At 62.3% G+C, this 90,263-nt stretch carries 96 protein-coding genes and 1 pseudogene (1 of these 97 only partly in view); 50 read left to right on the top strand and 47 right to left on the bottom strand.

The window, feature by feature from the left end; all coding sequences use genetic code 11:
• Positions 1 to 287, bottom strand: a pseudogene (locus AC1DD5_RS14325) (urocanate hydratase); the annotation flags it as partial.
• Between the two features lie 207 nt (positions 288 to 494).
• Here AC1DD5_RS14325 and AC1DD5_RS14320 point away from each other — a divergent pair.
• Positions 495 to 740 carry an SRPBCC family protein gene (locus AC1DD5_RS14320; RefSeq protein ID WP_477521860.1) on the top strand — a complete coding sequence of 82 codons (246 nt, stop codon included), beginning with the start codon at positions 495 to 497 and terminating at the stop codon, positions 738 to 740.
• Between the two features lie 14 nt (positions 741 to 754).
• Positions 755 to 937, top strand: a complete 183-nt coding sequence (locus tag AC1DD5_RS14315; RefSeq protein ID WP_477521859.1) for a hypothetical protein — start codon at positions 755 to 757, stop codon at positions 935 to 937.
• Positions 938 to 991: 54 nt separating this feature from the next.
• Here AC1DD5_RS14315 and AC1DD5_RS14310 read toward each other — a convergent pair whose 3' ends face one another.
• From AC1DD5_RS14310 to AC1DD5_RS14300, 3 genes are all read right to left on the bottom strand, one after another.
• On the bottom strand, positions 992 to 1,798 hold the full coding sequence (locus AC1DD5_RS14310; protein WP_216922359.1) for an IclR family transcriptional regulator: 807 nt from the start codon (positions 1,796 to 1,798) through the stop codon (positions 992 to 994).
• Positions 1,799 to 1,971: 173 nt separating this feature from the next.
• Complete coding sequence (locus AC1DD5_RS14305; protein WP_477517962.1) at positions 1,972 to 3,594, bottom strand: ABC transporter permease; 1,623 nt, start codon at positions 3,592 to 3,594, stop codon at positions 1,972 to 1,974.
• Positions 3,591 to 4,583, bottom strand: a complete 993-nt coding sequence (locus tag AC1DD5_RS14300) for an ABC transporter ATP-binding protein (RefSeq protein WP_477518015.1) — start codon at positions 4,581 to 4,583, stop codon at positions 3,591 to 3,593. Before AC1DD5_RS14300 ends, AC1DD5_RS14305 begins: the two co-directional genes overlap by 4 nt.
• 102 nt (positions 4,584 to 4,685) lie before the next feature.
• Between AC1DD5_RS14300 and AC1DD5_RS14295 the strand changes: the two genes are divergently transcribed.
• On the top strand, positions 4,686 to 5,354 hold the full coding sequence (locus AC1DD5_RS14295) for an alpha/beta fold hydrolase (RefSeq protein ID WP_477521858.1): 669 nt from the start codon (positions 4,686 to 4,688) through the stop codon (positions 5,352 to 5,354).
• 91 nt (positions 5,355 to 5,445) lie between these two features.
• Here AC1DD5_RS14295 and AC1DD5_RS14290 read toward each other — a convergent pair whose 3' ends face one another.
• Positions 5,446 to 7,569, bottom strand: a complete 2,124-nt coding sequence (locus tag AC1DD5_RS14290) for an ALF repeat-containing protein (RefSeq protein WP_477521857.1) — start codon at positions 7,567 to 7,569, stop codon at positions 5,446 to 5,448.
• 239 nt (positions 7,570 to 7,808) lie between these two features.
• On the opposite strand from AC1DD5_RS14290, the gene AC1DD5_RS14285 reads away from it, so the two are divergent.
• Entirely contained in the window at positions 7,809 to 9,245 is a 1,437-nt protein-coding gene (locus AC1DD5_RS14285; RefSeq protein WP_442016412.1) for an amino acid permease, read from the top strand.
• Between the two features lie 81 nt (positions 9,246 to 9,326).
• On the opposite strand, the gene AC1DD5_RS14280 is transcribed toward AC1DD5_RS14285, so the two are convergent.
• On the bottom strand, positions 9,327 to 10,190 hold the full coding sequence (locus AC1DD5_RS14280) for an SDR family oxidoreductase (protein WP_442016411.1): 864 nt from the start codon (positions 10,188 to 10,190) through the stop codon (positions 9,327 to 9,329).
• Positions 10,191 to 10,296: 106 nt separating this feature from the next.
• On the opposite strand from AC1DD5_RS14280, the gene AC1DD5_RS14275 reads away from it, so the two are divergent.
• Positions 10,297 to 10,662: a winged helix-turn-helix transcriptional regulator gene (locus AC1DD5_RS14275; protein WP_091464815.1), complete on the top strand. Its 366-nt coding sequence runs from the start codon at positions 10,297 to 10,299 to the stop codon at positions 10,660 to 10,662.
• Between the two features lie 90 nt (positions 10,663 to 10,752).
• Here the strand turns inward: AC1DD5_RS14275 and AC1DD5_RS14270 are convergent, their stop codons facing one another.
• On the bottom strand, positions 10,753 to 11,502 hold the full coding sequence (locus AC1DD5_RS14270) for a 3-hydroxybutyrate dehydrogenase (RefSeq protein WP_442016410.1): 750 nt from the start codon (positions 11,500 to 11,502) through the stop codon (positions 10,753 to 10,755).
• A gap of 4 nt (positions 11,503 to 11,506) precedes the next feature.
• On the bottom strand, positions 11,507 to 12,895 hold the full coding sequence (locus tag AC1DD5_RS14265; RefSeq protein WP_442016409.1) for an MFS transporter: 1,389 nt from the start codon (positions 12,893 to 12,895) through the stop codon (positions 11,507 to 11,509).
• A gap of 136 nt (positions 12,896 to 13,031) precedes the next feature.
• On the opposite strand from AC1DD5_RS14265, the gene AC1DD5_RS14260 reads away from it, so the two are divergent.
• On the top strand, positions 13,032 to 13,922 hold the full coding sequence (locus tag AC1DD5_RS14260) for a LysR family transcriptional regulator (RefSeq protein ID WP_442016408.1): 891 nt from the start codon (positions 13,032 to 13,034) through the stop codon (positions 13,920 to 13,922).
• On the opposite strand, the gene AC1DD5_RS14255 is transcribed toward AC1DD5_RS14260, so the two are convergent.
• The 4 genes from AC1DD5_RS14255 to AC1DD5_RS14240 form a co-directional block, all read right to left on the bottom strand.
• Positions 13,911 to 14,828 (bottom strand): spermidine synthase, encoded by a 918-nt coding sequence (locus tag AC1DD5_RS14255; RefSeq protein ID WP_442016407.1) that lies wholly within the window; start codon positions 14,826 to 14,828, stop codon positions 13,911 to 13,913. The two genes, AC1DD5_RS14260 and AC1DD5_RS14255, sit on opposite strands and share 12 nt — an antisense overlap.
• Positions 14,829 to 15,220: 392 nt before the next feature.
• On the bottom strand, positions 15,221 to 15,724 hold the full coding sequence (locus AC1DD5_RS14250; RefSeq protein WP_442016406.1) for a GNAT family N-acetyltransferase: 504 nt from the start codon (positions 15,722 to 15,724) through the stop codon (positions 15,221 to 15,223).
• Between the two features lie 3 nt (positions 15,725 to 15,727).
• Positions 15,728 to 16,399 (bottom strand): O-methyltransferase, encoded by a 672-nt coding sequence (locus AC1DD5_RS14245; RefSeq protein ID WP_442016405.1) that lies wholly within the window; start codon positions 16,397 to 16,399, stop codon positions 15,728 to 15,730.
• Positions 16,400 to 16,438: 39 nt separating this feature from the next.
• Positions 16,439 to 16,771 (bottom strand): thiamine-binding protein, encoded by a 333-nt coding sequence (locus tag AC1DD5_RS14240; RefSeq protein ID WP_442016404.1) that lies wholly within the window; start codon positions 16,769 to 16,771, stop codon positions 16,439 to 16,441.
• A 92-nt stretch (positions 16,772 to 16,863) separates the two neighbouring features.
• Between AC1DD5_RS14240 and AC1DD5_RS14235 the strand changes: the two genes are divergently transcribed.
• Together AC1DD5_RS14235 and AC1DD5_RS14230 are read left to right on the top strand one after the other, a co-directional pair.
• Complete coding sequence (locus tag AC1DD5_RS14235) at positions 16,864 to 17,493, top strand: TetR/AcrR family transcriptional regulator (RefSeq protein WP_442002837.1); 630 nt, start codon at positions 16,864 to 16,866, stop codon at positions 17,491 to 17,493.
• 117 nt (positions 17,494 to 17,610) lie between these two features.
• Positions 17,611 to 18,021, top strand: a complete 411-nt coding sequence (locus AC1DD5_RS14230) for a four-helix bundle copper-binding protein (protein ID WP_442016403.1) — start codon at positions 17,611 to 17,613, stop codon at positions 18,019 to 18,021.
• 6 nt (positions 18,022 to 18,027) lie between these two features.
• Here AC1DD5_RS14230 and AC1DD5_RS14225 read toward each other — a convergent pair whose 3' ends face one another.
• The 4 genes from AC1DD5_RS14225 to AC1DD5_RS14210 form a co-directional block, all read right to left on the bottom strand.
• Positions 18,028 to 18,339, bottom strand: a complete 312-nt coding sequence (locus AC1DD5_RS14225) for an AzlD domain-containing protein (RefSeq protein WP_223947666.1) — start codon at positions 18,337 to 18,339, stop codon at positions 18,028 to 18,030.
• Complete coding sequence (locus AC1DD5_RS14220) at positions 18,336 to 19,106, bottom strand: AzlC family ABC transporter permease (RefSeq protein WP_442016402.1); 771 nt, start codon at positions 19,104 to 19,106, stop codon at positions 18,336 to 18,338. The genes AC1DD5_RS14225 and AC1DD5_RS14220 overlap by 4 nt, the downstream gene beginning before the upstream one ends.
• Positions 19,103 to 19,537: a DoxX family protein gene (locus AC1DD5_RS14215; protein ID WP_442016401.1), complete on the bottom strand. Its 435-nt coding sequence runs from the start codon at positions 19,535 to 19,537 to the stop codon at positions 19,103 to 19,105. The genes AC1DD5_RS14220 and AC1DD5_RS14215 overlap by 4 nt, the downstream gene beginning before the upstream one ends.
• A 96-nt stretch (positions 19,538 to 19,633) precedes the next feature.
• On the bottom strand, positions 19,634 to 20,524 hold the full coding sequence (locus AC1DD5_RS14210) for a glycerophosphodiester phosphodiesterase (protein WP_442016400.1): 891 nt from the start codon (positions 20,522 to 20,524) through the stop codon (positions 19,634 to 19,636).
• Between the two features lie 49 nt (positions 20,525 to 20,573).
• On the opposite strand from AC1DD5_RS14210, the gene AC1DD5_RS14205 reads away from it, so the two are divergent.
• Positions 20,574 to 21,929, top strand: a complete 1,356-nt coding sequence (locus tag AC1DD5_RS14205; protein ID WP_442016399.1) for a DUF445 domain-containing protein — start codon at positions 20,574 to 20,576, stop codon at positions 21,927 to 21,929.
• Between the two features lie 5 nt (positions 21,930 to 21,934).
• Here the strand turns inward: AC1DD5_RS14205 and AC1DD5_RS14200 are convergent, their stop codons facing one another.
• The 4 genes from AC1DD5_RS14200 to AC1DD5_RS14185 all read right to left on the bottom strand — a co-directional run bounded on the left by AC1DD5_RS14200 (position 21,935) and on the right by AC1DD5_RS14185 (position 25,646).
• A complete protein-coding gene (locus AC1DD5_RS14200; protein ID WP_442016398.1) occupies positions 21,935 to 23,119 on the bottom strand; it encodes a Fic family protein in 1,185 nt (394 codons plus the stop codon).
• Between the two features lie 115 nt (positions 23,120 to 23,234).
• On the bottom strand, positions 23,235 to 24,056 hold the full coding sequence (locus tag AC1DD5_RS14195; protein ID WP_442016397.1) for a 5-oxoprolinase subunit C family protein: 822 nt from the start codon (positions 24,054 to 24,056) through the stop codon (positions 23,235 to 23,237).
• Positions 24,057 to 24,091: 35 nt separating this feature from the next.
• Positions 24,092 to 24,841 (bottom strand): LamB/YcsF family protein, encoded by a 750-nt coding sequence (locus AC1DD5_RS14190; protein ID WP_442016396.1) that lies wholly within the window; start codon positions 24,839 to 24,841, stop codon positions 24,092 to 24,094.
• Positions 24,825 to 25,646 (bottom strand): hypothetical protein, encoded by an 822-nt coding sequence (locus AC1DD5_RS14185; RefSeq protein ID WP_442016395.1) that lies wholly within the window; start codon positions 25,644 to 25,646, stop codon positions 24,825 to 24,827. Before AC1DD5_RS14185 ends, AC1DD5_RS14190 begins: the two co-directional genes overlap by 17 nt.
• Before the next feature lie 142 nt (positions 25,647 to 25,788).
• Between AC1DD5_RS14185 and AC1DD5_RS14180 the strand changes: the two genes are divergently transcribed.
• Both AC1DD5_RS14180 and AC1DD5_RS14175 read left to right on the top strand, forming a co-directional pair.
• Entirely contained in the window at positions 25,789 to 25,956 is a 168-nt protein-coding gene (locus tag AC1DD5_RS14180) for a hypothetical protein (RefSeq protein WP_431117651.1), read from the top strand.
• A 104-nt stretch (positions 25,957 to 26,060) separates the two neighbouring features.
• Complete coding sequence (locus AC1DD5_RS14175; protein WP_477521856.1) at positions 26,061 to 27,374, top strand: MFS transporter; 1,314 nt, start codon at positions 26,061 to 26,063, stop codon at positions 27,372 to 27,374.
• A gap of 44 nt (positions 27,375 to 27,418) precedes the next feature.
• Here the strand turns inward: AC1DD5_RS14175 and AC1DD5_RS14170 are convergent, their stop codons facing one another.
• Positions 27,419 to 28,405 carry a LacI family DNA-binding transcriptional regulator gene (locus AC1DD5_RS14170; RefSeq protein WP_477521855.1) on the bottom strand — a complete coding sequence of 329 codons (987 nt, stop codon included), beginning with the start codon at positions 28,403 to 28,405 and terminating at the stop codon, positions 27,419 to 27,421.
• A 399-nt stretch (positions 28,406 to 28,804) separates the two neighbouring features.
• Here AC1DD5_RS14170 and AC1DD5_RS14165 point away from each other — a divergent pair, with 399 nt between their 5' ends.
• The 3 genes from AC1DD5_RS14165 (at position 28,805) to AC1DD5_RS14155 (ending at position 31,071) form a co-directional block, all read left to right on the top strand.
• Entirely contained in the window at positions 28,805 to 29,020 is a 216-nt protein-coding gene (locus AC1DD5_RS14165; RefSeq protein WP_442016389.1) for a hypothetical protein, read from the top strand.
• Between the two features lie 102 nt (positions 29,021 to 29,122).
• Positions 29,123 to 30,280 carry a Gfo/Idh/MocA family oxidoreductase gene (locus AC1DD5_RS14160; RefSeq protein ID WP_442016388.1) on the top strand — a complete coding sequence of 386 codons (1,158 nt, stop codon included), beginning with the start codon at positions 29,123 to 29,125 and terminating at the stop codon, positions 30,278 to 30,280.
• Positions 30,277 to 31,071 (top strand): TIM barrel protein, encoded by a 795-nt coding sequence (locus AC1DD5_RS14155; RefSeq protein ID WP_442016387.1) that lies wholly within the window; start codon positions 30,277 to 30,279, stop codon positions 31,069 to 31,071. Before AC1DD5_RS14160 ends, AC1DD5_RS14155 begins: the two co-directional genes overlap by 4 nt.
• Before the next feature lie 57 nt (positions 31,072 to 31,128).
• Here AC1DD5_RS14155 and AC1DD5_RS14150 read toward each other — a convergent pair whose 3' ends face one another.
• Entirely contained in the window at positions 31,129 to 32,127 is a 999-nt protein-coding gene (locus tag AC1DD5_RS14150) for a Gfo/Idh/MocA family protein (protein ID WP_442016386.1), read from the bottom strand.
• Positions 32,127 to 33,347 carry a Gfo/Idh/MocA family protein gene (locus AC1DD5_RS14145; RefSeq protein WP_442016385.1) on the bottom strand — a complete coding sequence of 407 codons (1,221 nt, stop codon included), beginning with the start codon at positions 33,345 to 33,347 and terminating at the stop codon, positions 32,127 to 32,129. Before AC1DD5_RS14145 ends, AC1DD5_RS14150 begins: the two co-directional genes overlap by 1 nt.
• 117 nt (positions 33,348 to 33,464) lie before the next feature.
• Here AC1DD5_RS14145 and AC1DD5_RS14140 point away from each other — a divergent pair, with 117 nt between their 5' ends.
• Complete coding sequence (locus AC1DD5_RS14140) at positions 33,465 to 34,496, top strand: LacI family DNA-binding transcriptional regulator (RefSeq protein ID WP_442016384.1); 1,032 nt, start codon at positions 33,465 to 33,467, stop codon at positions 34,494 to 34,496.
• Here AC1DD5_RS14140 and AC1DD5_RS14135 read toward each other — a convergent pair.
• Positions 34,411 to 35,382, bottom strand: coding sequence for an EamA family transporter (locus AC1DD5_RS14135; protein WP_442016383.1), 972 nt, complete (start codon positions 35,380 to 35,382; stop codon positions 34,411 to 34,413). The genes AC1DD5_RS14140 and AC1DD5_RS14135 overlap by 86 nt on opposite strands.
• 86 nt (positions 35,383 to 35,468) lie before the next feature.
• On the opposite strand from AC1DD5_RS14135, the gene AC1DD5_RS14130 reads away from it, so the two are divergent.
• Entirely contained in the window at positions 35,469 to 36,317 is an 849-nt protein-coding gene (locus AC1DD5_RS14130) for a LysR family transcriptional regulator (RefSeq protein WP_442016382.1), read from the top strand.
• Positions 36,318 to 36,326: 9 nt separating this feature from the next.
• Here AC1DD5_RS14130 and AC1DD5_RS14125 read toward each other — a convergent pair whose 3' ends face one another.
• The 6 genes from AC1DD5_RS14125 to AC1DD5_RS14100 form a co-directional block, all read right to left on the bottom strand.
• Positions 36,327 to 37,316 (bottom strand): NAD(P)-dependent alcohol dehydrogenase, encoded by a 990-nt coding sequence (locus AC1DD5_RS14125; protein ID WP_477521868.1) that lies wholly within the window; start codon positions 37,314 to 37,316, stop codon positions 36,327 to 36,329.
• An 84-nt stretch (positions 37,317 to 37,400) separates the two neighbouring features.
• A complete protein-coding gene (locus AC1DD5_RS14120; protein ID WP_477521854.1) occupies positions 37,401 to 38,384 on the bottom strand; it encodes a D-2-hydroxyacid dehydrogenase in 984 nt (327 codons plus the stop codon).
• On the bottom strand, positions 38,381 to 39,499 hold the full coding sequence (locus tag AC1DD5_RS14115) for a tartrate dehydrogenase (protein WP_477521853.1): 1,119 nt from the start codon (positions 39,497 to 39,499) through the stop codon (positions 38,381 to 38,383). The genes AC1DD5_RS14120 and AC1DD5_RS14115 overlap by 4 nt, the downstream gene beginning before the upstream one ends.
• The gene (locus tag AC1DD5_RS14110) at positions 39,496 to 41,046 is read right to left on the bottom strand and encodes an aldehyde dehydrogenase family protein (RefSeq protein ID WP_477521852.1); all 1,551 of its coding nucleotides are present in this window, start codon (positions 41,044 to 41,046) and stop codon (positions 39,496 to 39,498) included. Before AC1DD5_RS14110 ends, AC1DD5_RS14115 begins: the two co-directional genes overlap by 4 nt.
• 33 nt (positions 41,047 to 41,079) lie before the next feature.
• Positions 41,080 to 42,357, bottom strand: coding sequence for an NAD(P)/FAD-dependent oxidoreductase (locus tag AC1DD5_RS14105; protein WP_477521851.1), 1,278 nt, complete (start codon positions 42,355 to 42,357; stop codon positions 41,080 to 41,082).
• Between the two features lie 27 nt (positions 42,358 to 42,384).
• Positions 42,385 to 43,059 carry a haloacid dehalogenase type II gene (locus AC1DD5_RS14100; RefSeq protein WP_477521850.1) on the bottom strand — a complete coding sequence of 225 codons (675 nt, stop codon included), beginning with the start codon at positions 43,057 to 43,059 and terminating at the stop codon, positions 42,385 to 42,387.
• A gap of 260 nt (positions 43,060 to 43,319) precedes the next feature.
• On the opposite strand from AC1DD5_RS14100, the gene AC1DD5_RS14095 reads away from it, so the two are divergent.
• The 7 genes from AC1DD5_RS14095 to AC1DD5_RS14065 all read left to right on the top strand — a co-directional run bounded on the left by AC1DD5_RS14095 (position 43,320) and on the right by AC1DD5_RS14065 (position 50,634).
• Entirely contained in the window at positions 43,320 to 44,243 is a 924-nt protein-coding gene (locus AC1DD5_RS14095; RefSeq protein ID WP_442002862.1) for an ABC transporter substrate-binding protein, read from the top strand.
• A gap of 13 nt (positions 44,244 to 44,256) precedes the next feature.
• The gene (locus AC1DD5_RS14090; RefSeq protein ID WP_442002863.1) at positions 44,257 to 45,189 is read left to right on the top strand and encodes an amino acid ABC transporter permease; all 933 of its coding nucleotides are present in this window, start codon (positions 44,257 to 44,259) and stop codon (positions 45,187 to 45,189) included.
• The gene (locus AC1DD5_RS14085; protein ID WP_442002864.1) at positions 45,186 to 45,953 is read left to right on the top strand and encodes an amino acid ABC transporter ATP-binding protein; all 768 of its coding nucleotides are present in this window, start codon (positions 45,186 to 45,188) and stop codon (positions 45,951 to 45,953) included. Before AC1DD5_RS14090 ends, AC1DD5_RS14085 begins: the two co-directional genes overlap by 4 nt.
• 3 nt (positions 45,954 to 45,956) lie before the next feature.
• Entirely contained in the window at positions 45,957 to 47,087 is a 1,131-nt protein-coding gene (locus tag AC1DD5_RS14080) for an FAD-dependent oxidoreductase (protein WP_477521849.1), read from the top strand.
• A gap of 79 nt (positions 47,088 to 47,166) precedes the next feature.
• A complete protein-coding gene (locus AC1DD5_RS14075; RefSeq protein WP_477521848.1) occupies positions 47,167 to 48,420 on the top strand; it encodes an aspartate aminotransferase family protein in 1,254 nt (417 codons plus the stop codon).
• Positions 48,421 to 48,446: 26 nt separating this feature from the next.
• On the top strand, positions 48,447 to 49,901 hold the full coding sequence (locus tag AC1DD5_RS14070; RefSeq protein ID WP_477521847.1) for an NAD-dependent succinate-semialdehyde dehydrogenase: 1,455 nt from the start codon (positions 48,447 to 48,449) through the stop codon (positions 49,899 to 49,901).
• Positions 49,902 to 49,941: 40 nt separating this feature from the next.
• Complete coding sequence (locus AC1DD5_RS14065; RefSeq protein ID WP_477521846.1) at positions 49,942 to 50,634, top strand: GntR family transcriptional regulator; 693 nt, start codon at positions 49,942 to 49,944, stop codon at positions 50,632 to 50,634.
• A gap of 76 nt (positions 50,635 to 50,710) precedes the next feature.
• On the opposite strand, the gene AC1DD5_RS14060 is transcribed toward AC1DD5_RS14065, so the two are convergent.
• The gene (locus tag AC1DD5_RS14060) at positions 50,711 to 51,067 is read right to left on the bottom strand and encodes a cupin domain-containing protein (RefSeq protein WP_442002869.1); all 357 of its coding nucleotides are present in this window, start codon (positions 51,065 to 51,067) and stop codon (positions 50,711 to 50,713) included.
• Between the two features lie 233 nt (positions 51,068 to 51,300).
• Between AC1DD5_RS14060 and AC1DD5_RS14055 the strand changes: the two genes are divergently transcribed.
• Positions 51,301 to 53,457: an amylo-alpha-1,6-glucosidase gene (locus tag AC1DD5_RS14055; protein WP_477521845.1), complete on the top strand. Its 2,157-nt coding sequence runs from the start codon at positions 51,301 to 51,303 to the stop codon at positions 53,455 to 53,457.
• Positions 53,458 to 53,461: 4 nt separating this feature from the next.
• Here the strand turns inward: AC1DD5_RS14055 and AC1DD5_RS14050 are convergent, their stop codons facing one another.
• Positions 53,462 to 53,698: a hypothetical protein gene (locus AC1DD5_RS14050; protein WP_477521844.1), complete on the bottom strand. Its 237-nt coding sequence runs from the start codon at positions 53,696 to 53,698 to the stop codon at positions 53,462 to 53,464.
• 117 nt (positions 53,699 to 53,815) lie between these two features.
• Between AC1DD5_RS14050 and AC1DD5_RS14045 the strand changes: the two genes are divergently transcribed.
• Entirely contained in the window at positions 53,816 to 55,615 is a 1,800-nt protein-coding gene (locus AC1DD5_RS14045) for a thiamine pyrophosphate-requiring protein (protein ID WP_477521843.1), read from the top strand.
• Entirely contained in the window at positions 55,612 to 55,848 is a 237-nt protein-coding gene (locus tag AC1DD5_RS14040; protein ID WP_477521842.1) for a hypothetical protein, read from the top strand. Before AC1DD5_RS14045 ends, AC1DD5_RS14040 begins: the two co-directional genes overlap by 4 nt.
• A 7-nt stretch (positions 55,849 to 55,855) precedes the next feature.
• Here AC1DD5_RS14040 and ilvD read toward each other — a convergent pair whose 3' ends face one another.
• A complete protein-coding gene (ilvD, locus tag AC1DD5_RS14035; protein WP_477521841.1) occupies positions 55,856 to 57,718 on the bottom strand; it encodes a dihydroxy-acid dehydratase in 1,863 nt (620 codons plus the stop codon).
• A gap of 86 nt (positions 57,719 to 57,804) precedes the next feature.
• Between ilvD and AC1DD5_RS14030 the strand changes: the two genes are divergently transcribed.
• The 5 genes from AC1DD5_RS14030 to AC1DD5_RS14010 all read left to right on the top strand — a co-directional run bounded on the left by AC1DD5_RS14030 (position 57,805) and on the right by AC1DD5_RS14010 (position 61,950).
• Positions 57,805 to 58,638, top strand: coding sequence for a helix-turn-helix transcriptional regulator (locus AC1DD5_RS14030; RefSeq protein WP_477521840.1), 834 nt, complete (start codon positions 57,805 to 57,807; stop codon positions 58,636 to 58,638).
• Positions 58,639 to 58,819: 181 nt separating this feature from the next.
• A complete protein-coding gene (locus tag AC1DD5_RS14025; protein ID WP_477521839.1) occupies positions 58,820 to 59,551 on the top strand; it encodes a hypothetical protein in 732 nt (243 codons plus the stop codon).
• 66 nt (positions 59,552 to 59,617) lie between these two features.
• Positions 59,618 to 60,325: a FadR/GntR family transcriptional regulator gene (locus AC1DD5_RS14020; protein ID WP_477521867.1), complete on the top strand. Its 708-nt coding sequence runs from the start codon at positions 59,618 to 59,620 to the stop codon at positions 60,323 to 60,325.
• A gap of 136 nt (positions 60,326 to 60,461) precedes the next feature.
• Positions 60,462 to 60,923, top strand: coding sequence for a hypothetical protein (locus AC1DD5_RS14015; RefSeq protein ID WP_477521838.1), 462 nt, complete (start codon positions 60,462 to 60,464; stop codon positions 60,921 to 60,923).
• Positions 60,924 to 61,065: 142 nt separating this feature from the next.
• The gene (locus tag AC1DD5_RS14010; protein ID WP_477521837.1) at positions 61,066 to 61,950 is read left to right on the top strand and encodes an SGNH/GDSL hydrolase family protein; all 885 of its coding nucleotides are present in this window, start codon (positions 61,066 to 61,068) and stop codon (positions 61,948 to 61,950) included.
• A gap of 4 nt (positions 61,951 to 61,954) precedes the next feature.
• Here AC1DD5_RS14010 and AC1DD5_RS14005 read toward each other — a convergent pair whose 3' ends face one another.
• Positions 61,955 to 63,061 (bottom strand): EAL domain-containing protein, encoded by a 1,107-nt coding sequence (locus AC1DD5_RS14005; RefSeq protein WP_477521836.1) that lies wholly within the window; start codon positions 63,059 to 63,061, stop codon positions 61,955 to 61,957.
• Between the two features lie 170 nt (positions 63,062 to 63,231).
• Between AC1DD5_RS14005 and AC1DD5_RS14000 the strand changes: the two genes are divergently transcribed.
• From AC1DD5_RS14000 to idi, 3 genes are all read left to right on the top strand, one after another.
• Positions 63,232 to 64,047, top strand: a complete 816-nt coding sequence (locus tag AC1DD5_RS14000) for a CPBP family intramembrane glutamic endopeptidase (RefSeq protein ID WP_477521835.1) — start codon at positions 63,232 to 63,234, stop codon at positions 64,045 to 64,047.
• A gap of 120 nt (positions 64,048 to 64,167) precedes the next feature.
• Positions 64,168 to 65,433: an Nramp family divalent metal transporter gene (locus tag AC1DD5_RS13995; RefSeq protein ID WP_477521866.1), complete on the top strand. Its 1,266-nt coding sequence runs from the start codon at positions 64,168 to 64,170 to the stop codon at positions 65,431 to 65,433.
• Positions 65,434 to 65,601: 168 nt separating this feature from the next.
• Positions 65,602 to 66,141: an isopentenyl-diphosphate Delta-isomerase gene (gene idi / locus AC1DD5_RS13990; protein WP_477521834.1), complete on the top strand. Its 540-nt coding sequence runs from the start codon at positions 65,602 to 65,604 to the stop codon at positions 66,139 to 66,141.
• Here the strand turns inward: idi and AC1DD5_RS13985 are convergent.
• Entirely contained in the window at positions 66,128 to 66,679 is a 552-nt protein-coding gene (locus AC1DD5_RS13985; RefSeq protein WP_477521833.1) for a MarR family winged helix-turn-helix transcriptional regulator, read from the bottom strand. The two genes, idi and AC1DD5_RS13985, sit on opposite strands and share 14 nt — an antisense overlap.
• A gap of 168 nt (positions 66,680 to 66,847) precedes the next feature.
• Here AC1DD5_RS13985 and AC1DD5_RS13980 point away from each other — a divergent pair, with 168 nt between their 5' ends.
• Positions 66,848 to 68,398: an HNH endonuclease gene (locus AC1DD5_RS13980; RefSeq protein ID WP_477521832.1), complete on the top strand. Its 1,551-nt coding sequence runs from the start codon at positions 66,848 to 66,850 to the stop codon at positions 68,396 to 68,398.
• A gap of 62 nt (positions 68,399 to 68,460) precedes the next feature.
• Here the strand turns inward: AC1DD5_RS13980 and AC1DD5_RS13975 are convergent, their stop codons facing one another.
• Positions 68,461 to 68,796: a hypothetical protein gene (locus AC1DD5_RS13975; protein ID WP_477521831.1), complete on the bottom strand. Its 336-nt coding sequence runs from the start codon at positions 68,794 to 68,796 to the stop codon at positions 68,461 to 68,463.
• Positions 68,797 to 68,827: 31 nt separating this feature from the next.
• The gene (locus tag AC1DD5_RS13970) at positions 68,828 to 69,583 is read right to left on the bottom strand and encodes a class I SAM-dependent DNA methyltransferase (protein WP_477521830.1); all 756 of its coding nucleotides are present in this window, start codon (positions 69,581 to 69,583) and stop codon (positions 68,828 to 68,830) included.
• Between the two features lie 110 nt (positions 69,584 to 69,693).
• On the opposite strand from AC1DD5_RS13970, the gene AC1DD5_RS13965 reads away from it, so the two are divergent.
• Together AC1DD5_RS13965 and AC1DD5_RS13960 are read left to right on the top strand one after the other, a co-directional pair.
• Complete coding sequence (locus AC1DD5_RS13965) at positions 69,694 to 70,080, top strand: hypothetical protein (RefSeq protein WP_477521829.1); 387 nt, start codon at positions 69,694 to 69,696, stop codon at positions 70,078 to 70,080.
• Positions 70,080 to 70,280: a YegP family protein gene (locus AC1DD5_RS13960; protein ID WP_477521828.1), complete on the top strand. Its 201-nt coding sequence runs from the start codon at positions 70,080 to 70,082 to the stop codon at positions 70,278 to 70,280. Before AC1DD5_RS13965 ends, AC1DD5_RS13960 begins: the two co-directional genes overlap by 1 nt.
• A gap of 51 nt (positions 70,281 to 70,331) precedes the next feature.
• Here AC1DD5_RS13960 and AC1DD5_RS13955 read toward each other — a convergent pair whose 3' ends face one another.
• From AC1DD5_RS13955 to AC1DD5_RS13940, 4 genes are all read right to left on the bottom strand, one after another.
• Positions 70,332 to 72,695 carry a glycoside hydrolase family 65 protein gene (locus AC1DD5_RS13955; RefSeq protein WP_477521827.1) on the bottom strand — a complete coding sequence of 788 codons (2,364 nt, stop codon included), beginning with the start codon at positions 72,693 to 72,695 and terminating at the stop codon, positions 70,332 to 70,334.
• 29 nt (positions 72,696 to 72,724) lie between these two features.
• A complete protein-coding gene (locus AC1DD5_RS13950) occupies positions 72,725 to 73,456 on the bottom strand; it encodes an HAD family hydrolase (protein WP_477521826.1) in 732 nt (243 codons plus the stop codon).
• Between the two features lie 8 nt (positions 73,457 to 73,464).
• Positions 73,465 to 74,466, bottom strand: a complete 1,002-nt coding sequence (locus AC1DD5_RS13945) for a LacI family DNA-binding transcriptional regulator (protein ID WP_477521825.1) — start codon at positions 74,464 to 74,466, stop codon at positions 73,465 to 73,467.
• Positions 74,467 to 74,726: 260 nt separating this feature from the next.
• Positions 74,727 to 75,350, bottom strand: a complete 624-nt coding sequence (locus AC1DD5_RS13940; RefSeq protein ID WP_477521824.1) for an alpha/beta hydrolase — start codon at positions 75,348 to 75,350, stop codon at positions 74,727 to 74,729.
• Between the two features lie 25 nt (positions 75,351 to 75,375).
• Here AC1DD5_RS13940 and AC1DD5_RS13935 point away from each other — a divergent pair, with 25 nt between their 5' ends.
• Positions 75,376 to 75,825, top strand: a complete 450-nt coding sequence (locus tag AC1DD5_RS13935; protein WP_477521823.1) for a helix-turn-helix transcriptional regulator — start codon at positions 75,376 to 75,378, stop codon at positions 75,823 to 75,825.
• A 10-nt stretch (positions 75,826 to 75,835) separates the two neighbouring features.
• Positions 75,836 to 76,237, top strand: coding sequence for a VOC family protein (locus AC1DD5_RS13930; protein WP_477521822.1), 402 nt, complete (start codon positions 75,836 to 75,838; stop codon positions 76,235 to 76,237).
• An 89-nt stretch (positions 76,238 to 76,326) separates the two neighbouring features.
• On the opposite strand, the gene AC1DD5_RS13925 is transcribed toward AC1DD5_RS13930, so the two are convergent.
• The 3 genes from AC1DD5_RS13925 to AC1DD5_RS13915 form a co-directional block, all read right to left on the bottom strand.
• Positions 76,327 to 77,472 (bottom strand): glutamate--cysteine ligase 2, encoded by a 1,146-nt coding sequence (locus AC1DD5_RS13925; protein ID WP_477521821.1) that lies wholly within the window; start codon positions 77,470 to 77,472, stop codon positions 76,327 to 76,329.
• A gap of 38 nt (positions 77,473 to 77,510) precedes the next feature.
• Entirely contained in the window at positions 77,511 to 77,969 is a 459-nt protein-coding gene (locus tag AC1DD5_RS13920; protein WP_477521820.1) for a hypothetical protein, read from the bottom strand.
• 282 nt (positions 77,970 to 78,251) lie between these two features.
• A complete protein-coding gene (locus AC1DD5_RS13915) occupies positions 78,252 to 79,046 on the bottom strand; it encodes a GAF and ANTAR domain-containing protein (protein ID WP_477521819.1) in 795 nt (264 codons plus the stop codon).
• Positions 79,047 to 79,219: 173 nt separating this feature from the next.
• Between AC1DD5_RS13915 and AC1DD5_RS13910 the strand changes: the two genes are divergently transcribed.
• From AC1DD5_RS13910 to AC1DD5_RS13880, 7 genes are all read left to right on the top strand, one after another.
• Positions 79,220 to 79,648: a hypothetical protein gene (locus AC1DD5_RS13910; RefSeq protein WP_477521818.1), complete on the top strand. Its 429-nt coding sequence runs from the start codon at positions 79,220 to 79,222 to the stop codon at positions 79,646 to 79,648.
• Between the two features lie 69 nt (positions 79,649 to 79,717).
• The gene (locus AC1DD5_RS13905) at positions 79,718 to 79,918 is read left to right on the top strand and encodes a hypothetical protein (protein WP_477521817.1); all 201 of its coding nucleotides are present in this window, start codon (positions 79,718 to 79,720) and stop codon (positions 79,916 to 79,918) included.
• A 449-nt stretch (positions 79,919 to 80,367) separates the two neighbouring features.
• Positions 80,368 to 81,159 (top strand): DeoR/GlpR family DNA-binding transcription regulator, encoded by a 792-nt coding sequence (locus AC1DD5_RS13900; RefSeq protein WP_477521816.1) that lies wholly within the window; start codon positions 80,368 to 80,370, stop codon positions 81,157 to 81,159.
• Positions 81,156 to 82,142: a 1-phosphofructokinase family hexose kinase gene (locus AC1DD5_RS13895; protein WP_477521815.1), complete on the top strand. Its 987-nt coding sequence runs from the start codon at positions 81,156 to 81,158 to the stop codon at positions 82,140 to 82,142. The genes AC1DD5_RS13900 and AC1DD5_RS13895 overlap by 4 nt, the downstream gene beginning before the upstream one ends.
• Positions 82,143 to 82,144: 2 nt before the next feature.
• A complete protein-coding gene (locus tag AC1DD5_RS13890) occupies positions 82,145 to 84,214 on the top strand; it encodes a PTS fructose transporter subunit IIABC (RefSeq protein ID WP_477521814.1) in 2,070 nt (689 codons plus the stop codon).
• Positions 84,215 to 84,271: 57 nt separating this feature from the next.
• Positions 84,272 to 85,996 (top strand): phosphoenolpyruvate--protein phosphotransferase, encoded by a 1,725-nt coding sequence (gene ptsP, locus AC1DD5_RS13885; RefSeq protein ID WP_477521813.1) that lies wholly within the window; start codon positions 84,272 to 84,274, stop codon positions 85,994 to 85,996.
• 34 nt (positions 85,997 to 86,030) lie between these two features.
• A complete protein-coding gene (locus tag AC1DD5_RS13880) occupies positions 86,031 to 86,309 on the top strand; it encodes an HPr family phosphocarrier protein (RefSeq protein ID WP_442016337.1) in 279 nt (92 codons plus the stop codon).
• 107 nt (positions 86,310 to 86,416) lie between these two features.
• On the opposite strand, the gene AC1DD5_RS13875 is transcribed toward AC1DD5_RS13880, so the two are convergent.
• Complete coding sequence (locus AC1DD5_RS13875; RefSeq protein WP_477521812.1) at positions 86,417 to 87,373, bottom strand: DNA topoisomerase IB; 957 nt, start codon at positions 87,371 to 87,373, stop codon at positions 86,417 to 86,419.
• 33 nt (positions 87,374 to 87,406) lie between these two features.
• The gene (locus AC1DD5_RS13870) at positions 87,407 to 87,886 is read right to left on the bottom strand and encodes a Dps family protein (protein WP_442002900.1); all 480 of its coding nucleotides are present in this window, start codon (positions 87,884 to 87,886) and stop codon (positions 87,407 to 87,409) included.
• 313 nt (positions 87,887 to 88,199) lie between these two features.
• On the opposite strand from AC1DD5_RS13870, the gene AC1DD5_RS13865 reads away from it, so the two are divergent.
• On the top strand, positions 88,200 to 88,370 hold the full coding sequence (locus tag AC1DD5_RS13865; protein ID WP_223935420.1) for a hypothetical protein: 171 nt from the start codon (positions 88,200 to 88,202) through the stop codon (positions 88,368 to 88,370).
• A gap of 175 nt (positions 88,371 to 88,545) precedes the next feature.
• On the opposite strand, the gene AC1DD5_RS13860 is transcribed toward AC1DD5_RS13865, so the two are convergent.
• Complete coding sequence (locus AC1DD5_RS13860; protein ID WP_477521811.1) at positions 88,546 to 88,812, bottom strand: hypothetical protein; 267 nt, start codon at positions 88,810 to 88,812, stop codon at positions 88,546 to 88,548.
• Between the two features lie 114 nt (positions 88,813 to 88,926).
• Between AC1DD5_RS13860 and AC1DD5_RS13855 the strand changes: the two genes are divergently transcribed.
• The 3 genes in view from AC1DD5_RS13855 to AC1DD5_RS13845 are tightly spaced (at most 53 nt apart) and all read left to right on the top strand, a layout consistent with a single transcriptional unit that may run on beyond the window.
• Complete coding sequence (locus AC1DD5_RS13855) at positions 88,927 to 89,445, top strand: DUF6328 family protein (protein ID WP_477521810.1); 519 nt, start codon at positions 88,927 to 88,929, stop codon at positions 89,443 to 89,445.
• A gap of 53 nt (positions 89,446 to 89,498) precedes the next feature.
• Positions 89,499 to 90,161: a DUF6766 family protein gene (locus tag AC1DD5_RS13850; RefSeq protein WP_442016324.1), complete on the top strand. Its 663-nt coding sequence runs from the start codon at positions 89,499 to 89,501 to the stop codon at positions 90,159 to 90,161.
• 24 nt (positions 90,162 to 90,185) lie between these two features.
• Positions 90,186 to 90,263: the beginning of a DUF7218 family protein gene (locus AC1DD5_RS13845; protein ID WP_442016323.1), read on the top strand. 189 nt of this gene lie beyond the right edge of the window; 78 of the gene's 267 nt are visible here — the first part of the coding sequence; the start codon lies at positions 90,186 to 90,188; the stop codon falls past the right edge of the window.

Genomic DNA, 90,263 nt, shown 5'->3' with positions numbered 1-90,263 from the left:
TGGGTCCGGAACACACCCACCGGCTTGCCGGACTGCACCAGCAGGGTCTCGTCCTTCTCCATCGTCTCCAGGGTCCGGGTGATCGCATCAAACGCAGCCCAGGACCGGACAGCACGGCCCGTGCCGCCGTAAACCACCAAATCATCAGGGCGCTCAGCGACCTCGGGATCCAGGTTGTTCATCAACATACGCAACGGCGCCTCGGTCTGCCACGACTTGGCAGTGAGCTCAGTACCCCGCGCGGCCTTAACCGGACGGGCACCAGTAGTGAAATCGGCGGGTGCCATGATGACTCCTTCGTCTTTGGGAAGTGTGTAGTGGAAAGTTCTTCTGCTTCTACTAAAGCCCCTTTACGAGGCCTCAGGAATGGCTTTTAGGTGGGTGCTGTCCGGGATTACAGACGCACGCCGTCCTTCTGCGTTCTTCCCCCAAGCGTCGTGGTGAAGTAGGGCCAACCCCTCGCATTCACACGAGAAGCAGCGCATGCTGGACCCATGGCAACGTTCCGAGTTACCACACTCGTCGCGGCTCCGCCGGAGCGCGTTTTCGCGACGTGGACGGATCTGGACCGGTTCCCGGAATGGATCGGCGGAGTCACCGGCGTGACCGATCGGGTTGGCTCGATCGACCAGGCCGGAAGCCGCTACACGGTGAAGTTCGGACGAATGGCAAGCCCCACGGAGATCCTCGCCGTCGAACCCCCTGGCACATCCGCACACGGTTCGGCAACGCGATCCTGAAGGGTGAGTCAGATGTGAGGTTTGCCGCCGAGGGAGGCGGCACGCGCATCCAGCAGGAGTTCGTGACCCGTGGATTCATCTCGGCGATCTTTGGGCGGATTTTCGCCATGGGATCCTACCGGGGCAGCTTCCGCGGTGAGCTGGAGACCTTCCGCAGACTCGTCGAGCGCGAAGCGGCCGAACCTGGCAAAACCTGAGCCGGCGAACCGATGCCCGGCGAATCGAAGCCGCGTGAATAGGATGCGAACGGCCTAGCCAGCCGGTCGTCCGTGAATGCGTACCGACAATTCGTCCGCAGCCTTGCGGATGCGCGCAGCAAGTACCGGCCATTGCTCAGCCGGCACTTTGTCCTCCAAGAACGTGACGGCGACTGCCGCCGTCGGCCATCCCACGTGGTCAGTCACAGCTGCGGCGATGGAGCCGAATCCAGGCGTAATCTCGCCATTTTCCGTGGCGTAGCCGCGCTGCCGCACCTGGTCCAGGTGGGAGGACAGGGCGGAGTACTTCATGATCGGGAATTCCACTTCGTGGCGCGACGTGAAGGCGGCGGCGTTCGGGTAAAGAGCCCGAACCTGTGACTTTGGCAAGGCGGCCAGGATCGCGCGGCCCGAGGCGGTGAGGTGGCTGGGCAGGCGGACTCCGACGTCGGTCACCAGGCTTGGGCGGTTCTTGGCGCGTTCCTCCACGATGTAAAGGACGTCGCGGCCGTGAAGCACGGCCAGATGCGCGCTTTCGCCGATCACGTCCACCAGAGAGGCCAACATGGGCCGCCCGAGACGCGACAACGGCTCCTGCCGCGAATAGGCCGAACTGAGCTCGAAGGCGCTGATGCCGAGGCCGTAGCGCTGCTCTTCGTGCAGATGCAGGACGAAGCCGTTGGCCTCCATGACGCCCAGCAGGTGGTACACGCTGGAGCGCGGCAAGCCGAGCGCCGTCGCAATGTTCGACGCCGCCATCGGCCCCCGGCGCGAGGCCAAGAGTTTGAGGATGCGCAGCGTATTTTCGGCGGCAGGGACCTTGGACGTGGCCTTGCCTGGTGCCAGTGGCGTGGTTGTCATGGTTCCTCACTGCTCAAGACTGCTGAAGGAGACACCGTCCAGCCTTGCTCGGGGTGATGTGTCCGGTATCCCGTACTCAAGCGTGCCTTGTTACGCCGGGCAACGCCAGACCACTCACTCTATGCGGTGTCTGAAATACCAGACTTAACTAGTGTCTCGTGTTTGAGAGTGGCTCAGACCGTGCCAACCTCCCGACGCCGCACGGCGGCAAACGCGAACACCGCGAGAGCCGCTCCAATCCCGAGCATCCAAAAGCCGCCACTCCAATCTGTTCCGGTGTTGGTAACGATTGGCGTGTGCGTGAATGGCGAGAGGTCCCTGAGGGTCTTGTCGAAGCCCAGCATCCCGCCGTAGACACCCAGCACGATGCCCAGTGCCAGCAACGCCCAGCCGATTGGGACAGTAGCGCGGGGAAAGGTAACAAAAACCGCAGCGGGCAAGGCAAGGTATAGCAGCGCAGCCGGGATTTGAGCCCCGGCGGTCTCCCATACGCTGCCCACTTCAATGGCTGATTCACCGGAGACCGCCAAGGAATACCAGGCACCGAAGGCCGCGAACACCATGACGAGAACCACCGAGGCTGCCCCGAGGCCGAGAAAGCTGCCAAACCAACGAATGCGTCCGAGCGGTTGCGAGAGCACCAGTTCTGCCGTGCCCGCCACTTCTTCCTGCCTCAATCGCAGAACGGCCTGGAGTCCGCAGGCCGCCGCCAGGATGCCACCGATTTCAAACAAGACAGCAATGACCAACTGCGTCATGGATGTTCCTTGCGCCTCGATCATGGCCCTGAGGATCGCGGTCACGGAGGAATTCGAGATGCTCACCTGCTGAATGGCAGCGCCGAGGGCGCCGGTGAGCAGACCCGCGATAAACCCGCCAATGCACCAGCTGACGATGGCGCCCTGCTGGAGTCGGAGTGCCAGGGCGAACGGCCCGCGGAGCGAGGGGTGGGCGTCCGTCGGGCCTCTCCGTCCGGCGAGCACGCTCGCGCCAACATCCCGCCTCGACATGATGACCACGGTCAGTGAGACGCATACGATTCCAAGGCCCAGCGGAAGCAGCAGGGGCCACAGGCGATTTCCCGTGTAGGCAAAAGTCTGCTGCCCCCAGCCGATGGGCGAAACCCAGCTAGGCCATGCTGCCGTTACCGTAAGGCCGTCCTGGCTGACCTTGCCGGTCGCGTCCCCGAAACCGCGCAGAAGATAGGCGGCGACCACCAGCCCTGCCGCCGCTCCGTTTGCCCCACGCGAAGTACTCATGAACTCGGACGCGAGCAATCCGACGGTGAGAAACGCCAAGCCAATAGCTCCGGCCGCAAGACCGGCAATCAGCGAGCCCGCGGCATCGAGCCCGCCAGAGATAAAGCCGATCGTGACTGCCGCGGCCACCAGCACGATTCCTATGAGCCCATGGGTCACTGTCGCCGTCAACGGCATCCACCGGCCCGCTGCCGTGGACGCGACCAGCTCAGCCCGGCCGGCTTCCTCCTCGGCGCGCGTATGCCGTACTGCCAGGAAGGTGTTCATCAGGCCGGCAAGGACACCGATAAAGGCGAAGATCTGGAAAAACGTAAATGCGTCCAGAGCAGGGCCCCTGACCAGCCCGCGGAGAATCAAAATAGCGGGAGTCGCCGTGGCAACATGCAGGATTTCGGCGCGGGAAGCATCGTCGCCGTACGCCGAAGCCACTGCTGTTGTGGCGAAAAAGGCGAGCGCACCGATGGAAGCAACCCAGCTCAGGAGTTGCCACCGGTCGCGGCGGAGTCGCTGCCAATAGAGGTCAAGAAAACGGCTCATCTCAAGGGCCCGTCCTGGCGGCCCGGGCGGCGCCGCCGGTGGTGAGCGCCGCCGTCGGACTTCACTTCCTCTGACTGGGGCGGAAGGGCAACCCCGTAGTGGCGGAGGAACAACTCTTCCAGCGACGGCGGAGCGACCAGCAGGCCCTGCACACCCAGACGGCCAAGAATCGGCAGGACCTCGTGGACACGGTCAGAGTCGGCACTGAACTTGACCCGGCCTGCGGCCAAGGTGAGGTCGTGGACTTGGGAAAGGCCTTGGAGGGCTTCGAGGTCCACCTGGTCCTGCGCGAAAGAGATCCCTGTGCGGGTCAGGTGGCGCAGGGATTCGAGCGTCCCGCCATCTACGATCCGCCCTGCGCGGATGATGCTAACGCTGTCGGCCAGCTGTTCCACCTCGGAGAGAATGTGGCTGGAGAGAAGGACGGTGGCCCCTTTCTCACTGACGAGCCTCCGGATCTCGCGAGTAAAGACAGCCTCCATGAGGGGATCCAGGCCGCTTGTTGGCTCGTCCAGAAGGTAGACCTCGGCGTCGGCAACGAGGGCTGCGATGAGCGCAACTTTCTGGCGATTTCCCTTTGAGTAGGCACGGCCCTTCTTGGTGGGGTCAAAGTCGAAGAGCTGGCACAAACGCTCCTTGCTGCGTCGATACCCAGCGCGATCTGCCCCGCCATCCCGAAGCCGCGAGAGGAAATCAATGGCCTCTCCCCCTGATAGATTCGGCCAGATGCTGACATCGCCGGGGACGCTGGCAACACGCCGGTGGAGTTCAACGGCGTCGGCCCATGGGTGCAATCCAAGGACTCTCGCACTGCCGGACGAGGCCCGTGCCAGGCCAAGCAGGATACGCAGGGTGGTGGACTTCCCTGCTCCGTTCGGGCCGAGGAAGCCGTGGACTTGCCCCTCGGGGACTTCGAGATCGAGGCCGTCCAGTGCCTTGACCCGGCCGAAATTCTTATGAAGATCGACGGTCTGGATGACAGGGTCCATTGAGCCGACGTTACGCAGGATCGGCGCCCCTGTGAAGGAAGACAATAGGGAGATGAGATCCATCGTCTTGCATCCACGCCGCTGCGTGCGGCCCGAACTGCAATGAGTACGTTCATCCTGATCCCTGGAGCGGGCGGCACGGCCTGGTATTGGAGCCGGGTGGTTCCTCTGCTGGAGCGTGCCGGACACGAGGCCGTTGCCGTCGACCTCCCAGGGGACGACGAAAATGCTGGCCTGCCCGAGTACACGCGACTGGTCTTGGAAGCCATCGGCGCCAGTACCGACGTCGTGCTCGTGGCCCAATCACTAGGGGGTTTTACCGCCCCCTTGGTCTGCGACCGTGCGTCAATCCGCGGGCTCGTCCTCGTCAACGCGATGATCCCGGTGCCGGGCGAAACCCCCGGCGAGTGGTGGGCAAACACAGGTTGGGACGCCGCAAGGGAGAGCGCGGCGGCGGCCCACGGTTACAGTCCCGAGTTCGACGTTGCCACATATTTCCTGCACGACGTTCCACCGGACGTCGCTGCCACGGGCGAACCGTATCAGCGGGCGGAAGCCAACGCGGTCTTCGAATCAGCCTGCGACTTCACGGAGTGGCCCAGCATCCCAACCCGGGTACTCAGCGGGAGGGGAGATCGGTTCTTTCCCGTGGAATTCCAGCGCAGAGTGGCCAAGGAGAGACTCGGACTCACGCCGGATGTCGTGCCAGGCGGCCACCTGCTGGCCTTGGCAAACCCGGAGGGCGTAGCGAAGTACCTACTGCGGGGCTGAGCCGCCTTGGCAAAGATGCCCGCGGGAGGTCGGTCCCAATGTCGGGATGTTCATCAAATTCACCAAATTCACCAAATTCACCAAAGTTAACCTAAGGCTTGGCCTTGACCGGCGTGTCCGGCGCTCCCCTAGCCGGCACCCTTCGGCGCAGAAGCAGCGTGATTCCACCGGCCGCCGCGGCGACCAGCAACGCAATCAGCCCGATGGTCCAAGCGTTCAACCCCTGTGACGTGCTGGCAGCCGTGGCGGCTTCCTGGGTTTCCGGCTCCACAGACACGATGTCACCCGGATTTGCGCTGCCGGCCGGAGGAGGAAGTGCCGGTAGGCCAGTGGCCGGCGCAGCTGTCCCGCCCGTTGCGGGGATCACGACGGCGGGTGCCGATTGCCACGGCACCAGCGCCGGGGCCGGGGGGACTGATCCAGCCAACTGGTGGACGTCGACGAGCGGCACGCCACTAAGCGGTAGCGCTGCTTCAGCAGCATTGACTGCTCGTGCCTGCCGCGCCGCCTCAGCCTGCCGCGCCGCTTCAGCCTGCCGCGCCGCCTCAGCCTGCCGCGCCGCCTCAGCCTGCCGCGCCGCTTCTGCCTGTCGTGCCGCTTCAGCCGACTTGGCAGCGTTGGCCGCCGTCCCGGCGTCGAGCGCTGCTTTGTCTGCCAGTCCGGCGAGTTCGGCGATCATGACGTCGACCGACGCTACGTGGGCGGCCGTGGCCTTGTCACGCTCGGCAGCGGCGGCTTTTCCGCTGGTCATGAATGCCTGAAGGTCGGCCCTACTGCCGTCGAGGGCGACGCTGGCAGCTGCCCGCACCTCGGGTGTTGAATCCAAGGCGAAGGTCGTCTGGACCCGGTTATCCAGGGCCAACGCTTGATCAAATCCGTAGTCCAGGAAGTACCGGACATCAGCGTGGTTTGCCGAACTGAGAGCGGCGTCGGCGGCTGCGTTTACATGCCCGCCACCAAGGTGGAGAAGCTGGTAAACGCGCTGCCGGTCCGCGCCCAAAGCAGAGCCATCCAGTTTGATCGCCGCCGCGTAGCCACTGGTGATGAAGGCCTTGATCCCGGAGTCGCCTGCCAGATGTGCAGCCTCAGCGGTCTTCTTCACCTCCGGGGTGCCGGTAAGTGCCAGATCCAGCGTGGCCTGCCGGGCTTCCTTAATGCGGGCATCGAGATCGGTTCCCGGTGCGGTAAGGGTTGCCAGTAGCTCCGGAATTTCGCGGGCCGCGGCCGCGAAGGCCGCCTTGGCTGGCTCCTCGGATGTCAGCAGCGCAGTATCCGTGGCCTGCCGAGGCGAAGCCAACGATGAAAGGAAGTCCCTGTCCGCGACGAGACGCGATGAGTCCGCTGACCTCGCAGCAGTTGCGGTGCTCCGAGCCTGCTCGACGGCGGTCCTCGCCCTCTCCGCCACGGCGGCGGCCCCGTTGGGGTTGGCTGCGACGTCTGCCTTGACCTGCTGCAGCAGGTCAGTCACTGCCGCGGTTTCAGTGTGATGGTCTGAGGCGACGAACTGCCCGTAGCGAAGGAAATCAGCAACGAAGTCCGCGCTGGAGGTGTCGAGGGCAGCTTGAGCTCCGAGAGTTACCGCAGGCACGGGTGAATTCGTCAGGTAGTAAACCGCCTCCCGATCCTGGCCTTGGGCAATCTTCCTCCAGCCCTCAAGCACGAACTGCTCAATGGCTTCCCCGCCCGAGTCCAGGCTCTTGGAAGCGGCAGCACTGATTTGAGGGTTTTCCAGGCTAGTGAAAAACGTCGCCGTCGTCCGAAGGTCGCCGTCCCAAGTGCTCGCCCACCCGTCGGACAAGAAGGCTATTGTTGCGGCGTCGGAAATGAGAGCTGCTTTCGCGGAGGACCGCACGTGCGCGCTCCCCCGCTTCGTCAGCTCGGTGACCAGCTCCTTACGGTCCGTTGCCAGCGCAACGTCCTGTCCGCCGTCGAGGAATGCCTGCACCGCCTCGGGCCCGCCCACCAAGGCAAGCTGGGCTGCCGCCCGCGTTGCCGGCCCACCTGCCCTCCACAGATCAAGGACCCCGGCCGCATCAACAGCCCGCTCTACGAACGGAACAGGAGCCTGCGAGGCGAGGGGAATCTCAAATTCGGGAATGTCGTAGGCCTGGGCGGGGCCGGCGAAGAGCAGGGATGCCCCCGCTAACAAGGCAACAAAGGCCGCGGTCCAACGATGGCGGGCAGCACGGATGGAAGCAACGCGGAAAGCAGACATCAAAGATTCCCCCAAGAAAGATGCGACGACAGTGCCCGAGCCATCCGGGCGGCGTTGGACCTGAAGACCTGCCTACCGGGGTGACTAGCTGTCCGCGGACATCGTATCTGAGATTCGACTGTGACTCCTGTCGCACTGTCTGCGATCAAAGACACCAAACACCCGTGAGGCCAATCACAAGGCGGCCAAAAGTGATCTGCTGGATAGCGATCCCCTCCCAAAGACGAGAAGGTTTTACCATGCAACAAACCATGCTGGCTTCGAAGGACACTGTCCTCCAGGCCGCCGGTACGGCACTAAGCCGTGGCCTCAACGTCCGTCACATCCGCTTCATGGCACTCGGATCCGCAATCGGCACGGGACTGTTTTACGGTTCTGCGTCCGCCATACAGAAAGCCGGCCCGGCCGTCCTTTTGGCCTACATCATCGGCGGCGCAGCCGTGTTCATGGTGATGCGAGCACTTGGTGAAATGGCCGTCCGACACCCCGTTTCCGGCTCATTCGGCCAATACGCGAGCAAGTACCTTGGACCGTTCGCCGGCTTCGTTACCGGCTGGACGTACGTGTTCGAGATGGCGATCGTGGCCATCGCCGACGTCACCGCGTTCAGCATCTATATGGGCTTCTGGTTCCCACAGGTGGATCGCTGGATCTGGGTCCTCGCGATCATTCTCTTCCTGGGTGCCATGAACCTGTTGAGCGTTAAGGTCTTCGGTGAACTGGAGTTCTGGTTCTCGCTGATCAAGGTGGTGGCGATTATCGCCATGATCGTCGGAGGCGCAGCAATCGTCGTTTTCGGCTTCCAAACGGGCGACGGCGGGGGCGTGGCACCGGGGTTGGGGAACCTGGTTAACCACGGCGGTTTGTTCCCGAACGGCTTCGAAGGGCTCCTGGCTGCGTTCGCCGTTGTGATGTTTGCGTTCGGTGGGATCGAAACAATCGGCATTACCGCTGGCGAAGCTGCCGATCCCAAAAAGGTCATCCCGCAGGCAGTCAACACTGTGCCAGTCCGTGTGCTGCTGTTCTACGTCCTGACCCTGGGCGTGTTGATGAGCATCTTCCCGTGGAACGAAATCGGCAGCAGCGGCAGCCCGTTCGTGCAGATCTTCGACGGCCTGGGCATCCCTGCTGCGCCGCACATCCTCAATGCCGTGGTCATCACAGCAGCCCTTTCCGCTATCAACAGCGACATCTTTGGTGCTGGCCGCATCCTGTTCGGACTTGCCCAGCAGGGCCATGCTCCGAAGAGCTTCGGCAAGATCTCCAGGCACGGCGTCCCTTGGATGACCGTGGTGATGATGGGCGGAATCCTGCTTGTGGGCGTCCTGCTGAACGCTGTGATCCCGGAGGATGTGTTCGTTCTGATCGCGTCGATCGCCACGTTTGCCACAGTGTGGGTTTGGGTGATGATCCTTGCTTCGCACGTTGCCATGAAGCGGGAGATCAAGCGCAAGGGGCTTCCGGCGTCGGAATTCGGTTCACCCTTATGGCCGGCAGCATCCATTCTGACCATGGCGTTCATGGCTATGGTGATCGTGATTCTCGGGGTCTTCGAGGACACTCGGGTAGCCCTGTATGTCGGCGGTACTTGGCTGATCCTGCTGTTCGTGGCTTACAAGCTATGGGTTCGCGGTGGTGGCCTGCGTCGTGCAGAGCTCGTGGACGAGACGGCCTGATTACCCGCGCCGAAACTGCAGTTAATGCCAATGTTCGCGCGGAACATTGGCATTAACTGTCAGCTCGTGAGGGGGCTCGGCTCAGATGGCGGCAGCAGCGGAGCGGACGGCCACGGACAAGGCAGTTGCCGGGCGCCCGATCAGTTTCCGGAGATCACCGGTGGTCACCAAAAGGTCGCCGCGGCCAATGCCCAGATCGGTGTCGGCCAGGATCTGCGCGAAGCCTTCCGGCACCCCTGCGCCCGTCAGGAGATCGGCGTATTGGTCTGCCGGGAGGTCTCGATATTCGATGGACTTGCCTGATGCAGCGCTAATTTCGGCGGCCAGCTCGTCCAAGGTAAATGCCTCGTCACCGCCCAACTCATAGATCTTGCCGGCCTGGTGCTCCGCAACCAGAACCGCGGCCGCAGCTTGCGCGTAGTCTGCGCGGGAGGCACCGCTAACCTTGCCGTTTCCGGCACTGCCCGCAAGTGCGCCCTGCGCCAGCGTTCCCGGCAACTGGTCGGTGTAGTTCTCGATGTACCAGCTGTTGCGAAGGAGGACGAAGGGGACGCCGGATTCTTTGAGGATGGATTCCGTGGCCTGGTGCTCTGCAGCCAGCTTCATGCTGGTGGTGTCTGCGTTGGCAATGCTGGTGTAGGCGAGAAGCTCCACACCCTCGGCTTTTGCCGCCTCGATAACCGTGCGGTGCTGCTCTACCCGCTGTCCGACGGCGCTTCCCGATATGAGAAGGACCTTGGTGGCACCTTTAAGCGCCTGGGCGACCGACGCAGCGTCGTCGTAGTCCATTGCAGCGGCGCGAACGCCGCGAGCAACGAAATTGGACAGCTTTTCGATGGAGCGCCCGGTGGCGACAATGCTGTCAGCGGGTACATTGCGTTCAAGGAGGGCCTCTATGACGTGGCGGCCCAGCTGGCCTGTTGCTCCGGTAATGACGATGCTCATGACTGGTTCCTTTCAAGGAAATTAATGGGACGGTCACCGATCACAACCAACGCTTCCGCAGATAACTTCCCGAAAGAGAGTACGCACTTTAAGGTAAGGTACTGACATGAAAGTAAGTACCCTCCCGGCCACCGTCGCTGACGGCGTCTTCCCTGCCGGCTGCCCGAGCCGGACAGTACTGGACCACATCACCAGCAAATGGGGTGTGCTGATCCTGCTTTCGCTTTCCGAAGGCGATCAGCGATGGAGTGAACTGCGCCGACGCGCTGAGGGCGTCAGCGAAAAAATGCTGGCCCAAACCCTGAAAACGCTCGAACGGGACGGGCTGGTACGCCGCGACGCACAACCCGTCATCCCACCGCGCGTGGACTACAGCCTGACTGAACGCGGCCGCGAGCTCACGGCACTGCTTATACCCCTGGTGACCTGGGCCTTTGATAATGCCGAGGCAATCATCGGCGGCCAAAGTTAGCCTGGATCTCCGCGCCGAAACTATAGTTAATGCCAATGTTCGCGCGGAACATTGGCATTAACTGTCACCTCGGCGAAGGGATGGTGGGGGTTACCGGGCAGACCACCCACCGTCCATGGTGTAGCTCGCGCCGGTGACCATGCCGGCGTCGTCCGAGGCCATCCAGGCTGCCAACGACGCGACTTCCTCAACCTCCACCAGCCGCTTTACTGCCGACTCCGTCAGCATCACCTTGGCTAAGACCTCTGACTCGGGGATGCCGTGGAGCCGGGCTTGATCGGCGATCTGTCGCTCCACCAAGGGCGTGCGAACGTATCCAGGGTTGATGCAGTTGGACGTCACTCCATGCTCGCCGCCCTCCAAGGCAGTGACCTTGCTGAGCCCTTCCAGGCCATGCTTCGCGGAGACGTACGCGCTCTTGTAGGCCGAAGCGCGGAGCCCGTGAACCGAGGAGATGTTGATGATCCGGCCGAACCCATTGGCGTACATGTGTGGGAGCGCGGCCCGGATGAGGAGGAACGGGGCCTCCAGCATCAGGGCGAGTATCCGCCTGAATTCAGCAGGTTCGAACTCCTCGATCGGCGCTACTTTCTGGATGCCGGCGTTGTTGACCAGGATGTCGCAGTCAAGGCTGAGGGCGGCCAGGGCGTCGACGTCCAACAGGTCCACAGTCCAGGCAGTGCCGCCCAGCTCGTCGGCGAGGGCCGCAGCTCCGGAGGCATCGACGTCGGCCACTACAACTTTCGCCCCGCGGGCGGCGAGCGCGCGGGCGCAGGCTGCCCCGATTCCGCTGGCACCGCCGGTGACCAGTGCTTTGCGCCCATTCAAGGAGTTGTCCATGGAACTAGCCTTTCGAAGCTGAAGACGTAGTCAGACCGTGTCGCACGGCGTCGGCTTCGTCCACGTCCTGCAGCGCGATGCCCTTGGTTTCCTTCAACGACACAACGGCGACGACGGTGATGGCGCAGGCGACGACGAGGTAGATCGCCGTGGGCAGCCAGGAGCCGGTGTCCTTGAGCCATTGTGTTGCCAGCAGCGGCGCGAGTGACCCTGCGAAGATCGACGTAACCTGCGAGCCGAGCGAAACGCCGGAGTAGCGCATACGGGTGGGGAAGAGCTCGGACATGATTGCCGGCTGGCCTGCATACATGAACGCGTGCAGGCACAGCCCGATGGTCACGGCCAGCACGATGACCACGGCATTTTTGGTGTCGAACATGGGGAACGCGAAGAACGGCCATGTTGCGCCGGTGATGGCGCCCACCAGGTACACGGGCTTGCGACCCCAGGCGTCAACAAGACGCCCAACCTGGGGGATGACCAGGAAGTGGATCACGTGCGCAATAAGCAATGCGAGCAGCAGCGATGACGTGTCGTACTTGTGGACGCTCTTGAGGTAGACGATCGCGAAGCTGACCACCAGGTAGTACATGATGTTCTCGGCAAAGCGGAGGCCCATGGCCTGCAGGATGCCCTTGGGGTATTTGCGGATGACTTCGCCAACGCCGTAGCTGATGGCCTTGGATTCCTCCACCTGTGCCTTGGCCTCGAGGAAGATGGGTGCCTCGGTGACGTGGGTGCGGATGTAGTAGCCGACGAACACGATCACGGCGGAGAGCCAGAATGCTACGCGCCAGCCCCAGCCAAGGAAGGCTTCGCTGCTCAGTGTGGTGGACATGGTGAACAGAACTGCGGTGGCCAGAAGATTGCCCACGGGCACGGCTGCCTGAGGCCAGGATGACCAGAAACCGCGTGACTTGTTGGGGCTGTGTTCAGCGACCAGGAGCACGGCACCTCCCCACTCGCCACCGAGGGCGAATCCTTGGATGAAGCGAAGCGCCACCAGCATGGCCGGTGCCCAGTAACCCAGATCGGCGAAGCCGGGGAGGCAGCCCATGAGGAACGTCGAGACGCCGACGATCACAATGGTCAGCTGGAGCGTGGGCTTGCGGCCCAGTTTGTCGCCGATCTGGCCGAAGACGATCCCGCCGAGCGGGCGGGCTACGAAGCCAACCGCGTACGTCAGGAACGCCTGGATGATGCCGTCCAATTCGTTGCCGGTGCTCGGGAAGAAGTATTTGCCGAAAACCAGCGTTGCTGCGGTGGCGTACAGGAAGAACTCGTACCACTCCACCACTGTGCCCACCATGGAGGCAGCGACGATCTTCTTAAGGCCGGAGCCCTTGCCGGATTCGTTCCCGGCCCTTGATGTGGAGCGCTGCTCTACGCTCATATCCATCTCCTCAGTGTCCTCGTTGACCCTTTTGACGTGCTCTGATCCACAACACGAAATGCTCCACTGAGTATTACTGCAGATTCAGCCCTCCTCAATGACCAATCCGGCACCAAGTGTGTGCAGAATTGCAGATATGAATCCCAATCCGGACGATCTCCTCATCCTCCTCGCCGTCTCACGCTCAGGAAAATTCACGACGGCGGCGCAAGCCTTGGGCCTGAACCACACCACCGTTTCGCGCAGGATAGCGGCGCTGGAAAAGACTCTGGGCGGCCGCGTTCTCGCGCGCGCCGCCGGAGGCTGGGAAGTCACGGAGTTGGGGGCAGAGGCGGTGCTCGTAGCAGAACGCATCGAAACTGCGGTGGGTGCGCTGGGACCGAGCGACGGCGCGCCCGACCCCATTACCGGCGTCGTACGCATGACCGCAACGGATGGTTTCAGCGCCTATATAGCTGCGCCCGCCGTGGCGAAGCTGAGACGCGACCACCCTGGGCTCAGCGTCGAGATCGTCACCGTGACGCGGCGGGCGCTTCAGCAACGCTCGGGCCTGGACATCGAAGTGGTGGTCGGGACGCCACAGGTCCATCGGGCAGAGGCAATCCGTCTGGGCGAGTACCGGCTGGGAATGTACGCCTCGCGCTCCTACCTTGCGGACAACGGGACACCGGGCACCATCGAGGAACTGACGCAGCATCAGTTGGTCTACTTCGTGGATTCCATGCTCCAGGTGGATGATCTGGACGCACCAAGGAGGCTCGTCCCAACTATGCGCGACGGCCTGAGCTCCACCAACGTGTTCGTGCATGTGGAGGCGACGAGGGCAGGCGCGGGCGTGGGATTCCTGCCGTGTTTCATGGCCGACCGCCACGCAGATTTGGTGCGGCTCCTGCCTGCGGACTTCGCGGAACTGCTCCCCTACTGGATGGTCCTCCGTCCCGACTCGATGCGCCGCCCAGCGGTAGCCGCCGTCGTGCAGGCCCTGCGCGAGGAGACGGAAGGGCGGCGCGAGGAGCTACTGGGCTGAAGCCGCCGGCGGATCGTGCCGAACCGGGGTCCCGGCGGCGAAGGCCCGCACTTGGGTGTCGTTCCAGATGTGCGCAGGGACGGCCCCGCCCAGGAGCTTGCGGGCCAGCGTTGGATCGTCGACGAATGGCACGTGGCTGCCGGCCATGATCATGTTTCCGTAGCGGCGGCCCTTGAGCATGGCGGGGTCGGCGATGATCATGGTGTGCTCAAAAGTATCGGCGATGGTGGCAGCATCAGCGCGTGCATTCTTCAGATCCGGGGCGTCGCCAGAGTTGACCACGTACAAGCCATCGGGGGCAAGGACAGCATCGGCGTGGGCGTTGAACTCGCGGGTGGTGAGGGCGCGCGGCGTGAAGGCTCCGGCGAAGACGTCCCTGATGATGAGGTCCCGCGTATTGGGGGTTAGGGACTCCGTCACTTCCCGAGCCTCGCCCACGCGGATCCGCAGCAAAGGCGCCTTGGGGAGTTCGAACCAGGCACGGACGTAGTCGGCGAGCTTCCCATCGAGTTCCACCACCACTTGCCGCGCATCCGGGTACGCCGCGTTGAAGTATCGCGCCATGGAACAGGCTCCCCCGCCCAGATGCAGGGCACGGAGTTTTGGCTTGGCCTCCCGTGGCCACCTCGATTCCACCAGCGCAGCAATCCAGCGCATGTATTCGAAGTCAAGGAACAGTGGATCGGCCAGGTCAATGTGCGAGCTCAGCACGCCGTTGATCTTCAGGAGCCAGCCGTTGTTGTTGTCAGGATCGGGAATCAGTTCGCAGTCGCCAGTGTCAATGTAATAGACGCCTGCAACGGGGCCGTCAGGACGGGTGCCGGGAGGCACCTCGATGACTCCCGCCGTCGATCTTCCCGCCCGGCCGGACTTGCCTGCCTTGCTGGATTTACCGGGTTTGGCCATTAAAACCGTCCTGCCTGAGTCATAGCTCCAGCCTAGTAGAGGAGCGATTGGTCGCGTTCCACGGGAGGATTTACTAAGGATGCTTACCATTCGAGGCCATTGGGCCATAAGATCTCTTCATGGAAGCTTTGGGGTCGGTTTGGGTAGAGGTGTTTACGGTCGCGTTCGCCTGGCTGACCGTGGTCTGCCTACTGATTGCCCGGGTGCCCAAACCGCCGAGCCTCCTGGAGGAGCCCCTCGAGGAAGAACCACCCGGCAACGAGGTACCGGCACCAGGAGCAAGCCAAGGACGGTCACGGCACCTCTTGCCCAAGCCACATGCAGCCAGGCGTCCCAGGCCGCGTAACCATGAGCGGGCAACACCTAACGCTTGACGGCGAGGCAACCAGACATTAATGCCCGACGGCGGGCCGCACCATCCGGTGTTCAGGAAGTGAGTACCACGAGGGGTCGCAAAGCTGCCGCTTGCCGTCGGGCACAAAACCATTGCGGCGGTAGAAGGCTTGGGCCCGCGGGTTGTCGTCGAGGACCCACAGGTAAGCCGGGCCGTCACCCAGGAGCGCATCCACCAGCGCCTGACCTACACCGCGGCCATGAATCCGCTGAAGGGTGTACAGCATGAACAGCTCCACCTCGCAGGGGCTGTCCTCGTCCCTTCCCGGTCCTGAAGCCGCAATCCCTACCAATTCACCATCGGGATCATGGGCCAGCATCCGTGGATGGCCGGCCGCGATCGACGCCCTGTACCGCTCGATCCTGTCCGGCAGGGCAGCTTCCTGCTTCGCGAAGAATTCCGGCGGCAGCAAATGCCCATAACTCTCCCGCCAGGACTGGACATGCATGACGGTCATGGCTTCGGCGTCGTCAACCGTTGCCGTGCGCAGCGTGAAATCCATCGGCTACCGCACTCTGGCGATAGCGAAGCCGTCCCAGCCCTTGCTGCCGACAGTTTGGATTGCGGTGGAATCAAGACGCGGGTCCTGGCCCAGCATTTCCAAGGCCTTGACGATGCCCGGCGCGTTTATCTCATCCCGCTCAGGCTCCAGGATGGAGCCGTCCCAGATGACGTTGTCGATCACGATCACCGTGCCCGGATGGCCAAGACGGATGGCCCATTCAAGGTAGTTGGCGTCGTTCTCCTTGTCCGCGTCGATGAACACGAAGTCGAAGGATTCCTCGCCGACCAATGTGGGAAGCGTGTCCAAAGCAGCACCTACCCTGATGTCCACCTTGTGCCCCACTCCTGCCGCGTCCACATTCGCCCGCGCGACGTCGGCGTGCTTTTGGAGGTACTCGCACGTCACCAGGCTGCCGTCGTCGGGAAGTCCCTGAGCCATCCAGATACTGCTGAAACCTGCCAAGGTGCCAATCTCCAGGACGTGCCTTGCTCCGGACAGCTGCACGAGCATCTTGAGCAGCTTCCCGGCATTCGGCGCCACTTCGATCTGTGGCATGCCTGCCTCGACTGCAGATGTCAGGGCGCGCTTATGGGCAGGATCAGGACGCACGACGACGTCAGTCAGGTAACGCTCGACGTCAATCCAACCGGGTTCAGCCACGTGTTCAATCATGGCCCCCAGTCTTGCACTGGTCACTGACAGTGGAAAGAGCTAGTCCGTGGTGGAAATTGCCTCTTCCAGACGCTCTATCTTGCCGGTCAGCTCACCGCTGTAACCGGGCCGGATGTCCGCTTTGATCACCAAGGAGACGCGGCTGCCGAAGCGGCCCACAGCCTCCGTGGCCCGTTTGACGACGTCAAAGACTTCGTCCCATTCGCCTTCGATGGTGGTGAACATGGAGTCCGTCTGATTCGGCAATCCGGACTCCCGGACGATCTTAACCGCGGCAGCCACGGCGTCGTGCACGGAGGCATCGGGGGTGGGTCCGCCGTTGGTGGCGGATGCGGGCTGGCCTGAAGGGGCGACTGAGAATGCAAGCAACATGAAATCCAGTGTTTCACGTACTGGTTTGTCACATAACGGCCTACTCCTGCGTAACAAGGGGTCAACCCCGGTCCGTTGCTACCCTGACAAGCATGGAACAGCCCTCCGAACGCAAGCCCCTCAGGGCCGACGCTGCACGAAATGTGGACAAAATCATCACCGCAGCCCGGCAGTGCTTCCGGGAACACGGTCCCGAAGTTCCCCTGCAGACCATCGCCGCCACGGCAGGAGTGGGTCCGGCAACGCTGTTCCGCAACTTCTCCGATAAAGAACAATTGGTACTTGCGGCCCTGTCCCGCCAACTCCGCCAGCATGTGGATCCTGTTGCCGATGCATCCCTCGAAGGCATGGACGCCGCCGAGGGTCTCATCAACGTCATCGACGCTGTGATGCAGGTGGCGAGCGAAGACGCCAACCTGCTTGACGCCGTCGCAGGCCGACGCGGACTCCTCATGGGCATTACCGGCGGCCTGATCGGCTCCATGGCCACGCTCCTGGAACGCGGTCAAGGCCAGGGTTCGCTGCGCCGCGATATCACCATTGAGGACATGGTCCGGCTCCTGGCCATGCTGATCGGCGCCGTAGACACCATGGAACCCGGCTCCGAAGCCTGGAAGCGTCCTGTGGCGCTCATTGAAGACGCCATCCGGACCGAACGTCCATCCCGCCCGCTCCCGGAACAATCACCCATCCCCGGTGTGACGCTCACGGACGACGTCTAGTCGACGGCCCTTGCTCCAGCCTCTGGAGGCCTGCCACTACCAGGTCTAGGGTGGGAATGGCGGCCGGGTTGGCCGGTCGTCCGTCGAACCCGAACCCGAACCCGACAGGAGCCGGCCATGACCCACCACATCAGCGCGATGATCGACGCCCATCCAAAGGGAACCGGTGTGCTGGACAAGGCGAAGCTGGCGGAATGTATTGCCGCCTGCTTTGAATGCGCCCAAACCTGTACAGCCTGTGCCGACGCCTGTCTGGGCGAGGATATGGTGGCCCAGCTGACAGCATGCATCCGGACCGATCTGGACTGCGCTGATATTTGTGCTGCGACCGGGACCATTCTGACGCGGCAAACCGGAACCAACTCCGCCATGGTGAGCGCAGTCCTCAAGGCATGCCAAACCGCCTGCGGAGTGTGCGCTGAGGAATGCGAACAACACGCACAGATGCACGAACATTGCCGGATCTGCGCGGAAGCCTGCCGCCGCTGCGAAGCCGCCTGCGCCGGCTTGCTAGCGAGTCTCACCTAAAACCGGTTAGCCCCAGCCGAGCAGCCTCAGCAGCGCCGCTGCGGCAGCACCGGAAATAACCACCACCAGGAACGGCGCGCGAAGCCAAAGAGCGACGGCGGCCGCTGCCAATGCGCCGATGCGGGCGTCCAATACCAAACCTTGTCCGGACGCGAGGGCATTCACCACGGTCAGGGACGCCAGCAAACCAATCGTCATGGTGCCTGCGATGTGCATGATCCTGGGGCTCTGAAGCAGCTTGGCCGGGACAAAGTAGCCAACCAACTTGGTGAGGTACGCAAGCGCGCAGGCAATGAGGATCCAGAGCCAGAGGTTCACTCGTGCCCCCTGTTCCCGACGCCGCCATGCCCTCGCTTTTCTGCGTAGGGGTCCAGGTCCGGCTCGAGTCCTTCATCCATGCGTGCATGGCTGAACCAGCCGATCACACCGGCCACCAGCGCAGCCACCAGAATTGGGACTCCCGAGGGAACGAACGGCACGGCCAGAATGGTCGCAAGGGCGCAAGCGGCCGCAATGGCCCAGGGTTCGCGCCCCTTCAGCCTTGGCCACAGCAAAGCGAGGAACGCAGCAACTGCAGCCCCGTCCAAGCCCCACTGCTTGGGGTCGCCCATCGCATCGCCGGCCAGGGCGCCGATGGCCGTGAAGATATTCCAGAGAATGAATATTCCGATCCCGGCAGTCCAAAACCCGCGGCGTTGCTCATCGGGGTCCGACTGGCCGGACGCCGTCGCCGTTGACTCATCGATGGTGACATGGGCTGAGATGTAGCGCCGCCATCCACGTGGACGCAGCATGGCGTTGATTTGCATGCCGTAGATGCCGTTGCGCAGACCTAGCAAAGCGCTGGCCGTCATGGCTGCGACGCCAGATCCACCACCAGCCACTACTCCGATGAAAGCGAACTGCGAGCCCCCGCTGAACAGCAAAAGACTCAGCACCATTGTTTGCCAGAAATCGAAGCCCGACGCCACAGAAAGTGCGCCAAAGGACACGCCGTAAAGGCCTGTGGCGATGCTCAGCGACAAGGCAATCTTGAAAGCTGGCGACTCCCTGAGTTTCAAGGGAGCTGCTGGACCTTTGCTCACTTTCGCAGGCTCCAGGACCACAGGATAAGGGGAATCTGAAGAGGCAGCCTAAGGGTGTGGGCGCGCCGCTGGCCGGGCGTGCCGTTAGGACCATACGCACGGCGGAGGGCATCAATATGCCCTGCAAGGAATACGGTAAACATGGCTGTCGTCGCGTCAGCAGCCACTTTTCGGGTGGCCGGGATGAGAAGCCCGACGGCGGCAGTCGCCTCGAGCAGGCCGCTGGAAGCGACCCATTCCTCACGGGACATAAGAGCCAGTGGCCCATTCGGCTGACTTCCCGGCTCGTCCATGCGACACAAGTAGTCAGGTACCACAGGGTAGTAGAACCCCGGGCTGCGGAAATGCTTCATGGCACTGGCCAGGAGAAGTGCGCTCAGACCGATGGCAGAGGTGGTTTGGGTGGCACGGGCTGACCAGCGGAATGACATGAGACAACTCAATCACAAGCCCGGTGGGCCACCCTAAACTGCACCCAACCGGGTCGCAGCAGAGCGCGTTTTGAGGGCCCAAAACGCGCTCATCTGCTACCTGGATGGGACCTGAAGCTGGGCCAACACCTGCGCGGGTTTGTTGGTGGTGATCTCATGGATCCCCAGCCCCTGGCAGAGGGCTACGTCCTTCTCCGAGTCCACAGTCCAGACCCTGAACACCCTGCCGGATTCCAACCACCGCTGGACGTTGCGGGCGTGCTCCCTCACGTAGTCGATACCCGGTCCGGCAATTCCTACCTCACCGTGATCCAGGATGCGTTCGGCCTCCAACTGGGTTGCCTTCATGACATTTGCCACAGCACCTGCCGTGATCGGCCCGAGTCCCAGCTCTTGCCGCAACTCCTGCACCGAGAAATTGTCCACCAACTGGCAAATGTGCTGGGCTGGGACCTTCTTCAGCAGGTGTTGGATCGAGTCGGAATCGAAGCTCATGAAAGAGATCTGAATATTCTCCAGCCGGGACTCACCGGGCGTCCATCCCTCACTGAGCAGCACGTCCAGAACCCTGTCCTCGAGATTGAGCTGGTAGGGGCTAGGGTGCTTGAGCTCGATCGCCAAACCGATCTCGCGCCCGGCGCCACGCAGAATGTCCAGCAGTTCCGGCAAGGTAAGGAATTGATCAGCGATCCCGCCGTAAGCATCCGGTATCCGGGCGCCCTTCCAGGAGGAGAAGTCCAAGGCCCGGAGTTCCTCGAGGTTCTTCTCCGAGACAGGTCCGGTGCCGGTGGAAGTACGGTCCAGGTTGGCATCATGCAGCAGGACGACGTGCTGGTCCCGGGTCAAGTGGACATCGCACTCAACTCCGTCGGCACCGTCCGCGATCGCCTTGAGGTATGCCGCACGGGTGTGCTCGGCGAACGCAGCACTGGCACCGCGGTGGGCGTAGACCTTGGGCCGGCGAGGGGCCAAATCGTCGCTAGTCATGGAGCCACGGTAGCCCACGCGGCTGCACGCACGGGGCTACGCTGGGCTAATGCAGGTGAACTCTGAACAAATCCCAGCCGAAGACGTCACCACCCACGCCCGCTCAGCCCAAGCGGCAGCCTCGGGAGCCACCAAATCCGGCTCCGGCGTCGTCGGCCGTTCTGCCGGAGACGAGGAAAAGGTGGCCGCGCTGCGCCGCATGAAACGGCTGGCCCTGGCGCTGTTGATAGGCATGGCCATGGTGTTCATGGTGGCGTTCGCATTCCAGAAGCAGTACCCGTGGTTTGAATATGTGAGGGCTGCGGCCGAGGGTGGCATGGTTGGCGCGTTGGCCGACTGGTTCGCGGTCACGGCACTGTTCAAGTACCCCATGGGCTTGAAGATCCCGCACACAGCGATCATTCCGCGCCGGAAGGACCAGATCGGCGAATCGCTAAGTGAGTTCGTGGAGAGCAACTTCCTGTCCCAGGAGGTCGTGCAGGACAAGTTGGCGAGCATTGATATTGCCCGTAAGGCCGGCCGTTGGCTATCCGCACCGGGCGGGGCCGAACGTGTGGCCAAGGAAGGCGGCGCAATGATCCGCGGCGCGTTCACCGTTCTGAAGGACGACGACGTTCAGGCAGTCATCGAGGGCCTGGTCAGAAAGCATCTACTCACCCCGCCGTGGGGACCGCCCGTGGGGCGGATGGCGGAACGGATCTTCGCTGACGGGCATCATCACAAGTTGGTGGATCTGTTGGTTGATCGTGCCGCCGATTGGGTGGACGCGAACCATAGAACGGTGAACCGACTGGTTTCCGACCGGTCGCCGGTTTGGGTACCGACGTTCGTGGACGGGCTGGTGAGCGACAAGGTGTACGTCGAACTCCTGAAGTTCGTTCGCGCTGTGCAAAACGACCAGAACCATCAAGTGCGTAAATCGATCGACGCTTACCTGACGGACCTGGCGCAGGACCTGCAGCATGATCCCGCTATGATCGAGCGCGCCGAGACCATCAAGGCCCAGATCCTTGGCGATCCTGAAGTCCGGGAACTGGCCTCGCGCACCTGGGGAACGGTCAAGAACGCGCTGCTCACCGCCGTCGATGATCCGGACAGCGAACTCAGCCAGCGGTTCAAGAGCGCCGTCCGCGACTTCGGTTCCCGTCTGGTCAACGACGACGAACTCGCCGGCAAGGTCAACACTTGGATCGGGGACGCCGCGGGCTACCTCGTGAACACCTACCGATCGGATATTGCCGGCGTCATCTCGGACACAGTGGCGCGTTGGGATGCCGAGGAAACGTCCCAGAAGATCGAACTGCAGGTGGGCAAGGACCTCCAGTACATTCGCATCAACGGAACGGTGGTGGGTGCGCTGGCCGGGCTCGCGATCTTCACCGTGGCCCACCTGCTGTTTGGCTAGGGGGATCAGTGGCGTAGGCGGCGGCCAGCTCGTGCGGCGAAGTCATCCAACGCTCTGACGATGTCCCTTGCGAGCCAGACGCTGGTGCCCCCTACTTTCCCGGCAGGAGTAAGGACGCCAGCCGCCTCCAGCCGTTGCACTGCCCTGTACGCCGTTGCCTGTGAGATCCTGGCGTAACCGGCTGCCATCTCAGCGGTGATTGCGGGTTCGCGAGGCAGCAGCTCAAGGACTTTCAGCACGGATTCCTGAGCAGATCCGAGCTTTTCACGGAGCTCCTTTTGTGCAGCCCGGATGTCCTCCACCAGCAACCGGCCGTTGTCCACGGCGAGCATGGCAGACTCGGCAAAGCGCTCAATGATGGGCAGGATGTTCCCCTGACGGTAGTCACCCAGGGCGTCGAAGTAGAAGCGGGTATTGGTCAGCAGCCCTGAAGAAACAGGGATGGTTACCTTTTCAGTTACCCCCTTGGCACGGAGCAGGGCGCTAACGATTGCCCTCCCCGTTCGGCCGTTGCCGTCCGCAAAGGGGTGGATGGTTTCGAACTGTGCGTGTGCCAAGGCGGCTTGAGTCAGGGCCGGGATGTCGTCCCGGCGCATGAACTCGACCAGGTCTTCCATGGCTACCATCACGCGTCCGTGATGCGGCGGCACGAACTCCGCTGAGTGGGGTGAATTGCCTCGGATCCAGACCTGCCTGTCCCGGTATTCCCCAGCTATGACTTGGTCGGAGGAGGCCAGGAGGGTGTGATGCATGGTGCCGATATTCTCGACGCTCAGGTCTTCAGACAAGGCAATCGCAGCCTCCATGGCACGCACGTTGGACGCGATCAGTGCGGCGTTAGGGCTCGAGCGATCACCCAATTGCGCCAGCACAATCTTCCGCGCACCGGCCGTAAGGTTCTCGATCTGGGAACTCGATGCCGATTCACTTCGGAGCAGCAGGGCCGCGAACGGTGCAGAGTCCTGTCCCAACTCGGCATCGAACCGGACCATTTCCACAGTGGCTGCCTCAACAAGCGACTGGGTCCGGGAATCAACCTCAGGATTGATGCGAGCAATTTCTGCCGGGATAGCAGCCTCGTAGGGGCCGCGGGCCAGGAGCCGTTGACGCCTCGAGGTTCCCGGTTCTCCATCTGCGGCCCAAGGATGCTCTTCGTAGCTGATTGATGGCCAGGCAAGCATATTGCTCATGATTCTCCTTGAGAAGATCGATAGCCTATTTTCTCACAAATCGCCATTCATGAGAAAATCGCGGCATTCATTTCTCACTACCGAGCATCAGTGAGAAAATCTGCCCGTGATCTTTTCACCCCAACAAATGAACCATCTGTCCCGGACGCGCTTGGCCCAGCAGGTCCAGATCTTCGTCCCGAACAACTGCGATCACGGGGGACTTACTCGTCGGAGGGTGCCCGGCCAGTGCAATGACAGGAAAGCCCGACGGCGGCAGCAGGACCGACCCTGACAGCAACGGTTGTGACTGGGGTGCTGGAGTCGTGGCCGGCACAGTCGCACCAGCCAGCCCAGCGGCACCCGCCACCCCAGCCGGTTCAAGGGGGCGCCCCACCAACCGGGCACCCACCCGGTCCGATTCCGGTGAGAGGATCCATGGTTCGCTGGTCAGCCGAAGCCATGTACCGGCGTCGTAATTTTGGGCTTGCGGACCGCGCTCCACCCGGGCGACCACCGGACGTTCGGGGTCCAGGGCCCGACGCAGAGCGTGGTTCTCAGCAGGAATATTGTGGGCGTGGGGGCGCCCGAAAGTCAGTGTGCCGCCAGCGCGAAGGGGTTCTGCCTGGGGTTCGATACCACCCTGAACGGCCAGGTAGTACCGGATCCCGAACAGCGCCGGCCCAAACTCCAACACCGCCCCTGGGCTGACGCGAACAGCCTTGTTAAAAGGCAGCTCGGAGCCGTTGAGCTTGACCACGCCTTCCGCGCCGGTAATCGCGAGTGCCGAGGCCGTGACGAACCGAAGCCGGAGACCACCCAAAAGTATCTCCAGGCCGCCCGCGGAGTCAGGGTTGCCCAGCAGCGCGTTGGCAAGGTGCAGGGAAGCCCTGTCCAAGACCTGGTCACGTGCAAGGGCCAGGGTCGAGGGGCCTGGATCAACAACAACGGCTCCCATTAAGAGCTCCTCTTCAACGTGCGTTCCAGACCAAACTAGGCGAACGCTTCAATCTCCACCCCTGCTTCCTCCAAGCCTGCCCGAACCGCCGCGGCCATGTTCACAGCGCCCGGAGTATCACCATGGATGCACAGGGAATCGGCACTGACCGGGACAACCGTTCCGTCCACGGCTACCACTTCTTTCCGCGTCGCGAGGCGGACGGCCTGGGCGACCACCGCGGCGGGATCGTGCAGCACGGCACCTTCGTCCGAGCGCGGGACCAGTGTGCCGTCAGGAAGGTACGCCCTGTCCACGAATGCTTCCCGGAAGACGGGGTGTCCGGATTCCTCGGCCAGCTTCAGCCATGCCGAGCCCGGCAATCCCAGCACCGGCAGCCCGGGATCGTAGGCGTGGACGGCAGCAACTACGGCTTCAGCTTGGTCGGGGTCGTGGACGATCCTGTTGTACAGCGCGCCGTGCGGTTTGACGTAATCCACGGAAGCTCCCACTGCATGGGCCATCCCATCAAGGGCACCGAGCTGGTAGAGGACATCGCCGAACAGTTCGTCGAAGGTCATGTCCAGCGAGCGCCGCCCAAAGCCGGCCAGATCCCGGTACCCAACATGCGCGCCAACGCGAACGTCCAGTTCGAACGCGGCACGGCAGCTGTCCAGCATGGTCAGGGGGTCTCCTGCGTGGAAACCGCAGGCCACGTTGGCGCTGCTCACGATGCGGAACATCGAGGCGTCGTCGCCCATGGTCCAGGAGCCGAACGACTCCCCCAGATCAGCGTTGAGGTCCACTGTTACCGCCTTCCAGCGTCAGATTGTTGTTGGTCTCGTCGGCAGGTGCGCTTGTGAGCAGTTCGCCGGGGATCGTATCCGGCAGCGGCCCGAAGGCTTCCTTGGCAGTTGCAACTACGGCGCGGCCCATCATCAGGTTGCCGGCACCACCCACCACGGCACCCACTCCAAAAGGCAGGGCCCGTCCAAGGAAGGCCGAGCCTTGCCGCTTCAGGAGGTTCTTCAGAAAGGCGCGCTGGATGGCATCGCGAATGACGCCGAAGCCGCTGCCCGGAATCTTCTTGGTGAGTGTGGTGCCCCAGGCATTGGTCACGCCCTTGCCTCGTCCCAGGGACTGGCCACTGAGGGCGCCCAGCAGCGATGTGCCTTCCTCGCCGAGCATGATGGCCATGACCATTGTCCGCGCGCGTTCCGGGTCGGTCAGCCTGATGCCGTGGAGTTCCGCCAGCGTCGATGCGTACAGCGCGGTCGTCTCGAGAAACCCAACGGTGGCAAGGGCCGAGAGTCCCAACGAAGCTGCTGTTCCGATCCCAGGCACGACGGCGGTTGCCCCCACGGCAGCTCCCCCGCCTGTGATGGCGGCCAGGTAGCCGCGCTCCAGTTTCGCGGCAAGCTGCGCGGGCGTTGCCTTTGGATGCCTGCGCTGCATTCTGCGCAGATTTGCCAGGACAAGTGGCCGCTGGATCTCGACAGCGCGCAGCAAAACATTGTGCACGCCCGGCTTGGTGTTGCCTTGGGCGTCGAATACTGCGTTATGGGCTGTCTCTTGGGCGATTTTCACCGCCGGGTTGGGTCGCTTGGGCATCTTCACCTCTGCATGGCAGTTAGTCGTTTCGCGGAGAACTACTGCGTTCAGCCTATGCCACTGACCTCCCAATACTCCCTACCCGGCGTAGACTTGGGTGCACTCGCGGAAGCAGTCCAAGCAAGGACAGGGAGTATCCGTCATGAACGCAAACAACAAGCCTGAACACATCATCCGGCACCACACCGACGCTCCTGCAGAGGGAGAAACGGAGGGCTGGGTTTCGCACGATACCGGCATCCACAGCCAGGATCCTGCCGAAGGTCCGGACATCGACGACGCCGACGCCCCGCCGTCGGGCGCTTCATAACCCCGGTTCCTCCCGCACTTACCGCTGGTCGCCTTGGGTGGCGAGCGGCCTTTTGGGGCCTGCAACTCTGCCTCCACAGCCTTGGTCGGATTTAGGCTAAGAAGATGGCCGCTTTGAGAGCGCTGCGACCCTTTGCCCACCGCGAATTCCGGGTGCTCATTTCTGCCTTGTCCATTTCCATTTTCGGTTCGGGCATGTGGGCGGTTGCCATGGTCTACGAGGTAATACACCTTGGCGGCGGACCGCTGGAGTTGTCCTTGGTTGCCGCTGCCGCGGGCATCGGCCTAGTGTGTTTCGTCCTGGTTGGCGGCATCGCGGCAGACAGGTTTCCCCAGCGGCTCCTGATCATTGCCGTCGAGGGCGCCAACCTCGCAGTGATCGCAACCGTAACCATGCTGGCCCTGCTCAACATCCTGCAGTTGTGGCACCTGGCCGTTGGTGCCTTTGTCCTGGGTGTCGGGCAGGCCTTCTTCTTCCCGGCCTACTCGGCAATACTGCCCCGGATCCTGCCTGCGGAGGACCTTCTCGCCGCGAACGGCATGGAAGGTACCGTCCGGCCAATCCTGCAACAAGCTGCAGGACCCGCCGTTGCTGGGATCGTGGTGGCAGCGCTGTCCCCGGCCCATGCTGTTGCGGGTGTGGCGGCCTGTCATTTTCTGGCGTTCGGCATCCTCAATTTCCTGAGCCGGCATGCCTTGGACAGGCGAGGCCTCCCCGTAACGCAGGAATACCCGTCAGGCGAATCCTCGCAGGGCAAGAAGTCCTTCTTCCACGACCTCCTTGAGGGTTTCAGTTATACCGTCCGGACGCCCTGGCTCCTTTGGACCCTCATCTGGGCGTGCCTGTCCGTGCTGTTCCTGATCGGCCCCATCGAAGTTCTGCTGCCGTTCGTGGTCCAAGACCAACTGGGCGGCGACTCGCGGATGTTTGGTTTCCTGCTCGCCGTCATGGGCGTGGGCAGTGCCGTGGCATCGTTGGCCACAGCATCATTCAGGCTGCCCCGGCGCTACCTGACGGTGATGGTCCTGGTGTGGGGCGCAGGAAGCCTGCCACTCGCCGCCGTCGGATTCGTGGACAACGTCTGGCTGCTCGGCGCGGCGCTGTTAGTTATTGGTGCCACCGAAGGCGTCGGAATCGTCATTTGGGGCACGCTACTCCAGCGGCGTGTTCCGCCCCACCTTTTGGGGCGGATTTCCAGCCTTGATTTCTTTGTTTCTTTGGCCCTTCTGCCCGTCTCGATGGCGCTCGCTGGCCCGGCGGCTGAGGTGGTGCCCATCTGGGTGATCTTTCTGGTGGCCGGATTGGTATGCCCGATCATGGCGGTCGTTGCGCTGTTCGCGGCCCACATGACCACCGATGAGATCGAAAATCCGTTGGCCTCCGATTTCGTGCGACCGGCAGTTGCAGACAGCCAGTGAGAGGCTGCGTAGATTCATGCCCGGTCGCCTTTAACCGCGCCGGCTCATCTCGGGGCGGGCCCCGTGGTGCTGCGGATGACCAAGTGCGGTGTCCGCACAAGGTGCGCGGGCGGCGTCGAGCCTTCCAACCGATCGATGGCGCGGTCGACGGCGGCCCGCGCCAGGAGCGGGGCGTCCTGGCTGACGGAGGACAACTGGACGTAGCTAAGGCGGGCGAACTGGCTATCGTCGTAACCCAGGACTGACACATCCTCAGGGACCCTAAGCCCGGCTGCCCGGAAGCTTTCCCAAATGCCCAGTGCGCAGCGATCGTTGAAGGCAAGGACGGCGGTGGGCAGGTCATCCAGAAGCTCCAGGCCAGCCCGGAGGCCGTCTTCTTCGGTGGCGCCGCCGGGAATCACCCGGGATTCGAGTCCCCGGCTTGCCATCCCTGCGCGGTAGGCTTCGCGCCGTTGTGGACTGGAGACAGCGTCCCCACCGTCCACGTGGGCAATTCTCTGATGCCCCAGCGAGGTGAGATGTTCCAGCGCAATGCGGATGCCGGCGTCGTCATCACTGCTGACCGAGTCCAGGGATTCGCCGACGTCGTCGCGGAGCAGGCTGACCACTGGGAGCCTTGCGGCATAACCCGCCAGCTCGTCCTCCCTTAGCGTTGGAGAAATCATGATCAGGGCTTCACAGCCGAGATCCAGGAGAGATTCGACGGCCCGCGATTCCGGGCGGCCGTTAGCCACTGCGCTCAGCGCGATATCGTAGCCGCGCAAAGTCGCGCCGGCGTAGGCGGCATCGACGATTTCGGCGTGGAACGGGTGCGATGTGGAAAAGCTGACGCCCAGTAGCCTCGTCCGGCTGCTGCGGAGAAGTCGTGCACGGCTATCAGGACGGTAGCCGAGTTCCTTCGCCGCTTGCTGGACTTTGAGGCGTGTGGCTTCAGAGGCTCCAGGGGCGTCCCGCATCACGATGGAAACGAGGGCGCGGGAAACCCCGGCCGCTTCAGCCACATCCATCAACGTGGGACGTTTTCCCATCATGGCCCTCCTCTGCCCGCAGCCAGTCTATAGAACGATCTAAGACGCGAAAGGCTCAAAGGAGTCCTGCCCCAGACGTGCGGCCGGCCGCGACTCAGACGACCGACCGCACTAGCCCCGTATCGCAGTGACGGCGCCCCGGGTGGGCCCCAGAACCCACCACATCCATCACTGCCAACTCAGCGTTGTCCGCGGACATGCGCCGAAAAGGGCAACGGCACATTACGCGGTACAACGACTTGGGCACTGGATATGTGCGTTGACCTGCGGAAACGTGACGCGGGCTTTGAAATAATCTTCAGCGGCACTGAAAGTGTTGCCGCAACGGCGACATTTTTCTCTTCCGCAGCGCACTTAACAGGTGTTGGAACGAGCAACTGATGCGCGCGGCAGGAGCCACATATGAACACCTTCAACCAGGTATCGGCAATATCGGCCGCCCTACCGCTTGCCGATGCGCCTGACATCCACCTCCTGTTCATGGCTGGTCTGATTTTCCTTACGGCCATTGTTGGCGTTGGCAGCGTCCTGCTGCTGCTCCTGCTGACTCCGCTCATCAGGCTGGCGTTCGGGCGTCATCTTCCTCAGGGACGTGCGCGGCGGGACGACGCCACATAACCGCAGAGCAAGAGGCAGCTAGAACGATCTAGACACCACCCGTCCAAGCATGCGAGCATGGTCGGACTAGAACGTTCTAGATGCCTGAATCGAGGAACAACAATGACGTACCTTCAGCACCCGGTCATCGAGGACCGGCCTGTCCGCATAGCCGTGATCGGCGCCGGATGGATCGGCGCATTCCACGCCGAATCCATCGCCCTGAGGATCCCGAACGCACGGTTGGAAGCCATCGCTGATCCAGTCCAGCCTGCCGTGGAAGCCCTCGCGAGCCGCCTCGGCGTCACCAAAATCAGCACCGATGTTGCCGACGTCCTTGCCGATCCGGACGTGGACGCGGTGCTTATCGCGACTCCCCTGCGCTTCCATTCCGAGCTGATAACCGCTGCTGCCAAAGCCGGTAAGGACGTGTTCTGCGAGAAGCCCGGCGGGCGGACCATCGCCGAACTCGACTCCGCCATCGAAGCGGCGGCGAGTGCCGGCGTCGTGCTCCGTTTCGGTTTCAATCGCCGCTACTCCACGGACTTCGCCGCCGCCCGGAAGCTGATCGACGACGGCGTAGTAGGAGTCCCGCAGCTGCTCCGCTCCCTCACCCGGGACCCCGGCACCGAAGCCGGAATCAGCAACCCGGAGAGGATCGCCCCCGGCACCATCTTCCTGGAAACCCTCATCCACGATTTCGACACCCTGAACTGGCTGAATCCCGGCGCGGTTCCCGTGAAAGTCCATGCAGTGGCAGACGCTTTGGTTGCGCCCGAGGCGAAGGCCGGCGGACTCCTGGACACTGCGGTCGTCACCGTCACGTACAGCAACGGCGCCATTGCTGTAGCGGAAGCCAACTTCAACGCGCTCTACGGTTACGACGTCCGCGGCGAAGTGTTCGGCTCTGCCGGCATGGTCACGGCCGGTAGCCCACAGGCCACCAACGCCACGAGCTACACAGCCGCCGGCATCGCGTCAGACACCGCCCGCCTGAACATCGACCTCTTCCATGACGCCTACACGGCAGAGCTGGCCCACTTCGCGGACGACGTCGCCGCACGCCGCGGCAAGGTCAATCAACGCACGACGGCGGGAACCCCTGCCGCCGTTGTCGCTGCTCCCGGTGGCGTGGACGCCCGCAACGCCCTGGCGGTTGCCTTGGCCGCTTTCAAGTCAGCCCAGACGGGGCTTCCCGTCGAGGTGTCCTCGATCGCGGACCTTCGTCCAGCCGAAACGCATTCAACAGCACAGCTTCAGGCCGCAGGGCAGGGAGCATGAGCTTCCGTTTGGCCGTCTGCGCGGAGATGGTTTACGGCGATTTGCCTTTGATCGATCGTGTGCGCCGCATTCACGATCAAGGTTTCGAAGTGGAGCTCTGGGACACCCGCGGCCGGGACATCGCAGCCCTCGCAGCAACCGGCGCCAAGTTCTCCTCCATGAGTGGCTACTTCGGCGGCAGCGTCATTGATCCCAGCACTGCGCATGAAGTTCTGGCCTCAGCCGAGAAGCTGATCCCCACTGCACTGGAGCTCGGCGTCGAACGCATGGTGGTTCATCCTGGCGAACTCGGTGAAGGCGGGCGGGCTGTTCGTCCGCTCCACCGGTCCACCGGCGAGATGTGGTTGACGGGCCTTCGAACCTTGGAACAGCTGGCTGAACTGGGCCAAAAGCACGGCATCGTGTTTGCGCTGGAAAATCTGAACACAATCCTGGACCACCCCGGCATTCCCTTGGCGCGCGCAAAGGACACACTGGCGCTGGTCACAGCTGTGAACCACCCCAACGTGAAGATGATGCTGGATCTCTACCACGCACAGATCGGCGAGGGGAACCTTATTGAGCTCGTGCGCTCAGCCCAGCCTTATACGGGCGAGATCCAGGTTGCCGACGTGCCGGGCCGCTTCGAACCAGGGACAGGCGAGATCAACTACCCGGCCATCGCCCAAGCGCTCCGCGACGCCGGGTACACGGGAGTGATTGGCATGGAGGCCAGTGCAATCGGTGGTCAGGGCATCCAGGCGGGCGACGCAGCGTTGGCAGCCTTCCGCGCTGCGTTCTCACCCAACTGAGGGACAGCACACGTCGCTACGGCTGCCCATAGCGACATGTGCTGTCCCCTACTTGGGTCAGTACTTGATCGGTTCCATGCGGCCGCTGCGAAGGGATATAACCGCAGCTTCGGCTATGGCCTGAGCCTTGAGTCCGTCTTCGAGCGACGGCATGGAATCCGATCCTCCCTGCAAGGACGAGACGAAGGCAGCGAGCGCCGCGGCATACGTCGGTTGCACGCGTTCGAACCACCCGGGATGCAGCCCATCGTCTACCACGGAGCCACCGCTGTAGCGGGAAACTGCTCCGTTCCTGTGGCGGCGGGCCTCCACCATCCCGGTTGAGCCCATGATTTCGATGCGTTCGTCGTATCCATATCCAGTCCGGCGCACAGAATCGATCTGCACCAAAGCACCTCCGGGCAGCCGCAACGTGACCGCGGACGTGTCGACGTCGTCGTACTTTACGATGCCCGGCTCCGCCAAGGCCGAACCTGTCGCGAAAACCTCTACCGGGTCCAGGCCGCTGAGCCAGCGCGCGAGATCGAAGAAATGCACGGTCTGGTCGCGCATCTGGCCGCCTGAGGTGGCGATGTAGGACATCGGAGGCATGGACGGGCCGCGCGATGTCAGCTGGATCAGCTCCACATTGCCGATCTGGCCTGAATCCACCACGCGTTTAAGCTCGGCATAATCGCGATCGAACCGACGATTGAAATCGACCATCACGGGTACGCCAGTCTCCTGCGCAAACGAAGCGACATCGCGGGCGTGGTCAAGGTCCAAGTCGATCGGCTTCTCGCAGAGCACTGCGATCCCAGCCGCGGCAGCGCGGCGGAGGTGCCCGGCGTGGGTATCGGTGGAGGAGGCGATGAACACTGCGTCAATCGCCGAAGCATCGAAGACGTCATCCAGGGCCGCGGCTACAGCAACCCCGTGCATGCCGGCCAGGGACTGCGCACGTTGCTGGTCGACGTCGTAGACGAGGCGAAAATCGATGCCGGGATGGGCGGCGAGGTTGGTGGCGTGGACGGAACCGATGAAGCCGGCCCCGATGAGCGCGAAACGGAGCTTCATCACACTGCTGCTTTCTCTGTGAGGGCGGGTTTCTCCGTGAGAGTGGCGGCCGTCCCTGCGAAGGCCGGCACTTTCCAAGCCGAGTCCTCGTGATGCGATGCGGCCACGGCCTCGACAAATTGGACGCCGATCAGCCCATCGATGCCGGTGGGGAAGGACAACTCACGGTCGGGAAGGGCCAAGCCGTCGCGACGGGCGCGCAGGACCTCGGCGAGGTCCGAATAGAAGTTGGCGAAGGCCTCAAGGAAGCCCTCCGGGTGGCCGAGACCGACCCTGGTAAGCCGGGACGCGTCGTCGTGCAAGCTGCTTAGGCCGTGAGTGAGGAGGGTTGTGGCCCCGGCCAGGTCCTGGACTTTGAGATGGTGCGGGTCCTCGTGCTGCCACTCAAGGCTGCCTTTATCGCCGTAAACACGGATGCGTAGCCCGTGATTGTGGCCGGTGGCAGCCATGCTGGCCCAAACGCGTGCGGGGACACCCCCGGACATCTCCAACTCCACCGTTGCGTGGTCGAATACCCGACGTCCTGGAACCAGCGTTTTCAGGCGGCCGGAGAGGCGCCCTGCTTCCAGCCCGGTGATGTAGCGGAGCAGGTGGAAGGCATGCGTGCCGAGGTCTCCGACGACGCTCGGGAACCCCGCGATGTCAGGATTGGTACGCCAAAGGGCCTGCTTGTGGCCAGACTCCTCCAAGGGCGTGGCCGCCCAGCCGGAGGCATGCTCGACGTCGGCAAACCGGATGGTGCCCAGTTCACCATTGCGGACCATGCGGGCAGCTTGGCGGACCATGGCGTAGGCCGAATAGCAGTGCGGAACAGCGAGAATGGCGTCGTTTTCCGCAGCGATCCGGACCAGTGCGGCTGCTGTGGCTGAATCCCTGGTCAGCGGCTTCTCGCACACCACCGAGATGCCCGCTTCGAGGAACGCGCTGGCGATCTCGAAATGGCTGTCGTTGGGCGTCGCCACCACAACCACGTCCACGCCGTCTTCGCGCGCCGACTCTACCGCGGCCATTTCACGGTAGTCCGCATAGTTTCGGTCCTCAGGCACCCCGAGCTCGACGGCGGTCGCCCGCGAAGCGCTGGCATCCCGCCCAAAGACTCCTGCCTGCAGCTCGAAATGGTCATCCAAGCGCATGGCGTAGCGGTGCGTCTTGCCGATGTCCGCGCCAACGCCTCCTCCGACCATGCCGGCGATCAGACGGCGTGTATTGGGTGCACTCATGGAGATCCTCTTTGATGTTTTGGAATTTACTTGGACCGGTCCATAATGGAGTCTGAGAAGGCGCGGCGTCAAGCCCTCTAAGCTAGGAACGAACCGACAGACCGGAACGAGACCCCCATGCCTGATGCACCATCCCCCGCCGGCGCGCCGGGAACCAAGCCAACCATCCGCGATGTCGCAAGCGCAGCGGGTGTTTCCAAGTCCTTGGTTTCCCTCGTCCTGCAGGGCTCTGCCAACGTCAGTGAGAGCCGCCGTCGTGCCGTCATGGAAGCCATGGAAAACCTGGGTTACAGGCCCAACCGACTGGCCCAGCGACTCTCCGGGCCGCGCAGCGGAACCATCGGCGTCATGCTCAACGACATCCGGAATCCGTGGTTCGTGGAACTTCTTGAGGGACTCACGGCGGCGCTGCATTCGGCGGGCGTTTCACCGGTTCTCGCCGATTCATACACTGACCAGCGGGTGGGCCGGAGTTCGGTGGAGACGCTCCTGGAGCAACGAGTGGATGGCCTGGTGGTAGTGGGAACCACCAACGAATCTGCCGCGATCGAGAAGGCTGCCCAAAGCTTCCCCGTGGTCCTCGCCGGGACCCGCGAACCGGTACTTGCCGGCGTCGACATCGTGGTCAATGATGACGACGCCGGTGCGCGTCAGGCGACCGAGCATCTCATCGCGCTGGGTCACCAGCGCATTGCGCACCTTCAGGGGCCAGGTGAAGTGGGGAAGCTGCGGCGGGCCTCGTTCGAACGCAGCATGCACGACGCCGGGCTGGAACCTCTTGCGGTACCGGGCGGCGGAATGAGCGAAGAGAGCGCCTACAGCACAGCGAGCAGGTTGCTGGCTGGCCCCGAGAGGCCCACTGCGATTTTCGCGTACAACGACGTCGCGTGCATCGGCGCTCTTTCGGCTGCAGACGACCTCGGACTTTCCGTGCCCGACGACCTCTCACTGGTGGGTTACGACAACACTTACCTGGCCAAAATCCGGCACCTGTCGCTGACGTCCGTGGACAACGGCAACCTCGCCGTGGGCGTCGAGGCCGGCAAGTTCATCCTGGAGCGGCTCACAACTCCCGATCTCCCTGCGCGGCTGCACTTGGTGCCGTCCCAACTCCAGGTCCGGGGGTCGAGCGGGCAGGCTCCGGCTTAGGGCCAACGCCGTTCGCGCCGCGCCCGCGCTCCCGCAGCAGCAACACCCCGGCATTGGCCGCGACGATCAGCCCGATCCCCACCCACTGCCCCGCGGCCAGGTCCTGATGCAGGATCACGGCACCGATGACGGCAGCAAACACAGGGTTGATGCTCATGAGCACGCCGAACATGTTCGCGGGGACCCGTCGCAGCGCGATGAGATCGGCCACGTAAGGCAGCACGGAGGCGAAGATTCCGGCCGCCACAGCACACAGAACCGCCAAGCCGTTGATCGGCTGGCTGATGAAAACCACGACGGCGACAGGCAGGAACAGCGTCGCCGACACTCCTGTTGCGGCTGCTGTGCCCTGGATACCCTGCACTCTTTGGCCCACGGTCCGGTTCAGGAGGATGTAGGCGGCCCAACTGCAAGCGGCGATCAGCCCCAAGCCGATCCCTACGACGTCCATGGATGCCTCCGGCCGGGTGATGGCCAGGACGCCGAATGCAGCAACCACAGCGCAGACCGCACTGCTCTTTCGTCGCGAGCTGATCAAAGCCACAGCCAAGGGCCCAAGGAATTCAAGGGTGACGGCAAGTCCAAGGCCGATCCGTTGGATGGACGCATACAGGCCGAGATTCATGGTGCCGAACGAAACGGCGAGGAGAAGGACAGGCCACCATTGCCGCCAGCTCAATTCCCTCAGCCGGGGCCGGACGATCGGCAAGAGAACAGCCGCCGCCACGAGCTGGCGCACCGCCACAACACCTACTGGCCCCATGACCGGAAAGGCGAATGATGCCGTGGCGGCGCCAAGTTGGTTCGAAAGTGCGCTGGCCAGGAGGGTCGCCGCGCCCCCGGCCTTCCGGGATGGCTTTACTCCAACTTCGCTGGTGTCGATCATGGGGAAATTCTGCGCTTGGCCTTCGCATCCACTAAATGCTTGGACGAGCCTATTTATGCGGTGGATGCATGAATAGGATAGATGGCATGGATGTCGAGGTGAGGCAATTACGGTGCCTCCTGGCTGTAGTCGAGGAAGGCACATTTACGGATGCCGCTATTGACCTGGGTATGTCCCAAGCGGCTGTTTCACGCAACATCTCCGGGCTCGAACAGGTTCTCGGGGTACGGCTCCTGGAACGGACCACCCGCAGCGTTGGCCTGACTCCCTCCGGCGAGCGCGTCGTCGCCAAGGCACGTCGCGTCCTCTCACTTCTGGGCGACCTCGAGAGGGAGGCCCGGTCCGGTACCGGAAAGATCCGGATCGGCTACGCGTGGTCCGCCCTAGGCGAGCACACCATGGAGTTCCAACGCCGATGGGCGGTCGCAATACCGGGCGTGGAGCTGCAACTCGTGCACTCCAACTCCCCTACCGGTGGCCTTGCCGACGGAACCACCGACTTGGCCATCCTTCGACGCCTTCCGGATGCGCCCGGCGTCGAGCATGTCCGGATTGGCGAGGAGAAGCGGTACTGTGCCATGTCCTCGGACGATCCCCTGGCATCGCGACGTTCCGTAACCATGGCGCAGGTGGCTCAGCGACCGGTGGCCATGGACTTGCGGACGGGCAGCACAACTCTTGAGCTGTGGGCGGAGGAGGGGCGGCCGGATATCGTGCCCATTAACGATGTGGATGATTGGTTGACGACGATCGGCAGCGGGGCGGCGCGAGGCATGACTGCCGAGTCGACGGCTCACCAGTATCGGCGTCGGGGCATCATCTATCGTCCGGTGCGCGACGCCTCGCCGGTGTCCGTGTACCTCGCGTGGTCCACGAAGGATCCGCAGCAGGAGCGCGAGCGGATTGTGGCGTTGCTGACGCGGTTGTACGCATGATGACTGCAATCAGAAAGTGCTTGCGTCGATGACGAAGCGGTAGCGGACATCGCTGGCGAGTACCCGTTCGAATGCTTCGTTGATCTGGCTTGCGTGAATGACTTCCACGTCTGCCCCCAGGCTGTGGGCAGCACAGAAGTCCAGCATTTCCTGGGTTTGCCGGATTCCGCCCATCCTGGATCCACTGAGGTTGCGTCGGAATTCCACCAGCGACCACGCGCGCTGGCTCAGCGGTTTGGAGGGCAGTCCCACGAGGACCATGGTGCCGTCCAAGGCAAGCAAGGACAGATACGCATCCACATCGATGTCCGCAGAGACGGTGTTGATGATCAGATCCAGCTGGCCCTTCAAATATTCGAAGGTTGCGGGTTCGGATGTTGCGTAGTAACTGTTGGCGCCGAGCCGGACGGCGTCCTCCTGCTTTTTGAGCGATTGGCTGAGCACCGTGACTTCAGCTCCCAAAGCCGCAGCGATCTTCACGCCCATATGGCCCAGTCCGCCCATACCTATGATGGCCACGCGCTTGCCTGGCCCGGCCTTCCAGTTACGCAGCGGCGCGTACATGGTGATTCCCGCGCACAGCAGTGGGGCCGCCTCCTGGAGGTCTATGCCGTCGGGGATTCTGAGGACGTAGTTCTCATCCACCACGATGCTTGTGCTGTAACCGCCGGCGGTGGGCAGGCCGTCACGGCCGAAGGAGTTGTACGTGCTCGTGGCACCTTGCAGGCAATACTGCTCCTCGCCTGCACGGCAATTGACGCATTCCCTGCAGGAATCAACGAAACAGCCCACTCCCACGCGGTCCCCCACCGAATGACGGGTGACTCTTGGACCGATGGCTTCCACCACTCCGACGATCTCGTGGCCAACCACCAGGGGGTAGTTACTGGCCCAGTCTCCGCGTGCAGCATGGATGTCCGAGTGGCAGATTCCGGTGTACCTGATGGAAATCTGCACATCGAAGTCACCGGGATCGCGCCGTTCCACAGTGCCCGGCATGAGGTCCGAGGTGGGAGAAGTGGCTACATAGGCCTTCACGGTACTTGGCACGGCATTTCTTCTTTCGGGAATCAGGAAACAGGATCACGAGACCGGGACGAACCCAAGGGTTTTGTCCACGATGTTCTGCAGGGGTTCGCCCTGGCTGAACCGTCGCAGGTTGTCCACGAACAATTGCCCCAGATCGTCGAGATAATCCTCAGTGTCACCGCTCATGTGGGGTGTGATGATGACGTTCTCCATGCTCCACAGAGGATGTCCCGCGGGCAGCGGCTCGGGATGGACCACGTCCAGTGCGGCCCCGGCAATGGATCCGGAGGTCAGCGCATCCATCAGCGCGTCCGTCCGTACCAGCTCCCCACGGCCCACATTGATCAGGTGTGCCGTGGATTTCATGGCGGTAAGGACCTCGTCGTCCACGAGTCCCTTGGTCTGTTCAGTCAGCGGCGCCGCCAGGATGAGGTAATCAAAGTCCCCGGCAATCCCGGCCAGGTCCCGGGAAGAATGAATCTCGTCGAACAATTCATCCCCTGGACGGCTGCTTCGTCCGGCACCGCTGACCTGCAGACCCACGGCACGGAACAGCGACGCGATTTCCCGCCCGATGGAGCCAGTGCCCACCACCAAAGCGCGTTGGCCCTGGATCTTACGGGTGACCCTGTGCTGCCAGCGCTGCTGCTGCTGAAGCTTGAATGAGCCGTGCGCGTCTTTCGCAATGTCCAGGACGAAGCCCAGCGCGAATTCGGCAATTGCACGGCTCAGCACTCCGCGGGAGTTCGTGTAGACCACATCGCTGTGGATGAGCTCATTGAACAGGAGCTGGCTGACGCCCGCTGCTGTTACGTGGACCCATTTCAGCGATGACGCCGCGTCCCAGTTCTCCCGCAAGGCAGGGGAAAACGAATGCCACTGGTACAGGACATCTGCACCGTCCATTGCTTCAGCCAGTCCGTCGGCCTTGGTCAGTCGGACCTCGGCCAGGGCTTCGATCTCCTCCAGCCGGGGCGGCAAAGCCTCCCGGTACAGTGCCGCGACAACAGGCCTCTTGCGTTCAGCGGAAACCGTCATGACGACGCCGGTGCTCCCGCAGACTTCGCTGCCGTGCCGTCCAGGATTGAGCCCACCACGTCAATGACATCGATGGCGGCCAAAACAGCGGCAGTGAACTCCGACGTCGACGAAGGGCCTCCTACGTCGCGGGTCCCGAGGCCCTCGCGCAGTGCGGACTCGAAGGCCAGCTGCAGGTGTTCAGCAGCCTCCGGGTGGCCCAGGTGCTGGAGCATCATCACGCCGGACCACATCTGGCCCACGGGATTGGCCAGTCCCTTGCCTGCGATGTCCGGAGCAGAGCCATGCACGGGCTCAAAGAGAGACGGGAAATCGCCTTCGGGGTTCAGGTTTGCGCTGGGAGCCACTCCGATTGAGCCGGTGACGGAGCTGCCCAGGTCCGAGAGGATGTCGCCCAGCAGGTTCGAGGCAACAATGACGTCCAGGGTCCAGGGCTTGAGGACCAAGTGTGCGGCCAACGCGTCCACCAGTTCGCTGGTGAGCGTCACATCAGGATAGAGGCGGGTTGTTTCTTCCACTACCTCGTCCCAGAAAGGCATGGTGTGGATGATGCCGTTGCTCTTGGTGGCCGAGGTCAGCTGGCCGCGGCGGGAGGACGCGAGCAAGGCGGCATAGTGCGCGGCCCGTGATATTCCCAGGCGGGTGAAGATGGTTTCCTGGACCGCGGTTTCGTGGGGCAGCCCGCGGTACATGCGTCCGCCGACCTCCGAGTATTCCCCTTCGTTGTTTTCACGCACGATGAGGATATCGATCGGTTCCTTGTTCGCCAGGGGCGACTTCACGCCGTCGAGCGTTTTTACCGGCCGCAGGTTGATGTACTGCTGGAATTCGCGGCGGATGGGGATCAACAACCCCCACAGCGATTCAGCATCGGACACCTCCGGGGAGCCCACGGCACCCAGGAAAATGGCGTCATGCTGCGCCAGCTGCTCCAGGCCGTCCACCGGCATCATGCGGCCGTGCTGGGCGTAGTAGTCAGATCCCCAGTCAAAGTGCGTGAACTTCAGGTTGATGGAGTGGATTTCAGCGATTCGCTCAAGGGTTTCGATGGCCGCAGGGACCACTTCCTTACCGATACCGTCGCCGGCGATGACCGCGATTTTGTGGGTAGTCATGATGCATTCCGTTCTGAGGTGCCCGTCAGCTGCTGCCAGCGGGTGGCGGGCTCCGCCAGTTTGATAATGGTGCTCTTGGGTTCGGTCATTTCGCGGACTGCGTGCTTGACACCTTCACGGCCCACGCCGGACTTCTTGAACCCGCCAAAAGGCATGGAATCGATCCGGACGTCGCTTGTCTCGTTGATGACCACCGCCCCCACCTGCAGCTTGTCAGCAATTGCCAGGGCCAGGTCAATGGATTCGGTGAAGACACCGGCCTGGAGCCCGTATTCGGAGGCATTGGCCGCATGGATGGCGTCAGAGATCTGGATAAAGGGCATGATGCTGACCACGGGGCCAAACACCTCTTCAACGATGACTCGGGCGTCTGCCGGCACATCTGTCAGCACGGTTGGCTGGTAGAAGGCGCCGTGGCGCTGACCGCCCACACGAACGGTGGCGCCGGCCGCCTTGACTTCCTCCACCCATGCCTCCACCCGCCGGGCCTCCGCTTCTGTGATGAGCGGACCGATGTCGGTGTTGCGGTCCATCTTCGCTCCGACGCGGAGCGCGCGGGTTCCCGTGAGTACCTTTTCAAGGACTTCGTCGAACAGCGAAATGTGGACGTAAACGCGCTGGACGGACAGGCAGTTCTGGCCGGCCACGCCGAACGCCCCGGCGACGATCGCCTCAGCAGCGGCTGCCGGTTCGGCGTCGGCGCAGACGATCGTGGCGTTGTTGCCGCCCAGCTCCGAAAGGATCTTCTTGGCGCCTGCCGCGGCAGCAATCCGGTCCGCCGTCGCTGGCCCGCCGGTGAAGGAGATGAGGTCCACCTGGGGGTCGGTCACGATAGCCTCGGACACCCCGGGTCCGGACACGATCGCGGCAATGCGACCTGTCGGAACGCCGGCCTCAAGCAACAGCTGAACGAAAGCCAGTCCGGTCAATGGTGTGCGGCCTGAGGGTTTAAGCACGACGCCGTTGCCTCCGATCAGCGCCGGGCCCAGCTTGTGTGCCACGAGGTTCAGCGGATCGTTGAATGGCGTGATGGCGGCGACGATGCCAACAGGCTTCCGGCTGTACCAGCCGATCTTGTTGGCTCCCGCCATGCTGTCCTCAAAGCCGAGAGTCTCCCCCACGAGTTCGCTCGAAGCTGCCGCCGAAAGCCGCAACGTCTCGATGCACCGGCGCACTTCGCGCTCGGCCTCGTTGATGGTCTTGCTGCTCTCGGCGGCGATGATCTCCGAAAACCGTACCGACTGCTCAGCCAGGAGCACTGCGGCCCGTTCCAAAGCCTCGCGGCGTTCCCGGAGGGGCCATTCATCGTCCAGGAGGTGGCGGTGAATGTGGGCAACCGCCCGGCGGACATCCTGTGGGGTTGAAGAACACACAGTGCCCAGCAGCACGCCGTCTTCAGGGTCCCGGACTTCCAGGATCCTGTCGGCGGTCTCCCACAGGCCTTCGAGGAACGCGCCACCGGGAAGCGCCGCGACGCTTGCCCGCCTGTACGCCGTTTCCTCAGCTGTTTTTAGGCGCGCTCCAGCGACGGTTGTTGATGAACTCATGGGAACCTTTACCTTGCCTGGCTAGCGGAATGTCTACTTGATACGGTCGATGATCTTCGCGGCTCCGCCAATGAACGGCAGGAACCATGGCGGGCCGAAGTGGCCGGGAACCGGCGGGTTCTTCAGGTCTTCCCACACATTTGCCGACTTGTCGCCGGCCATGTAGTGGGCCATCCGCTTACCCATGTGGGCCGCCATCTGAACACCATGGCCGCTGTAGCAGAGGGAGTAGAAGAGGCCGTCATGCTGGCCGGCATGGACCATCTGGTCCATGGAGAGATCCACCAAGCCACCCCAGATGTAGTCCACCTTGGCCTTGGAGAGGTAGGGGAAGAGCTCAGTCATGGCCTTGTGCAGGATTTCGGCGCTCTTGACGTCCGAATCCGGGCTAGACAAGGCGAATCGGGCCCGGCCACCAAACAGCAGCCTGTTGTCCGGTGTGATCCTGAAGTAGTACGTCAGCATCTTGCTGTCAGAGGCCTGGCGCCTGTTGGGCAGGATACGGTTCACTACCTCTTCGGACAGAGGCTCGGTGCAGATGATGAAGCTGCCCACGGGGATCACGCGACGCTGCAGCCACGGGGTGATGTTGCCGGTGTAGCCGCTGGTGGCGACCAGGACCTGCTTGGCCCGGGTAATTCCACGGGTGGTGTGCACATCGTGCACTGTCCCCGAGACCTTGTTCAGTTCGGTGACGGATGCGTTCTCGCAGATGGCTGCGCCGTTGTCAGCTGCCACCTTGGCCAGACCGTGCACGAACTTCCCTACGTGGAGCCCCGCACCCAGCGGATCCATCATGGCACCCTGGTAGAAGTCCGTTCCGATTTCGCTGTGGATCTCGGACTTGGGGATGACCTTCACGTGGTGATCAACCAGGTTCGCGAGCAGCTCCTGGGACTTCAGGAAGCCGTCGTAGTGGGACTTGTGGAACGCGAGGGAGAGCTTGCCGAAGCGCTTGAAGTCGCAATCGATGCCGTTGTCGTGCACCAGCTTCTCGATGGTTTCGATGGCGTCGTTGTATTCGCGGAACATCTCAACCGCACGGGGAGCCCCATAGCGCTTGACTGCCGTGCTGAAGCCAATGGCCAGACCGGTCGTAGCCATTCCCCCGTTACGGCCCGAAGCACCCCAGCCAACAGTGTGACGTTCGAAAACGGCCACGCTGGCGCCCTGCTTGGCGAATTCAAGGGCTGCTGAGAGCCCGGTAAAACCGGCACCGATAATTGCAACATCAACGTTCTCCGGGACCGGAGTGCGGCGGTAATCGCCGGAAGGCTCTGCAGTATCGAGCCAGTAGGGAACAAGTTTCACGGTATGACCTTTCGCCTGGAAGTCTGTTTAGAGACCGAGGTGCTTGTTGAGCTCGTCCAAGGACGTAACAGTGTTGAGGTCGTAGCCCTGGCCAATGGGGTCATAGCCGCGGTCCAGCATCCAGAGGTTACGGAAGCCCATGTCGTGCATCGGGTGCATGTCGTACCTGGTGTGCGAGGAGACGTGCAGGAAGTCCTCCGGCTTGGCGTTCAGGGTATCGAGCATGTACTCAAAGGCCTGATAGCGCGGCTTGTAGGCCTGGGCCTGCTCAGCGGTGAACACGGCGTGCCACTCTGCACCGAGCTTGGGAATACTGATGTCCAGGAAGCTGGTGTCGGCGTTGGACAGAGCCACAAGCTGGTAGTTATCGCCCATGAGCTTCAGCGGGGCCGGCACGTCCTCGTGGGCAACCCAGCCGCGGACAGCCTCAGCGAACGCTGCGCCGGCACCTTCGGTGGGCCCAATGCCCCAGCGCTTGCACACGCGGTCAAAGGAATCCTGAAGGATCGCCTCATACGGCTTGTAGTCGCCAAGGACCTCGTCGAAGCGGTAGCCACGGAACTGCTTCTTGAACGTAGGCCACTGCTCTTCGGAGATACGTCCATCAAGCAGCCGCCGGGTGGTGGGATCGATGTCGAAGTTGATCAGCGTGCCGTAGACATCGAAGGAGATGTACTTCGGCCGGAAGTTGGTCTCTGCCATGGGGTTTCCGTTCTTTTAGGGAGATGGAAGGGGAGGCTTGTGATTCGACTCTAGGGGGGCAAATTGTAAATTGTCAACAGTTTCTAGGCGGTATTTAGAACGGTTCTCAACCAAGGACCTAACTGAAAAAAGTTTCTGTCAATTGTTGACAATCTACTGTTGAGGGGGTTGCATTGCAGTAGATGACGGAGAGATCCGGATCACATTACAACCTAGAACTTCTCCCTCCCCCGTGACCAACTCCCTCGAAGGGAAGCACCATGAAGATTCGAACCAAGGCCCAGACTGCAGCTGCAGGACTTGCCGTACTACTCGCACTGAGCGCCTGCGGCGGAACAGCCAACAGCAGCGATACGCCAGACAGCAAGACTTCAAACACCACTGACATCTCCGAGGGCGTCCAGCCCGACGAAAAGGCCGTGAGCCTCCTGCCGGCATCTTATAAGGACAAGGGCGAGCTGACGGTCGCGATGGACCTGCACTACCCGCCGACGACGTTCCTTGCCGAGGACAACTCGACGGCGATCGGCCTGAACCCGGACATCGCCCGCCTGGTGGCCAAGAAGCTCGGCCTGAAGCTGAAGTTCCAGGACACGAAGTTCGACACGATCGTCCCCGGTCTTGACGGTGGCCGCTACGACTTCACCGCCACGACCATGTCAAAGACCGATGAGCGGCTGAAGGTCCTGGACATGATCGACTACTTCAAGGCCGGCAACTCGGTGGCCGTGGCCGCGGGTAACCCGCTGAAACTCACCAACGAGACGCTGTGCGGTAAGAACATCGCCGTCACCCAGGGCTCTACCGGCCAGCTCAAGCGGCTCCCGGCCCTTAACGAGCAGACCTGCACCTCCAAGGGACAGCCAGCGATCAACGCCGTGACGCTGCCCAACGTCCAGGAAGCCCTGACCCAGCTGGCGTCCAAGCGCATCGACGGTATCTTCTACGACACGACCTCCCTCGCCTGGGCCGAGAAGCAGCAGCCGAAAGCCTTCACGATCCTGACACCGCAGGTTAACGTTGGCTCCAGCGACCTCACCGCTATCGGCGTCAAAAAGGGATCTGCCCTGACTCCCGCACTCCAGGCCGCCATCCAGTCGGTCCTGAACAGCCCGGAATACAAGAAGTCCCTCGCCAACTGGGGCCTCGAGTCCGGTGCCATCACGGACGCAAAACTCAACTAGGAGAGGTGCTCCCATGGTGCAAACCATCAGTAACGGAAGCAAACCGACAATGAACGGAATCGATCCGGCACTCAAGCCCCGTCTTCGTCGCAGAAGTACCTTTGAATACGTCGCTTGGGTGGTTTCCATCCTGCTTGGCGCGGGCATCCTCTTCTCGGTCTCCACCAACCCCAATTTCAAGTGGGATGTCGTGGCCAAGTACTTCACCCACGAATCGATCCTCCGCGGGCTGATGCTCACCATCTTCCTTACGGTCGCCAGCATGGCCTTGGGCACCCTCCTGGGCCTGGTCATTGCCATCATGAGGTCCTCGAAAGTCAAACCGATCGCGGCCACAGCGGGCGTTTTCATCACCCTGTTCCGCGGTACCCCGGTCCTGGTCCAATTGATCTTCTGGTTCAACATCTCCGCCTTGTACCCGAACCTGACCATCGGGATCCCGTTTACCGACATCGGCACCGCGATCGACACGAATGCACTCATGGGACCGATCACGGCAGCCTTGGTCGGCTTGACGTTGAACGAAGCCGCGTACATGGCAGAAATCATCCGCGGCGGGTTCTCCTCGGTGGGCAAGGGCCAAATCGAAGCCGCGGACTCCCTGGGAATGAGCGCCGCTACGAAGATGCGTAAGATCATCATTCCGCAGGCCATGCCCTCGATCATTCCGGCCACCGGTAACCAGGTCATCGGAATGTTCAAGGAAACATCCTTGGTCAGCGTCCTGGGTGTTGCGGAACTTCTCCAGAGCGCCCAGCTCATCTACGCACGCACCTACGAGACCATCCCGCTGCTGATCGTGGCGAGCCTCTGGTACCTGGTAATGACGTTGGTGCTGAGCTACCCGCAGTCCAAGCTCGAACAGAAATACTCCCATACCTCCGCCCGGGTCCCCCGCAAGGCCAGGAAAGTCCAACTGACAGCGCCGGAAGGAATCGCACGATGAGCAACGACGGCACGATCCAAGCCCGCCGAATTCGTAAGTCCTTTGGGCACAAGACCGTTCTCCACGATATCGACCTCGATATTGCCAGCGGTGAAATCTGCTGCATCATCGGACCCAGCGGTTCCGGCAAGTCCACCCTGTTGCGCTGCATCAACGGCCTGGAGACCGTGGACTCCGGAATCCTGAAAGTCAACGGAGATGATTTCGGCTACTACGAGACCGACAACGCTTACCACGCGCTGCCCCCCAAGAAGCTTGCCCAGCAACGTACACGGGTAGGCATGGTCTTCCAGCAGTTCAACCTGTTCCCGAACATGACCGCCCGCGAGAACGTCATGTCAGGCCCCGTGCTCGTCAAAGGTGCCGACAAGAAGGAATCCTCCAAGCGCGCCCAGGAACTGCTCACCAGCGTGGGCCTCGGCGCTTTCGGCGACCGCTACCCGGCCGAACTTTCCGGCGGGCAGCAGCAACGCGTGGCCATCGCCCGGTCTTTGGCCATGGATCCGGAAATCATCCTGTTCGACGAACCCACCAGTGCCCTTGACCCCGAAAAGGTAGGGGAAGTCCTGGCTGTCATGCAGGACCTCGCCAAAAGGGGCATGACCATGGTGGTAGTCACCCACGAGATGGGCTTTGCCCGCGAAGTGGCCGATTCCCTGATCTTCATGGACGAGGGCTACGTGGTGGAACGCGGCGACGCCCGGGAAATCCTGAAGAACCCCAAAGAAGCACGCACCCAGGCCTTCCTGAAGCAGGTGCTCTAAGCGATGGATGGAAAACTCGCCGTCATCGGCCTGGGCAGCATCGGAAGCATGGCACTCTGGCAGGCCTCACGGTTGTCCGATTCCGTGGTCGGCTTCGAAGCACACGCCCCCGGGCACGGCAGAAGTGCGGTAGGTGGCGACACCCGCTTGTTCCGGATGCTTTACAGGGGAAGGCCGGACTACTACCCCATCCTGGAGCGCTCACGGGATCTCTGGGCCGAGCTCGAAGCAGAAACGGGACAGGATATCCTCACCCGGTGTGGCGGACTCTCCATCGGCACAGTTGACGGACCCTACATTCCCAAGCTGCTGGAAACTACCCGGATCAACGGAGCGAGCCACCAAATCCTCACTCGTGAGGAAATGGCGGAACGCTACCCGCAGCACAACCTCCGGGCTGATGACGTAGCCGTTTACGATCCCTTCGGCGGCGCACTTCGCACGGATCGGGCAGTTACCGCGGCGGTTTCAGCGGCACAGGCAAACGGGGCAACCGTCCTCAGCAATACTCCTGTCAGCAGCATCACGGAAACCAACGACGGCGTTGTCGTCACCTCCGGCGAACAGTCCTGGACCTTCGAACGGGTGATCATCGCATCCGGTGGGTGGTCCCAGCAGCTCATGCCCGAGTACCTGAAGGCACACACGGAAACCCGCAGGATTTTCCTGAGCTGGTTCGTCGCCCGCGACGCAACCCAGTTCACGCCGGAGAAGTTCCCCGTCTTCATCAGGATTTCCGGCGATCGCTCCATGTATGGAGCGCCCGCGGTGGACGGCGTCACCGTTAAAGCCACGCTTGATGGCCGCGGGGCACCAACCCCGGCTGCAGACTCAGTGCCCAGGGAGCTGACGGAAGCGGAGATTGCGGAGACCACTGAGACGGTTACCGAATTCTTCCCGGGTTTGGTCCCCAGCATCGTCCGTTCGGATGCCTTCCCGGACCTGTTCACCTCGGATTCGCAGCCCCTTCTGGGCTTCTTCACTGAGTCCGGCCGGATCTACTCCGCCACCGGTTTCTCCGGAGCCGGCTTCAAGATGGCTTCCGGCTACGGCCAGATTGCTGCCAGCGAGGCACTGGGCAAGGGCGGCTTTGACGGCCTGGACTTCGTCCGTCCACAGAGGTTCAAGAACTAGGCATCACACGATTCGCGGGCTAATGACCCGCGAATCGCGTATTGTTGACAATCTACAGTTACTAAGAAAGTATGAAGCCATGGCAACACTTAGCCCCATCCTGAAGCAGGCCACTCCAGTGGTCGTGGACTACGCGTCCGGTAGTTGGATCCACGCCACAGACGGCAAGAAGTACCTGGATTTCACCACCGGAATCGGCGTCACCAGCACCGGACACTGCCACCCCGATGTGGTGGCCGCAGCCCGCGAACAGGTGGGCAAGATTGTCCATGCCCAGTACACCACCGTGATGCACAAGCCCCTCCTGGAACTCACGGAACTGCTGGGTGGCGTCCTGCCACAGGGCTTGGACAGCGTCTTCTACGCAACCTCCGGCTCTGAAGCAGTAGAGGCCTCCATCCGTTTGGTCCGCATGGCCACCGGACGGCCCAACATCATCTCCTTCCAGGGTGGGTTCCACGGGCGCACCGTAGCGGCCGCCTCCCTGACCACCGCAGGAACCAAGTTCCGCTCAGGGTTCTCCCCCATCATGGGTGGCGTGCACGTTGCCCCGTTCCCGCACTGGTACCGGTACGGCTGGGACGAAGCCACCGCCGTCGACTTTGCCTTGAAGGAACTCGACCACCTTCTGATGACCATCAGCGCCCCGAGCGATACGGCCGGCTTCATCATCGAACCCGTACTGGGTGATGGCGGGTACATCCCCACGCCTGTCGCATTCCTCCAAGGCCTGCGTGAACGTGCCGATAAGCACGGCATCGTTCTCATCCTGGACGAGGTCCAGGCCGGAGTGGGCCGCACCGGCAAGTTCTGGGGACATGACTGGGCCGGAATTTCCCCAGACGTCGTGATCACCGCCAAGGGACTTGCCAGCGGCTTCCCCATCTCCGCGATCGCCGCGTCCGCCGATTTGATGGGCAAGGCATGGCCAGGTTCCCAGGGCGGAACCTATGGCGGAAACGCAGTCGCGGCAGCAGCCGGCGTCGCAACTTTGGGTGTGATCCAGCGGGAGAACCTCGTGGAGAACGCCTTGCTGCGCGGTGACGAACTGCGGGCAGGACTGGACAATCTGCAAACGGAATTCTCGGGAATCGGCAACGTGCGTGGCCGCGGCCTGATGCAGGGCGTCGAGTTCACCGCCGCCGACAACACCCCGGACGCGGCAACTGCCCTCGCCGTCCAACAGGCAGCCATCAAGGAGGAACTCCTGCTCCTCACCTGCGGTCCGCATGGCAACGTCATTCGCCTCATCCCGGCCCTGAACGTCAGCAGCGATGAAATTCAGCAGGGCCTGTCCAAATTCACCCAGGCGCTCAAGACGGCCACCTCCTAGTCCCCCTGATCACTGAAAGAGCGACCATGACCACCTCCTTTGACCCCACCACCATCCCAACGGACCTGTTCATTGACGGAACGTGGCAGAAAGCAACCAGTGGAGCCACCTTCGCCGTTGAGAACCCTGCCACGAACGAAGTGATTGCCCACGTTGCCGACGGCGGTCCTGAAGACGCTGCCTTGGCTATTCAGGCAGCGGGTCGCGCCCAGGCGGAGTGGAGCAAATCCACTCCGCGCCAGCGGGCCGATATCCTTCGGCGCGCTTTTGAACTGGTCATCGCCAACACGGACCGGCTCGCGGCCATCATGACTGCGGAGATGGGCAAGCCACTCGCAGAAGCGAAGGGTGAGGTGGCGTACGGTGCCGAAATGCTCCGCTGGTTCTCGGAAGAAGCAGTCCGCATTGGCGGTGACAGTGCCAGCTCCGTGGATGGAAACACCCGTATCCTCATCACTAAGGAACCGGTGGGTCCCTCGGTTCTGGTCACTCCGTGGAACTTCCCGCTTGCCATGGGCGCCCGCAAGATCGCCCCGGCCGTTGCTGCCGGCTGCACCATGGTGTTCAAACCTGCTGAGCTGACACCGTTGACGTCGCTGGCCTTGGTCGCCCTGTTCAAGGAGGCCGGTCTTCCCGACGGCGTGCTGAATGTTGTGACAACGTCCACCGCCTCCACGGTGGTCCGGACCTGGACTGACAGTGGCATCGCCCGAAAGATCAGCTTCACTGGCTCCACGGAAGTGGGCAAGGTTCTGCTGAAGCAGGCGGCGGACAACGTGATGCGCTCTTCGATGGAACTCGGTGGCAACGCCCCGTTCATCGTCCTTGCCGATGCAGACATCGAAAAGGCCGTGGACGGTGCCATGAAGGCCAAGATGCGAAACATGGGCGAGGCTTGCACGGCAGCAAACCGCTTCTTCGTCCACCGTTCGGTGGTAGAGGAATTTGGCGAGAAGTTCTCCAAGAAGATGTCAGAATTGCAGGTAGGCAACGGCGCCAAGGCTGGTACCGACGTCGGGCCCCTCATCGAACAGAAGGGCCTGGAAAAGGTCGAAAGCCTCGTTGCAGATGCAGTATCCAAGGGAGCACGCGTACTGACCGGCGGAAGCCGTCCGGATGGCCCCGGCTATTTCTACACCCCCACTGTCCTGGTGGATGTGCCCACAGACGCCGCACTCATGAGCACGGAAATCTTCGGCCCGGTCGCAGCAATCACCGCGTTCGACAGTGAGGACGAAGTTCTCCGCCTGGCAAACGATACTGAGTGGGGCCTGGTGGGGTACGTGTTCACAGAGAGCATGGACAAGGCACTGCGGTTCTCCGCGGAACTGGAAGTCGGAATGGTCGGCCTGAACACCGGCCTGGTTTCCAACCCCGCGGCACCGTTCGGCGGCGTCAAGCAATCCGGGCTCGGACGCGAGGGCGGAAAAATTGGAATCGAAGAATTCCTGGAGTACAAGTACACCGCAATAGCGGTCTAATAGTTTCAAAATTGCCGAAGCATGAAATGAGGGGATGTCAATGGCGGCACCGGAGGGAATGTTCGTATTGGAAGGCCGGCCCACGGCCCAGCTGATCGCTGACCAATTACGTGAGCTCATTGTCCAAGGGGCCTTCAGACCTGGCCAGCAGGTCAATGAATCTGCCTTGGCCAGCCAGCTGAGCACTTCGCGGGGTCCGCTTCGCGAGGCTCTGCAACGGCTTTGCCAGGAAGGCATCCTGGTGAGCAAACGCAACCGCGGTGTCTTCGTGCTGGAGCTTTCCACGCAGGATGTCAAGGAGATCTACGCTGTCCGTGAAGCAGTGGAGTTGGCCGCGGCAAACACGCTTTTGGACTCGGACGCAGAGCAGGTGGCGGACACCTGCCGGGAGCTCAAGGGCATCATCCGGAACATGGCCAAGCAGGTTGCGGCCTCGGACTGGCAGGCCATTGCCCGCCTCGACATGCAATTCCACACGGCCTTTGTTTCAGGCACTGGAAACACGCGGCTCATACGTATTTATGAGACTCTTGCTGCCGAATCCAGGATGTGTATTTTGAGCCTGGAGGTGGCATATCCCCGCATTGATGCACTTGTGCAGGAGCACCAGCAGCTCCTTGACCTCCTTGAGGCCCGGGACCGCGATGGACTCCAGCAGGCCATCAAACGCCATATGCAAAAGGCCGTGGAGGACCTTACTTCCAGCCCGGAAGTAACGGGAATTACTGCTTAGGCGGGAATTACTGCCTAGGAAAGTCCCTATACAGGAAGGGCCCGGTTCACGTGAACCGGGCCCTTCCTGTATGCAGTTAGCTTGTGGGAACGTCCGTGACAACCCACATCTTCCGCAGCGTCTCGTGGATGGTCCAGGTGCCCGTCCATCCTGCCGGAGTAACGAACAACGTTCCGGGACCGATGTCGAAGCTGGTTCCGTCTTCTTCAGTGATGGTCGCCTTGCCACTGAGGATCTGGCAGATCTCGTCATAACCCGGGCGGGTGCTCTTGAACACGCCCGGCGTGACCTCCCAGATGCCCGTCTTGTGGTTGTCCCGGGCCCACAAACGGAACGAGACCTCAGTCTGGCCCGGCGTGCTGGTGGTTGCTTTAGGGATGTGCTCCCCCGGATCCTGCGTTGTTGCGTCGCTCATGACAGTGGCCTTGATCATGGATTCTCCTTCTGGGCTGCGCCCTTTTGAACGTGCCTGCCGTCTTTGGAAAGCACAGTTTCCATCCTAGCAATTGTCAACAATCGACGATAGACGTCATGCCGGAAAATATTCACCGGCCCCCTGCTAGCCCCGGCAAGCCAGCAAGAGTACCGTCGAGGTGACGATGTAGCAGGACAGCCGGGAGCCCGGGAGAGGGACTGGCCGTCCTTGGTTCTTAGAGGAGCCATGCAGTGGCTGGATGGAATGCAGATACAGCAGCCGGACCCCTCGGCGCCGGGACTGTCACCTTGGTGGAAGGCACGTCCTTCTGCATCTCCCTGCCCAACGGCGATATTCACCCGGATCATCCCCACGGCATGTTTTTCCAGGACACCCGGATCCTCTCCGATTGGGTCCTCACCATCAACGGCCAATCGCTGGAGCCCCTGACTGCCCAGACGAAAGAGCCCTACAGGGCAGCCTTTGCCGGCCGCGTCACACGATCCGACGGGTATGCGGATACGCCGCTGATCGTGGAGCGCTTACGGGAAGTAGGCGTGGGAATGGTGGAGCATGTGACCGTCCGCAACCATTCGATGGAACCCGTGGAATGTTTGGTCGAATTCGCAGTCGGCTCGGACTTCGCGGACGTTTTCGAAGTCAAGGAAGCACGGGTCCAGAGGCAGTGGGAGGAGTCCCGCGAGTACCACCACAACACACTGACCATCCGCTCCAGGTGGCAGGATGTGCGGAAGTCCGTCGTCGTAAGTTCCGATGTTGCCGAGGCGACCCGCGAGGGCCTCAGATATCAGACCACTATCCCTCCACGCGGGCACTGGAGCACCGTGGTCACCATTGCTCCCGGAACTGAGGGAGGGGCGCCTGCAGCGCCTGTGGTGCGTCCCGCCGTCGGCGAGCTGTCCCGCAGCGATCAGCGCCGCCAGGAATGGGTGGCCAAAATTCCCGTGCTGCACATGGGTAACCACTCCATCGAGAGGACACTGCGGCGCAGCTATGACGATCTCGGCGCCCTCCGCATTGAAGACCCCACTCACCCGGACAGGGTGGTTGTGGCAGCAGGAGCGCCGTGGTTCATGACGCTGTTTGGCCGTGACTCCCTGTGGGCCTCGGAGATGGCCATGCCCGTTGATCCGTCACTCGCCCTGGGCACGCTGCAAACGCTGGCTGATCGGCAAGGCAAGGTGGTGGATCCCATCAGCGAGGAAGAGCCCGGGAAGATCCTGCATGAAGTGAGGCTGGACGTCTCCAGCGGCCTGTCGCTCGGCGGCAAATCCGTTTACTACGGCAGCATCGATGCCACTCCGCTGTTCGTGGTGTTGCTGGGTTCGGTCAGCCGGTGGGGGTTCGCCAAGGACACTATCGCGGCCTTGCTGCCCAATGCGGACAGGGCCCTGGACTGGATCCGGGACTACGGCGACAGGGACGGCGATGGATTCGTCGAGTATCAGCGGCTCAACGACCGCGGGCTGATCAACCAGGGCTGGAAGGACTCGTGGGACGGCATAAATTTTGCGGACGGGCGTCTGGCGGAGCCGCCAATCGCACTCTGCGAAGTTCAGGCGTACGTCTATGACGCGTACATGGCGCGGGCGTGGATAGCCTACGACGCCGGTGACGCACCTTTGGCCCAGGAACTCGCGGATCGGGCGGCGGAGTTAAAGGTCCGGTTCAACGAGCAATTCTGGATGCCGGACCGCGGCTATTACGCCATCGCTTTGGACGGCAAGAAACGGCAGGTTGACGCATGTGCCTCGAATATGGGGCACTGCCTGTGGGTGGGGTTGGTGGACGAGGACAAGGCGCCACTGGTGGCCGAACGGCTGATGTCTCCGGAGATGTTCAGCGGCTGGGGCGTACGCACACTCGGAACCGACATGGGCGCCTACAACCCGGCCAGCTACCACAACGGTTCTGTGTGGCCGCACGATAACGCCGTGATTGCCGCCGGCCTGATGCGCTACGGGTTCGTGGAAGAGGCCCAACGAATTTCGACAGCGTTGCTCGAAGCGGCCGACTACTCCGAGGGTCGCCTGCCGGAGCTGTTCTGTGGCTTCAGTAGGGAGCAATACAGCGAACCCGTACCGTACCCCACCGCGTGCTCGCCGCAGGCGTGGGCAGCAACTTCGCCCATCCAACTGGTCACCAGCCTCATGAGGTACGACGCCCACGTGTCACGTGGCGGGTTCTGGATGGATCCCCAACTGCCGGCGTCCTACGGCGACCTGCATATCACCAACGCTCCCATGGGTGGCGGCCGGGTAACCATCGATATCGCTGATTCCGTTCCCACCGTGCAGGGGCTTCCGGAAGGGATGGTCTTCCACAGAGGACACCGGCCCTGGTTGACCGAGCTCGTGCAGCAGGCCGGGCTCCGGAAGGAGGGCTGATTGCCTACGAAGTTGCCATCAAATCGGCGGCAGGGCGGGAACCCTGGCTACCGACTGTTTCGCGCATGATCCAGAGGGCCGGCGTGCCGTGCAGGGCAGGCATCACTTCGCCCTTGGTAATGAGACGCGTGGCCCTCGGATCTCCGGCAACTGACCACCATCCGGTCTTCGGGCAGTGGTGCCCTGTGCGCGATGTTTCAACGAGCTCTGGAGCCAGGGTAGCGGGGCGTCGCTTCTTCATGGGAGGTCCTTCACGCAAGGGGGCTTCGGCGGATGCTTGGCCCGGGGTTCGGGTGATGAACCAAGCGTAGCAATTGTCAACAATTGACGATAGTACCTAGCGAGAGGAATTTCAGGCATGGCCGAGCGAACAGTTTCGGATCTCATCGTGGAACGCCTTCAGGCGTGGGGCGTGGACAGGGTTTTCGGCTACAGCGGGGACGGCATCAACGGTTTCATGGGCGCGCTCCGCAGAGCTCAGGATGCGGTGGAATTCGTGCAGGCCAGGCACGAAGAAGCAGCCGCCTTCATGGCCGTCGGACACGGAAAGTACACCGGCGGCGTGGGGGTGGTGACTTCGACGCAAGGTCCCGGCGCTATCCACCTGCTCAACGGGCTCTACGACGCCAAGATGGACGGCGTTCCAGTGGTGGCGATCATTGGCCAGCAAAGCACCACAGTCCTGGGCTCGGCCTACATGCAGGAAATCGACCTGCTGACAGTGTTTAAGGACGTTGCCGCACAATTTGCACAGCTCGCCAGCTCCCCGGAACAGGTTCCCATGCTCCTGGATCGCGCGTTCCGTACGGCGCTGGAGACGAAGTCCCCGTGCGTCGTGATCATCCCCCACGACATCCAGTCCGCCGAGGCACCCGAACTCGAACATGAGCACGGAATCGTTGTCACCGCCCCTGTATGGCACCCCGCACGGGTGATGCCGCGGGAGGAAGACCTGGATGCCGCCGTCGAGATCCTTTCCAAAGGTGAGCGGGTAGCGTTCCTGGTGGGCCAGGGCGCCCGGGGTGCCCGCACCGAGGTCCGGGCGCTGGCCGAAAAGCTGCAGGCCGGCCTCACCACCAGCCTGCTGGGAAAGCCGCACGTCGACGAGATGCTGCCTTTCGCTGCCGGCACCATGGGCCACCTCGGCACTTCCGCGAGTGCCTACGTCCTGAACAACTGCGACACCCTGCTGATTATCGGCTCGAACGATCCCTGGACCGAGTTCTACCCGAAACCTGGAACTGCCAAAGCTGTCCAGATCGACGTTGATGGCCGGAAGATCGCCAACCGCTACCCAGTGGAGGTTGGTTTGGTGGGCGACGCGGCAGAGACGCTGGCCGCACTCACCATGCGGCTCGATCAGCAGCCCAACCAGCCCGAAAGCGCACGCGCCCAGTGGCGTTCCGACGTCGAAACCCAGGTCCGCGCCTGGCGTCACCTTTCAGAGGAACGCGCCAGCATACCCGCCGATCCCGTGAACCCGGAACTAGTGATCCGCGAACTCAACGGCAGGCTTCCGGACAACGCACAGTTGAGTATCGACGTCGGCAGTTGCGTTTACTGGTACGCCCGCCAACTGACCCTTCCGCCGGGGGTCCCGGCCCATCTAAGCGGCACGCTCGCCAGCATGGGCGTCGCAATTCCCTATGGTCTGGCTGCAAAGCTGGCCCACCCGGACCGGCCTCTCGTGGCACTAGCCGGCGATGGCGGGATGCAGATGCTGGGCGTGGCCGAGTTGATCACCGTCGCGCACCGGTGGCGCGACTGGGCCGATCCCCGGTTCGTGGTGTGCGTTTTCAACAACCGCGACCTTGCTGAGGTGTCCTGGGAGCAGCGCGAAAACGAGGCCGAACCACGGTTCAACGCCAGCCAGGAAATCCCGGACTTTCCCTACGCCGCCTATGGGGAGCTGCTGGGCCTGGCCGGGATCCGCGTCGAGGACCCGGCCAAGCTCGGCGACGCGTGGGATTACGCGTTCTCAGTAGACCGCCCTGCCGTCCTGGAGGTCCTGACAGACCCGGGCATCCCGCTGCTTCCGCCATTCCCTGCCGGTGAAAAGAAACTGGAAGACATGCGGTCCGCGCTGGCAGATGAAGGCGCCGACGGCGAGCGGGCCCGGAAGCTATTGGACAGCTATGCGGAGGCGGAGTCCCAATGAACATCCAGCAGTGGTGGACGCAGTTGAGTCCCATGACCCGTGAATGGTTGATAAATAACAACGGCGCCGCCGTGCCCCCGGAAATCGTTGCCGAGATCGCGGGGGCCGGCGGACCACAACCGGCTGATTCGTGGTGGGTCGCAGAGGAGGATAGTCCGGGACTGCAGATGCCCGACGAAGCCATCGATTGGATCGAGGCAATCGCCAACGAAGAAGCGCCCGAACAGTCCTAACTGACCCTTAGAGGTTCTCCACCAAAGAGACGTCGCGCACGGCTCCCTTGTCCGCAGACAGTGCCATGGCAGCGTAGGCACGCAGAGCGGGCGAAACGTGGCGCTCGCGATCCTTCGGCTTGTAGCCGCCGTTGACTTCGAGCTTTTCGCGGCGTTCGGCGAGAATCTCGTCCGAGACCTGCAGCTGAAGGGAGCGCTGCGTAATGTCGATGCTGATGATGTCGCCATTCTCCACCAAAGCGATGGCGCCGCCGGAGGCAGCCTCCGGCGAAATGTGCCCGATCGACAAGCCGGAGGTTCCCCCGGAGAAGCGGCCGTCCGTGATGAGGGCGCACTTCTTGCCCAGGCCGCGCCCCTTGAGGAACGACGTCGGGTACAGCATTTCCTGCATGCCCGGGCCACCCCTGGGGCCTTCGTAGCGGATGACCACCACGTCGCCTTCCTTGATGGTCTTGTTCAGGATCATTTCCACGGCTTCGTCCTGTGACTCGCACACAACTGCCGGGCCTTCGAAGGTCCAGATGGACTCGTCCACGCCCGCGGTCTTCACCACGGCGCCGTCCACTGCTACGTTGCCGCGCAGCACAGCCAGGCCGCCGTCCTTGGAGAAGGCGTGCTCCACGGAACGGATGCACCCACCCTCCGCATTGGTGTCCAGGGACGTCCACTCGTTCGACTGCGAGAACGCGGTGGAGGAACGCACGCCACCAGGTGCCGCGTGCCACAACGCCTGCGCCTCTTCGGTGGCCTTGCCCCCACGGATATCCCAGTCGTCCAGCCAGCCGTCCAGGTCGGTGGAGTGAACGGAGTGGACGTTCTTGTGCAGGAGGCCACCGCGGTTCAGCTCACCCAGCAGCGCGGGGATGCCACCGGCGCGGTGTACGTCCTCCATGTAGTAGGTCTTGTCTCCGGCGACGTTCGGGGCCACCTTGGCCAGGCAGGGCACCTGGCGGGACTTGGCGTCCATCTCTGCCAGGCCGTAGTCCACGCCTGCTTCCTGGGCTGCGGCCAGCAGGTGCAGGATGGTGTTGGTGGAACCGCCCATGGAGATGTCCAGGGCCATGGCGTTGTCAAAGGCCTCGGCGGTGGCGATGGAGCGCGGCAGTACGGAGTCGTCGTCGCCGTCGTAATAGCGCTTTACGAGATCGACGACGGTGGCGCCGGCCTTTTCGTACAGCGCCTTGCGGGCTGTGTGGGTCGCGAGCACGGAGCCGTTGCCCGGCAGGGCCAGGCCGATGGCCTCGGCGAGGCAGTTCATGGAGTTGGCGGTGAACATGCCCGAGCAGGAACCGCAGGTGGGGCAGGCGTTCTCTTCGATGAGGTTGATGTCTTCATCGGAGATGGATTCGTCCACGGCGTCGGCGATCGCGTTCACGAGGTCCAGGGAGCGCACCGAGCCGTCGGTGAGGGTCACGCGGCCGGCCTCCATGGGACCGCCGGAGACGAACACTACCGGGATGTTCAACCGCAGCGCGGCCATGAGCATGCCCGGGGTGATCTTGTCGCAGTTGGAGATGCAGACCAGGGCATCGGCACAGTGTGCGTTGACCATGTACTCAACCGAGTCGGCGATCAGGTCGCGGGACGGCAGGGAGTAGAGCATCCCGGAGTGGCCCATGGCGATGCCGTCGTCCACGGCGATGGTGTTGAATTCGCGCGGCACAGCCCCGGCGGCGAGGATCGCGTCGGAGACGATCCGGCCCACGGGGGCTAAGTGGGTGTGGCCGGGGACGAATTCCGTGAAGGAGTTGGCCACGGCAATGATCGGCTTGCCGATGTCCGAGCTAGCGACGCCGGAGGCGCGCAGCAATGCGCGGGCGCCGGCCATGTTGCGGCCGTGGGTGACTGTTCTGGAGCGAAGTGCAGGCATAAGTACCATCCTGCTGTTGTTCTACGACGGGTGGAAGACGGTACTGCTACTAGTAGTGAAAGTACCAGAGTAATAGTGTTGAGTCCGTGAAAGATGAGAGGCGCAAGGAACTGGGACTCTTCCTCAGGACCCGCCGAAACCAAGCCCTCCGCTCCGACTATGGACTTCCCCCTGTGGGGCGGAGCCGCGAACGCGGCCTCCGCCGGGAAGAGATCGCGTTCCTGTCCGGAGTCAGCGTCACTTGGTACACCTGGCTTGAGCAAGGGCGGGATATCAGCCCTTCCCGGCAGGTGCTGGAGGCCGTAGCCCGCACGCTGCATTTATCCGACACGGGTCTGAGCTACGTCCTGTCCTTGGGCGGCTACTCGTCCGCCATGCCTGCCCGTCCGGTTGCCGCCGACGCCCCCGCCCACGTGCAGCGGCTATTGGACGCGTTGGATCCGAACCCTTCCTACGCTCTGTCCCCCGACTGGGGCATCGCTGGGTGGAATCGCGCCTATGAGGCGCTGTACCCAAACATCGGTACCTTCGACGCCGTGGACAGGAACCTGCTGTGGCTTGTCTTCACCGACCCCTACATCCGCGATCTGCTTCCCGATTGGGACGTCACCAGCAAGAGATTCCTTGCCGAGTTCAGGGCAGAGACCGGGCAAAGGCTGGGCGATCCCGATGTTGAGTTCCAGATTGAACGACTCAAGCAGGACAGCCCGGAGTTCCAGGAAAGCTGGGACCGCTACGACATCTTGGGCTTCGAGTCCCGTGAACGGCTTTTCCATCACCCTGCCGTGGGCGTGCTGCAGCTGGAGCACCACCAGGTCTCGCCGTCGGACAGGCCCGATCTCCACATCGTGGTCTACACACCGGCGCCCGGGAGCGATGCAGGCGAACAGATGCAGCGGCTAATGAGTGTGGCGGGCTAGAGTGCATGTCGGCAGCAAAACGTGTCGCATATTTCCAGCAAATATTTTCCGTGTGTAAATTGGCAGCTAACGCCCTCGCCTATGTAAATAGATGCATTTCCTCCGACTGTTGACAACAACCACGGCAGCCCTTGACACTAATCGCAGATAGTTGTCCGGCTAAAACGGAAGAAGCACCCAAATGAACGCGCTAAGACCACATTTCGTATTTACGGCATTGGCGCTAATGGCTGGACTCATTTCTTGCGCATCCGAAGCGCCCAAGCTTGGCGAACATGAGTCAAATCAGCAAGCCAGCGCGTCCACATCAGCAGAATCCAATGATGCATATGCCAACATCCCCAAGGACCAAATTCAGGAAACTGGGACGGATGTTGACTTCCTATGGGATCCGACGGATCCATTTTACGGATATAACAAATATCCACTTGTCGCGCGAGTGTATGTCGATTCTATCGACGGCGGGCGCACATTCAGTCCGGTTTCCAATCAAAATGTTTTCCCGCAGACTATTGGCAGGATGACGATCCGCGAAGTTTATAAGGGTGATATCAAGCCGGGCGCGCAAGTAAGCTATTCACGCCCGGGCGGGATCGTTACCCGCGATGATTACTGGCACGGCCTCAATCAGGCACAGAGGGACAAGATCCTTGGCCTGAATAACGGCGGGAAGCCCAATGACACAAAATACGTGGAAGTCAGGATCGCGGACGACATCGATATTGAAGTGGGCAAAGAATACATAGCACTCCTCTCGCCGCAGTCTTCAGACGATGGAACCGTCGTCGAATATTCCATAAGCGGATATCACTATGGCCTTCGAGAGGCCAAAGGCTCCGGCGGCGGGACAACGGCCCTCAACAACCAGACGCAAACCTGGGAGAGCCTTGGCAGCTTTGTAAAGCTGCCCTAGCCTGGAGCGCAACTCCCCGCGTAACAAGTTGCCCCACTCTGTGAGCCATGCCATATTCAATCCATGATCAGCCTGTTGGACAGCTGGACTGCTGGACAAACCAAAGTCGTAAGGGTCGGTGCCGCCGAGGCGGTGCTTGCCACCCTGAGGGCTGCCATTGAAGACGGCAGCCTTCCAGTAGGTTCACGCCTGGATTCGGAAGCCACATTGGCGCAGCAATTCGGTGTCAGCAGGACGATGGTCCGCGAGGCCCTGAAGTCCTCAAACGCCTTGGGCCTGACCGTAACCCGGACGGGCAAAGGCACATTCGTCATCGCCGACAAAGTTGGCCAGGACCTGAAACTGGGCAAGTACTCGGCGCGCGAACTCCTGCAGGCACGGCCTCACATTGAAGTGCCGGCCGCCAGCTTGGCCGCGGAACACCGCAGCGAACAGGATGTTGAATCACTCCGGGAAATCCTGCGGGCCATGGACGGAGAAGAGGACCTGGAACAGTGGGTCATCCTCAATTCCGAGTTCCATGCGATCATCGCCCGCAGCAGCGGCAATGGCGTCTTCGCATCGATGCTTTCCGATATCGATGAAGCCATGGCCAACCAGTCCAGCACCTTGAACCAGGTGGTGGACCGGAGGAAGGAATCCGGACTTGAGCACGCGGCCATTTTCGAAGCCATCGAAAAGGGCTCGGCCGAGGATGCAGGGATCGCCATGATGCGGCACCTTCATGGCGTAGAAGGATCACTTGGAGCTGTCCTACCGGTCTCGGCGCCATAAAGCCCCGGATCGAACACCACAGCCCACCACACCATTCGGACGGGTTCAACGACGAATCCCCACCGTCTCATTGCGCCCCGCGGGGTGCCCGACCATAGGAAATGATGACAAAAAAGTCGACCGCTTGGACACGGCCATGACAACGACTTCCATCAAAGCCCCCACCCGAACCACGAGCAAGACCCGAACCCAACTCACCAGAAGCCAAATCCTCAACTTCCTTGCTCGCAATGGCGCAAGCAAGGTTTCAGATATCACCCACGGCGTCACAGCTTGCAAAGATACCGTCAAGGCCCGCCTCTCGGAACTGGAGGAAGAAGGATCCATCCGGGCCAACGTTCCTGCCGATATCCGCGGAAGAACCACGCCCTACTACTCACTCACCACGGCCGGCCTTCCGCCGGAGATACCAAAAATGGTCATCACCGTGCACATCAAGCACGCTGCTGACGGCCGGTTGACGTTGGAATTCGACGACTACCCGGGGCTCACCACCACAGCCCGGAGCTTCATCGATATACCGGCGGCCACCCGCAACGCCGCCTCACGTTACACCGGGCACCCCGAGGACAGCTTCGCAGTCCACATCCGCTTCTGAAACAACGACGGCGGAACGCACCTTCCGCGAGGTACGCGCCATGGGTGCGGGCCGCCGTCGTGCGTCATCTCCGGCGCCGTTCCGCGCCAGTTGACACATCAAACCCATGGCTTTGCGCCGCAGGAGAGCGCAATATGGGGGAATGAACGCCCCGAGCGCCGATGGTCCGGCGCAGGGTGGTCCTGCCGCATTCGGGACCCGCCTGCACCCGTGGAGCCGCTACGTGGCCATGGGTGATTCTTTCACCGAAGGGGTAGGCGATCCAGAGCCCGGCAGCCCGGGCGGACTAAGGGGTTGGGCTGACAGGGTTGCCGAAGAGCTGGGCGCCGGACACGAGGACTTCGCCTATGCGAACCTCGCAGTGCGGGGTCGGCTGCTCCACCAGATCCTGGAGGAGCAAGTGGTCCCCGCCCTTGACCTGAAGCCGGATCTCATCACGCTCAACGCCGGGGGAAATGACCTGCTGTTCCACAGGAGCGATCCAGACAAACTCGCACTGGAGCTGGATGCCGGCGTGAAAGTTCTGGCCGCCACCGGCGCAACAATCCTGCTGTTCGCGGGCCCGGACTGGGGTGCGACCCCGGTGCTCGGACATACCCGCGGCAAAGTAGCCATCTTCAACGAAAACATGCGCATCATCGCTGCCCGCCATGACGCCGTGATCGCCGACCTCTGGGCGCTGCGCCAGCTCACCAACCCCCAAATGTGGGATCCGGACCGGCTGCATTTCTCCCCACTAGGCCAGCACACCATCGCCATGATGGTGCTCGATACGCTCAATGTCCCGCACACCTTGGAGCCGATGATTCCCAAGGCACTGCCTCCCCGCAGCTGGCGGGAGGCCAGGGCGGACGATATCGTCTGGGCGCGCGAACACTTGGTTCCCTGGGTCCTTCAACGTCTCACGCAAGGGCTGGCTGAAGACCACGGGCACCCCAAGCGGCCGGATCCCGGGCCTGTTTTTGGCGCCGGGATGCCGCCGGGGACGTACGTGGGTACCGACCCGCACAGTGAAGGTGGAACCTAGGAAACTAGCCCGTCGGCTGGGCCTCGGCTTGCGCGCGAATGCTCCAGGCGGACCAGTCCAGGGGGTGAACAGAGGGTCGTCCGAGCAAATATCCCTGGGCGGCAGTCACTTTTAAGGCCGTGACTTCCTTCAGTTCAGCAGGTGTTTCGATGCCCTCCGCAACCACCGCAGCTCCAACTTCGCGGGCAAGCTCGACCACTGCCCTGGCCCGGATCCGTTGTCCCTCGCTGCCTTCGATGCCTTCAATCAGGTGGCGATCGAGTTTGATGATGTCCGGGCTCAGCTCGCTTAACCTGTCCATGGAAACGAAGCCTGCCCCGGAAGCGCTGACGGCCACACGCAAACCGAGGGAGCGCAGCTGGCCAAGTCCGTCGTCGCGCGTTTGACCTTCAACTGCTTCCAAACTGCCGGTAAGTTCAACGATGATCCGTTCCGGGGCCAGCGACGCACCTGCGAGCAAGTTCCGCACTCTCGGGTCACGGGACGTTGCCGGAGTGAGGTTCAAGGCAACGTACATGTCGTTGGGGACGTCCTTGGCGGCAGTCAGCGCGCAGTGAAGGGCCGCGATCTCCAATTCGGTGCCCAAGCCTGCTTCCGCCGCCTCGCGGAACCATACGTCGGCGCCCGCGCCATCCTCACCGACGAACCGGGTCAGCGCCTCGACGCCGACTACGTTTCCATCCGGCAGGGCGTGGACAGGCTGGAAGGCTGTCAGCAAAAGCTTGTCCGCGAGGATTGCCTGGATGTCTTCCCGAACGTCCTGACTGACAGGAACAGTCACCGTGCGCGCTGCGTCGGAGGACTCAAGGTGGACACTCGAAACCTCCTTCAGAAGCGGAACCGCAGGCTCTGACGCCGAGGTCTTCCGGGTTTCCAGCAGGTGCTCCAGCAAGGCCCCCTCGGGATCCTCTGGACGAGCTTCGACGAGCCGGCGAAGTTTGTTCCTGGCCCCTTCACTCTTGGGATCAGAATCAGCGAGGATGGCATCGATGATGTCCATTACCTGTTCGCGCATGGTCATGTCCTGGGCAAACGGGGGCGCCTCGACGTCCTCCGCTGATGTGTGGTCAGCACCGCCGCCCGGTGGAAAAGAGCCCGCTTCTTGAGCCATTGAATATTCCTTTATGAGTGTCCCCCGCTGGCTATGCCAGACATGACCTGACCCGGAAAAGCATGGGCCCTGCCACGAATCTTACAGAGAATTCGCCCATTCCAGTTATGGGTCTGAGGCAGTGTGGGAAAACCGTGTCGTCCGGCGGCCCGCACTGACATGCTTGAGGTGTGATGTCGACTTCCACGGAATCCCGGACCGTGCTCACTTGGAAGCTTTTGCCAGCAGCGCTTCTCTCTCTGTCCGGCGTGCCGCTTTTCGCCCTGGGAAACGATTTTCTCGGTTACGCACTCCTGGCGGCCAGTCTTGTCACCGCTGCGTTTATCGACTACAGCTTGATGCGTCATCTCGCGTTGGTTGCAGCTGGAATGGCCACGATCAGCCTCGTGCCGCTGAACGCGGATCTGAGCATCGAGCACATGGTGCTCATGGGCGGGGCCCTGGCCTTGGCCGTGCTGGTTCCGTGGCTTGTCTCCCGCTTGCTGTACGGCGAAAAGATCATCAAGTTTCCGGTCAACACAGGCCGTCCATGGCCGCTCGCCGCCAAGCTGTACCTGGTGGGCGTCGTAGCGCTTGGGTACTTCATCCTGCCGGCCTACCTGATCGGGACCGGCGTCTACCAAAACTGGCCGGACGCTTCAGATCCCACCGTCTTCTGGCGGCTCTTCCTCGGAGTGAACGCGGTGGGCATTTGGGATGAGCTGTTCTTCATCTGCACCACGTTCACGCTGTTCCGCCAACACTTCCCCGACTGGCTGGCCAACCTCCTGCAAGCTGTGGTCTTCTCGTCCTTCTTATGGGAGATCGGCTATCAGGCCTGGGGTCCACTGCTGACATTCCCGTTCGCACTGCTGCAGGGCTATACGTTCAAGCTGACGAAGTCCTTCACGTATGTGGTGTCAGTGCATCTGCTCTTCGATTTCGTTCTCTTCCTGGCTTTGGTACACGCGCACAACCGTGGTTGGTTGCCGATCTTCCTGTATTGAACGATGCGCCCTGAAGCCGCTCGTTGAACCATGACCTGGATCGGGCGAAAATGGAGTGCCTAAAAACTACTTTTCGGTATGCCTAACTTTCGGTTATCCTCAGAACAGACTTCCACGATGATGAGGATGAAAACGATGACCGCCCCCACCCTGCAAAGACGACCCGCACCGGCAAAGGTGTGGTCGCGGCTACTCCTGCTCGGCCCTGCATTCGTAGCGGCGATCGCCTATGTCGATCCCGGCAACGTGGCCGCAAACCTGACGGCGGGAGCAAACTACGGTTACCTGCTCGTGTGGGTGCTGGTGGCAGCCAACGCCATGGCAGTCCTGGTGCAGTACCAATCAGCGAAGCTCGGCCTGGCAACCGGCCTGAGCCTTCCGGAAATTCTCGGCAAACGGCTTGGAACCAAGCGGCGGCGCCTTTATTGGGTGCAGGCCGAGATCGTTGCCGGCGCCACGGACATGGCCGAGGTGATTGGCGGTGCGGTTGCGCTCAATCTTTTGTTCGGGCTTCCACTGCTGGCCGGTGGCGTCATCGTTGGCCTTGCATCAATGATGCTGTTGGCGCTGCAGTCCCGCCGCGGACAGCGCTCCTTTGAGTACGCGATCCTGGTATTGCTGGGAATCATCGCTGTCGGGTTCGTATCCGGTTTGTTCGTCAATCCTCCGGACGCCGGAAGCGCACTGGGCGGTTTGCTGCCCCGCTTTGAGGGCACAGATACGGTCCTGTTGGCCGCAAGCATGCTCGGTGCCACCGTGATGCCACACGCGATCTATCTACACTCGGCCTTGGCGAGGGACCGGCACGGCTTCTCCGAGAACCCGGCCGTGCGGACGCGGCTGATCCGCGCAACCCGCTTTGACGTTGTTGGCGCCCTATTGCTTGCCGGCGTGGTGAACATTTCGATGCTCTTGCTGGCTGCTTCCAGCCTTCGGGGCATTGAGGGAACGGACACGATTGCCGGCGCCCACGCGGCCGTGACATCGGCACTTGGGCCGGCAATCGGCATCATCTTCGCGATTGGCTTGCTGGCCTCCGGCCTCGCGTCGACGTCGGTGGGCTGCTATGCGGGTGCCACCATCATGGGTGGCCTCCTGAAGGTCCGCATCCCCTTGCTGACACGCCGTGTAATCACCCTGATTCCAGCGTTGATCATCCTGGGAGCAGGTGTTGAGCCCACCCTGGCACTGGTGCTGAGCCAAGTGCTGCTTAGCTTCGGAATTCCGTTCGCGCTGATCCCACTCATCAGACTCACCGGCAAGCGCGAGGTCATGGGTATCCATGTGGACTCCAAGCCATTGAAGATAGCGGGCTGGACCAGTGCCACCTTGATCGTTGGCCTGAACATAGTGCTCATTACTCTGACTATCAGCGGCCATTCCTAACGCCCTACCCAGCCCAGGTCCGGCGCTGCCGCCCTGCCGCGTTTATGGGGCGACCAGCAGTTCTCTGACCTGCTGAACATAGGCCTCGGATAGCCTAACTTCACATGCTAAGCTTCTAGCTAGCTTATCTAGCAATATTGAAGTAAGGGCGCCGAGGGAAGGCGTGTAGTGAACGCGACAGAAATGGTCGTCCTTCTCGACGACGCCGGCAGGCCCATCGGCGAAGCCCCCAAGGCCGGGGTTCACACCCAAGACACCCCGCTGCATCTGGCATTTTCCTGCTACTTGCTCAACGGCCTCGGCGAGCTCCTCCTTACGCGTCGTTCCCCCGAGAAGAAGACATGGCCAAGTGTCTGGACCAACAGCTTTTGCGGGCATCCAGCTCCCGGCGAGAACCCTGAGGATGCGGTTCTCCGACGCGCCCGCTACGAACTGGGAGCGGAAGTCGGGCGGATCGAACTAGTCCTCCCCAGCTTCCGTTACCGCGCTGTGGACCCTTCAGGCATCGTCGAGAATGAGATTTGTCCGGTCTATGTTGCCCGGATCCTTGGACCGCTCAGGCCAAATCCGTTCGAAGTCGCTGACTACGCATGGATGACGCCGGGGCTCCTTGCACAAGCCCTGGAGAGGACTCCTGCTGTCTTCAGCCCATGGCTGGTACTGCAATTTGCCCAGCTCATCCAGGAGCCGAACTTCATGAAGCGGTAAGTCCCGGGTCCTTTTCGTCACTCGGGTCTTCATCAGTTGGGTCTTCGTCGATCGTGTCCAAGGCCTCGCGCATGTTCTGCAGGAAGTCCATCACCACGCGCGCTTCTTCTGGGCCCAGGGTGCTGGCAACGTCCAAAATGCGGCGATGCATTCCGCCCAGCGTGTGCCGGACTTCCTGATCCGATCCGGGAGTAGGCCGCAGAATCAGGGCCCGGCGATCCGTGGGATGCGATTCCCGCCGGATGTGGCCCGAGTCCACGAGGCGATCGATCAGTGTGGTCATTGACGCCGACGTGATGCCCAGACGGTCACCCAGGTCCTTTGGTTTCATCACCTTGCCCGCGGCCTCGGCTTCGAAAAGGTAGCGCAAGGCCAAGAGGTCCTTTTCACCCATGCCCATGGCCGAACGCGTCCTTCGACGCATAGCCTGTTCCGAGACACGATAATCCCGCAGGGCATTCAGGACGTCAACGGCAACGGCTTTCTGTCCAGGGTCCTTGCCGTACCAATAGCCCTTCGCGTGGCCGTTTGCGTCCATCCCCAGATCCTTCGATAAACGTGAAGCTTGTTTCCCTAGCATCTGATCCTAATCCACAGTGCTGGATGGCGGAGGATGGCATGGTCTGCGTGATCTGCACAAGACATTCGGGGGTTTTCCACATAGGCACATTGCCCAGCAAATAAAGTCTGTGGCTGCTGGAAGAGTATGGGTATGGAGCGGAATCGGGAGTGCCAAGCAGGCGGGGTGGCTTCCGCTGAGCCTGTACCTGGGACCGCCGATTCCGCCGGCCCTGGCTCCCGTGGCTCTAACGCTGAGGAGCTGCTCGCCGGGGTTGCCTCTTTCCGGGTCGGCTCAGCCAGCAGTGAGTTGATCGATCAGATCCGTGGCTTGGAAGAGGTGAAGTCAGCGATCGCGGCCGTGCAGGCGCGAGCGTCGGTGGCGTTTGACCTTGCCCAGCGCCGCGAACAAGCCTCTGCCGGAGTCCCCTCCGCTGAGCAGGGCCAGGGTGTTGGCGCGCAGATCGCCCTGGCCCGGCGTGAATCACCGAACAAGGGGTCCCGGCTCCTCGGTCTGGCCAAGGCGCTGGTGTCGGAAATGCCGCGCACCATGGCAGCCCTGGAAACCGGGCACTTGAACGAATGGCGGGCCACGCTGCTCGTGAAGGAAACAGCCTGCCTGTCCGTCCAGGACCGGGCCGCCGTCGATGAGGAACTCGCCCCCGACACCGGAACGTTCGACGGCGCCGGAGACAAAACCATCATCGCCGCCGCACGAGCCGCAGCCTACCGTCGGGACCCCCGCTCCGTGACCCAGCGCGCAGCCCACGCCGCCTCTGAGCGGTACGTCAGCCTCCGTCCGGCTCCGGACACGATGACCATCCTCACCGCGGTGCTCCCGGTCGCCCAGGGAGTCGCCGCGTATGCAGCGCTCACCCGCCACGCCGACTCCGCCCGCTCCGGCGGGGACACCCGGAACCGGGGCCAGGTCATGGCCGACACCCTCGTCGAACGCCTCACCGGCACCCTAGGCGGGGTCACCGGTATTGATCTGCAGCTCGTGATGACCGACCGGACCCTCTTCCAAGGCGACAGCGAACCAGCCCGGCTCCAAGGCTACGGAATCGTCCCCGCACAATGGGCCAGAACGCTCCTCACTGGAGGGCAGGCTGCTCCAGACGCAGGGGTGAAAGGCGGAGCCGAGGGGCAGGCTGAGGTGAGCGCAGAGCCCAAGGAGGGTAATGACTTTAGGGTCTTGCTCCGCCGGCTCTACACCGCACCCGCCTCCGGTGAACTGTTGGCCATGGACTCCAAAGCCCGGCTCTTCCCACCAGGGATGCGGCGCTTCATCGAAACCCGGGACGACACCTGCCGCACCCCCTACTGCGACGCGCCCATCCGCCACATCGACCACGTGCTTCCCTGGCATAACGGCGGTGCCACGAGCCTGACCAACGGCGCCGGGCTCTGCGAAGCCTGCAACCACACCAAAGAAAACCCCCGACGGAACGTCAGAACAACCCCCGACGGCCGACATGAACTGGAAGTCAGCACACCAACAGGACACACCTACCAATCCAAAGCCCCACCCTTGCCGGGCCACACTCGCTCCCCAGCAGCGTCACCGCCACCGCCTTCACCATTGCAGTCAGCAGCACCCACAACAGCTTCGTGGTTACCAACTTCGCCTGTTACCAACTTTTCCATGGCGGGGATGCTGTTGGAGAACGTCGTGCTGCACCACCGCAGTTGGAACTGACACCAGACTGGGTCCCTGGTACGGCTCGATCCCCAGGTACGACTCGATCCCAGGTACGAGGACTATGCCGAACAAGCTTCCTTCAATGCCTGGACCGACTCAGCCGGGACCTCGTCGCCTGCTTCGGCAATCTGGTTCAGCGGAGTCGTGATTTCGGCGGGAACACCGGCGGTTCGGGCAGCAGTGACAAGCCCGCCGAGTACCTGCTTGTCCTCAACACTCACCAATCCGTCCTGGACCACGGCGCAAATTTGTTTGTTGACTTCCTCGGCAGCAGCAGCGGCCACCTTCGAGGCTGCTTCGCTGGCAGCGTTCCCGGCAGCTTCCTCCACGGAGCCGCAGCCGGCGAGGAGGAGAAAGAGGGGCACGGCGGACAATGTTGCAAGGCGGCGATTCATGCATTCCAGCCTAACAATCCCAACCGGGGGCTTAGATTTCCGTGAGCCGGTACACCGATACGTGGCTTCGGGATTCTGCGGTGAATTCGCTGCGGTCCCAGTCGGCCCATCGGGATTCGAGCTCAAACCCGGCTATCCGCGCCATGAGATCCAGCTCGCTCGGCCAAATGTATCGGTGTGGTGTCCGATCGATGCGTGCGGCCCGCCCGTCGGATAGGTCGGGGCCGAATCGCACGTGATGCGAGATGACGTGCTGCTGGAGCACGTCATAACTGTCCACCAGAAGATACCCGGGCTCGCTCACTTCAACAGTTCCTCCGTGTCCGGGTGGGAGCGAACGAAGCTGTGGCACCCAGAGCTCAATGAGGAAGCGGCCGCCTGGTGCAAGATGGCGGGCAGCATTCTGGAAGCACCGGATCTGCTCATCCTGGGTCAGCAGATTGGCGATGGTGTTGAACACCAGGAAGGCAAGCGAGAAGTTCGTGCCCACCCCCGCCAACGTCATATCCCCCTGAACCACTGGAATCCGGTCCTCACCGGCTTTCTCCCGTAATCGGGCGATCATCGCGTGGGACAGTTCGATGCCGCTGACCCGGACGCCCGCCTCCGAGAGGGGGATGGCCACCCTGCCCGTACCAATGGCAAACTCGACGGCGGGACCGTCTCCCGCTAGGTCCGAGAGAACCTCCACCGTGGGGCCGAGCACCTCTGGGGAGAACATTCCTTCCCCGGGGGTGTCGTACTGAGTGGCGGCTTCCTCGTCCCAGAGTTGTTGCTGGTTGATCATCTTGCCACTATTGCAGATCACGTAATCATTGACATGACATAACTCACATTCTGTAAGCTGGATTGAAAGTCACGCAGCCGGCTTCCCTCGATCTATTTCGGGAGGTCCGCATGGCCCCCAATTCCCTCAAATCCGAGATCCTCCTCGCACATGGAGGCGTATCTTCCGCGGCTGCTGTCGCTCGAAGAAGAGCGGCAGGACACCATGTTGCGCCCAACAAACCTGACGCCCTCCTCGGGGCGATAGCCGTACGGCAACTGTTTCACCGCTGGCCTTTGGTTCCGTCCCGCGAACTCGAACGCATCCGCCACGTCCTCATCCATTGCGATCAGCTGGGCTCGGCTGATACCCATCACTTGTCCGAGCCTGCCCAGGCGCTTCTTGAGCTCATCAACAACGAGCTGGATCGGCGCCAATCTGCTGGCCATCCGCAAGCGGACGACACACAGGCGGACAACACGCATACGGCAGACGCAATGCAGCCGGGTGCCGCTTAATGGCAGGGCATTTCGAAGTCGTGGACGCCACTGGCGGCGACTGCAGGGTCCGCCTCGTGGATGACGACGGAATCGAACTCGCGCTCACCGTCACCTATAGGGACAAAGGCGCAGCAGCGAAGGCCATCTACACGCTGAGGGAAATCGCAGCTAGCGGTCTCATTGAGGACCACACGTCCACGTTTCCCTCGCCCAACTGAGACAGCCCAACTGAGGGACAACCCAACTGAGAAGCCAGTCCACGTGCCGGTCTATGCCCGAACGATAGGCAGTCCTGCCGTCGGGAAGACGCTGGGAAAGATCGACGGCGGCGGGACGGGTACCGTGTCCAGCGGCACCGTGATGGTGTCCGCGCTGACGGTGACGTCGTGATCCCGAACCCGGATGGGCAGTTGCTCATCGCTGTAGCCCGAACCTGTCAAGAGCGCCAGCGCGATGGATCCTTGCATGAGCTCCACAGACAGCAAACGGCCACGGACCTTGAGCCGGAAGGAGAGGCCCTCCCATTCCTCAGGGAGCCGCGGATCGAAGCGCAGTACCTCGCCTTGATCCCGCATTCCGGCAAAACCGCAGACCAACGAGCTCCAAATTCCGCCGGTGGAGGCGATGTGGACGCCGTCGATCGTGTTGCCGTGTGAGTTGTCCAGGTCAATGAACAACGCTTCGGTGAAGTGCTTCAGCGCGACGTCGCCATACCCGACTTCGGCGGCCATGATGCCCTGCACGCAGGCGGAGAGGGTGGAGTCACCGGTGGTAATGGGATCGTAGAAGTCGAAGGCACGCTGCTTTTCCTCGGCTGAGAAGTCCTGCCACTGGAGGAACATGGCCAGCACGGTGTCGGCCTGCTTAAGGACCTGGTGCCGGTAGATCACCAACGGGTGGAAGTTCAGCAGAAGCGGGTACTTGGACTTGGGCGTATTCCAATCCCAGGGCTCCAAGGTCATGAAGTCGTTGTCCTGGCTGAAGACCTCCAGGTGGGGATCGTAGGGCAGGGACATGCGCTCGGCAGCTTGGCGCCACACCAATCGTTCGGTGTCAGCGATGCCTTCGTGCTCCAAGGCAGCTGCGGCACGGAGGTTAAACCGGGCCATGACGTTTGTGTAGAGGTTGTCGTTGACCACGGCGGTGTACTCATCCGGCCCGGTGACGCCGTGGATGTGGAAGAGGCCGTCCTTGCCGAAGAAGCCCAAGGAGACCCACATGCGTGCCGTCTCAATCAGCAGGTCGGCGCCGATGTCGGAACGGAAGCTCGCGTCGCCGCTGGCCCATTCGTAGCGGTTGGCGGCAAATGCGATGGCTGCTGCGATGTGGAACTGTGCTGTTCCGGCCGCGTAGTAGGCACTCGCTTCCAGCCCGTTGATGGTGCGCCACGGGAACAGGGCTCCGTCCACGCTGAGTTCCTTGGCGCGAACACGCGCATCCGGAAGCATGGCGTGCCGTGATTCGAGCACTTTCCGGGCACCGTCGGGGCTGGTGTACGTCAGGTACGGGAGGAGGTAGACCTCTTGATCCCAGAAGTAGTGGCCCTCATACCCGGAGCCGCTCACGCCCTTCGCCGGAATGCCGGCGACGCCGGCGCGGGCTGTTGCCTGCGCCAGCTGGAAGAGTGCCCACCGCACGGCCTGCTGGAGTTCGGGCTGCCCACCGATGGCGACATCCGCGGTGGTCCAGTACTGGCTGTAGTGGGCATGGCTCTGCGCGAGGATTTCGGAGAACGGCACCAGATTGGCCTCGGCGTCTGCGGCCAGACTCTCGCCGCCGTCGTCATCGGCAGTCAGGGCGCGTCCGGCCACGACGTAGCTGACCGTCTTCTCCAGACGGAAAGCTTCGCCGCTGCTGATAGCCAGGACGTAGCGGACGGAGGACTCGTCCTCTGCCACGACTGTCTCGAAGGGCTGGCCTTCGGCGGAGATCCAGTGATCCACAGCCATCGCGATGCGCTGGCGGGATTCCGAGGTCTCCCACGCCAGGCGCAGGGAGCCATCGGCTCCCTGAAGGTGCAGCGGCAGCAGGACACGGCCGGCGTGCCGGCCGGATCGCCGGGGATCATGGACAGAGTGGTCCTCCACAGGCTGGTCCTGCCGGTTTACGACGCCGGAAACGATGTCCGCGGACACGTCGCGGTCAGCGCTCACGGACAGTTCCAGGCCAAGACATCCGCGCGAATCGAACCCGACGGCCCGCCGCTCCACCGTAGTGACCGTAGCGCCGGAGCGGCACGCCCACGTGGTGGTTTCCTCATAGACACCTGTGGAGAAGTCCACACTCCGGTGATAGTCCAGCACCGTGGATTCGGCCAGGCTCAGGGCCTCGCCATCGATTGATACCGTGAAGTTATTGGCGTCCGGGACGTACACAATCCGCTGGCCGGTCCGCGCAAAGCCGTACGCATTCTCGGCGTGCTTGATGTCCCAGATCTCGTGGAATCCGTTGATGAACGTGCCGGGAAGTTCGCCGTCGCCACGCGTGGAATGGGCGCCACGGACGCCAAGGTGGCCGTTGCCAAGGGCGAACAGCGTTTCCAGGGTTCCCTCGTCACCGGGGACGTGGATACTTTCCACGAGCTTCCAAGGCTCGCAGGGAAAGCGCAGCCGATCAGAGCTGATGAGTGCCATGGGCTAAAGAGGTCCTTCGAAAAGTAGGGTCAGAGAAGATCGTTGAGGTCGTCGACCACCAGCGTGGCGCCGGCGTCGAGCAGTGTTTGGCGGCCAGCGCCGCGGTCCACGCCGATGACGGCCTGGAAGTTGCCGGCGCTGCCGGCCTGCACGCCGGAAACGGCGTCTTCCACCACGATGCATTCCTGGGTGGGGACGTCCAGCAGGGACGCCGCGTAAGTAAACGTGGCCGGATCCGGCTTGCCGGGAAGTCCGACGGCGGCCGCTACCTGACCATCGACGACCACCGTGAAGTGGTGGTCGAGTCCGGCTGCCTTCAGTACCGCGGGCGCGTTTCGTGAGGAGGACACGACGGCGACCTTTAGTCCCAGCTCCAGCGCGGCATTGATGAACTTGACCGAGCCGGCGAAAGGCTCGACGCCGCGGGTGTCCACGATCTCGTTGAAGATTGCGTTCTTGCGGTTCCCCAGGCCCTGCACGGTTTCGTTCGTGGGGGCGTCATCCAGGGGCCCTTCCGGCAGTGTGATTCCGCGCGAGGTCAGGAAGTCCCGGACGCCATCGAAGCGTGGCTTGCCGTCGATGTGATCGAAGTAGTCGCTTTCCTGGTAGCCCTGCGGGTGGCCGGCCCCGGCGAGGTAGGAGTCGAACAGCTCCTGCCAGGCCTGCTCGTGCACCACGGCAGTGGGCGTCAGCACGCCGTCGAGGTCGAACAAGAGCGCCGAAGCGCCAGTCCAGGCATTACGAAGATCAGTCATGTGCATAGGTCCGTTCAGCGCTTGTGGCGCGTGGTTTTGCGTTCGATGAGCTTGGTATCGAGCAGATGAGTGGAGGGTGGGTTGGGGGGATCTGTATTCAAAAGTCGTTCGCACAGCAGGTTCGCGGCAAAGGCACCTTGGTCGGCAACGGGTTGCGCCACAGTGCTCAGTCCGAGGAACCAGCTCATGGGATGGTCATCGATTCCGATCACGGACACGTTTTTGGGCACGGACAAGCCGTGCTCCCGCAACGCCATCAGCGCGCCGAACGCTGCTTCATCACAATGGGCGAACACTGCAGTGGGCCGTGCGCCGCGGGTGATGAGTTCGGTCATTGCCCGGCGGCCGTCGTCGATGCTTGGCCCAGCAGCCACCACAAGGTCCGGGTGGACGGTGAGGTGGTGTTCATCCAGTGCACGCCTGAAGCCGTGGAACCGTGGGGTCTCAGTGGCAACGGAGTGTTCATTGCTCGAAAGAACGGCCAAGTCCCAATGGCCCAGCCCCAGCAGGTGTTGGGTGGCCTGCCAAGCTGCGTGCTCGTCATCGATACCAACATTGTCCCACGGAACATTCCGCATGCCCACGCTGGCGACTGCCAGTCCGGAAGCTTCCAAAGCTCCCACTTCCTCCGGGTCGAGGTCAACATTGAGCAGCAGCAGCCCGTCCACCCTTTGCGCCAGCCGTTCAAGATCGCCGAAGATCTGCTTCCGGACGCTGGTCTTGTTGCGAAGGCTAATCAGGACGGTGTCGTAGCCGCTGTCGCCGAAGACTTCTTCTGCTGCTTCCACGGCCTGTGCGAAGAACCACGCTGTGGCGGTGGGGGCGATGATGGCTACGGAGCCCGTGCTGCCACCGGCCAGTCTTGATGCTGCAGCCGAGGCTTTGTAGCCCAGCTTGTTCGCGGCTTCCGCCACTTGCCGTTGAGCCTTTTCGGAAACGTTGGGGAGGTTCCTCAAAGCCCTGGACACCGTACAAATGGACAATCCGGAGAGGACTGCAACGTCCTGGATCGTCACCCTGTGAGTCCTAACCATGCAACACGGCCTCAACCCTTTCCATACTCGATGACACGTTGGGAGAACGGCACTGCGCCCCGGGATGACTCCACATTGGGACGGCCGCAAGCCAAAAGTGTAAGCGCTTACAATTTTGTCATTCAATAGTGTGTGGCCGAATGCGAATTTGTGACGCGAATCTCACGGGAAGGTTGATTCTGACGGGCTGATGCCGTCTAATCCGGAGCCTGTGGCAGTGCCTCAGCGCCCGTTGAACACCGTCAGTGCCCGTTTAACACGTAGTACCTGAGGAAGGCGCTGACATCCACCAGCTCCGGGGGCTCGATCCTGTGCCCCATTCCCGGGTAAGTACGCGCGGTCAGGGCTACATTCGCTTCCAGCCACTCTTGAGTGTGGGCGATAGCGTCTTCGTTGATCACCGGGTCCGCCTTGTCCCGACCCCAAAAGAAGGGCGGAGGCGATTCAAAGGATTCGCTGAGCGCCAGGAGGTCGTTGTCCAGGACAAAGCCGGACAAACCAACCGTTGCCTTGAAGGCGTGTGGTCGCAGCCGCAGGAGCGTGCTGGCCATGGCCATTCCCTGCGAGTAGCCCAGCAGGCTGACGCTGCTGTGGTTCTCCTTCACGGTGTTGATCCAGTTGAAGACGGAGTTGGTGGAGGTGATGACATCGGCGAAGTCGTTCGTCAGGAAGTAGTCCAGGAGGAACCAGCCGTAGTGGTCGCCGATTTCCTTCGGGCCGCGAAGGGCGGCACAGGTGAATTCCGCTGGAAGATACGGAAACAAGTCCACCATGCGCTGCTCGCTGGTGCCGTAGCCGTGCATCATCACCAGCAATGGGGTGCCCCTGCGCTGGTTTTCGGGCTTCGACCAGACCACTGAATCCATGGGACGAGCCTAGTAGACTGGCCCCATGACACCGCAGGAACTGGCCAACCTGGCCCATCTGCGGCGCGCCCGCGATTTCATCGATCGCGAGTACGCGCGGCCCTTGGATGTCCCCACGATGGCAGCCGGCGCCCTCATGTCCCCCGCGCATTTCTCCCGCCAGTTCAAGGCCGCGTACGGTGAATCGCCCTACAACTACCTCATGACCCGGCGCATCGAACGGGCCATGGCCCTGCTGCGGACCGGAACCAGCGTTACTGATGCTTGCATGGAGGTGGGCTGTACATCCCTGGGTTCCTTCAGTTCACGCTTCACGGAGATCGTCGGCATGACGCCCAGTGAATACCGCTCACGCGAGCACCATGCCGTGAAGGCGATGCCCACCTGCATCGCGAAGCAGCAAACGCGCCCTGAAAGAAACGGCAATAAGAACCTGAGCAGGATTGAAGAAGCGCCCGCCTCACAGCTGCAATAGCGTGTGAGACATGAACATTTCATTGAAGTACGCACACGTCACCGTTAACGATGTCGATGAGTCGCTCGCCTTCTACCGCGACGCCCTCGGCCTGGAAGTCCGGAACGACGTCGGCTCGGACGGCCAGCGCTGGGTTACCCTCGGCAGCGAGGCCCAGCCCGACCTCGAACTCGTTCTGTCCCCTCCGCACGCCGGCCGCTCGCAGGCTGATGGCGACGCCATTCAGGAGCTGCTCACCAAGGGCGTCATGCCCATGCTCGTGTTCAACACGGACGATCTCGACGCCACGTTTGAAAAGCTGCGCGCTTCCGGCGCCGAAGTCCTCCAGGAGCCGATTGTTCAGCCCTGGGGTCCCCGCGACTGCGCCTTCCGCGATCCGTCCGGCAACATGATCCGCATCAATCAGGGCTAAGGCCCAAGCATAAGTACGACGGCGACAGGCCAGCCGTAGACTTACGGGACCTGTCGCCGTCGTGCTTTCCGCAGTACGTCAGTCCTGAGTTAATGCCTCACCAGCCCAGCGCTTGAGCGTTCGCCGTACTCATGCGTCGAGGCGATAGCGGCAGAAACGACGTCGGACAGCCGAAGCCGCCGGCCGTAGGCCTGGCGCTGCAGACGTTCACCCGTGCCGCGGCGAAGGATCTTCGCCACACCCGACCGTGCGAGTGCCAGGTCCCCGGATTTCGTCAGCGCCCCGCGCACGTGTCGCAGCAAGGCCCCTGCCACATCCGCGGCAGGATAGGGCCGCTGGTCCATCGGATGAATCAGTTGATCGTTGACACCAAAGCGGCTGGACCGCCAGTTGGCCATGCGCAACAGGCTGGTCAAAGCGTCCGACGGCGGCTCCCCTTTCCGCCATTGTGTCGCCGCAGTCTCCACCAAAGCCCGGGCAATCACCGCGATGGTGAGGGCATCTTCGGCGTAAAGGCAGACGTCCGCGATGCGGAGTTCAACGGTGGGATGGCCTCTGGAAAGACGGGCATCGAAGTAGATCATGCCCTCATCCAAGGGGACGCCCGTGCCCAGGAGGTTCGCGAGCACCGAGCGGTAGCCTTCTGCCGAGCCGAAGACATCCATAGGTCCGGCAGTGGGCCACCTGTTCCAAATTTGGGTCCGATAACTGGCAAAGCCTGTGTCGGCGCCCATCCAAAACGGGGAGTTCGCACTCAAAGCAAGGAGCACCGGGAGCCATTGGCGCATCCTGTCCAGGACGCCCACGCCTTCATCCGGCGATTCGATCGCCACGTGGACGTGGAATCCGCACGTGAGTTGCTCGCGCGAAATGAGGCCGAACTCGGTACCCATGGTTGCGTACCGTTGGTTGCCCAAAGTGGGCGTCGCGTGGAACTCCGGGGGCGTGGCCAGGGCGGCTACCCGGGCCCCCACTGTCCGCGCGGCCGAGTCTGCCAACGCCCGCCCGAGGCGGATCTCATCGCGAAGCTCCGCTGCCGTCCGGCATGGCCGGGAATTCACCTCAATCTGTTCCTGTTTGAACTCGGACTTGAGGGAATCACCGGCTTCCGGATAGCTTGCCGTGTTCATGTGGGGTTGGGCAGCTATGTCCAGGATGCCCGCAGCAAGCGGAAGCGGCATCCCGTCAACGGGATCTGCGATCAGCAACTCTTCTTCGACGCCAAACGTACGCATAGCTACCCTCCCCGCAGTAATGAAATTAGAGTCCGCGGTTATCCGACGTGGCGCGGAACCTCCATCTGGAAACCGCAGCGGCAATGGAGCACCTGCGTTTGCAGGTAGACCTCAAACAGGCTCGGGCCGTCCAGGTCGTCAGTGCTCCTGGGTGGCTCGATGATGCTCTCCGAGGGGCGTCCCAAGGTCATGGGCTCGCCACAATGCGTGCAGCTGAACCACAGGCCGGATGCGGACGTAGACAGGAATTCGGTTTGGATCTCCGGCACGAGTTCGGCCAAGGGCACGGGGTGGGCGTAAAACGTATCGCACTCACTGCAGGTGTAGCTGACTTCAACGATTTCGGACTGGTTCGGCTCTGCTTCTACAACGGTTTCAACGAAAATGTACGAATCAGTATCGCAAACTGTGCACCAAGGCCGGGTGGCGGTGTCAAAAGTTGCGGGTTTCGCCCCAAGCGCAGGTTTCGGGGCGGGAATAGGGGATCCAAGCGTCATTGCCATTCTCCTTTTATGCACGTATCCACCGTGAGGTGGTTCCGACGACATATCGCATCGCGTCGGGAGAAGCTGATTGCTCCTCGAGGAGGCCTGCATGGATGCACGCGGCGAGCCGGCCGATAGTGGCCACAGCTTCAGGTGCAGTTCTTGGACCATCTTGGATGGCTCCAAGTCATGAGTCTCCAAGGGCTATCTGCTTAACCCACCTATGAATGTAGTTCATTAGTGGCGGGCGTCACAAGTATGCAAGGTGGGGCGGGGCCTTTAGGGACTGCCGCCCTAGGGCTCAAAGTGGGCCACGGGCGCTTCGTCCGCCACAGCCTTGATGAGCTGCTCAGCCACATCCCTGAGTTTTTGGTTGCGGCCATTGGACGCCTTGGTGAGGATCCTGAACGCCTCATCCTGGCTACATCGGTTTTGGCCCATGATGATGCCGCATGCCAGATCAATCACAGTCCTCGACTGCATTGCAAGCTGAAGATCATCGGCGTGCTGCTGCTTGATGCCAATCCTCACGGCCAACCTCAGTGACCGTTCGGCCTGGCTGGCGTACAACTCACAATTCCGGATGGTCTCATCGTCGTAGACATGGGCTTTCGGCGCGAAGAAGTTCAGGGCCGCCGTAGCTCCCTCATCCAACTCCAGCGGGACGCACAGTGCCGAAAGGTGTCCGCGTTCGGCGATGACAGTGCAGTAGTCGGACCACCTTTCCTCGGTGGAAGTATCGGGAACATGCACTGTGCCGTGGCTTCGCATAGCCTCCAGGCACGGGCCGTCACCGTAAGCTTGCTGAACTTCATCGATCAGCCTAGCTTCGTGGGTACTCCCTGCCACAGTGGCAGTGCGGCGTCGCCTGCTCAAGGTGATCCCGCACAGGACATCCAGGCCCACGGCTTCAGAAACGGAGGCCGCGGAGAAGACGGCAAGATCATGCAGGAATCCCGACACATCATCGCTGTCGATCACCAGGTCCTGAAGCTGTTCAGGCACCGAAACATCGTCGAGTGATGGGACACTATCCGGCGGGGCTGGGACATCGTCCGGCACCGCGAAATCAACGTGCATTTCGTCCATGATTCAGTTTACGATCGTCCGGACCCAACTCGTTACCCCTTGAAGAACAAGCGGCAGAATCCTTGCATCTGCCGTGCACCTATGTGCACAATCTAGCTAGAGTCCGCATTGCCGGACAGGTTTTACAGCTCATGCAGACGGGCACCCGCATTAACAATGCAGAGGTGAATCCCATGTCGGCACAGCCCGCGTCCAGAGTTCCGGACGAAGCCCACCAACCAGACGAGCCCCTATGGTGTACGCGCTGCAATTCCGACCAGCATCTGGTGGTGGATTCGATCCAATCCCACTACCCTCCCGCCCCCAACACGGTGGACGTTGCCTACGAATGCCGCGCCTGCAATTACTCCTACGACCAGACCGCCAGCGTCCAAAGGGTGGCCGTCGTCCTGAACCGCCCCGGGGTTTCCCAAGGCATATTGCAATTTGGTGGCCAGTATTTGCATTGCGGGGAACCCATGAGGACCAGTAGTTGCGAGCTACGGCGGATCCAGGCCCCGCTTGTCCTGAAGCCCGGCGGCCAACTACGCATGTACGAGGTCACCATCAACACGCGGGTCCTCGGCTGCCCCTGTGGCTTCCACATGGAAATCCCGGACTAGATATGGTGACCAAACGCCATGAGCAACGAAACCAGTTTTGACAGAGGCAAACGCACAGGGAGGGAAAACATGCAGACCGAATCAAAGAGGGACGAGTCTCCAGTTACCGATTCTGATCACAGGCCGGCCAGAAAGCACAAGCTTCCGGATCCACCGGACCCGGACAATCTTCCCATCGACTACCTCGCCTCCGGGTGGGACACCAGCAGGTACTCCCCAAGTGTCACGCGCGAGCTTCATCGGCGTGCTCCCCACGTACGGAGCGCTTGACCTTGAGTGAATTCCCGCCGGACCCTTCGCATCCCGACCCCACCCGGGAGCCTGGGCCAACACCCGAGCCCGTTCCCCTGCCGGAGCCGGGGCCTCCCCCGGTCCCTGAACCCACTCCCGGGCCCACGGTGCCGTCACCACCGGCACCCCCCGGTCCCGGACAACCACCTGGACAACCCCCTCTTTAGAGGGTTTCCAACCCTATAGACCGGATCCCAGTCAGGATCCGATGGAAGGGCATGTCGCACTACAGGGAGTGCGGCATGCCCTTTGGCGTGCACAAAAGCTACCCATCAGCGGAGCATCCCACCAGTGCGATCTTTGTTTATGTTGGTTTCTATTGACTTACCAACATAAACAAAGATAGAGTCAAGCAATTCCACATCGTTGTGACAGCAGTCACCTGATGTGGCTGCACTGACAAATGGCTTTACCGCAATGGAGGGTAAGTGTTCGCTGAAGAGCGCCAACAACTGATCTCCGCACTCGTCGCCGAGCGCGGACGGGTGAGCGTCACTGACCTCGCCGACCGTTTCAGCATCACCACTGAGACCATCCGCCGGGATCTCGCGGCTCTCGAAGTTTCGGGGAGCCTGCGCCGCGTTCATGGTGGGGCCGTCCCTTCGGACCGCTTGAGCACCCGCGAGGAAAGCATCCTGGAGCGCGCCATCCAGCGCCAATCCGAGAAACACCGCATCGCCGCTGCGGCACTTGCCCTGATACCCGAGCTCACCACCGGCAGCATCCTGCTGGACGCAGGTTCCACAACGGAGACCCTCGCAGACCTGCTCGCCCAGCGCACGCCTGCAGCCAACGGCAACGAAGAGCTCGTGGTCATCACCCACGCCATTCCCATCGCCGGCAAGCTCTCCTCCACAGTCGGTATCGCCCTCCAAATCCTGGGTGGCCGGGTCCGCGGACTGACCCAGGCCGCCGTCGGACAGTCCACGGTGGAGGCCGCCTACAAACTCCGTCCGGATATCGCCTTCGTCGGCGCAAACGGCATCCACTCCGTCTTCGGGCTCAGCACGCCCGATCCTGAAGAAGCTGCGGTAAAAGCCGCCTTCGTCAAGTCAGCCCGCCGCGTTGTGGCACTGGCCGATTCTTCCAAGCTGGACGCCGAGACATTGGTCCAGTTCGCCACCCTGAAGGATGTTGACACTTTGATTACAGACAGTGAACCCTCCGCTGAACTCGCCGCGGCCCTGGCCGAAGCCGGCGTTGACGTGGTGATCGCATGATCGTCACACTGACGGCCAACCCAAGCCTGGATCGCACAGTGGAGCTTCCCGCACCACTGGCCCGCGGCGAGGTACAGCGCGCTGTCGCCGTCCACCAGGAGTCCGGGGGAAAGGGCGTCAACGTTTCCCGCGCCCTGGTGGCTTCCGGCCTCGAAACACTGGCCGTCCTTCCGGGCGCCGACTCGGATCCGGTCCTTTCCGGACTGCACGACGCCGGCGTGCCGTTCGCTGCGCTGCCCATCGGTCAGGCGCTACGCAGCAACGTCACCCTCACCGAACCGGATGGCGTCACCACCAAGATCAACGAACCCGGACCGGAGCTGAGCGATGAACAGCAGGAAGCCCTGATCGGGCTGCTGCTGGAGCGCTCCCGTGGCGCCAGCTGGGTGGTTCTCGCAGGCTCGCTCCCACCAGGAGTGCCCGCGGATTTCTACGCCACAATCGCTCGTCGGCTCCGGTCGAACGCGGATGGAGCGGCCATTCCCGGCATCGCCATCGACTCCTCCGGGGCTCCGCTTGCGGCAGCTTTGAAAGGCGATGCCGCAGGAAAACCCGATCTCCTCAAGCCCAACGCGGAAGAGCTCGCAGAGCTCGCAGCCGCTGCCGGTTTCACCATCGTCTCAACCGCTGACGAACTGGAAGCAGACCCGGCAAAAGCCGCCCAAGCTGCTGCCGCCGTCGTCGAAAGCGGTGTGGGCGCCGTTCTGGCAACACTCGGATCCAAGGGCGCAATCCTGGTGACGGCTGATGGGGCGTGGCTCGCCACGCATCCCCCCATCCAGGCCGTCAGCACGGTGGGTGCCGGCGATTCTGCACTGGCCGGCTACTTGCTGGCTGCTACCCAAGGCGGTTCCGCCCAGGACTGCCTTCGTCAGGCCGTGGCACATGGTGCCGCTGCTGCTTCGCTGCCGGGCTCCACTGTCCCTGCAGTCCACCAGACAACCCCCAACGCCGTAACCATCACGGCCCTCCAGAAGGACTAACAGTGACCCAGCTGATCACACCCCAATTGGTCATCCTCGACCAGAACCTGGGCGACTCCCCTGCCGACGTCATCCGCGTCCTGGCTGGCAAAGTCGCCGCCGCCGGCCGTGCTTCCGAGGTTGAAGGGCTCTTCACGGATGCCTTCGCCCGCGAGCAGAAGACCGCAACCGGCGTGCCCGGCGGCATCGCCATTCCACACTGCCGCTCGGCCGCAGTCACAGAGCCCGCCCTCGCCATGGCCCGCCTGTCCCACAAGGTGGACTTCGGCGCCAAGGACGGCCCGGCGGACCTCATCTTCTTCATTGCTGCCCCGGACGGCGCTGACCAGGAGCACCTGAAACTGCTCTCCAAGCTGGCCCGCTCCCTCATCAAGAAGGACTTCACGGCAGCGCTCCGCGCCGCTTCTTCCCCTCAAGAAATAGTGGACCTCGTGGACGGCGCTATCGGTGACGCTCCGAGCACCAGCGGAGCCGGGAATGGGGGTCGCGGAGTGGTTGGGCATCGCGAAGCGGGCACGAGCCCCATTGCCGGCGAAGCGGCCGCTACCTCAGCACCCAAGCGCATCGTCGCCGTGACAGCGTGCCCCACGGGCATCGCCCACACTTACATGGCAGCTGACTCGCTCGTTGCCGCCGCCCAGGAAATGGGCGTGGACCTCCAGGTTGAGACCCAGGGTTCTTCCGGCGCCAAGCCGCTGGATCCGGCCATCATTGCCGCTGCTGACGCCGTGATTTTCGCTGTCGACGTCGACGTCCGTGGCAAGGAGCGCTTCGCCGGGAAGCCGGTCATCAACGCTCCGGTCAAGCGCGGCATCGATGAGCCCACCAAGATGGTCCAGGAAGCGTTGGCCGCTGCGGATGACCCGCACGCCCGCCGTGTCCCGCACTTTGGTGCTGAAGAGCAGGCAGAGCGTGCTGCAGAGGAAAAGGGCGAGCACATCGGCCAGAAGCTGAAGCGCGCACTCCTCACGGGTGTTTCGTACATGATCCCCTTCGTCGCCGGTGGCGGCCTGCTGATTGCCATCGGATTCCTGCTTGGCGGCTACGAAATCACGGGCTTCGCTGACAAGATGCTGGTTGAGAACAACATCTTCAACCTGCCCACCGAGTTCCCGAACAACGCCTGGGGTCCGCTGGGCGCCTATATCGGTGCTGTGCTGTTCAAGATCGGCGCACTGTCCCTCGGATTCCTGGTTCCCGCGCTGGCCGGCTACATCGCCTACGCCATCGCTGACCGTCCCGGTATTGCCCCCGGTTTTGTTGCCGGCGCTGTCTCCGGGTTCATGGGCGCAGGCTTCCTCGGGGCCATTGTTGGTGGTTTGCTGGCCGGCTACATCGCCTTCCAGATCGGCAAGCTCGATGTTCCCCGCTGGCTGCGTGGCCTGATGCCTGTGGTCATTATTCCGTTGCTCGCCTCCCTGGTGGCCTCCGGCCTCATGTTCCTCATCCTCGGCGCGCCGATCGTGGCACTGACCAAGGCACTCAACACCGGCCTTTCGGGCCTGACCGGCGCTGGCGCCATCCTCCTCGGCATCATCCTCGGCCTCATGATGTGCTTCGACCTCGGTGGCCCTGTCAACAAGGTTGCCTACTCATTCGCTGTTGCCGGCCTCGGCACGGCAACTGTGGCAAACCAGGCACCGTGGCAGATCATGGCCGCAGTGATGGCAGCGGGCATGGTTCCGCCGCTCGCCATGGCCTTGGCTACTGTGCTGGACAAGAAGCTGTTCTCCTTGGCTGAGCGTGAAAACGGAAAGGCCGCCTGGCTTCTGGGTGCATCGTTCATCTCCGAGGGCGCTATCCCGTTCGCAGCTGCTGACCCGCTCCGTGTCATCCCTGCCAGCATGGTGGGCGGCGCCGTAACCGGTGCACTGTCCATGGCATTTGCGGTCACGTCCAAGGCTCCGCACGGTGGCATCTTCGTGTTCTTCGCAATCGACAACTTCCTGTTGTTCTTCCTGTCGATCGCTGTCGGTGTGGTCATCACCGCCCTCCTGGTGATTGCCCTCAAGCGCTGGGCTGTCCGCAAGCCGGTTGAGGCCGAGGCAGTTCCCGTCCCAGCAGGCGTGTAAGCGCCAGCAGATACTCCGTCAGCCCAACAGCACCTAAGCAACCAGAGGACCAGATACATGCAGACCTTCTCAGGCGTAGGCGTAGCTCCCGGGCGCGTCCTGGCACCGGTAAAGCAAATGCCCAAACCGGTCCAGGAACCCGCATCGCAGATGCACGGGACAGTCAACATTCCTGCCGACGTGACGGTTGAATCGCAGGGGCAGCGCATCAAGGACGCTGCCAAGGCGGTTCAGGCGGAACTGAGGGCCCGCGCGGCTACGGCCAACGGAGAAGGCAAGGAAGTCCTGGAAGCAACGGCTTTGATGGCCGCCGACCCCATGCTGGTGAAATCGGCCATCAAGCTGTTGTCTCCCGAGGCTCCAGGCGGTGCACGGACTGCTGAACGTGCGATCTGGGAAGCTGGCGGAACGGTGGCTGAGACGCTCAAGGGCCTTGGCGGGTACATGGCCGAGCGCGTGGCGGATGTCCTCGACGTCCGGGCACGAATCGTGTCTGAGCTTCGGGGCCTGCCGGCACCGGGAATCCCGGCCTCCGATGTCCCATTCATCCTGGCGGCGGAGGACCTGGCGCCTGCTGACACTGCCACGCTGGACCCATCCAAGGTAGTCGCGCTTATTACCTCCAGCGGCGGACCGCAGTCGCACACAGCCATCCTTGCCCGTGCTCTCGGCCTGCCCGCCGTCGTAGCCGCCCTGGGCGTGGATGAGATCGCGGACGGCACCGAGGTATATGTGGACGGCGCCGCGGGCACCATCACTGCTGAGCCCGGGGAAGACCTGCGGTTGGCTGCCAAGGCGTGGGCCACCCAGGCTTCCACGCTGGCGGCCTTCAGCGGGAACAACACCATGGCCGACGGTTTCCGGGTGCCGTTGTTGGCAAACGTTGGCACTGGTGCGGACGCGGTCAAAGCGGCCGACGCCGGCGCCGAAGGCGTTGGACTTCTGCGGACGGAATTCTGCTTCCTGGATCGCGACGACGAACCCACTGTGGAGGAACAGATCGCCGCCTATGGAGCGGTCTTCGCAGCCTTCCCGGGTAAGAAGGTTGTGGTCCGGACATTGGATGCTGGCGCGGACAAGCCGCTGCCGTTCCTCACCAACGCCGACGAACCGAACCCTGCGCTCGGTGTCCGCGGATACCGCACGGACCTCACGTCCCCCGGCGTCCTCGAACGGCAGCTCGAAGCCATCGCCGCCGCCGAAGCAGCCAACAACGCTGAGGTCTGGGTCATGGCACCCATGATCTCGACGGCGGACGAGGCCGCGCGGTTCGCCACACTTTGCGCCGCTGCCGGGCTCAAGACCCCGGGTGTCATGGTGGAAGTCCCGTCGGCAGCACTGACCGCGGCCACAGTTTTGCGCGAAGTCAGCTTCGCCTCGCTCGGCACCAATGACCTCACCCAGTACGCCATGGCAGCGGACCGTCAGCTCGGGCCGCTCGCCACCCTGAACGATCCCTGGCAGCCTGCAGTACTGCAGCTGGTCAAGCTAACGGCCGACGGCGCCGCGCAGGTCAGCGGCGAAAGCGGCACGGCCAAGCCGGTTGGCGTCTGCGGTGAGGCAGCAGCGGACCCGGCCCTCGCCGTCGTACTCGTTGGACTCGGCGTCGCGACGCTATCGATGAGTGCGCGGGCGCTTGCCGCCGTCGCAGCCGTGCTTGCCACGGTGACTGTTGCCCAGGCGCAAAAGCTAGCGGCAACCGCTCTGGCGGCACCCAATGCAGCCGCGGCACGCAGCGGGGTCCGCGCCCAGCTTCCCATCCTGGACGAGCTCGGCCTCTAGAATTCCCACAACCACCCACATCTAAGGAGCACCAATGCCTGAACGTACCGCTACCATCGCAAGCCGCGTCGGCCTCCACGCCCGCCCGGCGGCAATCTTCGCTGAAGCCGCAGGCGACCTTGATCTCGAGGTCACGATCGCCCGTGAAGGCGAGCCGGCCGATGACGCCATGGACGCAGCAAGCATCCTGTCCCTCATGAGCCTGGGCGCCTCCCACGGCGACGTCGTAGTGCTGCGCGCCGAAGGCGAAGGCGCAGAAGCAGCCCTGGACACCCTGGTGAAGATCCTCGAAACGGACCACGACGCCGAGTAAGACCGCGAAACCGCTCAGCGACACGGAAAAGGCCTGACGTCACCCGGATTTGGGTGGCATCAGGCCTTTTCTCTGTCTTGGACCTCCGTGTCTTGAACCGGAATGCTCTAGCTCTGCTTCCCAACGAGGAAAGCGGCAATTGAGGCCTCGGTCGGATTCACGTCCTGCAATTCTCCGGACAGATAGGCCTCCACGATCCTGGGATCCACATAGGAGGTACGCGCCACGGTGGGGGTGTTACCCAGCAGTTGGGCAGCGTCCTTCATGGCCTTCACCAAAGCCTGGGGCCGCGTCATGGTGCCTTCGGACTTCAACAGGGATAGGGCTGCCGCCGCGGTCCCCTTCCAAGTACGGAAATCCTTGGAGGTGTAGGCTGCTCCAGCAATGCCGCGCAGGTACTCGTTGATCATCGAAGCATCAACGGAAACCCATGAACCGTCGGATTGGTAGGCCAGCAGGCGTTCCTTGCCGGGCCGCCGCGCCAGTGGCTCAAGGAAAGCTGCCAGCGCGGGATCCTGGATGGAAGTGTCCCACCACTGTCCGCTCTTGCCGGGAAACTTCAGGCCGACGGCATTGTCTTTGATTCGGGCGTGCCTGCACCTGAGCGTGGTGAGTCCATAGGAGCCGTTCTGACGCATGTAGCTTTCAGAGCCCACGCGGAGAGCGCCGAGGTCCATGAGGCGCACTGCCGCCGCCAGGGTCTGTTGCCTGGGAGACGACGCGTCTTTCAAGTGCAGCGTGACAGTTCTTCGCACCGCAGGGAGCACGGAGCCCAATTCCGCGGCGCGCTGGAACTTCTCCGTGTCTTTACGTTCGCGCCATCGCGGGTGGTAGATGTACTGGCTTCGACCCGCGGCGTCGACTCCCGTGGCCTGGATGTGCCCATTGCTATCAGGACAGATCCACACTTCGGTCCAAGCAGGCGGGATCGCCAGCGCATTAATGCGCTGGCGATCCTCTTGGCTTACCAGGCTCCCGTCGGGATACCTGTAACTGAACCCTTTGCCTGCCCTGCGGCGTTCAATACCGGGCTTGGAAAGGTCGCTTCGCCGAAGCCTTGGCATTTTCAGTCCGAGGATCGCGTCTTCTCTCGCCGGTTAGGCTTCGTCGGGATCCGTGACAGCGGCTCCCGCGCTCATGATTTCGGCGTTGATCATCCACACGAGCTGCTCCAGGCGGGCGATGAATTCGTGCAGGAGGTCCGCGGTAGTGGGGTCTTCTTCATCCACCTCGTCATGGACGTCACGCATGGTCTGGACGGTGCGTTCCACGCGCTCGGTCACCAGCTTGACGGCGTTCTTGGTGTTGACCAGCCCGCCGGGGAATTCTTCAAGGCGCGTGCCCGCCGAGATGGTCCCGCTCCGGCCGTCCGGCAGGGCGTGAAGGGCCCGCATCCGCTCGGCGGTGTCATCCGCGAATTTCCGGGTGGCGGCGACGAGTTCGTCCAGCTGGAGGTGGAGGTCGCGGAAGTTCGGACCAACGATGTTCCAGTGCGCCTGCTTGCCCTGGAGCTGTAGCTCGATCAGGTCTGTCAGGACGATTTGAAGGTTGTCTGCAAGCTGCTGTGACGCTTTCATGTGTTCCTCTCCTTGGACGGTCGGTGCAAGCGAAAAACCCTTGTGTCGAATTCCTTCAACGTAGGTCAATCATCAAGTGGCGACATCAATAACTCTTTCATAAGGATGCTTAGTAGTACAATGAAGAGTGTCGCCGTTCATATCTGGCGAACTTCGCCCCTCGGCGAAGGCCGGAAGTGATAGCGATAAAAGGCACTTGGAGGCGGTGGAACGCTTCCAAGTACCGGTAGAAGTAAATCGAAGTAAAGAGGAATGCATAGTCAGGAATCCAAAAGATTCTTTGCGGATTCCCCCAGAAAGGAATGTGCTGACCATGAACACGCTTCTGATCATTGCTGGTGTAGTTGCGATTGTCCTTCTCTTGGTGGGCGGCTTCTCGTCGGCCCTGAACTGGCTGCTGTGGGTAGGCGTCGTCCTCCTCGTCATCGCAGCTATCGGCTGGCTGCTCAGCTTCATGTCGGGCCGCAGGGGACACACGGTATAGAGCGCGCACCGCGACAATGACCCGAACCGGCCGAGCACGATGGTCGGACTGCCGATGAATATCCGCGGAATGTGAGGGCTGTCCCACTGCAGTTGAACCTGCAGGCAGGGGGCAGTCCTCCGGCGCATCCGGCACCCGGATACATCTACCGAACAGGCGCTTTAGCCGCCGTGCTTTAGTCGCCCGCAGTGGAAGGGGGCGCCGCGTCGGGATCCCGCGGAGTGGGGAATTCGTCCGGGGACTCCGGAACAGGAGAGGTATCCGGGTCTTCCGGGGTGGGGCTGCCCTCAGGTGGTTCCCCCGGTCCGGGAGGCGTTCCTGGCGATGGGCGTTCCGGTGTTTCACGCTCCGATCCCTGTCCTGGCAGTTCCTGCTCAGGGGTTGGCGTGCCATAGCCGCCGGCAGCGTCTTCCGGATCAACGCGGTGTTCGTCCTGACTCATTTCTTCCTCCTTGGAAATCCTTTGAGGCCCCGAAATTGTTCGAGGAATGCTGACAGTTCGACCGTAGTCCGGTGTAGTGTCAGCGTCCACCAATAGCTATCTGGAGGTGTACGAATGGTAGAGCCGGATCAGGTTCCCAGGACCGGCAGGAACGAATCCGTTGAAGAACGGATGGACCGCAACTGGATGGAGTTGATCCAGGAACTGCGGGTGCTCCAGACTGGAGTCCAGATCCTGGGCGGCTTCCTGCTGACCTTGCCTTTCCAATCGCGCTTTGAGCACCTGGACGACTGGCAACGCGGCCTCTACCTCTTCAATGTCATGGCAGCGGCCCTCACAACTGCCTTGATCCTGCTTCCGGTCAGCGTGCATCGCCGCCTTTTCCGCCGGGGACTCAAAGCCACTCTCGTCTCCAGCGCCGACGCCATCACCAAATGGGCATTGGCCGGCGTAGCCATCTTGATCGTGGGTTCAGCCACCTTGGTCTTCGATGTCACAGCCGGCCGAACCGCAGCAGTGATTGCCGGTAGCTTCATCATCCTGGTCCTGCTGGTACTCGTGGTGGGGATGCCCCTCTGGCTGCACCGGCGGGCCCTGCAAAACGGCGGCGGCAACAACGGGAATGCACCATGAGCAAAATGCTGAGACCAACAAAGCATCAGGAAATCTCCAGGAAGGGGCAACCAGTGCGTCAATGGATCAAGGACCACGGCTTGCTGCTCGCGAACGTCGGCTTGTTCGTTGCGTTCCTGGGCGGAATGGTAGTTTCCGGAGCATCGAGCTACAGCGAGGAACAGCAGACGCACGGTGAGCCAGCAGTTGGCATCCTCGAATATCTGGGTACCGGACACTTCGTGGAAGCCGTCTTTGAAAACTGGGAGTCGGAATTCCTTCAAATGGCCATGTATGTGGTGCTGACGGTGTTCCTGTTCCAAAAGGGCTCCTCCGAATCCAAGCCTGTTGGGAAGCCTGCCCCGCAGGACGAAGACCCGCGGGAAGCCAGGAAGTCCGCTAAGACACCGTGGCCTGTGCGGCGCGGGGGCTGGGTGCTGAAAGTCTACGAGCACTCACTTTCGGGTCTATTGGGCCTGCTCTTCCTGGCCTCGTTCACTTTGCACGCGATCGGCGGAACGGCCGCCTATAACGAAGAACAACTCAGTCACGGCTCGCCCGAGGTATCCACGTGGGAGTACCTCGGATCCAGCCAGTTCTGGTTCGAATCCTTCCAGAACTGGCAGAGCGAATTCCTCGCCGTGGCAGTGCTGGTAGGCGCATCCGTATATCTCCGCGAACGTGGCTCGCCGGAGTCCAAACCCGTGGCCGAGCCACATTATGAGACAGGCGCATAATCAATACCCGAAAGGAAGCGCACCATGCCTGGAAAGAAGAATTCGAGTCTGAAGGACCCGAAGCTATATGAAGAACTCCGCGACGATGGCGCCTCCAAAGAA

The organism is Paenarthrobacter sp. 10L420, assembly GCF_056395385.1.
This window is presented reverse-complemented; position numbering and strand designations above follow the sequence as displayed.

Bases quoted from the DNA above. Each gene is read 5' to 3' on its own strand.
- AC1DD5_RS14140 (WP_442016384.1), top strand. From the start codon at position 33,465: ATGCCTGATGCACCATCCCCCGCCGGCGCGCCGGGAACCAAGCCAACC.
- AC1DD5_RS14170 (WP_477521855.1), bottom strand. From the start codon at position 28,405: ATGATGGGAAAACGTCCCACGTTGATGGATGTGGCTGAAGCGGCCGGG.
- AC1DD5_RS14010 (WP_477521837.1), top strand. From the start codon at position 61,066: ATGAACGCCCCGAGCGCCGATGGTCCGGCGCAGGGTGGTCCTGCCGCA.
- AC1DD5_RS14200 (WP_442016398.1), bottom strand. From the start codon at position 23,119: ATGAGCAATATGCTTGCCTGGCCATCAATCAGCTACGAAGAGCATCCT.
- AC1DD5_RS13860 (WP_477521811.1), bottom strand. From the start codon at position 88,812: ATGAGTCAGGACGAACACCGCGTTGATCCGGAAGACGCTGCCGGCGGC.
- AC1DD5_RS13865 (WP_223935420.1), top strand. From the start codon at position 88,200: ATGAACACGCTTCTGATCATTGCTGGTGTAGTTGCGATTGTCCTTCTC.
- AC1DD5_RS14095 (WP_442002862.1), top strand. From the start codon at position 43,320: ATGAAGATTCGAACCAAGGCCCAGACTGCAGCTGCAGGACTTGCCGTA.
- ilvD (WP_477521841.1), bottom strand. From the start codon at position 57,718: ATGCCTGCACTTCGCTCCAGAACAGTCACCCACGGCCGCAACATGGCC.
- AC1DD5_RS13875 (WP_477521812.1), bottom strand. From the start codon at position 87,373: ATGCCAAGGCTTCGGCGAAGCGACCTTTCCAAGCCCGGTATTGAACGC.
- AC1DD5_RS14155 (WP_442016387.1), top strand. From the start codon at position 30,277: ATGAGCTTCCGTTTGGCCGTCTGCGCGGAGATGGTTTACGGCGATTTG.
- AC1DD5_RS14320 (WP_477521860.1), top strand. From the start codon at position 495: ATGGCAACGTTCCGAGTTACCACACTCGTCGCGGCTCCGCCGGAGCGC.
- AC1DD5_RS14245 (WP_442016405.1), bottom strand. From the start codon at position 16,399: ATGATTGAACACGTGGCTGAACCCGGTTGGATTGACGTCGAGCGTTAC.
- AC1DD5_RS14195 (WP_442016397.1), bottom strand. From the start codon at position 24,056: ATGGGAGCCGTTGTTGTTGATCCAGGCCCCTCGACCCTGGCCCTTGCA.
- AC1DD5_RS14165 (WP_442016389.1), top strand. From the start codon at position 28,805: ATGAACACCTTCAACCAGGTATCGGCAATATCGGCCGCCCTACCGCTT.
- AC1DD5_RS14150 (WP_442016386.1), bottom strand. From the start codon at position 32,127: ATGAAGCTCCGTTTCGCGCTCATCGGGGCCGGCTTCATCGGTTCCGTC.
- AC1DD5_RS14235 (WP_442002837.1), top strand. From the start codon at position 16,864: ATGGAACAGCCCTCCGAACGCAAGCCCCTCAGGGCCGACGCTGCACGA.
- AC1DD5_RS13995 (WP_477521866.1), top strand. From the start codon at position 64,168: ATGAGGATGAAAACGATGACCGCCCCCACCCTGCAAAGACGACCCGCA.
- AC1DD5_RS14110 (WP_477521852.1), bottom strand. From the start codon at position 41,046: ATGAGTTCATCAACAACCGTCGCTGGAGCGCGCCTAAAAACAGCTGAG.
- AC1DD5_RS14185 (WP_442016395.1), bottom strand. From the start codon at position 25,646: ATGCCCAAGCGACCCAACCCGGCGGTGAAAATCGCCCAAGAGACAGCC.
- AC1DD5_RS14180 (WP_431117651.1), top strand. From the start codon at position 25,789: ATGAACGCAAACAACAAGCCTGAACACATCATCCGGCACCACACCGAC.
- AC1DD5_RS14215 (WP_442016401.1), bottom strand. From the start codon at position 19,537: ATGTCATTCCGCTGGTCAGCCCGTGCCACCCAAACCACCTCTGCCATC.
- AC1DD5_RS14160 (WP_442016388.1), top strand. From the start codon at position 29,123: ATGACGTACCTTCAGCACCCGGTCATCGAGGACCGGCCTGTCCGCATA.
- AC1DD5_RS14260 (WP_442016408.1), top strand. From the start codon at position 13,032: ATGAATCCCAATCCGGACGATCTCCTCATCCTCCTCGCCGTCTCACGC.
- ptsP (WP_477521813.1), top strand. From the start codon at position 84,272: ATGCAGACCTTCTCAGGCGTAGGCGTAGCTCCCGGGCGCGTCCTGGCA.
- AC1DD5_RS14025 (WP_477521839.1), top strand. From the start codon at position 58,820: ATGAACGCGCTAAGACCACATTTCGTATTTACGGCATTGGCGCTAATG.
- AC1DD5_RS13920 (WP_477521820.1), bottom strand. From the start codon at position 77,969: ATGACGCTTGGATCCCCTATTCCCGCCCCGAAACCTGCGCTTGGGGCG.
- AC1DD5_RS13980 (WP_477521832.1), top strand. From the start codon at position 66,848: ATGGGTATGGAGCGGAATCGGGAGTGCCAAGCAGGCGGGGTGGCTTCC.
- AC1DD5_RS13970 (WP_477521830.1), bottom strand. From the start codon at position 69,583: ATGATCAACCAGCAACAACTCTGGGACGAGGAAGCCGCCACTCAGTAC.
- AC1DD5_RS14130 (WP_442016382.1), top strand. From the start codon at position 35,469: ATGGATGTCGAGGTGAGGCAATTACGGTGCCTCCTGGCTGTAGTCGAG.
- AC1DD5_RS14265 (WP_442016409.1), bottom strand. From the start codon at position 12,895: ATGAGCGTAGAGCAGCGCTCCACATCAAGGGCCGGGAACGAATCCGGC.
- AC1DD5_RS14145 (WP_442016385.1), bottom strand. From the start codon at position 33,347: ATGAGTGCACCCAATACACGCCGTCTGATCGCCGGCATGGTCGGAGGA.
- AC1DD5_RS13965 (WP_477521829.1), top strand. From the start codon at position 69,694: ATGGCCCCCAATTCCCTCAAATCCGAGATCCTCCTCGCACATGGAGGC.
- AC1DD5_RS14125 (WP_477521868.1), bottom strand. From the start codon at position 37,316: ATGCCGGGCACTGTGGAACGGCGCGATCCCGGTGACTTCGATGTGCAG.
- AC1DD5_RS13950 (WP_477521826.1), bottom strand. From the start codon at position 73,456: ATGCACATGACTGATCTTCGTAATGCCTGGACTGGCGCTTCGGCGCTC.
- AC1DD5_RS13870 (WP_442002900.1), bottom strand. From the start codon at position 87,886: ATGAAAGCGTCACAGCAGCTTGCAGACAACCTTCAAATCGTCCTGACA.
- AC1DD5_RS14230 (WP_442016403.1), top strand. From the start codon at position 17,611: ATGACCCACCACATCAGCGCGATGATCGACGCCCATCCAAAGGGAACC.
- AC1DD5_RS14205 (WP_442016399.1), top strand. From the start codon at position 20,574: ATGCAGGTGAACTCTGAACAAATCCCAGCCGAAGACGTCACCACCCAC.
- AC1DD5_RS14015 (WP_477521838.1), top strand. From the start codon at position 60,462: ATGACAACGACTTCCATCAAAGCCCCCACCCGAACCACGAGCAAGACC.
- AC1DD5_RS14275 (WP_091464815.1), top strand. From the start codon at position 10,297: ATGAAAGTAAGTACCCTCCCGGCCACCGTCGCTGACGGCGTCTTCCCT.
- AC1DD5_RS14310 (WP_216922359.1), bottom strand. From the start codon at position 1,798: ATGACAACCACGCCACTGGCACCAGGCAAGGCCACGTCCAAGGTCCCT.
- AC1DD5_RS14005 (WP_477521836.1), bottom strand. From the start codon at position 63,061: ATGGCTCAAGAAGCGGGCTCTTTTCCACCGGGCGGCGGTGCTGACCAC.
- AC1DD5_RS14290 (WP_477521857.1), bottom strand. From the start codon at position 7,569: ATGTCTGCTTTCCGCGTTGCTTCCATCCGTGCTGCCCGCCATCGTTGG.
- AC1DD5_RS14085 (WP_442002864.1), top strand. From the start codon at position 45,186: ATGAGCAACGACGGCACGATCCAAGCCCGCCGAATTCGTAAGTCCTTT.
- AC1DD5_RS14040 (WP_477521842.1), top strand. From the start codon at position 55,612: ATGAACATCCAGCAGTGGTGGACGCAGTTGAGTCCCATGACCCGTGAA.
- AC1DD5_RS14045 (WP_477521843.1), top strand. From the start codon at position 53,816: ATGGCCGAGCGAACAGTTTCGGATCTCATCGTGGAACGCCTTCAGGCG.
- AC1DD5_RS13940 (WP_477521824.1), bottom strand. From the start codon at position 75,350: ATGGATTCAGTGGTCTGGTCGAAGCCCGAAAACCAGCGCAGGGGCACC.
- AC1DD5_RS13910 (WP_477521818.1), top strand. From the start codon at position 79,220: ATGTCGGCACAGCCCGCGTCCAGAGTTCCGGACGAAGCCCACCAACCA.
- AC1DD5_RS13905 (WP_477521817.1), top strand. From the start codon at position 79,718: ATGCAGACCGAATCAAAGAGGGACGAGTCTCCAGTTACCGATTCTGAT.
- AC1DD5_RS14135 (WP_442016383.1), bottom strand. From the start codon at position 35,382: ATGATCGACACCAGCGAAGTTGGAGTAAAGCCATCCCGGAAGGCCGGG.
- AC1DD5_RS13975 (WP_477521831.1), bottom strand. From the start codon at position 68,796: ATGAATCGCCGCCTTGCAACATTGTCCGCCGTGCCCCTCTTTCTCCTC.
- AC1DD5_RS14065 (WP_477521846.1), top strand. From the start codon at position 49,942: ATGGCGGCACCGGAGGGAATGTTCGTATTGGAAGGCCGGCCCACGGCC.
- AC1DD5_RS14120 (WP_477521854.1), bottom strand. From the start codon at position 38,384: ATGACGGTTTCCGCTGAACGCAAGAGGCCTGTTGTCGCGGCACTGTAC.
- AC1DD5_RS14240 (WP_442016404.1), bottom strand. From the start codon at position 16,771: ATGTTGCTTGCATTCTCAGTCGCCCCTTCAGGCCAGCCCGCATCCGCC.
- AC1DD5_RS13985 (WP_477521833.1), bottom strand. From the start codon at position 66,679: ATGGACGCAAACGGCCACGCGAAGGGCTATTGGTACGGCAAGGACCCT.
- AC1DD5_RS14080 (WP_477521849.1), top strand. From the start codon at position 45,957: ATGGATGGAAAACTCGCCGTCATCGGCCTGGGCAGCATCGGAAGCATG.
- AC1DD5_RS13955 (WP_477521827.1), bottom strand. From the start codon at position 72,695: ATGGCACTCATCAGCTCTGATCGGCTGCGCTTTCCCTGCGAGCCTTGG.
- AC1DD5_RS14060 (WP_442002869.1), bottom strand. From the start codon at position 51,067: ATGATCAAGGCCACTGTCATGAGCGACGCAACAACGCAGGATCCGGGG.
- AC1DD5_RS14305 (WP_477517962.1), bottom strand. From the start codon at position 3,594: ATGAGCCGTTTTCTTGACCTCTATTGGCAGCGACTCCGCCGCGACCGG.
- AC1DD5_RS14280 (WP_442016411.1), bottom strand. From the start codon at position 10,190: ATGAGCATCGTCATTACCGGAGCAACAGGCCAGCTGGGCCGCCACGTC.
- AC1DD5_RS14100 (WP_477521850.1), bottom strand. From the start codon at position 43,059: ATGGCAGAGACCAACTTCCGGCCGAAGTACATCTCCTTCGATGTCTAC.
- AC1DD5_RS13935 (WP_477521823.1), top strand. From the start codon at position 75,376: ATGACACCGCAGGAACTGGCCAACCTGGCCCATCTGCGGCGCGCCCGC.
- AC1DD5_RS14075 (WP_477521848.1), top strand. From the start codon at position 47,167: ATGGCAACACTTAGCCCCATCCTGAAGCAGGCCACTCCAGTGGTCGTG.
- AC1DD5_RS14090 (WP_442002863.1), top strand. From the start codon at position 44,257: ATGGTGCAAACCATCAGTAACGGAAGCAAACCGACAATGAACGGAATC.
- AC1DD5_RS13960 (WP_477521828.1), top strand. From the start codon at position 70,080: ATGGCAGGGCATTTCGAAGTCGTGGACGCCACTGGCGGCGACTGCAGG.
- AC1DD5_RS14285 (WP_442016412.1), top strand. From the start codon at position 7,809: ATGCAACAAACCATGCTGGCTTCGAAGGACACTGTCCTCCAGGCCGCC.
- AC1DD5_RS14295 (WP_477521858.1), top strand. From the start codon at position 4,686: ATGAGTACGTTCATCCTGATCCCTGGAGCGGGCGGCACGGCCTGGTAT.
- AC1DD5_RS14175 (WP_477521856.1), top strand. From the start codon at position 26,061: ATGGCCGCTTTGAGAGCGCTGCGACCCTTTGCCCACCGCGAATTCCGG.
- AC1DD5_RS13930 (WP_477521822.1), top strand. From the start codon at position 75,836: ATGAACATTTCATTGAAGTACGCACACGTCACCGTTAACGATGTCGAT.
- AC1DD5_RS14050 (WP_477521844.1), bottom strand. From the start codon at position 53,698: ATGAAGAAGCGACGCCCCGCTACCCTGGCTCCAGAGCTCGTTGAAACA.
- AC1DD5_RS13925 (WP_477521821.1), bottom strand. From the start codon at position 77,472: ATGCGTACGTTTGGCGTCGAAGAAGAGTTGCTGATCGCAGATCCCGTT.
- AC1DD5_RS14115 (WP_477521853.1), bottom strand. From the start codon at position 39,499: ATGACTACCCACAAAATCGCGGTCATCGCCGGCGACGGTATCGGTAAG.
- AC1DD5_RS14300 (WP_477518015.1), bottom strand. From the start codon at position 4,583: ATGGACCCTGTCATCCAGACCGTCGATCTTCATAAGAATTTCGGCCGG.
- AC1DD5_RS14270 (WP_442016410.1), bottom strand. From the start codon at position 11,502: ATGGACAACTCCTTGAATGGGCGCAAAGCACTGGTCACCGGCGGTGCC.
- AC1DD5_RS13880 (WP_442016337.1), top strand. From the start codon at position 86,031: ATGCCTGAACGTACCGCTACCATCGCAAGCCGCGTCGGCCTCCACGCC.
- AC1DD5_RS14070 (WP_477521847.1), top strand. From the start codon at position 48,447: ATGACCACCTCCTTTGACCCCACCACCATCCCAACGGACCTGTTCATT.
- AC1DD5_RS14250 (WP_442016406.1), bottom strand. From the start codon at position 15,724: ATGGATTTCACGCTGCGCACGGCAACGGTTGACGACGCCGAAGCCATG.
- AC1DD5_RS14255 (WP_442016407.1), bottom strand. From the start codon at position 14,828: ATGGCCAAACCCGGTAAATCCAGCAAGGCAGGCAAGTCCGGCCGGGCG.
- AC1DD5_RS13915 (WP_477521819.1), bottom strand. From the start codon at position 79,046: ATGGACGAAATGCACGTTGATTTCGCGGTGCCGGACGATGTCCCAGCC.
- AC1DD5_RS13855 (WP_477521810.1), top strand. From the start codon at position 88,927: ATGGTAGAGCCGGATCAGGTTCCCAGGACCGGCAGGAACGAATCCGTT.
- AC1DD5_RS13895 (WP_477521815.1), top strand. From the start codon at position 81,156: ATGATCGTCACACTGACGGCCAACCCAAGCCTGGATCGCACAGTGGAG.
- AC1DD5_RS14210 (WP_442016400.1), bottom strand. From the start codon at position 20,524: ATGACTAGCGACGATTTGGCCCCTCGCCGGCCCAAGGTCTACGCCCAC.